This window comes from Billgrantia montanilacus (assembly GCF_003336675.1).
Taxonomy (GTDB): Bacteria; Pseudomonadota; Gammaproteobacteria; order Pseudomonadales; family Halomonadaceae; genus Halomonas; species Halomonas montanilacus.
Genome location: NZ_QPII01000008.1, coordinates 55985 through 170047, shown reverse-complemented (window position 1 = coordinate 170047; position 114063 = coordinate 55985). Strand labels below are relative to the sequence as shown.

Here is a 114063-nt window from a genome sequence, read left to right as displayed (position 1 = left end):
ACGATCATCCTGCTTGTCGCCGAACTGCTGACCTTCTTCGTCATGGGCTGGCTGATCCACGCCGTCGTCAATAGCAGCCGCCACCTCACGATCGACTATCACGACGCCTATCTGTTGGCAGCCCTGGCGCCGCTGCCACTGTGGTCCTCGGCAGTGGTGCTGGTGATTCCCAGTCTGCTGCTTAACGCCCTGGCAGTAGTGGTCGCACTCGGCATTTCCATCAGCCTGGTCTATCACGGCCTCCAGGCCCTCTGCCAGCGCCAGGACGAAGACGTGGAGACCATGGCGGCGACCCACACCATCATGGCCGCCGGGGTGCTGGCCTGGGGATTGTTGATGGCGCTCGTCTGGGCACTCTGAAACCCCAGCCAGTTTGCTCGCCACAGACATCGACGACAGTAATCCGGGATCCGGCGAAACGCCGGATCCCGGAGGTGGCCTGAACCTTGAGACTCAATACATGTCGAGACGGGCAAGGTCACGGGTCTGCAGACGCGCCTCGGCGTCCTGCTGCTCCGCGAGCCGTTCGAAGAGCTCCGTTTCCTCCGGAATGGAAGCCAGTTCGGCCCGCAGCCGATACATGTCCTTGAGCGTCTGATGGGCCGTCATCACGTTGGCCAGGATGTCATGGACATCATGACAGCCCAGGCACGGTGGAATCCGTTCCAACACCCGGGGATGGACAAACTCCTGGCTATCGATCAGCCAGGTGGTCAACAGCCCTTCATCCGCATCTTCCAGATAGGCCGCGATGCCTTCCTGCATGCGCCGCTCACGATCGACCAGGAATACCAAGGCCATCTTCATCCGCTCATCCTGCTGCGTCTCGGCCAGATGCGCATACTGCCCGCCAAGCTGCTCGTGGAAGTCGTGGATCCAGGCAAGCAAATCCTTCACCTGTCGAAATACCATCTTGTCTCTCCTTCCGGTTCGAATGACAGCTCGGATCAGCTGCCCCTCGCCAGGAGCATCGCCTTGATATGGCCAATGGCTCGCATGGGGTTGAGCCCCTTGGGACACACCCAGGTGCAGTTGGCGATCTGCCGGCAGCGAAACACGCTGAAGGGGTCGTCGAGGGCGGCCAGGCGTTCGTCGGTGGCGGTGTCTCGGCTGTCGATCAGGAAGCGGTAGGCCTGCAGCAGGCCGGCCGGACCGATGTACTTGTCGGGGTTCCACCACCAGGAGGGGCAGGCCGAACTGCAGCAGGCACACAGGATGCACTCGTAGAGACCATCGAGCTTCTCACGATCACCAGGGCTCTGCAGCCGCTCGATGGTAGCAGGCGGCTCATCGTTGATCAGCCACGGGCGAATCTTCTCGAACTGGCGGAAGAACAGGCCGTAATCCACCGCCAAGTCACGGATCACCGGCATGCCCGGTAGGGGCCTGATCGTTAAGGTATCCTTACCGTTCAACGCCTCGGCAACCGGCGTCACGCAAGCCAACGCATTCTTGCCATTGATATTCATGCCATCCGAACCGCACACCCCTTCACGGCAGGAGCGCCGATAAGCCAGGGTGGTATCCTGCTTCTTGAGGTGCTCTAGCACGTCGAGCACCATCGCCTTGCGGAAGCGTTCCTCGACCTCCAGCGTTTCCATCCGCGGTAGATCATCCTGCTCGGGGTGGTAGCGGTAGAGCTGTACCTTGATCATCAATGTCTCCTGTTATGGCGCCTCCCTCAATAGGCCAGATGTAGGCGCTGACGGGCATTGAGACGTATCACATAGCCGATCTTGATCAGTGTTGGTCCGGCGATGACAAGTAGATGGGCTACCACCTGAATAAAGAGTGACAGGTAGTTATCCAGTATGTATCCCCCCAAGATTCCCATTATTAGCAGTAGTAAACCGGCTGCCATCAGGGCATTGCCCAGTGAATGAGTTTGATTGGCATCTTGGAAGACACTTATCATGGCAGCACCTCCTCTGTGTATGTCTAACCTGGCGGTACGTCACTCGCGCCAGTAGTCATTGGCGGCAGCAACGGTCTGGAAATGCGTGGCAATCACCTGCGATGCCGCGATCAGACTGTCGGGGTCATCGTCATACTCAGCTCGTTTCGCCTTGCGAACCTCAGCGTCTGGCTGAGTGGTAGCCACACCCTTCTGGGAAAGCGTGACAGCCAGAGCAAAGCCCTCTTGGGGCGTCTCGGTAATGAGGCTGGGGAGCCATGAATCGGGCTCCTCCTGCTCACCGTGACTGTCCGCAGATGCGACGCTAGCTCCCAGCAGTAAGCACACGACCAGCAGGGCGGTGCGGGTGCACCAGGCTAGTGAAAGAGGGTGTTGAACGAATTGCATATTTTGTCTCCTGAAGTGGCTAACATGCGAAGCTCATTGACGTTATCTCGTCCGGTATTTTAAAAGAGGCATCTATTTTACTTCTTTAAAGCTAGATGCTTTTACTGTCTCGTCAAGGGAAAATGGGGGATATGTCACCTATAGCCAGCCGGGTCAGCCAGATGGAACCACGTTAAGCCATCTCGACCATTCTCGAGGCGGGTCTGATCGTCGCATCGCGCATCAGGATGGCACCCTGTTCACCTGTGCCGCGAGCGCAGTGATCCGTGCGTCCATTGCATGTCCCCGCACCTCGGTAGCCGGTATACGCATAAAGCCGCAGAGCGTCCGGTTGGTCGTGAATCTGCAACCAGGTAGCCAGTCAACACCGGTCCCTGGTGAGTGCTCCCACAGTGAACAAGCATCTGCGTTCAATGGAAGTTCGATCCACATGGAAGATCCTCCCGCAGGAGGGTACAGGTGGGTATCTGCTGGGAAATAAATATCTACCGCCTGCGCCAGATCGTCTGCTCGGGATTCCAACGTCCTTCGCAGAATGCCATGTTTGCTCGTCGCGTCCACTTCAACGGACACAAGTCCAAGACTTCCCCACTCCGCTACGGCGCGCAGGGCAAGGGTCATCGCTTCGAGACCACCGGAAGTGATTACGATATCCCCAACGTGACAATCAAGGCCGAGATTTGTGACCGGCATGCATCCAAGCTGATGGCCATGCCAGGGAAAATAATAGATTTTTTAGACTTAAGCAGCGCACGAGAGGGTGGAAATCCCCTTAAGAACAGAGGGGCGTACCCGCCATAGATATTAATCAGTCTGGCTGTGGTATTTTTTACCCCACAATGGTTATTTTCACCCTAATCAACAAGGGTATAAACAACCATATTCTTATAACACATTGATAAATATATAGAAAATATATGGCATGGCGATTGCATGATGAGAATGAGAACTTAACTCATATCTGCGAGGAGGCCTCAAAAAGAAGCAAGATCGTCGTGGCCACCCCACTGCGGTCTACGTCGACTACATACCGTACAATTGGAGCTTTTATGCGTTTATGGAAGCGTAAAACTACTACACCAGCGTCTGATTCAGTTCAGGATATTGCCGTCATTATCACCGAGCGTGACCGGCTCCAGGCGCGTATCCTCAAACTAGAGGGGGAGCAGCGAGTCCATCAACATTTGTTCCAAAATCTAACGGGATTCGGCGATTCTGTGGTCGCCCTGCGCGAATCCTTCACGGAACTCTCTGACCTTCTCATCAGTAGCCAGACCGTTACTGACTTTACCGCAAGCGAATCGCTGCGAAGCCAGGAAGCACTTAACGCCATGGTCAGTGAGCTTCGCAGCCTCAACCAGCGCATCAGCCAGGCCGCCGAACAGGTCACCTCGCTGCGCGGTGATGCCGGCAACATCGGCGGTTTCGTGAGCGTTATCGAGGAGATATCCATGCAAACAACGCTGCTTGCCTTCAACGCAAGCATCGAAGCGGCCCGAGCCGGTGACTCCGGGCGCGGCTTCGCCGTTGTCGCCACTGAAGTGCGCAACCTCGCCTCACGCACTAGCAGCGCCACCGTCGAGATCGGCGGGCTGAACGGCAACATTCTCAGCCAAGCGGACAATGTTGATGGTGTGATGGACGATAACGCGCGCAAAGCCGAGCGCCTGAGCACGGAAGCCAACCAGGTCATGCAGCGCACCGAACAACTGTTAACCTTAACCCGCGAGAGCAGCCAGACACTCTCGTTCTCAGCCATGCTCAGCGAGGTCGAGCTGGCAAACCTGGAGGAGCTGGAGATCAAGCTGGAGGTGTATCGCATCTTCATGGGCTTATCACAGAAGACCGTCGCGGACCTACCTGATGAGACCCAGTGTGCCCTGGGCCGCTGGTACTATGCCGGCACCGGGAACACTCAGTTCCACAATGACGACGATTTTCGTGCTCTTGAGCAGCCCCACCGGGAAGTTCATCAGCAGGCCATCGAAGCTGTCGCCAATTTCCACGCCGGATACACCGACGAGGCCATGCAGGCGCTGGCCAGGATGGAGGCGGCCAACTTGGATGTCATGAAACGGCTGCGCTACATCATGCGTAAATATCGGCCCGACACACAGTGTAGCGCGACTCTTGCCGGCATCGAGGCCACCGGAACCGGCACGCTGACACCGACAAAGACAGCCATGGCCACTTGCTGATGAACCAGCACCTTCACAGCGAATCTCTAGCCCACGCCATGGGCATCGACCCCGCCGAGATCGCCGAGCGGCGGGCCTTTCTCGAAATCGAGGCGTCTGATCGCCAACGGCTCGCACAGCTGCAAACCCCACTGAAGGCGGCCTGGGACGGTCAGGCGGACGCCTTCTACGAGCACCTGCTGAGCTTCGCTGATACCCGCACATTGCTCACCGACCCGGAGGTGCTCAAGCGGCTTCGCAATGCCCATGGACAGTATTTCCAGCGCCTGCTCGCCGAAGCGCCAGACTGGCAATACGTGCAAAACCGCGTCAACGTCGGCCTGGTACATCAGCGCATCGGCCTAGAGCCCAAGTGGTATATCGGTGCGTACCGCAAGTACATTGCCAGCTTGCTGCCCACGCTTCTCGATGAGTGTGAGCGGCGCGGCGAGTCGGCCGCGCTCGCTATCGACTCCCTCTTCAAGATCATCACCTTCGACATCTGTCTAGCCATTGATAGCTATATATATGCTGAAAAACAGGCGCAGGCGAAAGCCGAAGCACGCAGCAAGCTGCGCGAGCGGGCGATGGATTCCAGCACCAACGGAATTTTCATCGTCGACATCCAGAAGAGCGGATTCCCCATCATTTACGCCAATGCCGCGTTCAGGAGGCTGACCGGTCTGCAGCATAGTCCTAGCGATACTATTCCCTGTCTGTGCCAGCACGATGGTGCCTGGGATACAAGCTGTATGCGCCATATCCAACAGGCGGTGGGGTCCCGCAGCGAAGGCTATACGGTGCTCTCGTTCACGCCCGGCGAGGGCGAGACACGCTGGGTTGAGCTGTTTGTCTCTCCGGTCGAGAATCTGGAGGGCACCAGCACGCACTACATCGGCATACTCCACGATATCACCGAGCGAAAGCGCGCTGAACGCCACCTGCTTCACCAGGCGACTCACGACCCGTTGACCGGCCTAGCCAACCGATACCAGCTGCATCAGAAACTGACACAACTTACCGACACGACCTCGCCGACCTCCCTGGGGGTTCTGTTTCTGGATCTCGACCGCTTTAAGGTCATCAACGACAGCCTAGGGCACGGCATCGGCGATGAGCTGCTGCGCCAGGTGGCAAAGCGCCTCAAGCGCTGTCTACGCGGCAATGACACCATCGCTCGTTTCGGAGGTGATGAATTCGTGATCCTGCTGGACGGAGTTCAAGGAGCCGACGACGCCCACAAGGTGGCACATAAGCTCATCGACACTTTGGAATCACCATTCATCGTGCAGGGTCATTCCCTCTTCATTTCCACCAGCATTGGTATAAGCCTATTCCCCGAGCATGGAAAGGGCTCGATATCAAGGTCATCACTGAAGGTGTTGAACAGGCTGCACAGGTCGAATGGCTCCGACAGGAAGGTTGCCATGTAGTACAGGGTTACTACTATGGAAAACCGATGCCTTCGTGTCAGCTAGAATCATTGTTCAGAGAAAGAAAGCGGCCTAGGAAGCTGTAAGAAACTGCTGATTTATCAGCATCTCGGACCACAATTACTGTCATGGTGACGATGAGCGAGGTGACGACAAGAATGTGGATCATACCGATAACTTCATCTACGCCGATATGAGCCTTTTGATAACAGTGAAGCTGACCATCGAGCTCAACGCGGATGGCTCTGCTGCAGGAGGGCGTCTAGGTGGCTGGGCTTTCACCCATGGCGAGTGCTCCTCTTGCAACAAGTTCTGCCAGGAACATCCTGATTCTACAAAAGCAAACCACTCGCCATCTTCGCTTTTAGGTCAGCCTCATGAATAAGCCGGGGTTATCCTGTTGATGGCTCAGGTGCCTGAACCCATCCCCAGTCATCGAGCAGCACATAGAGCGCTGGAATGACCAGCAGCACCAGCACCGTCGACGTCAATAGGCCAAACACTACCGAGATCACCAGCGGCTTGATGGCCGCCGCCTGGGTGCTGGTTTCGGCCAACAGCGGTAGTAGTCCGGCAATGGTAGTCGTAGACGAGATCAGGATGGCTCGCAGCCGGTCGCGGCTGGCCTGACCGGCCGCCGCCACGGCGTCGAGACCGCGTTCACGGTGGGCCTTGATGAAGTGGATCAGCAGGATGGCGTTGTTGACCACGATACCCGCCAGCGATGCTGCACCGATCAAGGAAGGCATGGAAAGGTAGTATCCCATCAGCACATGCCCCCAGATCGCCCCGATGAAGGCCAGGGGGATCGAGAGCATGACGATCAGCGGCTCCACGTAGCTGCGGAACTGGAAGGAGAGGATAACGAAAATCCCGACCAGCCCAATCAGCAAGCCGCGGCGGATCGAGCCGCCGGTTTCGGCGGAGCTGGCCACCTGTCCTTCGAAGGCCACTTCCACCCCGGCATGGCGAGCTCGAAAATCCTCCAGCCATCCACTGGCCACCAGGGCATCGACTATGGCCTGGCCGCTGGCCTGGCGGGCGTCGACGTTGGCTTCCACCGTCACCGTGCGCCGTCCATCGATACGGGTGATGCGCGCCCACTCGCGGCGCTCGACCGCCTCGGCGACGACCTCCAGCGGCACCCGGCGCCCGTCGGGCAGGGCGATGGTCAGGTCGGCGAGATCATCCAGGCCATCCCGATCACCCGCGGCCTGACGTACCAGCACTTCTACCTCCTGCTCACCGATGCGCAGGGTATCGGCAATCTCCCCGAGCAGGGCGGCGCGCATCTGGCTGGCTACCTCCTCGGCGGTCAGGCCCAGGCCATGGGCGCCCTCGTTAAGCGAGAAGGCCCGCTGGGGCTTGCCCAGCCTCAGGTCGTCGATGACGTTGTAGACGGCGGCGTACCCCTCGAGGTGCTCGGTCAGCTCCCGCGCCGCCGCCTGCATGGCCTTCAGATCCTCCCCGCTCAACCGCACCTCCACCGGCACCCCGGCCGGGCCGAAGCCCGGCTCCTGGATGATCAGGCGCTGCACGCCCTCGACCTCGCCGATGGCCTTACGCCAGGCCTCGGTCAGCTCGTCGAGCGTCACCCGGCGGCGCTCGGCGGTGAGCAGGTCGACGATGACGGTAGCGACATGGGGCCCGGCTTCGCGTGCACTGGGGTTGTGGTTGAAGCGCACCTGGACCGCCTCTACCAGGCGGGCACCTCCCGGCTGATCCTGCGAATAGCGGGCATCGAGTTCGTGTAGCGCCGACTCGACCCGTTCGGCTACCGCCTCGGTGCGCGCCAGCGGGGTGCCCTGTGGCATCAGGATGCGCGCCTCCAGCACGTCACCGTCGATGGCGGGCATCGCCTCGCTGCCGACATGGCCACCGGCCATGAAGCCGGCGGACCCGAGCATGATTGCCAGCACGGCACCCAATACCACGTGCCGAAAGCGGATCGCACCGTCGGCCAGCTTCCCCACGCTTTCGCGGAAGCCCTCGAAGCGCCGTTCGAAGGCGGCCCTGAAGCGAGAATCATGGCCCTCCTGCAGCGTCGGCTGGCTGTCCTTGAGACTGCCCTTGAGATGGTGGGGCAGTATCCAGAAGGCCTCGATCAGGCTGGCCGCCAGGGCGGCGATCAGCACCACGGGAAGCACCTGAAGCACGGCACCGAGCTCGCCGGCCAGGAACGAGAGCGGGACGAAGACCGCCACCGTGGTGAGAAAGGAGGAGAGCACTCCCGGCAGCACCTGACGCGTACCCGCCACCACCGCCTCGAGCGGCGTCGTGGCCTCCCGGGCGTGGGCGGCGATGTTGTCGGTGATCACGATGGCGTCATCCATGACGATGCCGATGGTCATCAGCAGCGCCACCAGGGTGATCATGTTCATCGACAGGCCGGTCAGACTCATGACCACAAAGGCGCCCATGAAGGCAGCGGGCAGGCCCAGTACCGCCCACAGCGCCAGCCGAGGCCGGAAGAACAGGCTCATCACCAGCACGACCAGGACAAGACCCATGAGGCCGTTACCCACCAGCATGCGCAGGCGGTCACTCACGATGCTGGTCATGTCCTGAGTGACAGTGAGAGCGATACGGCCGTCGAAGCGCCCATGTTCCGCCTCAATCAGCTGATCGAGACGCGCCTTCACCGACAGGGCATCGTCGCGCAGGCTCTTGCTCACCTCCAGCACCAACGCAGGCTTGCCGTTGAAGCGTATCCGCTCCTCCTCTCGTTCACCGGTCTCGGTCAGGGAGGCGATCTCGCCCAAGGTCAGCTCGCCGCCTTCGGGGCTGGAGACCATCACCAGCGAGGCCAGCTCCGAGAGCGTGCGGCGCTGGTCGGTGAAGCGCAGCAGGATGTCACGATCGCGGGTCTCCAGGGTGCCCAGCGGCAGGTCGATGCTCTGGCTGGCCAACCGGCGAGCCAGCTCCCGCGTGGAAAGCCCGTGCTGGCCCAGCACCTCGCGGGGCACCTCCACCTGCCACTGGCGCTGAGACATGCCGTGGATCGCCACGCCGGCCACGCCGGGCAGCGCCAAGATTCGGTCCTCGAGGCGCAAGGCGTAATCCTCGAGCTGGCGAGCCGGCATGTCGCCCGAGACCGCAACCGCTGCCACCAGGTCGCTGCGATGCAGCTCGCGGACCGCCGGCGCCTCGGCGCGGGCCGGCAGCTCGTTGATGGCGCTGACCTCGGTATCGATCTGGGTGAGGAAGCGGATGGCATCGCCGCCCGGTGCCATGGTTGCAGTGGCACTGGCCAGGTTGTCCTGAGCTACGCAGGCGAGCTCGTCGAGAAACTCGACGCCCTTGACCGCCTGATGGAGGCGCCGGCACACATCGTCCTCGACGTCGGCGGCGCTGGCACCGCGATAGACCACCTCTATGGCGACCTCCGTGGGGCGGTAGTCGGGGAAGGTCTCGCGCTTGAGGTGGGGGGCGGCGAACAGCCCGGCGGCCAGCAGCAGTATCAACAGCAGATTGGCTGCCGTGGGATGCGCGGCGAACCAGCGGATCATGGCTGCGCTCTCTTTCCAGGTTCGTCCCCGGCAGGTGCGCCTCGGAACGATTCCCCCTGCGCCTGGGCGGCGAGGCGAGCCTCGAAGGCCTCGTCACGCCGCGGCGCCAGCGCCATGCCGGCCAGCGCGGGCTGCAGGTCGTCAACGACGACCCGCTCGCCCGGTGTCAGGCCCAGCTCGATCACCGCCAGGTCACCCTGTTCGAAGGCCACCGATATTTCACGCCGCACCAGGCGATCCTCACTATCGGCCAGGTAGAGCTCGCCGTCATGAATCGCAGACGCCGGGACTACCATTCGCAGCTCGGGGCTTGGTGCCGAAAGGTGCACCCGGGTATACATGTCGCGCTGCAGCGGTGGGCGATCCGGTGGCCGCGCATCCCGGTAGGGGTGGTCCACCCGCACCACCACCCGCACGGCGCGGGTGGCCGGGTCCAGGCCGCTGGCGATGCGCACGACCCGCCCGCTCCAGCCCACGCCGGGGGCTCCCACCAGCGCCAGTTCGGCGCCGATGACGCCGAGATCGATGCGTTCGCTCAGGTCCAGGCTGCCGAGCGGCAGGTCATCGGGGGCCACTGCGCCCAGCAGGCGTCGCATCATGCTGAACGGGATACGCGCCTCAACCTCAGCGGCAGCCAGGCTGTCCGCCTCGAAGAGCCGCTGTCCTGCGGCAACGAACTGGTGGCGCTCCACCCCCACCTCGCCAAGGCGCAGGTCATAGGGCGCCACGAAGCGGGTATCTTCCAGGTCGCGCCGCGCCTGGGCCAGGCGAGTGGCAGCCCGGGCCTGCTGGGCCTCCAGGGACTGACGCCGCGCCGGCAACAGCGCCAGGGTGTTCTCCAGCGAGGCCACCGCCTGCCGCTGGGCCAGGGCGGCACGACGTTGTTCGTCGAGCTGGGAGCGGGCTACGGCGCCACTGCCGGCCAGCCGTTCGATGCGCGCCAGCTCCTGTTCGGCCAGGGCCAGGCGTTCGCGCTCCAGCGCCAGCAAACGACCGGTGTTCGCCTCCTCGACCTCGAGCTGGGACCGCTCGCCGGCCAGGCTGGCCAGCTCGGCTTCGGCCTCGGCGATGGCCAGCTCATAGCGACTGGGGTCCAGCGCCACCAGCAGGGTCCCCTCCGGCAGTAGAGTACCGCTCTCCAGCTCAGGGTGGCGCTCCACCACCCGACCCGACACGTTGGCCACCGCCTGCCACGTTTCGGTGGGGCGCGCCACGCCGTGGCCACGAGCCTCGAGACGCAGTTCGGTAAGTTGCGCCTCGATCACCGTGACCGGCGTGGACGTCACTGCCGCCTCTAGGCGCTCCGGCTCCTGACGGTTGGCCACGAAGAGCAGAAACACGGCAAGACCCGCCGCCAGGCCACCCAACACCACCAGCCCCCGCCCAATGCCTTTTCGAAGCGTCATTGGGCCTGCTCCGGTTCGGACCTACCCTCGGCGTGGATGCCATGGCAGTAGAGCTCGAAGGCGCCTTGAGCCTGCTGGGCAATATGGCTCATGTTCCCGATCATCAGCGATTGCATGACCAGCCCCTGAATGGTGCCGATGAACTGGGTGGCCGCCGCTTCGATGTCCACCCCCTGACGCAGCTCACCGGCCGCCTGGGCCTGAACCAGCTGTTGCTCGACACGTTCACGGTAGAGGAACAGCAGTGAGCGAACCATGCGACGAGCCGGTGTCGGCCGGGCATGCTGCAGTTGGCTCATCATCAGCCGGGGTACGCCCGGGTGGTCGACGATGAAGGCGATATGGGCCTGGAACATCGCCTCCAGCGCCGCCACCGGGCTAGCGGCTCCGGCAGCGGCCGCATCCAGCCGTTGCATCACCCGCTCCGCGACCCAGCCGATCACCGCCTCCCAGATCGCATCCTTGCTGGGAAAATGGCGAAACAGTGCGCCCTGGGTGACCCGCATGTGTTTGGCGATATTGCCGGTGGTGATGTTGGCCGGGTCATCCTGAGCGCTCAACTCAATGACCGTCTCAACGGTCCGCTCCCGGCGGGCCTCTGCGGAAAGGTTGCGTTTAGTGGTCATGTGTCTCGCCATAAGATAGTAATTGGTTACTATCTTATTGGCTCGGGAATAAAACCGCCAGCCGAAAAACCACTTCGCCATGACCAGAATCAAAGGCGGGTTTCGAGTAGTCGACTAGCATGGTCGGGTTTACCCAGACTGCGAGGAGAGCGTCATGGAGCTTGTCTGTCCGGCCGGCAACCTGCCTGCCCTGAAGCGAGCCGTGGATGAGGGAGCCGATGCCGTCTACTTCGGCTTCCAGAATTCCACCAATGCCCGGCAGTTCGCCGGCCTCAACTTCACCGACAAGCGTGCCCGCGAAGGCATCGACTACGCCCACGCCCGCGGCAAGCGGGTGTTCTGCGCCATCAACACCTATCCGCAGCCCGACGGCTGGGCCCAGTGGACCCGCGCCGTGGACCAGGCCGCAGACCTCGGCGTGGACGCCCTGATCATGGCCGACATGGGCCTGCTCGACTACGCGGCACGGCGCCACCCCGACCTCGCCCGCCACCTTTCGGTGCAGGGCTCGGCCACCAGCCATGAGGCGCTACGTTTCTACCACGACCATTTCGGCATCAAGCGCGCCGTGCTGCCGCGGGTGCTCTCCATTACCCAGGTGCGCGACCTGGCCAAGCAGAGCCCGGTGGAGCTCGAAGTGTTCGCCTTCGGCAGCCTGTGCATCATGGCCGAGGGGCGCTGCTACCTCTCCTCCTACCTCACCGGCGAGTCGCCCAATACCCGCGGCGTCTGCTCGCCGGCGGCCCACGTGCGCTGGGAGGAGACCCCCGAGGGGCTGGAATCACGCCTCAACGGCGTGCTGATCGACCGCTACGGCGAGGGCGAGCGTGCCGGCTATCCCACCCTGTGCAAGGGGCGCTTCGAGGTGGGCGGCGAGACCTATCACGCCATCGAGGAGCCCACCAGCCTCAACACCCTGGAGCTGCTGCCTGAGCTGCGCGAACTCGGCATCAGCGCGGTGAAGATCGAGGGCCGCCAGCGCAGCCCGGCCTACGTGTCCAAGGTGGCCGGGATCTGGCGCCAGGCACTGGACCGCCTCGAACGCACGCCCGAGCGCTTCCACCCCGATCCCGCCTGGATGGCCGGCCTCGGCGAGGTCTCCGAAGGCGCCACCACCACCCTGGGCGCCTACGAACGCCGCTGGAAATAGGAGCAGATACGTCATGTCGACTTCCCCTACCCTGCAGCTGTCGCTGGGCCCGGTGCTGTTCTACTGGACCCGCGAGCGCTATGCCGACTTCTACCGCGAGGCCGCCGACTGGCCGGTGGAAATCGTCTATCTCGGCGAGTCCGTCTGCTCGCGCCGCCGCGACATGAAACTCGACGACTGGCTCGGCATCGGCCGCGAGCTGGCCCAGAGCGGCAAGCAGGTCGTCATCGCCAGCCAGACCCTGATCGAGTCCGAAGCCGACCTGCGCGACCTGCGCAAGCTGTGCGACAACGGCGAGTTCATCGTCGAGGCCAACGACCAGAGCGCGCTGCAGCGTCTATCCGCCGCCGGCCTGCCCTTCGTCGCCGGCGCCGCGCTGAACCTCTACAACCCCGCTTCCATCGGCGTGATGGCCCGAGCCGGGATGCAGCGCTGGCAGGCGCCGGTGGAGATGTCCCGCGACGATCTCACCCGGCTGCTTGGCGACTGTGCCACTGAGGAACTAGACCAACCCTGCGAGGTGTTCGCCTACGGGCACCTGCCGCTGGCCTGGTCGTCGCGCTGCTTCACCGCCCGGCGTCACCAGAAACCCAAGGATCGCTGCCAGTTCGTCTGCCAGAAATATCCCGAAGGCCTGGCGCTGCGCTCCCAGGAGTCGAAGGAGGTGTTCACCTTGAACGGCATCCAGACGCTTTCCGGCGCCTGCCAGGATCTGCGTCACGAGATAAGCGACATGGCCGCGATGGGCGTGGCCGTGGCACGCCTGAGCCCGCGCGCCAAGGGCATGGCCGAAGTCGTTGCCGCCTTCGACGCCGCCCGCCGCGGCGAGCTGCCCGCCCCCGACCCGCTGGCGTTGGTCGAGGCCGAGGTCTGCGATGGCTACTGGCACGGCCGCCCGGGCATGGATAACACGCGCCTGCCTGCCGGCTGAGCAGGCCCTGCCATACAGCCCGCGACGCCCCACCCGAGCCCCGCCTCCCAGCGGGGCTCGTTGCTTCTCAATACCCCATCTGGCCGTTTTCTGACCTGGATCATTTTCTCTCGCCGCAGAAGGCACTAGCCTTCACACACCATATGTTGTGTGTATAAACACCAATTGGCAGCACATATAGGGAGATAACGGTGAACGCCCCCATCCGCCAGGCCGGCCCGCGCCGCATCGACGTCGCCTCGACCGTCAACGAATACCTCGAACGCGCCGACTGGCGCGTGCACGCCAACGCCAACCAGGGCTACTCCCTGGGGGGGCTGATTCTCAACGTCTCGGGCAAGCTGATCGCCAACTACTGGCTCGACGAGGTCTACCCAGCCGAGGTCGGCGCCGCCCACCGCGAGGGCGACCTGCACATCCACGACCTCGACATGCTTTGCGGTTACTGCGCCGGCTGGTCGCTGCGCCAGCTATTGATCGAAGGCTTCAACGGCGTACCCGGGCGCGCCGAGAGCGACCCGCCGCGCCATCTTTCCAGTGCGCTGGGGCAGATGGTCAACTTCCTCGGCACCCTGCAGAACGAGTGGGCCGGCGCCCAGGCCTTCAGCTCCTTCGATACCTACCTGGCGCCCTACGTGCGCAAGGATGGACTCGACTTCGCAGCGGTGAAGCAGGCGGTCCAGGAGTTCATCTATAACCTCAACGTACCGTCGCGCTGGGGCAGCCAGACGCCCTTCACCAACCTCACCTTCGACTGGGTGTGCCCGGCGGATCTACGCGACCAGGTACCGATCGTCGGCGGCGAGGAGCAGCCGTTCAGCTACGGCGAGCTGCAGGCAGAGATGGACCTGATCAACCGCGCCTACCTGGAGGTGATGGAGGCCGGCGACCGCCAGGGGCGGGTGTTCACCTTCCCCATCCCCACCTACAACATCACCACCGACTTCGACTGGGAAAGCGACAACGCCGAGCGGCTGTTCGCGCTGACCGCCAAGTACGGCCTGCCCTACTTCCAGAACTTCCTCAACTCGGACCTGGAGCCGCACATGGTGCGCTCCATGTGCTGCCGCCTGCAGCTCGATCTCTCCGAGCTGCTCAAGCGCGGCAACGGCCTGTTCGGCAGCGCCGAGCAGACCGGCTCGCTGGGCGTGGTGACGCTCAACTGCGCGCGGCTGGGCTACCGCTTCGCCGGCGACCGGGCGGGGCTTCTTGCCGAGCTCGACCGGCTTCTGTCACTGGGCCGCGACAGCCTGGAGCTCAAGCGCAACTGCGTCCAGCAATGGATGGATGAAGGGCTCTACCCCTACACCCAGCGCTACCTGGGCACCTTGCGCAACCACTTCTCCACGCTTGGGGTGAACGGTCTCAACGAGATGGTGCGCAACTTCTCGGAAGACCGCTACGACATCACTACCCCGGAGGGGCGTCAGCTGGCACTCGAGGTACTCGACCACGTGCGCGCCAGGATGCAGGCATTCCAGGCCGAGACCGGCCACCTCTATAACCTGGAGGCGACGCCGGCGGAGGGTACCACCTACCGCTTCGCCCGCGCCGATGCCGAACGTTTCCCGGACATCCTGCAGGCCGGCACGCCGGAGGCACCCTACTACACCAATTCGAGCCAGCTACCCGTGGGCCATACCGACGACCCCTTCGAGGCGCTGATTCACCAGGACCCGCTGCAGACCCGCTACACCGGCGGCACCGTGCTGCACCTCTACATGCGCGAGAAGCTCTCCAGCCCCGACGCCTGCCGAAAGCTGGTGCGTACCGCCCTGTCGCGCTTCCGCCTGCCCTATATCACCGTGACGCCGACCTTCTCGATCTGCCCGGTGCACGGCTACCTGGCCGGCGAACACGAATTCTGCCCGAAGTGCGACGAGGCACTGCTGGCAAGACGCGCCGCGGCCGTACCGGCCTGAGCGTTTTTTCAACCTATTACTTTTCAACCCGCTGTTTATCAACCACTGGAAGGAGCCAAGAAGATGACAAACACCGATACCCTGCCCATCGAAGAACGCCAGCGCTGCGAGGTCTGGACCCGCGTAATGGGCTACCACCGCCCGGTCAGCCAGTTCAACGTCGGCAAGCGTTCCGAACACCGCGAGCGCCACCACTTCACCGAACGGGCCGCGACCCTCGCTCCCTGACATACCACTGCCTGAGCTGCCGGGCCCCAGGCCCGGCAGAGCCTTCAGCTTGGTAAAGGAGCCTCGGCTTGGTAAAGGAGCCCTCGATGATCGCCACCGACCTCGATTCACCCTCACCTGTGCCTCTCGATGGCATCCGCTTGCCTGTGGCCGGCCTGACCCAGATGACCACCCTGGACTATCCCGACCATCTGGCCTGCGTGGTGTTCCTGCAGGGCTGCCCGCTGCGCTGCGGCTACTGTCACAACGGCCACATGATGGCACCGCGCCGCGGCGACGAGCAGGAGTGGCAGGCAGTGCGGGAGTTTCTGGAGAGCCGCCGGGGGCTGCTCGAGGGGGTGGTGTTCAGCGGCGGGGAACCCACCCTGCATCACGCCCTGCCGGCCGCCGTCAGCGAAGTGAAGGCGATGGGCTTCAAGGTGGGGCTGCATACCGCGGGCCCGTATCCGGGCCGGCTCTCTCGCCTGCTGCCGAATCTCGACTGGGTGGGGCTCGACGTGAAGGGGCGCGGGAGCGACTTCGACCGCATCTGCGGGCGACCCGGCATCTGGCAGCGCCACAGCCAGAGCCTGATGACGCTGCTCGACAGCGATATCGACTTCGAGTGTCGCACCACCGTGCACTGGCGCGACTTCGAGCTGGCCGACGTGGAACGCCTGGCGCTGACCCTGGCCGACTGCGGCGTACGCCGCTACGCCATCCAAGTGGCGCGCACCAACCAGTGCCTCGACCCGGCCTATTGCCAGCCGGTGGAGGACGCCCCGCCGCGGGCAATGCTCGCCGGTCTGGTCAAGCGCCTGAGGCAACACTTCGAGCGCATCGAACTGCGTGAGTAGATTCACCGGAGAACCACGATGTACCTGAGCCTGGCCGACATTCTGCTGCTGACGAGTATTCTGCAGTCGTTGGTGCTTGCTGGCTTCCTGCTGATGCCGGATAACATACGTCTACTCAGCAATCGCCTGCTGTTGGCGACAGTGCTTGCCTTTGCTGCCGGGCTGGCCGAGGTCTTCCTTTACAGCACGGGCCTGGCACAGCGCTTCCTCAACCTGGCCTACCTGGGCACGCTGATCGGCCTGCTGCAGGCCGGGCTGCTATTCCTTTATGCCAAGGCTCTGATGTACCAGGATTTTCGGCTCGTTAAAACACATTGGATCCACACTCTCCTGTTCTGGGTCGTCGGTGCCATATTCGTGGTCGAGTATTATCTTCAACCAGACGACCTGAAACGCCAGATACTGATGGAGCGGGATCACCCAGGAGTGTTGACCTCTCCGCTCATGGCGTCTGCAATTCACCTGGTCTTTCTCGGCTACCTCATCGCCACCATCCGTGAGATTCAGGCATTTGGCATGGGCGTGAGGCAGATATTCTCCAATATCGAGAACAAGCAGTTGGCCTGGCTACGCATTCTATTACTGGGCTATTCGGTTGTATGGAGCGTCAGCCTGTTCTACTGCCTGTCAGCTCATGTCTTCAAGAGCAGTGCCAGCGTGCAGTGGGTGTCGGCGGTTGGTGGCGTGACAGGTTTCCTGTTCATCAATTATCTACTGATACACGCTCTACGTCAGCCGCTCGTGTTCTCGGGACTCAGTGTGGAAGAATCACGCCTGCTTGCCAGCAGCACCGAGGCGGCAACGAACCCGCCTGCCAATCCCGCTCTGTTGTCGCAGCTCAACGACCATATGCGACAGGCCAGACCCCACCTAGACGCCAACCTGACCGTCGAACAACTCTCCCGCCAGCTTCAGGTGCCGACGCGGGAACTCTCACGAACCATCAACCAAGGTCTCGACAAGAACTTCTTCGAATTCGTGAGCGATTTCCGCATTGCCGAAGCTCGGAAACGCCTCCGTGCCGACCCCAGCCAGACCATCTTGCAGGTGATGTACGACTCGGGATTCAACTCGAAGTCAGTCTTCAATACGGCTTTCAAGCGCGCAACGGGCATGACACCCAGCCAGTTCCGTTCCCACCCGCCCCACGCCATTGATGACGCTTCTGATCACCCTCATGCTTCGTGACGTTCGACTTCACTCCGCCGCAAAAAAGAACCACTAAGCCATTGTTTTCATGTTTTTTTTAATTACGTTCGAGTGCCCGAGAACGAACGATGCTGCGACTGGAAAGACTTAGCATGGAACTACAGCTAAAGCACCAGCTCGGCTGTAAACCATGAACTCAGGAGCTCGCATCATGACCTTTCATCGATTTCCCTTGCGCAAGACACTACTCGGCATTGCTACCGTCTCAGCACTGAGCCTCTCTTTCGCTGGCACCGCCGTGGCACATTGTGATGCTCTCGATGGCCCCGTCATCAACGAAGCCAGAACCGCATTGAGTTCAGGCGATATCACACACGTCCTCAAGTGGATCCCCGCCGAGGACGAGGCCCGAATCGTGGCGGTATTTGACAAGGCCGTCGCGGTTCGCCAGAACGGTGACAATGCCCAGGAACTGGCCGACCGGCAGTTCTTCACAGAACTGGTAGAAGTCCACCGTGCCTCGGAAGGCGCACCCTTCACAGGCATCAAGCCGGCCGGTGAAATCGATCCGGCCGTTCAGCTGGCCGACAGGGCGCTGGAAGAGGGCGAGATCGATGCCTTCCTGGCCCGCATCGTCGACAAGTTCGAGCAGAATGCACGCTCTGCCTTCGAGGCTACCTTGGCGGCGAAGCAGCAGGCAGGCGATAGCCCCGAGCAAGGCAGGGAGTTCGTCGACCACTACGTGCAGTACGTGCACTACCTGGAGGACGTGCACAACGTCATTGCTGGATATACCAGTACTCACGATCACTGAAAACCAGCCTGAGATGCCGACGCTGCGATCAGGGGCGGCAAAGGCCCCTGGTCGCCCATCCCTTCATTGCCCCAGATTCTCCGGCCCGAAGGCATCGGGCAGCAGCTCGTCGATGGTGTAGCGCTTGAGCAGGCCGCCCTGGGCATCTAGCACCAGAATGCGAGTCTCGGCATCGGCGAACTCGCGGATGCGTTGGCGACAGTCGCCGCAGGGGGAGCAGAGGTGCTCACCGGGGCCAATGACAAAGACGCTGCGCAGGCGACGCTCGCCAGCGCTGACCATGGCGGCGATGGCCGAGGCCTCGGCGCACAGCCCCTTGTAGTGGGCCACCTCGACGTTGGCGCCGACGAATCGCGCGCCGCTCTCGCTCTCCACCATGGCGCCCACCGGATGCTGCGAATAAGGTGCATAGGCGTTATCGCGCACCGCGATCAATGTGCCAACGATGGCCGGGTCGACGGCGTCGCTCATGCCAAGGCTCATGCCGAAGCCCCCGCGTCGTCGCGCAGCACCGCTTCCAGCGCCACCTCGACCATCTCGTTGAAACTGCGCTCGCGTTCTTCGCTGGGCAGCGACTCGCCCTTGAGAATATGGTCCGACACCGTGCAGATGGTCATCGCCCTGGCGCCAAACTCCGCCGCCACGCCATAGAGCCCCGCCGCCTCCATCTCCACGCCGACGATGCCGTAGCGCTTCATCAATTCGAACAGCTCGCCCTGGGGGTTGTAGAACAGGTCCGCCGAGAACAGGTTGCCCACCTTCACCGCCACGCCCTGAGCCGCGGCGGCGTCGACAGCATGGCGGGTCAGCTCGAAGTCGGCGATGGCGGCGAAGTCGTGCCCCATGAAGCGGGTGCGGTTGACCGCCGAGTCGGTGCTCGCGCCGAGGCCGATCACCACGTCACGTACCGCCACGTCGTCGCGCACCGCGCCGCAGGAACCGACCCGGATCAGCCGCTCGACCCCATAGTCGGTGATCAACTCCTTGGCGTAGATGGAGACCGAAGGAATACCCATGCCGTGACCCATCACCGAGATCTCGCGGCCCCGGTAGCGGCCGGTGTAGCCGAGCATGTTGCGTACGCTGTTCACTTCGCGAGCGCCCTCGAGGAAGGTCTCGGCGATGTACTTGGCGCGCAGCGGGTCGCCGGGCATCAGCACGGTGTCGGCGAAGATGCCGCGTTCGCCCTGGATGTGGGGAGTCGCCATGTCGAGGCTCCTATGCAGCGAGAGGGTCGGTAGGGAGTGGCTTGGAAAGAAAGCTTTCACCGTCGGCCATGGGCTCGAGCCCCAGGTGGGCTGCCAGGCTCTGGCCGATATCGGCGAAGGTGTCGCGCGCGCCGAGGGAACCGGCAGGAAGCCCCGCGCCCAGGGCGAGCACCGGCACCCGTTCGCGGGTGTGATCCGTGCCGTGCCAGGTGGGGTCGCAGCCGTGGTCGGCGGTAAGGACCAGCAGGTCGTCGTGGCGCAGCTTGGCCAGCAGTTCGGGAAGCCTTGCGTCAAAGGCCTCTAGCGCGGCAGCGTAGCCGGCCACGTCGCGGCGGTGGCCGTAGAGGGTGTCAAAGTCGACGAAGTTGGTCATGACAAGCGATCGGCCGCTGGCTTCATCCAAAGCGGCCAGGGTCGCATCCATCAGCGCGTCGTGGCCGCTGGCCTTGACCGTGCGCGTCACGCCGCAGTGGGCGTAGATGTCGGCGATCTTGCCGATGGCGACTACCTCGCCGCCGTCGTCGACGAGCTTCTGCAGCACCGTGGCCGCGGGCGGCTCGACGCTGTAGTCGCGCCGGTTGGCGGTGCGAGCGAAGTCATCGGCGCTTCGGCCAACGAAGGGCCGCGCGATCACCCGGCCGATGTTGTAGGGCTCGAGCAGGCGCCGGGTGGTCTCGCACAGGGCGTAGAGCCGCTCGAGGCCGAAGGCCTCCTCGTGGGCGGCGATCTGGAACACCGAGTCGCCGGAGGTGTAGACGATGGGCTTGCCGCTGGCGACGTGCTCCTCGCCGAGCCGGGCGATGATCTCGGTGCCCGAGGCGTGACAGTTGCCCAGCACACCGGGCAGATTCCCCTCCCGAATCAGCGCTTCGAGCAGCTCGGTCGGGAAGCTCTCCTCGCGGTCGAGGAAGTAGCCCCAGTCGAAGCGCACCGGTACACCCGCGATCTCCCAATGGCCGGAAGGGGTGTCCTTGCCCGAGGAGATCTCCCGGGCGTTGCCGTAGGCGCCGATCACCTCGCTGGGCAACGTCACATCCTCGGCCCAGGCGCCGGTACTTTCGCGATGCGCATGAAACAGCCCCAGCCGCGCCAGATTGGGCAGCGCAAGGGGGCCTCTACGACCAACCCCATCGCACTCCCCCTTGGCGCAGGCGGCGGCGATATGGCCCAGGGTGTCGGCACCGGCATCATGGAAGCGGTCGGCATCCGGTGCGCCGCCGATGCCGAAGGAGTCGAGTACCAGTACGATGGCGCGGCTCATGGCGCCTCCCGACGAATCACGTCATGAATGAGTGTAGGCAATCTGACGTCACCGGCGGCGGCGACGTTCACTTCGATGGCGGCAAGCAGGCGCGTGGCGGCACGCTCTGCATCGGCTTCGCTTCGTGCATGCACCCAGGCCAGCGGGCGCTCGCCGTCGACCGCCTCGCCGAGGGCGGCGATGCCGGTCAGCCCGACGACATGGTCGATGGCGTCCTGCGGCGCGCGGCGTCCGCCGCCCAGCTCCACCACGGCGAGCCCCACGGCGCGGGTGTCCATTTGCGTGACCCGCCCGAGGCGCTCGGCATTCACGGGGCGCACGATGGGCGCCTGGGGGAGATAGCGGTCGTGGCGTTCGAGCAGGTCGGCGGGGCCGCCCAGGCCTGTCACCATGCGGGCGAAGCGCTCGGCGGCGGCGCCGCTGGCGAGCCTTCCATCCAGCAGGGCCTGGGCCGCTGAGCGATTCTCGGCCAGGCGGCCGGCCAGCAGCAGCTCGGCGGCGAGTCCGCGGGTCACCTCCAGCAGGCGACCATCGCGCACCTCTCCCGTGAGCAGGCGGATTGCCTCGCGCACCTCGACGGCGTTGCCGGCACAGGGCGCCAGCGGCTGGCTCATGTCGGTGAGCAGCGCCGTGGTCGGCGTGCCGGCGCGGCTCGCCACCTCGGCAATGGTGCTGGCCAGCTCGAACGAAGCCTCATGGGTGGGCATAAAGGCGCCGCTGCCGGTCTTGACGTCCATCACCAGGGCGTCGAGGCCGCAGGCGAGCTTCTTGCCGAGGATGGAGCTGACGATCAGCGGTAGCGACTCCACCGTGGCGGTGACGTCACGGATGGCATAGAGCCGCCGGTCGGCCGGGGCCAGCTCCGCGGTCTGGCCGACGATGGCCACGCCTGCCTCCTTGACCAGGGAGCGAAAACGCTCCCGCGTGGGCGCGATGTCGTACCCGGGAATCGCCTCGAGCTTGTCCAGGGTGCCGCCGGTGTGGCCCAGGCCGCGGCCGGAGACCATCGGCACATGGCCGCCGCAGGCGGCGATCCACGGCCCCAGCACCAGCGAGACGAGATCCCCCACGCCGCCGGTGGAGTGCTTGTCGAGTACCGGCCCCGGCAGGTCGAGGTCACTCCACGCCAATACTTCGCCGGAGTCCCGCACCGCTTCGGTCAGCGCTACGGTCTCGGCGGCGCTCATGCCGTTGAGGTATACCGCCATGGCCAGCGCCCCCACCTGGGCGTCGGAGAGGCTGCCGTCGCTGATGCCACCCACCAGCTCGCCGATCGCCTCGGGCGAGAGCGCCCCGCCGTCTCGCTTGGCGCGAATCAGCTCCTGGGGCAGTGTTCGAGAGCTCATCAGTAGCCTCCAGACGGCGCCTCGCCGGGTGTCTCGACGCCTAGTGTCGCCAACAGGATATCAAGCAGGCCCGAGGCGCCGAAGCGGAAGTGCGCCGGGGTGACCCAGTCCGGCCCCATCACCCGCTCGGCGAGCTGCAGGTAGGCGGCGGCATCCTCGGCGGTGCGTACACCGCCGGCGGCCTTGAAGCCCAGGTCTCTACCGCTCTTCTTGATCGCGGTGAGCAGGAGCTCGGCCGCTTCCAGGGTGGCATTGACCGTCACCTTGCCGGTGGAGGTCTTGAGGAAGTCGGCCCCGCCGTCGATGGCAAGCTCGGCGGCGCGACTGATCAAGCCCGCCTCCTTCAGCTCGCCGGTTTCTAATATGACTTTGAGCATGGCGCCGCCGCACTCGCGCTTGCAGGCGGCGACCAGCTTGCGGCCGACCTCGGCGTCACCCGCCATCAGCGCTCGGTAGGGAAACACCACGTCGACCTCATCGGCCCCGGCGGCGATGGCCGCGCGGGTCTCGGCCGCGGCGCGCTCGATGTCGGCCTCGCCGTGAGGGAAGTTGGTCACCGTGGCCACCGCCACCTTTCCGACCAGACCCTGTTCAGCCAGCGCCTCACGGGCGGTGGCTATGAAACTGGGGTAGATACATACCGCCGCCGGGTGTCCCGCCGACGTATTCGCCTTGCGGCATAGGGCACGAATGGTGGCCTCGCTGTCATTGTCGTTGAGGCTGGTCAGGTCCATCAGCGCCAGTGCCTGGCGTGCCGCCTGCTCGAGTTCAGTCATGTCGCTACCTGTGAAATCGGGTTCGTCGAGTACGCGTTCGTCGAATACAAGTTCGTCGAACAAGGAGGTGCACTTGGCATCATGTCATCGCACTCAGGGAGAGGAAGAAGCCGGCGATGGCGGCCGACATCAGGTTGGAGAGCGTACCCGCCAGCACCGCCTTGAGACCGAAGCGGGCGATGTCGTGGCGCCGGCTCGGGGCGATGCTGCCCAGCCCGCCCAGCAGGATGGCGATCGAGGAGAGATTGGCGAAGCCACACAGGGCGAAGGAGAGCACCGCCATGGTGTAAGGAGTCATCACTTGGCCGGTGGCGGCGACCACCTGCTCGCCGTCGAGGTAAGGGGCCAGGTTGATGTAGGCCACGAACTCGTTGACCACCAGCTTCTGGCCGATGAAGGAGCCGGCCAGGGTGGCTTCCTCCCAGGGCACCCCGAGCAGGAAGGCGAGCGGGGCGAACAGCCAGCCGAGAATCAGCTCCAGGCTCAGGGCTTCCATACCGAACCAGCCACCCATGCCACCCAGCATGCCGTTGATCAGCGCAATCAGCCCGATGAAGGCTAACAGCATGGCTCCCACATTGGCAGCGAGCTTGAGGCCCGAGGTAGCGCCGGCGGCCGCCGCGTCAAGCACATTGGACGGACGGTCTTCGTCTTCTTTCAGCCGCTCCTCGGCCTCGGACACGCTGTCTTCGGGTTCCTGGGTCTCGGGCATGATCAGCTTGGCGAAGAGCAGCCCACCCGGCGCAGCCATGAAGGAGGCCGCCACCAGATACTCCATGGGAATGCCCAGCGCCGCATAGCCCGCCAGCACGGAGCCGGCCACCGAGGCCAGGCCGCCGCACATCACCGCAAACAGCTGAGACGGCGTCATGCGGGCGATGAAGGGGCGCACCACCAGCGGCGCCTCGGTCTGGCCGACGAAGATATTGGCGGTGGCCGAGAGCGATTCAGTGCGCGACGTGCCCAGCACCTTCTGCAGGGCGCCGCCAAGAATGCGGATTACCCACTGCATGATGCCAATGTAATAGAGCACGGCGATCAGCGAGGAGAAGAAGATGATTATCGGCAGCACCTTGATGGCAAAAACAAAGCCAACATTATCCGCATCGGCCAGGCCGCCAAAGAGAAAGTCGATGCCGTCGTTGGCGTAGAGCACCACCTGACTGACGCCAGCCGAAATCGTCGCCAGCACCGCCTGGCCGAAGGGCACGTAGAGCACGAAGGCACCGATGCCCGCCTGAATGGCGAAGGCGCCACCAACGGTTCGCAGCCGGATCGACCGGCGCTCGGTGGAGAAAAGCAGGGCAATGGCGATGAGCGTCACCATACCGACCAGGCTCATGATGAGTGTCATGGGGATGTCCTTCCAGCCGTGCTGGGGGTGGGCTCGCCTGAGCAAGTCGAGCATCAAGGGAGAGTACGCCTGAGAAACTTATAACAAGAAATGTTATTTTTCCAACATTTCTTGCGGCAACGCCTGCCCGGGCAGACCTAGCCGTAGGTCTATCCCGGCACGCTAGAGTGGTAAAACGACACCCGCTGGCCCAGCATAGGGCCAAGCAAGGGAAACGGAGGGTGCGATGAAGAAGGAGCAGCTTCGATGAACGGCCGAAGCGCCATGCGCCTGGCACGGCTGCAGGAAGCCCTGGCCGGAGGGGGGACGATCCGCCTCAGCGAGGCGGCCCGCCTGTGCGGGGTATCGGAGATGACCATCCGCCGTGACGTGGCGGCCAGCGATGGTGCCATGGTATTCCTTGGCGGTCGCCTGGTGATGGCGGACAACCCGCACTACGCGCCGGTCTACAGCGTCGACGAACAGAAAGACAGCCACTTCCTGGCCAAGCGCCGCCTGTGCGAACGTGCCGCCGACTTCATTGAGGAGGGGGATACGCTGTTCATCGACTGCGGAACGACCCTGCTACCGCTGATCGGCCTGCTGGCCGGTCGCAAGCAGCTGACGGTGGTGACCTACGCGCTCAATGTAGCCAATGCGGTGAGCACGCTGTCAGACGTCCGGCTGGTCCTGCTCGGCGGGGTCTATCACGACGCGTCGCAGTCCTTCGGCAGCGACGGAATGGAGGAGGCCATCCATCGGCTGGGCATCAACCGCGCCTTCATCTCCGCCGCGGGCGTCCATGAGCAGAAGGGCGTGAGCTGCTTCCACTTCCATGAAGTCGCTCCCAAGCAGGCCGCTATCGCCTGTGCGGCCCAGCGCCTGCTTGTCGCCGATGAAAGCAAGATCGGCGTGATTCGCCCCGCCTACTTCGCCGGGCTGAACGATTTCGACGTCGTAATCACCGACGGCGACATGGCGCCGTCGCCGGAGAGTGGCGGCCCCAGGATCGTCGCCGCCTGACGGCGTCAGTCGCGATGCAGAGTCGGAGTGCCGGGCCGAGCGCACCAACAGCGACCCTCCCGCCAACGCCGCCACCCCGTTGTGGGAGCAGCTTCAGCTCGCGACTGGAGGCTGAAAGCCTCCCGGCGGTGTTGCCCAGCATTGGCGATAACCACTGCCCTTGCAGCCTCCGCCGGGCGCCTATCGGCGCCAGTCGCGATGGAAACCAGCGCTCCAACAGCGATCCTCTCCGCCAACGCCGCCACTCCGTTGTGGGAGCAGCTTCAGCTCGCGACTGGAGGCTGAAAGCCTCCCGGCGGTGTTNCCAACGCCGCCACTCCGTTGTGGGAGCAGCTTCAGCTCGCGACTGGAGGCTGAAAGCCTCCCGGCGGTGTTGCCAAGGCTGGCGACACCGCCAACGTCGGCGCCTCCGCAAAGGCGCCTGACGGCGCCAGTCGCGATGCAGAGTCGGAGCGCCGAACCGAGCGCTCCAACAGCGATCCTCCCTCCAACGCCGCCACTCCGTTGTGGGAGCAGCTTCAGCTCGCGACTGGAGGCTGAAAACCTCCCGGCGGTGTTGCCAAGGCTGGCGACACCGCCAACGTCGGCGCCTCCGCAAAGGCGCCTGACGGCGCCAGTCGCGATGCAGAGCAGCGCTCCAACAGCGATCCTCTCCGCCAAGGCGTCTGCTGAACCTTACGCGAAATCAGATAAGTTTTAGCCGCACTTGGACCAGCCACAGCCGGCATAGCAGGTCGGGCAGCCATCCATCATGATCAGCTCGCCGCGGCACTCGGGGCAGTGGCCCACTACCGTGGGGCCGTCTCCCTTCTCCTTATCCTGGGCTTGAGCCTTGGCCTGCTGTTCGGCTCGGGCCTCCTCCTCGAGGGTGGGCGGCTGCCAGGGGTGGCCATGGGTCAGGCGGTGAGCGTAGCGGCTGACCAGTTCCTCCACCGGCACCTGGTTGCCGTCCTGGTCGAGGAAGCCGCGGCGATAGAGAATTTGCTGGATCGACCAGGCGATGGCCGCCACTTCCGAATCATGGAACATCGGCTTGCCCCAGCGGTTCATGCCGCAGCGCACCAGGCCCTTGTCCCAGGCCACCTTGCGCAGGTCGGCCACCGCCTGGGTGACATAGCCACCGCGGGCCGCCAGCGACAGGCTGCGCATGGTGGCGGTGATCCACTGGTGCTCGCTTGAAAGCTGGCCCGAGGGGAAGAAGAACTCCACCGGGCGCTCGATGACCACCCGCTTGCCGTCGAGCACGCCTTCCACCGGCATGAAGGAAACCAGCAGGTAGACCTTCTTGCGCCCTTCGGCACCGACGTAGGAGATCTTCTCGGACACCGCCTCCAGGGTGCCCTCGGGACGTGACGGAATGCGCACCGTGAGCGGGTTCTCATCCGCGAGCGGTGCCTCCTCCACGGCCTTCTTGACGCTGTAGGAGACGATCTTGGACTTGATTTCGACGGCCATCAGCGGACTCCTCCGGAAATTGGTGCGTTAACGCTCGAGTGACGGTGACTCAGGACCGTCACGAGCGAAAGCGAGGCAAGGCGCAGGCTTTTGAGGAAGCGGAATTTACGAGCCGTAAATGAGCATTCCGAAAAAGACTGCAACGCCGCCTCGGCGAGCGCAGTAGGTCGTGACTTACCACTTTCCATAGGTGCCTTCCTTCAGCGCATCATAGAGGTTCGCCGCGTTGTGCTCCTCGCCGTCGTAGACGACCTTCTCGTTGCCGGCCAGCTCCAGCGTCTCGCCGTTCTCCAGCTCGAAGACATAGGTGGTGTTCTTGAGATCGTCCTCGCGCACCAGCACGCCCTGGAAGGCCTCCGGGTTGAAGCGGAAGGTGGTGCAGCCCTTGAGCTTGCTCTCGTAGGCGTCCAGGTAGAGATCCTGGAACTGCTCGAAGGGGAAGTCGGTGGGCACGTTGACCGTCTTGGAGATCGCCGAGTCGACCCAGGCCTGGGCCGCCGCCTGCACCGCCACGTGCTGCTTCGGAGTCACCGCATCGGCGGTGATGAAGTAGTCGGGCAGGTCGCTCTCCACCGCGTCGGCGGCGATGAAGTGGCGGTAGGCGGCCAGCTCGAAGGAGCACACTTCCACCTGCTCCTTGGTCTTCTTGCCCGACTGGATGACGTTGCGGAAGTAGCGGTGCGAGAACGACGGCTCGATGCCGTTGGAGGCATTGTTACCCAGGGAGAGGCTGATGGTGCCGGTGGGCGCGATGGACGAATGGTGGGTGAAACGCGCGCCGTGTTCGGACAGCGCCGCCACCAGCTCCGGCTCCAGCTCGGCGATCTTCTGCATGTAGCGGCTGTAGCGGGCGTGAAGGATGCGGCCAGGCACCTTGTCGCCCACTTCGTATCCGTCCTTGGCCAGTTCCGGCCGCTCGCGCAGCATCTTGGGGGTAATTTCGAAGTCCTCGGCCAGTATCGGCGCCATGCCCTTCTCGCGAGAGAGCTCCAGCGCCTGCTTCCAGCCCTCGAGGGCCAGGTTGCGGCTCACCTCCTCGGTGAAGGCCAGTGACTCCGCCGAACCGTAGGGAATCTTGAGCATGGTCAGGGTCGAGCCCAGGCCGAGGAACCCCATGCCGTGGCGACGCTTGGCCTCGATCTCCTTGCGCTGGCCTTCAAGCGGCAGGCCGCTGATCTCAACCACGTTGTCGAGCATGCGCGTGAAGATCGCCACCACCTTGCGGTAGCGGTCCCAGTCGAAGCGCGGCTTCTTGCCGAAGGGGTCGATGACGAAGCGCGTCAGGTTGACCGAGCCCAGCAGGCAGGCACCCTCCGGCGGCAGGGGCTGTTCGCCACAGGGATTGGTCGCCCGGATCTCCTCGCAGAACCAGTTGTTGTTCATGCGGTTGACCTGGTCGATCAGGATGAAGCCCGGCTCGGCAAAGTCGTAGGTCGACTTCATGATGGTGTCCCACAGCTCGCGGGCCTTGATCACCTCGACGATGCGACAGGCCACGCGGCCTTCGCCGTCGGTGGTGTAGTCCTTCTCGACCACCGGCCAGTCGCGATAGATGAGCTCATCCGGGCCCACGTCCTCCTTCTCACCGCCGTGCAGCGGGAAGGCCAGCGGCCAGTCGGTGTCCTGCTTCACCGCCTCGATGAATTCGTCGGTGATCAGCAGCGAGAGGTTGAATTGACGCAGCCGGCCGGCCTCGCGCTTGGCCTCGATGAAGCTGCGCACGTCGGGATGGCCGACGTCGAAGGTACCCATCTGGGCGCCGCGGCGTCCGCCGGCGGAGGCCACCGTGAAGCACATCTTGTCGTAGATATCCATGAACGCCAGCGGGCCGTTGGTGCCGGCACCGGCGCCGAAGACGAAGGCGCCCTTGTGGCGCAGGGTCGAGAACTCGTAGCCGATGCCGCAGCCCGCCTTGAGCGTCATGCCGGCATCCACCACGCTGTCGAGGATGTCGTGCATGGAGTCGCGGATGGTGCGCGACACGGTACAGTTGATCAGGCTCACCGCCGGCTTGTAGTCCTCGGCGCCGGCGTTGGACATGATACGGCCGGCCGGAATGGCGCCATTTTCCAGGGCCCAGCGAAACTTCGGCAGCCAGGCGTCGGCCTGGTCCCCTTCCACCACCGCCAGGGCTCGGGCCACGCGATCCCAGGTTTCGGTCACATCCTTGTCGACCGCCCGGCCATGGCGATCCTTGAGGCGGTACTTGGAGTCCCAGATATCACGGGAGGGCACCTGCAACGGAACCTCTTTGGATGTCTTGACGGCCTTGGTGGAAGTGCTCATGTCGGCTTATCTCCGCCTGCGTTGGCTGTATTCGTACAAAGAAAACTCAATAACAAAAGAAAAACTCAATCGTCGCGACGCGCCATTCGCTCCAGGTGCGCCAGCCAGTCCCCCAGCCGCCCCTGGGCCAGCCCCTCTTCGCGGCTGTCCAGCAGGTTCTTCACCATCAGCCCCAGCTCGGTGTCGCCCTCGATCAGCAGCCGGCGCTGAAAGAACAGGGCGTCGGGGTCCTCGCGACGTGTGGCGAGACACAGGAACTCACGCCAACCGCCACGAATGGTTGCTTCCCCGGCCTCGTGGCTAAGCACCAGACGCTGGTTCTCAAGGGTCAGCGTCAGAAGCACGCCCAGGTCGTCCAGATGCAGCGTGATGCGCCGCCCCTCCAGGGCATCGAACTCACCCTCTTCCAGGGGCTCGGCAAAGGTGCGATTGAGCACCGGTTCGATCACGTGTCGCTTGAGTGTCAGGGGCACCCGGGGGTCGATGGCACGTATCAAGCGGGTCGGGGCGGGCGGACGCGGCAGTAGTGACAAGGGCAACAGAAGCATTGCTACTCTCCAGTGGGATCGAGCCTGTGGAACGGGCGGCGGCCGTGGCGGCCGACGAACCGTCCATCCTAGGCACGATGCCGCACATCTGCACTGATATGTGTCAAGCTCATGCCAGTGCCCCGACCGAGGGCTTGAGTACCATATATAGCTCACGAGGTCTGATCAAGCACCAGATGTAGCGTTTATTTTCAACGCTACCTCTTGCATTGCGCTAACTATTTGATCCCTAAACGACGCGCAAGTTTGTGCAGATTACTGGGATCGACACCCAGTCGACGGGCAGCCGTAGCCCAGTTATGGTCGCTGTGCGAGAGCGCATGACGAATGGCGCGCCGCTGGGCAGCGGCGACCTGGGTTTTCAACGATTCGCCTGTCGCCGAGGCTTCCGGTTCGACCTGGGCCTGCAGCGGAACATCCGCGGCCGAACCACTGGCCAGGTCGAGCCACTCCGGCTCCAGGGTGATGATCTCGTCGCGCCGCGCTCCCTGACCCAACGCCTTGATCGCCGCCCGACTGATGACATGCTCGAGCTCCCGCACGTTGCCCGGCCAGGCATAGCCGCACAGCGCCCGCTCGGCCTCCGGCGAGAGGCGCAGGCTGCGCACTCCGAGGCGGGTGCGGTTGATCTCGAGAAAATGGCCGGCCAGCACGAGCACGTCCCCTTCGCGGTCGCGCAAAGGGGGAATGGCCACCGGGTAGACCGACAGCCGGTGGTAGAGGTCGGCACGAAAGTGTCCATCGCGAACCCCATCGGCCAGGTGCCGGTTGGTGGCAGCAAGGATGCGGACATCGACCTGTCGTGGCGTATCCTCCCCCAGCCGCTGCACCTCGCCATTCTGCAGTGCCCGTAGCAGCTTGGCCTGGATGCCCAGCGGCAGCTCGCCCACCTCGTCGAGAAACAGGGTGCCTTCATGGGCCGCCTCGAAGCGCCCCGCCCGATCGCTGACGGCACCGGAAAAGGCCCCCTTCACGTGTCCGAACAGCTCGCTCTCCGCCAGCGACTCGGGAAGTGCCGCGCAGTTGACCTGCACTAGCGGCTGTTGGCGTCGTGACGAGCGCTGGTGCAGGCGCCGGGCAAACAGCTCCTTGCCCACGCCGGTCTCGCCGCTGAGCAAAACCGGCAGGCTGGACTCGGCCACCACGTCGAGCTCCTGCAGCAGGCGCTGAAGCGCGGCACTGTGGCCGAGAATCTCCCCGCCGACGCTGGGCTCGACGGGAACCACCCCGCCGCCATGGTGTGCCATATGCAGGGCCCGCAGCTCCTGCTCCAGGCGCGTCACCCGCACCGCGCCCTCCACCAGCAATGCATAGCGGGCCAATGCCTGACGAGCCCTGGCATCGAAGGTGCCTGCGACCAGGGCATCCAGGGTCAGCACGCCCCAGGGCTGGCCTTCCACATGCAGGCTGATGCCCATGCAGTCGTGCACATGCAACGGTTCGCCGGGGCGCTGCTCCACCAGGCCGTCATAAGGGTCGGGCAGGGTGGAGTCGGGGGGGAAGCAGGTGGTGCTGCGACTGGCCAGTATGGTCGCCAGCCGCGGATGACGGGCCACCTCGAAGCGACGCCCAAGGGCCTCGCGTACGAGACCATCCACTGCCACGGGAGCCAGGATCCCCTGCTGTAAATGCAGCAGGCACACCGCGCCACAGCGAAACGCCTCGCGAAGGGTACGAACCAGACGCTGGAGCCGCACGGCGCTAGGGAGGTCGGCGGCCATATCGGCCAGCAGGCTATCATCCAGCATGGTCATTTTTACCGTAACAGGGTTATTTACACCTTATCCTTTCAGGGTCTTTTTTACCACTTAACGTACAGCCCCTTGTTACCAAAAGAATAATAGTCTGGCACAGGGTTTGCATGAACAGCACAGGTAAGCAAGACGAGACACCCCCACCCTGCTTGAGGATATGCCATGAGCCTGCTCGAACAACCCGTCGGTCGCCTCGCCCTGGACCTGCCCGGTGCCACCCGCGTCTTCCACCAGAACCGTATCGACTTCTGCTGTGGCGGCCGCCTGACCCTGCAAGACGCCGCCGAACGGGTCAACGCCAACATCACCGCCCTGGTCGAGGCACTGGAAGCCCTGCCTGCCGGAAACCCGGATCAGCGTGACTGGCAGTCGGCTAGTAACGACGAGCTGATCGATCACATCCTGACCCGCTATCACGATGTGCATCGCCAGCAGCTGCCGGAGCTGATCCGCATGGCGCGTCGCGTGGAGCAGGTACATGGCGAGCGCGAGTCCTGCCCCAATGGGCTGGCCGACCTGCTCTCGGTGATCTTCCAGGAGATGGAGAGTCACATGCAGAAGGAGGAGCAGATCCTGTTCCCGATGCTGCGCAACGGCATGGCCGCCCAGGCCCAGGGGCCGATCGCGGTGATGCGCCAGGAACACGACGACCACGGCGAGAATCTCGATGAGGTCATGGCGCTGACCGACAACATCACCCCGCCCAAGGGCGCCTGCACCACCTGGCGCGCGCTCTATACCGGCCTCAACGAGTTCCGCGAGGACCTGATGCAGCACATCCATCTGGAGAACAACCTGCTGTTCGAACGCACTGCCTGAACCGCTGCTGGCTCATAAAAACGGCGCCTCGCGGGGCGCCGTTTACGTGGATCCTCGCCTGAACGCTAGACCGTACGCGAGAATCGACCTTCATTGGGCTTGAGGTATGCATCGAAGGCCATGGCCACGTTGCGCATCATCAATCGCCCGGTCGGCAGCACGTCGATGGCGGACTCACCAATGGCGATCAGCCCGTCCTGCTGCATTTCGGTGAGCTCAGCCAGGGCATCGGCGAAGTAGTCGCGGAAGACGATGTCGTGCTTGGCCTCGATGTCGGCGAAGTCGATCCGGCCGTGGCACATCAGGGCATTGATCACATCGCGGCGCAGCCGATCATCGTCGTTGAGACGATAGCCGCGCATCACCGGCAGCCGGCCCGCCTCGAGGCGATGCTGGTACTGGGCGGTCTCCTTGACGTTCTGGCTGTAGCTGTCGCCCACCTTGCCGATGGAAGTGATACCCAGGCCGATCATGTCGCAGTCGGCATGGGTGGAGTAGCCCTGGAAGTTGCGCTGCAGGGTGCCGTTCTCCCTGGCCAGGGAGAGTTCGTCCTCGGGCAGGGCGAAGTGATCCATGCCGATATAGACGTAACCGGCCCCGGTCAGGCGGCGAATGGTCAGCTCCAGCAGCTCCATCTTGCGTTCGGGCGGCGGCATGTCCTCGGGGCGGATCAGCCGCTGGGCCTTGAACAGCTCCGGCAGGTGCGCATAGCTGTAGGCAGCGATGCGATCCGGGCGCAGCGCGATGATCTTGTCCAGCGTGATGTCGAAGCTCGCCACGGTCTGTAGCGGCAGGCCGTAGATCAGGTCGACGCTGATCGACTGGAAGCCGGCATCGCGGGCTGCCTGGACCAGCGCCACTACCTGCTCCTCGCTCTGCACGCGGTTGACGGCCTGCTGGACATCCGCGTCGAAGTCCTGCACGCCGAAGCTCAGGCGATTGAAGCCCAGGTCATGGAGCTCATGGATCTGTTCCGGGGTCACCGTGCGCGGGTCCACCTCCAGGGAGAACTCACGCTCTTCAACGGGGGCGAAGTGAAACGCCTCATCCAGCGACGTCATCAGCTGGCCCAGCTGGGCATTGCTCAGGTAGGTGGGGGTGCCGCCGCCAAGATGCAGCTGGGTCATGCGCCGCGACTCGTCGAACAGCGCCCCCTGCGTCTGGATCTCGTGCTTCAGCCAGGCCAGGTACTCCGCCGCCCGGTCGGTATTGTGGGTGATGATCTTGTTGCAGGCGCAGTAGTAGCAGAGGCTCTTGCAGAACGGGATATGCACGTAGACCGAGAGCGGCTTGGGGGAGGCGACCCGGTTGCTGCGCTGGGCAGCGGCCCGATAGTCATCCTCGGCGAAGGCCGCATGGAACTGGGGCGCCGTGGGATAAGAGGTATAGCGCGGCCCCGGGCGGTCGTACTTTTCCACCAGGGGGCGATTGAACAGCAGATCGTCTTGCATGATAGAAAACAGCCTCTTGATAAGGGGGCAAGGGCAAGCCATTGCCTATGCCGCCAGTATGACATCGGCGCTACACGTCGTCTTTGCATGCAGGCCCGACTCTTGTCCGTGATCAATTACGAGGGCGAGTTGGCACGGGCCGGCCAGCCGGCATTCGCGCCAGCCAGTAGCACAGCCGCCAGGCCACCAGCAGCCAGGCCAGGCTCCAGAGCAGCGCAGAGCACCAAAGGATCACCAGCCAGCCACTCCCGGCGTCGAGCGCCCACAGCCGCAGGATGGCGGCGGTGGCAAACAGTCCGGCCAGGGGGACCAGCGCCCATTCGGCCTCGGGGCGCTGCCTGGCGCGCAGTATCACGTGGCGCAGCATGATGGTGCTGGACAGGGTGCCCAGGGCACCGATGGTGAAGACATGCAGCGCCGAACTTGCGTGCTCCGGCATCCACCAGGTTCGCGCCAGCAGCAGCAGCCCGATACCGAGCCAGCTGTACCCCAGCATCAACACCAGCAGATCGGGGCGCTCGCGACACTGACCGGGCCCCCAGCGCAGCACCCGCCACAGCACCAGCAGCCCGGCCGCCAGTACCAGCCATGCCGCCAGCGGCCGCAGGGCGGCCCACAGCATCAGGAAGGGTGCCAGGCCGAGCAGGACGATCAGCGCCGACTCGACCTGCGGCTGCACCCCGACACCGGCCACGCGATATCGGCTCAGCAGGTAGCCGTTGACGGCCGGCGAGATGATCCTGCCCCCCATGAAGGTCATCAGCAATACCAGCCACAACACGCTCTGGTGCATCAGCGGTGCTGTGGTCGGCATGTCATCCAGGTAGCGCCAGGTCAACGTCACGACGGCCAGCAGGCAGATCAGCGCCAGCAGCGGGGAGAGCACCCGATTGCGCCACTTCTTGGCGGCAAGGAAGCGAGGTACCAGCAAGCCAGCCAGCCACAGGGCAAATAGGGCATCGGCCAGGGTCGCCAACATGCTGCCGGGCCACTCGAGGATACCCAGCCGTCCCACCAGCCACAGCCCTACCAGGCCCACCTGCTGACGTTGCGACAGCGGGCCGAGCAGATAGCCGGCGATGACCGCCAGGGCGAAGCCAAACAGCAGCTCGCGGGCGTGGGCCGCGGGCGAAGCCAGCTGCGACAAGATGTCCCACCCGTGGAAGAGGGCAAGCAGCGAAAGCGGCACCATCAGCGCCGCGTGCAGCGCAGCCAGCGGGAAAAGCCAGCGCCAGGCCGGTCTTCGGGGCGGCGCCGTCACCTTCTCTGCGCCGTTGGCCTCAGCGAATGGCTTTACATTGGACCTAAACATGCATATAAAATACTCTTTAAAACACTCACTGCCAATCCACGAGGCCGCCATGACCTCCATGCTCTCGCGATTCGCCTGGCGCACGCTGGCCTATGGCTGTATCGGCCTGGGGACCGCCGGCCTGGTAATGCCTCTCCTGCCCACCACGCCCTTCCTGCTGGTGGCTGCCTGGGCGGCACCCAAGGGATCGCCGCGCCTGGCACGCTGGCTGTGGCAGCACCCCCGCCTCGGCCCCACTCTGCATGCCTGGCAGGAGCAGCGTGCCGTACCGCGCCGCGCCAAGCGGCTGGCTGTGGTGCTGTTGCTGTTCAGCTGGCTGGTACTGTGGCTGGGTAGCGCGCCGCCCATGGTCCTGATGCTGACGGCGGTGATGTTCTTCTGTGTGGCGAGCTTCGTGCTGACGCGACCCGATGCCGCACCCTCCCACTACACCGGCTTACTGGACGCGAATACTAGGATAAGATGAATTTAATTCATTCAGCTTGACTCTTATCAAGCACCGAGCGAACGGGATCCCTCATGCACCTGACCCGCTATACCGATTACGCGCTGCGTGTCCTCATCTACCTTGCCGTAAAGGGTGAGGAGCGAGCCACCATTCATGAGATCGCCGAAAGCTTCGGCGTGTCGCGCAATCACCTGATGAAGGTCGTCCAGGATCTCAGCCACCGCGGCTACATCATCACCATCCGCGGCAAGAACGGGGGCATGCTGCTGAATCGTCCGCCCGAGACCATCATGCTGGGCGGGCTGATTCGCGATACCGAGCATGAGCTCGGGCTGGTGGAGTGCTTTCGCGATACGAACGAGTGCGTCATTACGCCGGCCTGTCGCCTCAAGCCGATCCTCAACGAGGCAATGGCAGCGTTCATGGCCGTGCTGGATGGCTACACCCTGGCCGACATGCTGGGCCGACGCCAGCCCCAGCTGGCCCGATTGATGCAGATTCCAGCGCAAGAGCAATAGCTTTGCCAATCCATTAATTTGGCATAGCCTAGTTGGCAACAGCATCGAAGCCGGTCAGGCGCGGGGCCAGGCCCATGTAGCGACTGGCTTCACTGTAAAACTGGTTTCACTGTAAATAAGTACCGACCGTGACCCGCAATACTGGAGAACTCATGAAGAAACTGACTGCTACCCTGCTGGCCGGCGCTGCCGCCCTTACCTTTGCTGCCACAGCCCAGGCCGAGCCCGACGGCGAAGCCATCTATAACCAGGCCTGCATGGCCTGCCATATGACAGGCGCCGCCGGCGCCCCGATCAAGGGCGATGAAGCCGCCTGGGCACCACGCCTGGAAAAGGGCATGGACACCCTCTATGCCCACTCCATCGATGGCTTTCAGGCCATGCCGCCGAAAGGCGGGCACATGAACCTGAGCGATGAAGAGGTCAAGGCCGCCGTGGACTTCATGCTCGAGCCGGTGCTGTAAGCGGCCCCTCTCGTTGGCGAAGTGACAGCGCCCCTGACAGCTTGGCTGCCAGGGGCGCTTCACTATGCCTTACCACCGCTACATGGAGCGCTGAATATGCGCCCGGGCCAAGGCGTTGATCACCTGTACATCCACTTCTTCATAGTCCAGCAGACGTCCGTCATGCTCATTGATGAATGCTCGAGCATCGGCCTCGTTGCCGAATGAGGCCAGGGTCGGCCCCATCCCACCCATCAGCGGTTGTTCCGTCACATAAAAGGCCACGTCCGCCTCGATATAGGCATCATCAGCTGGGCTGTCCCAGTCGGTAGCCCCCATGTCATGCACGAATGCCTGCTGCAACTGGGGGACCGAGTCCGGCTGCAGGAGCCAGACGAACATATCGGAGGTGGAGCAAAACTTGAGCACTCGACCATCGCGCAGACACGCCTGCGCCTTGGGACCCGGGTGCTCGGCGATATACATGCCACAGACGGCGCACTCGTCGCCCGACTCGATAGGAACTGGGCCGCAAGCGACGACCTCTGTTTCCTCACTGCCGCAACCGACCAGGCCGGCGAGCGATACACCGCCCAGCACGATAATGAATTTCCTACGCGTCAACATCGCTCGACTCCTCGGCGGTCAGGCCTCACGGCTGCGGAAAATCCACATGGCGAGCCCCAAGGGAAACACCACCCAGGCCAGCATCGCCCCGATCAGCATCGCCGGATGGAAGGCAGCCCCCGCGCCGATGGAGGCCAGGCCTGCCTGGGTGCGCGCCGCTTCGAAGAAAGTGAGATTCACGATTCGGAAGATATCCGTGGGGTTGAGCAACAGTAGGTAGTGGAACAGGCTCTCGCTGACTTCTCCGCCCGTTCCCACCAGCACTCCCAGCAGTGCCAGATCGTAAACGATGACGAACAGGAACCAGACCACCAGGGCGATGCCTGCCGCCCGGGACTTCTCGGCCACATTCACGCTGATCAGGTAAGCAAAACCGACGAAGGCCCAACCCAGCAGCATCGCCGACAGGATGAACAGTGCCAGTGCAGCCACCAGTTCACCCAGATTGTCCGCGCCGCCAAAGATGGCGATGATCACACCCGCCACGCCGAAGCCGACGAAGGTGGAAACGCCGAGAATGGCGGCATGGCCCAGAAACTTGCCGGCCAGGATCTCGACCCGGCTGATAGGGTAGGTCAACAGCAGCAGGAGCGTGCCCTGCTCATCCTCGCCGACGATGCTGTCATAGGCCAACATCAGGGCGATCAGGGGAATCAGGAACACCGCCAGGCTCGACAGGCTGACGATGGTGGTGGAAACCCGGGTGAAGCCCACCTGACCGGAGGCCGCCGCGCCAAAATAGGCCAGACCGATGGCCAGCAGGCCGAACACCAGGGTGATTGCCAGCACCCAGCGATTGCGCAGCCCGTCGCGGAACTCCTTGCCGGCCACAATCAAGAGATTGTTCATACGGTAACCCCCTCCGGGCCTGCATTGGCTGACATACTGACCTGTTCCGTTTTGCTCTCCTGGCGGATGGTGCCGTCGAAGTGCGCATAGAGCGACTCGAGTGTCGGCGGTTCCAGATCGATGTCCTCTACCTGGCCACCAGCCATTAGGCTACGCAGTACATCCACCTTTGCCCGGGTCGGCACCGCCAGCTCAAGACGCCCCATGCCAACCTGGCCGACGCGAACACCGTATGGCTGCAGCTGCATGGCCAGGGTTTCCGGTGCCTGAGCTGTGCGCAGGCGGATCACCAGCGGCAGGTTGGCAGTTTCGCGCAGTTCGTCGATGCTTCCCGAGGCCAGCAGCCGGCCTTGCCCGAGTATTGCCGCGCGGTCTATATGGCGCTCTACGCCCGGAAGCACATGCGAGCAAAGGATCACGCTGACACCTCGACCGCGCAACTCGTCGACCATGGCATAGAAATCACGTGTCGCCATGGGATCAAGCCCCACGGTCGGCTCATCAAGCAGCATCAGACGAGGCTCTCCGATCAGTGCCTGAGCCAGGCCGAGACGCTGGCGCATCCCCTTGGAGTAAGTCTTCACCCTGCGGTGCATGGCATGAGTCAGGCCGACCCGCTCCAGCAGCGTATCGACGACACCGTGGCCAACACGCTTGAGTCTGGCGAAGTAGCGCAGCACCTCGTGACCGCTGAGCTGTTCATAGAACTGGACGTTTTCGGGCAGATAGCCCAGCCGCAGCCGCAGATCGTTGGCTTCGGCGCCGCTGGGGTCATGGCCGAACACGCGAAGCTCGCCATCGCTGGGCCGAATCAGACCGAGGATAAGCTTCATCGATGTGGACTTGCCGGCACCGTTGTGCCCCATGAGGCCCAACACTTCGCCTTCACCCAGCCTCAGGCTGACGTCGTTGATGGCGGTCAGCTTGCCGAATCGCTTGCTGACGCCCGCCATTTCGATTACGCATTGAGTCATTGAAGGGCCTCCGCCATCCAGTCCGGTAGCGTCATTAGGGGGTGGCTGTCTCTCACGCCGGGTGGACGCAGGATCGGAAACTCGCGCTGTACCCAGCGCAATACCTGTACCGCCGGGCTGTTCATCAGAATCTTGGCCATCGGGTAGGTCCAGATCAGCCGGTCCACCGAATCGTTGGGCTCATAGGGAATATCACCGATGCCGTCGCCGCTGAGATCCCAGCCCAGGTAGTCGCTCCAGTAGTTGCCACGCCCCGCGTGGGACCACTCCTGCTCGCGGAGAGCCACGTACTTGACCTGGCTCTCGTTGCCGACGAAGGCGTTGCCATGAAATTCATTGTCTTCGGAGCCGGCGGTCATGTGGATGCCAACTTCGGTGCGGGCGAAAAGGTTGTCGCGGATCTCGTTGAACAGCGAATTGTAGACGAATAGCGCCTTGCCCTCCGCGCCACTGATCGCATGGCCATCGGGCGCTGCCGTGACACCGCCGCGTTGCGCTTCGATGGAAATATTTTCGGCGATGACCGAATCGACGATAAAATTGAGCAGAAAACCATAATTCTGGTCGCGGATGGAACGGTTACCCACCACCTCCAGCTGGCGTGACTGCATCAAGGCATAACCGAGCCGGTTGTTACGTGTCTCGTTGTCGCGTATCACATTGTTGTGCGAAAACATGTAGTGCACGCCATAGCGCTGATCGCGCAGCAAATTGCCGATCAAGCGATTATCATTGCTGACATCGATATAGATACCGTCCCGGGCGTTCCAGACCTCGTTACCAAGTATCTCGGCGCCAGAGACGTTGAAGAGTTGGAGCCCATTGCCGCGATCCTGGGATCGGAGGGTGACATCACCGCTGATACGGTTGCCTTCCACCCGCAGATCGGAAGCCCCATCCAACCAGATACCGAAGCCACGTGCCTCGATACGGTTGTTCTCGATAATGGCTCCAGTGGCAGAGTCGGCTACGAAAATACCGCTGTCCACGTCGGTCAGGTTGGCGCCATCATTACGGACATGTAGCCCATGTATGCGGGCACCCGGCGCAAAGACAGAAAGCACGGTGCCTTGGCCTTGCCCGTCCAGGATAGCCCCTGGCTCACCAGCCAGTTCGATCGGTACCTCAACACGAAAGTTTCCTTCATAAACGCCAGGTGAGAGGCGCACCGTATCGCCGGATCGTGCCTCATCCAACACTTGCTGCAGGGGCCTCTCATCCGGCACGACGACCCGCTCGGCGGCCAGACTCAGCGCCGGAAACACCATCAGGAGCAGCAGGAAAAGCCATGTCGAACGCATGTGACTCTCGCGTTGGAAACAATAAAGAGGGAGGACGGGGTCGGCAGCAGCGCCGACCCCCGGAGTGGGCTTATGCCGGCTCGACGAGCAGGCGACCGACCATCTCCATGTGCAGCGCGTGGCAGAACCAGTTGCAGTAGTACCAGAACACCCCCGGCTTGTCTGCCGTGAAGGTGATCGAGGCGGTCTGCTGCGGGCTGATCTCCATGGTCACACCGTGATCCACCACGCAGAAGCCGTGGGTGAGGTCCTCGACGCGATCCAGGTTGGTAATGGTGACCGTCACCTCGTCGCCCACCTTGACGGGAATTTCGGTGATACCGAAGTTCGGCGCCACCGAGGTCATGTAGACCCGCACCTTGTTGCCGTCGCGGATGATCTCGTTATCGGACTCCAGTGTAATGCCATCCTCGCGAGCCATGGCTACGGTGTCGGCGAAATAGGGATCATCGCGCTCCCAGATCTGCTTTGTGGTGATCTGGTCACGCCGAATGATCACGGCATCGTGCGGCTCGGCGAAGGTGGGGGTGTCGTGGAGCAGCACCATCTCCTCACCGGAGATATCGATCATCTGATCGTTCTCGGGGTGCAGCGGACCCACCGGCAGGAAGCGATCCTTGGAGAACTTATTCAAGGAGAACAGATACTTGCCATCGGCATCCTTGGACTCGGAGAGGGTCGCATGGTTGTGACCCGGCTGGTAGTGCACGTCCAGCTTCTGACGGATGTACTCGACATCCTCGCCGTTGTAGTTGCGAACGGCATCTTCCATATTCCACTTCACCACCTGGCTGTCGATGAACACCGTGGTGTAGGCGTTACCGCGGCCATCGAAGGTGGTGTGAAGCGGCCCCAGGCCGATTTCCGGCTCGGCGGCCACGACATCGCGCTCGTCTTCCAGGTTGCCTTCGAACAGATCGTCGAGCCTTGAAATCTCGATCATGGTCACGGTGGGCGACAGCTTGCCGGCGGCGATGAAATACTTGCCGTCGGTGGAAGTATTGAGGCCGTGTGGGTTCTTCGGCACCGGCACGTAGCGGGTGACGTTGAGATCAGAACTCTTGCGGCCATCAACGACGGGCACGTCGGAGTCACCGATAGTGGTGTAGTTGCCGTCGGCCACCGCCTGCTCGATACGCTCGATGCTGAACACGGTTACCCAATCGCGATCGGCGCGCATCTTGCCGGCCAAGTCCACCGCGCCCTCGGAGTTGTAGCAGGTCGCAGCGCAGTACTTACCGGCATAGTCGGCATCCATGTTGTCCAGGTTACCGTCGACGATGACCTGCCACTTCACCTCCATGGTGTCGGCGTCGATGGCGTTCCACATGGTGTAGTACTTCGACGGATCGTTGATGTCCCGGCCGTCGTTGGGCTGGGGAATCATGTACTCGCCGTTGGCAAAGACGTAGCCGGTGCGCGGCGCCTTCTGCAGTCGCAAGCCGTGGATGGCTTGAACGTTGGGCACGGTCACCATGGCGTCGGTCTTGAAGACGTCCAGCCGAATCCGCGCCACGCGGGTGTTGGCCTTGTCGTTGATGAACAGATAGCGGCCATCGTGGCTGCCATCGGTATAGCTGATATGCGGGTGGTGGGCATCGCCATTGGTGAAGCGATGGCTATCGCCCATGATCCGCTTGGATTCATTGGTCATGCCCCAGCCGGAAGCCGAGCAGTGATTGAAGACCGGGATCCGCATGATTTCACGCATGGAGGGAACGCCATAGACGCGCACCTCGCCGCTGTGACCGCCGCTCCAGAAGCCGTAGTATTCGTCAAGTTCACCCGGCGCCACATGGGTGCTCAATCCATTGCCATTGCTGGCGGCCTTCGCCGGCTGGCTGCGGGTCAGGGCACCGACGCCTGCTACCCCCGTGACACCCGCCATACCTGCCGCGCCGACCATGGCGCTACCCGCCAGGAAGCGGCGACGCCCCTGGTTGACCGGAACAACGCCGGACCCGGTGGGCTTGTCGTCCTGATGGTTGTCGCTCATGACACTACCTCCGTTTCATTTTGTCGAGAGAAGTCTCGATGCCGACGCTATGTTCGGCCTTCACTGTCCAGCGACACGTCGGACGTCGTTGACGCGAGTCGCATCGCCGGGGTAACGCTACCGAGGGGCATGACTCCCTCAGGTGCTGTCTGTGGCCACTTCCGTCGCGGGTATACGCTGCTTGTCCGCTGCCTTGCTGCTCAACCTTGTGGCCTTTTCCCGACGCTTGCGCTGCACCACCATGGGCGGGCACTTGCGGTCGTTGTAGTAGGTCACCTGGCAGTCGAGGCAGTAATGACATTCGTTCGGGTTGATGTGGCCGTCGGGATGGATCGCACCGATATGACATTCGTTGGCACATATCTGGCACGGTTTGCCGCACTCCTTGTGCCGACGCAACCAGTCGAACAGACGGATGCGTGACGGAATGGCCAACCCCGCCCCAAGCGGACACATGTAGCGACAGAAGAACTTGTGATTGAAGGCGCTGATCACCAGTAGTACTACGGCGTAGAGCACGAAGCCCCATTCACGCTGGAACTTGAGCAGCACGGCCGTCTTGAAAGGCTCCACCTCAGCGTAGACTTCAGCCTGCGCCAGCGAGTGCAGCGATACGGCAAAGAGTGCCAAGAGAATGATGTACTTGAGCGCCCAGAGCCGCTCATGGATGAAGAAGGGCACCTTGACCTGGGGGACACGCAGCTTGATTGCCACGGCACTGATCAATTCCTGCATGGCACCGAAGGGACAAAGCCAGCCACAGTAGACACCGCGGCCCCACAGCAGCAGCGATACCGCCACGAAGCTCCAGAGAATGAACATCATCGGGTCCATCAGGAAGGTGGACCACTGGAAATCGGTGAACAGGGCATTGGCAAAGGTGAGGACATTCACCACCGAAAGCTGGGCAAGCGCGTACCAGCCAATGAAAACCACCGTATAGACCAGAAAGCTGTAGCGTAGCCCATGCAGCAACCGGGGCCGCTTGACCAGCCAGTCCTGGAACAACAGGGTGAAGGTCAGCACACCTAGGCCCAGGCCGAGCACCACGATGTGCAGCACTCGGTCCTCCCATACCGATATCCATAGCGGACGATCTTCCTCGGTCATGGCATCGGCTATCGGCTCGGGAATATCGAGGAAGCGCTCGGGCACTTTCACATCCGAAGCAAAGCCGGCAAACTCGGTATCCAGTGCACCGACCTGGCGACGCACCAGCAACTCGACCTCCCATGTCTGGGCCGGATCGAAGCGTGACTCCTCCCGCAGAATGAAGATGTCGCGCTCAGGTAATCGCGGCGCACCTTCGGCTTCAACGCCCCAAAGCCGCCGCATGTCGGAATCGTGGAACTGGTCGGAGCGACTACCGTGATGGACCAGTATGCGATCGTAGATTCCGCCACGCACGAAGCCGGACCCCTTGAACGAGTAGCGGCCATCCGCCATCAGTGCCAAGGCGTGTTCGTTGTCGCCTAGGCTTTCCATCAATTGTTCGTACTGGCTGTCGCCGAGGAGGTTGCGCCCGATTGTTGGAACGTTGAGATAGGCGAAATAGAGGTCGATGAAGGTTTCATCCTCGCGCCCTTCCGGTGCCGTTTCGACGCCTTCTGCATCCGTTCCGATAAAGGCCTCATCCACCTCGCCACGGGTCACATGGAGGTGGCCAATCGCCCCCATTTCATTCAGTTCATCCCAGCTCGCCTCCTCGAATATATCGTCACGCACCGTAGCCGGCTCGGCGACCCCAGCGGTAATGATACCCAGCTGACGTGCCAGCTGTCGGGCCGAACGCATGATGCCCTCGCCCATCACTACCACGGTCACGGTCGCACCCGATACGGCATCCACTCGCTCGTACCCTTCACGGTCCTGACGCGACAAGCCAACCCGGACTTTTTGCCGTACCGACTTACCGGCATATTGGCCGACAAAGTCGTCGAGCACCGACTCGGGGATACCCACCAGCATGATCGGTTCGGAATGATCCAGCACCTGCACGCCGGTAATCTTTCCCTCAAGGTCCATTCCCACCCGCATGTTGACAGGGTGGCCCGAGTAAGCGGGGATGGGCGCTATATCGTTGGTCTCGAAGACATACCCGATCAATTCGCCGTCACCAATCACAGGCATGGCAGGCGCATCGTCCAGTGGCTGCCCGACGCTCTCTGCCCCCGGGAATACCTCTGTCAACCACTCGGCCGACATTGCGACAACCGGTGCCACGGTGGCAATAAGGAAGGACAGTGCCAGCAGCCAGATGCGCAGCAGCCTCATTCGACTCGTCTCCAACAGGTACAGCTCGGCTGGTTATTCGCCTGTCCGTTTCCCGTAGCGCATCCCCTGGTTGCCAAGCCCAGGAAAGCAACTAGCGTGTTTAGTGACCAGCGAAACCAGCAAGGAATCAGGTATTCTCGATACTTGTTTGACGTTAGCACAGACTGGGTTTGAAAACCTGACCTGTATCAAACCTGTCAACTCAGGTCAAAAAGCGGGTGGCAAGCCGTGTTAATACCGTTAATGATGAATGGGCTGCTCGCCATGGTGACAGGCCAAATAACGGTCCTGCAGGCACCTTCTCGCCCGCGAGGCAAGGTGTTAGGCTCGGACCAAACTTAATGCTCTTTCCTAGGGGTCATGGAGTTCCCATGAATCACATTGCACCCAGTCCCGTTCACGATTCGCTCATTACCCACCAACGCCAGCTGGTGACGGAATACGCCTTCTGCCTAGGGGCAATCCCGACGACGATCCGGGTGCGCGTCTATCGCCAGTTGGATGGGAATCGCTACAGCTGCGAGCAGAGCCATTATATCCAGACGCCGCTGCAGGCCGAGCCGATCTATGAGAGCGCCGACGACCACGCCAGCCTCGACGACTGCCTGACGACAATCACCGGTGACATGGCCACTCAGTACCGCAAGGCCGAGGAGGCGGGGCACGATCCATCGGAGGACTGGTTGCTGCCCAGCAGGGACTACGAATAACCGACATCGACCACCGATGGCTGTCCCGCTTATCGTCAGTTCTGCTCGACTCGTTCTGACCTGCATCAAGGGCTTTTTTGCGCTTGGCGGATACACTGATAAGAACCGTATTCGCCCCCACGAGGTCGATATGCACATCGTCATCACAGCTCTGGCCCTATCACTGGTCTTGTCGGTCGCCGGCGCTACCGCTGCGACTGCGGCTGAAACAGCATCCGATGCTGTTGACACAGCGCCTCAGGAAAGCACGTTCCTTCACGGCGGCGACCCGGCACGTGGCGCCGAAATGGCCAAGCTGTGTATCAGCTGCCACGGCCACCAGGGACGCAGCGTCACCTCGCGCTATCCCAGCCTTGCCGGCATGGATGAGACGCGGATCGTCGAGGGCATGAAGTCACTGCGTGCCGGAGAGAAGGGGCACATGATGGCCAACATGACCCGAGGCCTGAGCGATCAGGACATTGCCGACCTGGCGGCCTATTTCTCCAGCCTGGACCCCTGAGCCAAGGCCATGCACACGGCCTCGGGGTCGGCTCGTCGTGCCCGGGATGCTACCATCGGAGGCTCGTCGCCCCAGGAATCCGGTCATGATCCCGATCACTCGCCCCACCTCGCGCCACACGCCCTTATGGCTGCTGCTTGGCAGCCTGCTTGCCGCTCCGCTGGTCCATGCCACCAACTTCAATACCAGCGACATCGAAGCACATGGGCATTGGCACTCCCTGACCCTGTCACTGGGTGACGAGCGCCATTTCCGCGCCCTGCAGGAGACGAGCTACAGCGACTCCATCCTCAGCCTGAACTTCACGCCCGGTGTCTGCGACCTTCCCTGGCTCGAATTGCGCGTGGAGCTCGACGAGCATCAGGCCGAAAGCCGGGTCGCCAACCTGGTGCCCGGCGATCTTCGGGTCGACCACGAGACCATTCACAACGGCATGGCGGAGTTCGTCACCCAGCGGGGCGACAGCGGCTTCTATGTCAATTTCTATCTCGACGAACAGGGGCTGCTGGTCGAGGAGATGCGCGCGGGCGAGACGCTTCTGCTACGTCTCGATCGCGGCGAAGAGGACTACTGGTTCATGAGTTTCGACCTGAACGGTGCCGATTCGGCTATCGGCCGTGCCGAGCGCCTGTGCGAGGCGGCCAGCTGATGGCAACACTCCTGTTTCGATTTACCCATGTTTCCGAAGAGGAAGTGTGGGAAGTCCGCCAGCTGCTCGAGGAGCATGGCTTCGACACCTACGAGACCAACGCCGGCTTCTGGCGGCTGGGCGTCGACGCCATTTGGCTGCGTGATGCTTCTCAACTGGAAGCGGCGCGGAAGGTGCTCGACCGCTACCAGGCCGAACGTCAGGAGCGAGCGCAGCAGCAGCATGCGGAACAGGTCCAGCACGGCCAGGCGCCGACCCTTTGGCAACGCCTGCGCCATCACCCCATACGGATGCTTCTGGTCGGCCTGGCCGTCGTGGCCATACTGGCGCTGACGCTGGTGCCGTTCGTCGGGCTCATCGAGACATCCGGTTAGCCGGACAAGACGACAGCTCACACTATCAGTAGCCCACGGCCTCGCGCAGCTGAGGCGGCAGTTCCAGCTCCGTCTGGGAGGGGAGCAGCTCGAGATCGCTGGCGTACCAGACTCGCCCCGCCTCGATGCGACTGAACATCCGGAAAGCCACCTTGTCACCCGGCTCAAGCGCCGGCAGCGCCTGACCTTCAGGGAGGCGCAGATGCATGCGCATGGCCATCATGACATCCGGTATGGCCTCGTGAGCCATCGTGACGCGACCTTCGCCCTCGTCGAATCCGAGAAAGATTCCGCGAACCTCATGAGGACCCGAGGCCTCCTGAGACGCCTCGCTATCGTGTCCATGTCCCTGATGATCCTGCTCGGCCTGGACTGATACACTCAGCATCGTGGCTGCCAGCAGCACCAGTAGTGGCTTGATTTTCATGATTTGTCGATCCCAAGCATGAAAGCCGCCCATTGAGAGCGGCCACTGAAGCGTGTCACGTGTGGAGAGGCTCAGCGAAACATCTGAGTATCGAGATACTCAACCGACAGGTAATCCTCGAAAGACCAGAGCCGCACGAAGCGCCCCCTTTCGCGGGCCTCGTCACCATCGCCTCCCCAGACGGTGAGACTGTTCGGCGTTTCCGGCATGCCATCCTGTAGCTGCTCGAACCACCATTCGGCCATTTCCTCTTCCCAGGGCTTGCCGTAGCGCGCTTCGAGTTCCGCCTTCACGCTGGCGTAGTCTTCCACATTGGGGTGGAAGGCCACTACCAGGGCGAGCTGGTCGCGCCCCTCCGGAAAGACATAGCGCAAGTCGGTTGCCGGCTCATTCTCGGCCTGAAGCTCGCCGTCGATGATGAGGTCATTGTCCTCGGTCTCCTGGACCGAGACGTTGACGACCTGGTCCTGCTCCAGGCGCTCCAGCACCACCTCGGATGACATGCCGAAGTCGGCGCTGCGATAGCCGGTGGGGCTCTCCGAAGCCATCGCACCACTGGCCGTCGACAAGGCCAGTGAGGCCAGCAGTCCGCCGAACAGTGCGGCGGGTCGAGTGATTGTCGGCATGCAAACTCCTCTGTTTTCGGTGCCCACGGGCGCCACATACTCGTCGTGGCGCCACAGGCTTGTCGTTGAAGGCCTACTCGGCCTCGACGACACGGATCACGCCACGCATGTCGCGATTCTCATGGGGCTGGCAGTAATACTCATAGGTCCCCGGTTCCTCGAATGTACGCTCCCAGCTCTCGTCGGGAAACAGCCGGGGCGAGCCCGTGTCCTCGTCGGGAAAGTAGACGTCGTGGCTCGTGCGCTTCTCTGCGCTAACCCAGCGTACCGTCGTTCCCACCGTCACCTCGAGCTCGGCGGGGTGGAAGCCGTAGTCGAGCATTTCCACCTCGACCACATCCTCGCCGGCCTGGGCCGCCCCGCTCAGCAGCAGGGCAACCAGGGCGGTGGCAACAGCAACAGGCGTCAGAAGTCGTCTTGCCATGTGAACGTCCTCCTCTGTAACCGGGTATTACCGTGAAATGCGCGTGGCATTGATTTCAACCATGTCCTCCTCATAGTCGCCCGGTATCTCGGCGTCAAACGCCAGCCCATACTGCCAGGAGACGTGATGGAAGCGTGAGTCGGCATGGTCATCGTGCAGCGCCACGTTGAAGCTGTACTTGCCATCGGTCGATAGCGGCTTGTCGCCTTCCACACCGGTGCGCAAGGCACGCGTCAGGTAGGCCGTCCATACGCCATCTTCCTCTCCGGCGCTGAACACGATGGCCTGACTGTCGGCAAAATGACGCTCATCGAGGATATAGCCTGCCTCGGTGGAACCGTCGCCGCTGTTGAAGCGCGCCACATCCAGGTAAACACCGCCATCGAGCAGCTCCTGAATTTCCTGCTCCTCCTTCAGCTTGTCCCAGCCACCGCGGGCTGCGCCGCGACGCCCACGAACTTCCACTTCGGTACGGCTCTCGGTGAGATACTTGGTCACGCCCCCATTGCTCATCAGGTCGAGCCTTTCAGACAGCTCGCTTTCGGCCAGGGCCTCTGCTTCTGGTGCATCCGGCATGTAGGTCGAATCATGGTGACAGCTCGCCCAGCAACCGGCCCGGTCCGCCATGTCGACCCGATCATCCGAGAAGCTAACGGTCAGCTTCATGGGGTTGTCCGGGTCCATCATGCCGCCATCGACGAAGGGCAGCGGGGCGTGTTCGCCGGCTTCCCACTGGAAGCGCATGAACAGGTAGTCGTCGTCGAAGGAGGCCTGCACGGTCATCGGGACGTGGCCGCGCTTGTCGCCCAGGTCATAGGTCTCGATCTTCTCGGCACTGACCGCCATCTGGCCGATCTGCTCTTCTTCACCCTGGTGACACCAGATGCAGCGGTCGCCGAAGCTGAAGGCGCGGCCGCCGCCGTGCTCGCTACCGTCCTGGATCCACTCGATGGAAGCCTGGCCGGGCAGGAACAGCGTCATGTCCAGGGCCGGAACATCATCCCAGTTCAGAGTGGCGGCGATGTCGCCTTCGGCGGCAACTGCCTCGCCCAGCTCCTCAGCTTCCAGCGGCATTTCGGGCTCGTCACGGACCGCGTCAGTGGCCGGCTCGTCGTGCTCGAAACGGGCCAGCCACACCTCGGACTCGTCCCAATTTTCGGGCAGCTCATGGGCGATACCCTGGTGGCACTCGATGCAGGTCTGGCCCTGCTCGAAGGCGCGGGCGTGCTCGCGGGAGGCGCGGGGCGCCTGCTCTTCGAGATCCATGGCCGACCAGTCATGACAGTTGCGACACTCGCGGGAGTCGGTACGCAACATGGAGCGCCACACGTTCTCGGCCAGATGCAGGCGCTTGCCCTCGAATTTCTCCTTGGTATTGATCGTTCCCAGCATCCAGTGCCATACCTCGCGGCTGGCCTCGATCTTGCGGATCATCTTCGGCCCCCAGGCATCGGGCACATGACAGTCCGAACAGGTCGCCCCGACGCCGGTGGCATTCTGGAAATGCGGGCGCTCTTCATATTCCTCATAGACCCAGCTCATCTCGTGGCAGGCCGTACTGCAGAATTTGAAGCTGTTGGTGGCCTCCATCACGGTATTGAAGCCACCCCAGAACAGAATGCCGGCAATGAAGAAAACCACGGCGGCGCCAAGCGATGCCCCCATGATGGTGATCTTGCGCCAGTTGCGAAGACGCTCCCCTTTCATGTCAGTCTCCCGAAATTGTCATGACACGGTTCTTGCTATAGTTAGCCTGCCTTGCCGCCTGGTTGAGGTGGTGTTGTCCGGCCCCTTGCTCAGACGCTCCCCTGCATGGAACGGGAAACGGCTGAAGAAGGAGCCGGGACGCCCAAGGACGCCCCGGCGGGTTCAGCGATTGATCAGCCGATGTGCTTCTTGCGGTTGTAGACGTTGAACTTGCCGGTTGGCGTGTTCAGATTCTCGATGACCGCCTTCACTTCCAGGGTCTTGTCGTCGTAGACCACGATGGCGCCGTCATCCTGGTGACCGCGACCGCGGGCCCAGATGGAGACCCACACCTCGGTTCCGGTCTGGTCGTACTCCATGTGCACGGCAACGGCGTCATGCTCGATAGGCCGATCGGCCACATGGATCGGAGTCAGCTCACGTGTCTCCTTGTCCATGACCATGACCCACTGGTTGACGTCGGACTCCGGGTGCATGGCCTGGTCGATCCAGACGTTGCCGGAATCCGGGTGGCTGCGCACGAAGAGCCCGGGGCCGTCGGTCTCGACGCTGCCGCAGATCTCCCACGCCTGGTCGGGATGCCCTTCGGGATCGTTGCCCCAGAAGGTCATGCGGCCTTCACCCAAGTGGGTGGTGCCGGCAACCGGACCACACTCGGAGTCGATCCAGTTGGCACCCGGGCCCGGGTGAGGGATCTGACCGGTGTTGAGCATGCCCACGCGCTTGCGGGTCTCGGTGTCGACGAACACCATCAGATTGCTGAAGTTCGCCGCGATCTGGAAATAGCGGCCGGTGGGATCGAAGAAGCCGTCATGCAGGAACTCGGCGGACTCGATATGATCGATACGCAGGTTCTCCAGGTCACTGTAGTCGACCTGCCAGATCTGACCGGTCTCCTTGACGTTGACCAGCCAGGACGGCGCGTTGGGGGTGTTGTAGAGTGCCGCGACGCGAGCCTCGTGGACGTAGTTGCCCTCGGTGTCGTAGCCACGGGTGGAGACGACCTTCAGCGGCTCCATGGTTTCGGCATCGGCAATCACGAAGTGCGGCGGCCAGTAGGCGCCACCGATGACGTACTTGTCCTTCCACTCACCGTAGTGAGAGACGGCCACGTCGCGGGCGTCGATGCCGATGAACACCTCGGCGGTCACCTGGGGCGGATCCATCCACAGGTCGATCTTGGACAAGCGGCCGTCACGACCCTGGACGTACCAGAAGCGGCCGTCTGAGCTCTCCTTGGCTACGTGCACGGCATAGCCGGTCTCGGCCTCGGTGACGAGCTCCTTGGTGTCGCCGTCGATGATGCCCATGGCGCCACGGTCACGCAGGATGGTGACCATGAAGTTTTCCCAGTTGCGGTCGTGCTGGGGCTCGGTGGGCCACTCCTCCTGCGGCACCAGGATCTTCCAGGTATCGCGGATATCGGAGAGCGACATTTCCGGCGGCTCTTCCGGCGTCTGCTGGATGTACTTGGAGATCAGCTCGATCTCGTCGGGATCGAGGATGCCGTCGAAGTTGTTCATCCCGCCTTCGGTGCCCAGCGTGATGATGCTCTCCAGACGACGCTGGCCCAGCTCCTGGGTCGTCTCGGGCAGCAGGTCGGGGCCGGTGGCACCCTTGCGCAGGGTGCCATGACAGCCCGCACAGCGTGAGAAGTAAATCTGGCCAGCGCGCTCCAGCTCTTCGGCGGACATTTCCGGGGCCGCGGCGTGGGCGGTGCCCATCATGGCGGCCAGCGGGAAGCTGAGGGCGAAGATCCCCTTGCTCAATGCTCTCTTATACATAACGTGCCTCGCTTGGTTTCCCCTTCGGGTAGTACCTGGCGGGTGCCCCAGCCTGACCACTTTTTTGAATTCCAGTCGGTCATGGCCATCAGCCACCCTCCACCTGGACCAAGTAGAGCAGCTTTGCCGCCCCCCTCACTTGACCACTGTCAATAGATGCATCCTGTAGTTGACTTATGTCACAAGAGACGCCAAGAAATTTGCCGAAAAGCCGTCGGCCCGAAAGAATCGGGCCGGCGTAAGGCAGCGTCAGGGGAAGGGTTCGGCTCTCAGCGACAGGACTGGATCGCGCCGGAAACGGATACCTTGGAGCCACCGTTCAGGGCCGCAGGGGCCACCGAGGGCTGGCCGCAGGCATTGGCGAAGCGGCGCAGGGCCGCGACATCGTCTATCTGTACGCAGTTGCGCTCGCAGCTGACGCCGACATCCCTGAGGCGGGCCATGGCCCGGGAAAAGCTCTCGGGCTTCATGCCCAGGCGGCCGGCAATCAGCATCTTGTCACAGGGCAGGCAGACGGTGGCCTGATGGGCATCGCAGGGGCAGAGCGAGACGATGAATGACGCCAGGCGCTGATAGGTGGGCTGGTTGGTCAACTGGTCGAGCTGGCGCACCAGGTAGCGCAGCAACCCCGACAGATTCGCCAGCAGGTTGAGCGCCAGGCCGTGGTTCTGCTCCAGGGTGGTGAGGAAGTGGTCGGCGGTAAAGACCAGCAGCCGGGCATCCTCGGCCACCGCGGCATGGACCGGGAAACCCAGCCGGTCGAACATCGCCGCCTCGGCGAAGGACTCGCCGCGGGTGAAAAGCCCGACCATGCACTCGTTGCCATCGGGGCTCTCGCGGAACAGCTTGACCCAGCCGTCCAGCACCACATAGAAACGATCCGCCGGCTCGCCCTCGCTGAACAGCAGCGTACCGCGACGATAGCTGCGCTCCACAGCGCCGCCGGTCAACAGCGCCAGGGTCTCGTCCCCCAGCCCTCGAAACAGGGGCACCTGCCGAACGGCCTGCAGTGCCTCACGGCTCAATGTCGGCCTCATGACCACCTCCTCGAATATGGCTTCACGTTCAGCCCTCCGCAGCGGGCAGGGCCACCTGGGACAGGTTGCCGCGGATGATGTCTGCCTCCGGTGAATCGTCCGGCAGCACACCGAGCAGATGTTCCCAGTGGCGGCGTGCGGCCTCGAAATCCGCCTCCTCGAATGCCAGGGAGCCGGCCATCCAAAGCCCTTGGGCGTGGTCGGGATCGATGGCCAGTGCCCGCTCGATCAGCGCGCGGGGCTCCCCCTCAAGGCTGCCCTGCCGCTCCGCCAGCACATCCGCATAGCGAGTCAACAGATTCGGGTCGCGATCGCCGCCGTGGACCATCGCCTCGCGGAAGGCGCGCTCGGCGGCCGCCAGGTCATCCAGGAACGTCAGTGTCCGACCGAGCAGGATCCAGCCCTCGAGATCATCGGGGTTCTGCGCGAGCCGACCTTGCAGCTGTTGCGAAAGCTGTTCGAACTGGCGCTGCATCGCTTCCTCGGTGACCGGCGGGGGTTCCGGCATGCTGGCCACCTCACCCGGCGGGAGCTGGGTGGCAAAGACCTCGTCGGCATAACCCACGCCCAGGTAGATGCCCACGGCCATGAAGGGCAGCAGGGCGACGCTGGCGAAGGCGGCGATGCCCGCCATGCGGCGCGGCCCGCGGACTTCACCGGCCGGTGCCTCATTGGCATCCGGCTCGAAGGCACCGCTGTCGAGGAGCTCTCGCTCGAGATCCGCCAGCGCGGTGTCGTACTGCACCTGTGTCAAGGTGCCCGTCGCCAGGTCCTGGTCGAGCTCACGGACTCGGTCGCGGTGGACCTTGAGGTTGATCGCCCGGCGAGAGTGACCCGTCTCGCAGCGCGGCTCCCGCAGCAGCGGATAGACCACGAAGGCCAGCGCCATCACGCACAACAGCATGGCAACTATCAGGAATGTTCCGTTCATCATCGCCTCCGGGGTTCACTCGCCGCTGCGCATGCGTTGCAGCGTCGCGCGCTCCTGTTCGGTGAATTCCGGGCGCTGCGCCATGCGCTTGCGCCCCACTATCATTCGCCACCAGGCGATGCCCCCGACCAGCAGCAGCAGGAAGGGGCTGGCCCACAGCAGGGCGGTGTTGGCCTGCAGGGGCGGCCGATAGCGCACGTAATCGCCATAGCGCTGCACCATGAAGTCGACGATGGCATCGCCATCGTGGCCGGCCAGGGTCATCTCATAGACCCGACGGCGCATGTCGGCGGCAAGCTCGGCGTTGGACTCGTGAATGGTCTCGCTCTGGCACACGGTGCAGCGCAGCTCGCGCACCAGGGTGTCGTACTGGCGCTTCTGGGCCTCGCTTTCGAAGTCGATCGGCTGGCCGATGGCCAGCGCCATGGCAAGGCCCGCCGCCAGCCAGAGCGGCAAGCCAAGCAGACTCAGGAATAGGGATCGCTTCATGACTGCGCCACCCTCCTGCTGTCACTTGCCCGCTGCTCGGCCCTCAGCTTTTCCGCTCTCAGTTTTTCAACCAGGGGCAGCACCTCGTCGAGCAGCAGCTGTCGGCTGAGCGGCCCGATGCGCTTGTAGCGGATCACACCTTCGGCATCGAGCACATAGGTCTCCGGCGTGGCGTAGACGCCCCAGTCGATACCGGCATCGCCGCGGGGGTCGTAGGCAATGGTTCGATAGGGATTGTCGCTGACGCTGAGGTAGCGCAGCGCCGCATCGCGCTCGTCGCGATAGTTGAAGGCATGAATGGGAATACCGCCGGCGGCCAGCTCCATGAGCAGCGGCTTCTCGGCTCGGCAGGTGCTGCACCAGGTGGCCCAGACGTTGACCAGCGCCACCTCGCCGATGAAATCCTGCTCAGTAAGAAGCTGCCCGGCATCTTCCAGCGCTTCGAGCTCGAAGGCCGGCGCCGGCTTGCCCACCAGCGGCGATGGCAGGTCGCGGGAGTTCATGCCCAGGCCGATGAACAGCAGGCCGAGCAGGGCCGATGTGGCTATGAGCGGGATCAAGAGACGCAGATTCATCAGGTGGTCACCTCCCGAGTGGGGGCATTGCCCTGGGCGCCGGCGCCGCGCCGGCTATCGACGGCGCGATTGCGTGCCAGCCGGTAGCGCCGGTCGCAGGCCGCCAATAACCCGCCCAGGGAGAGCAGGATGGCGCCGGACCACATCCAGAACATGTAGGGCTTGTAATAGAGACGGAAGCTCCAGGCGTCGCCCACCAGGCGCTCCCCCAGGGAAACATAGACATCGCGGGTCGCCGAACGATTGAGCGAGGCCTGGTTCATGGGGTTGCCGGGCTGAGTGTCGTAGTAGCGGCGCTGGGGCATCAGGGTCGCCACGGGGCGGCCGTCACGGGTCACATTGACAACCGCCTGGTCCGCATCCCAGTTGGGGCCGCGCACCGTTTCCATGCGCAGCAGGGTGAAGTCGAACCCGGCCGCCGATTCGGTCTGGCCCGGCTGCATGCGCACGTCGCGCTCGACCTCGTAGGTGTTGACCATGGCGATGGCCACTACGATCAGCGCCAGCCCCACATGGGCCAGGTGCATGCCCATGAAACTCGGCCGCATGACCTTGCGCAGCCGTGCGGGAAAGGGTTGCCGTGACGACCCCATGCGCTTGTGGATATCTAGCAGCGCGGTAAGGACGATCCAGCTGGCGAGCATCAGCGACAGAGCGGTGAGCGGCCGCCAGGCGCCCATGGTAAGCGGCCAGAGCCCACCGGCGATGACGCTCACCAGCAGAGCCCAGCGCAGCTGGCGGAAAGTATCGCTGGGGTTGGCCTGTTTCCACATCACCGCGGGGCCGAGGCCGATCAGGAACAGCAACGGCAGCATCACCGGGGTGAACACGGCATCGAAGTAGGGAGGCCCCACCGAGATCTTGCCCAGGCCGAAGGCGTCCAGCGCCAGCGGATAGAGGGTGCCGATAAACACGGCGGCGCAGGCCACTGCCAACAGCACATTGTTGGCCATCATCAGCGATTCGCGGGAGTACCAGGCGAAGGAGCCGCCAAGCCCCACCTTGGGTGCCCGCCAGGCGTAGACGGTCAGCGAACCGAGCAGGGTGATGGTGAGCATGCCGAGGAGAAATACGCCGCGCTCCGGGTCGGTGGCGAAGGCGTGGACCGAGGTGATGACCCCCGAACGTACGATAAAGGCTCCCAGCACGGTCAGGGCAAAGGTGAGGATCGCCAGCATCAGCGTCCAGACCTTGAAGCCGCCACGCTTCTCCGTTACCGCCAGCGAGTGGATCAGTGCGGTGGCGGTCAGCCAAGGCAGGAAGGAGGCATTCTCCACCGGATCCCAGAACCACCAGCCGCCCCAGCCCAGCTCGTAGTAGGCCCACCAGGAGCCGACAGCGATCCCCAGTGTGAGAAAGACCCAGGACACCGTGGTCCAGGGGCGTGACCAGCGTGCCCAGGCGGCATCGAGCCGGCCGCCGATCAGGGCCGCCATGGCAAAGGCGAAGACCACCGCCGTACCCACATAGCCCATGTAGAGCAACGGCGGATGCAGGATCATGCCCGGGTCCTGCAGCAGCGGGTTCATGCCGCGCCCATCCATGGGCCCCGGGACGATGCGCTCGAAGGGGTTGGAGGTGAACACGGTGAAGGCGAGGAAGCCGATCGAGACCATGCCCATCACGGCCAGCACCCGCGCCAGCATTTCCCGAGGCAGCGACCGGCTGAAGATCGCCACGGCAACACCCCAGGCAGCCAGCAGCCACACCCACAGCAGCAGCGACCCTTCATGGCCACCCCAGACGGCCGTGACCTTGTAGATCGTCGGCTGGCTGAGGCTAGAGTGGCTGGCCACATAGCGCACCGAGAAGTCGCTCACTACGAAGGCCCAGACCAGCACCGCCAGGGAGAGCGACAGGAAGACGAACTGCCCGGTAGCCAGGAAGCGTCCCGTGCGCATCAGGCGGGCATTGTCGAAGTACGTGCCCAGCAGGGGCAATACGCTCTGGACCACCGCCAGGCATAGCGCCAGTATCAGTGCGAAGTTTCCGAGTTCCGCCACCATGGGTTGGCTACCTCCTGCCTATCCCCGGCTCGGAGAGGATTACCCTGCCTGCCGGTCACTATCTGGATATTCATGGGCGAGGCATCACGGCTTGGAAGAGATCAGCGGAAGGTGCCCCGACCCGCATAACCGAATGGTCCGGCGATCGGCGCATAAAAGCCATACTGCGTACTTCTTTACTCCGGTCACTTGTGACCCACGTCAAACAATCCAGCGTGGCGGGATGTCGCGCCGCCGCCTCATGCATCGAAAGCCTGACATCGGGGCCGTTCAGACCGTAAGCTAGGCACATTCACAACGACCACAACGTCTCTTCTTGCTGCAAACAGGAGTCCCTCCGTGCTGAAACGAACTCTGTTGACCCTTCTCGTCGCCGGCACCCTGCCGCTGGCCGCCCAGGCCGATGCGACCGACGCCGATGTCATCCTGCATACCAACCACGGCGAGATCGCCATTGAGCTGTTCCAGAAAGAGGCCCCCGAAAGCGTCAACAACTTCCTGACCTACCTGCAGGACGGCCACTACGACGGCACCGTCTTCCACCGCGTGATCGACGGCTTCATGATCCAGGGTGGCGGTTTCGACGAAGACTTCCGCCAGAAGTCCACCCGGGATCCGATCACCAACGAGGCCGACAATGGCCTGAAGAACGAGCGCGGCACCCTGGCCATGGCGCGTACCGGTGCCCCGCATTCGGCCACCGCCCAGTTCTTCATCAATGTGTCCGACAACGCCTTCCTCGATCACCAGGGCACCCACTCCGGCCAGGCCTGGGGCTATGCGGTGTTCGGCCAGGTAGTGGACGGCATGGATGTGGTGGACACCATTCGAGCGGTACCCACCACCACCCGGGGGCCGTTCCAGGACGTCCCCACCGAGCCGGTGATTATCGAGCGTGCCGAGCTGCGCTAGCCATGAAACGATTGCCAGGCTGAAAACGACGGCGCCCCGTCACCTTGCGGTGACGGGGCGCCGTTGCGTATCAGTGCTACAAGCCTAGGCCGGTGTTTTTATGAAGCCTCGGACCGAAGCTGAAGCTTCCTCCGACAGCTTCGTGGCACCGTTGGTGGATAGAATCGCTGTCGGAGCGCTGCTCTGCATCGCGACTGGCGCCGTCAGGCGCCGTCAGGCGCCTCGGCGGAGGCTGAAAGTTGGTTGTCGTCGCGAATACCGGCAACACCGTCGGGAGGCCTGCGGCCTCCAGTCGTGAGCTAAAGCTTCCTCCGACAGCGTCGTGGCACCGTTGGTGGATAGAATCGCTGTCGGAGCGTTCGGTTCGGCGCTCCGACTCCGCATCGCGACTGGCGCCGTCAGGCGCCTCGGCTGAGGCCTCTTTCAGTGTGGCTCAAGATTGGCCCGATGGCTGATCAAGGTGAGTAATCAGGTAAACCTTTTGCGAAACGCATGCAATACCAGCACGGCAGTGGCCGCGCCAAGGCTGTTGGCCAGGATATCCCACCAGTCCCCGCCGCTGCGGCCGGGCACCGGTACTTGCAGGTATTCGATGCAGATGCCGAAAAGCACCACGAAAACGAAGGTGCGCACCAGCGGCAGCCCGGCCAACCCAACCAGGCCCGCCAGGCCCGCATAGCCGACGAAATGGTTCAACTTGTCCCAGGGCAGGGTCCTGGGCATCTCGCTGCCCGGGGTCAGGCTGCCGATGGCAATGACAATGGCCGCCAGAATGGCCAGCACCGCCCAAAGGCGGTGCCGGTCATGCCAGGTTTGCAGCGTGCTTCTGTCAGGCATTCTGGTACTGGATGGTGCGGTGATACTGCGGGCTCAGCTCGTTCAGCGCATCCATGAAGGCGGTGACGTTATCCGGATCGGTGAACTGGCTGATACCGTGGCCCAGGTTGAAGATATGCCCCGGCCCGTGCCCGTAACTGTCGAGTATCCGCCCCACCTCGGCGCGAATGGCCGCCGGGCGGGCGAACAGCACGTTGGGGTCCAGATTACCCTGCAGCGCGACCTTGTGACCGACCCGGGCGCGGGCGTCGGAAAGCTCCGTGGTCCAGTCGATGCCCACGGCATCCGGCCCGGCAAGGGCGATATCCTCGAGCCACTGGCCACCGTTCTTGGTGAACAGGATCACCGGTACGCGCCGGCCCTCGTGTTCGCGGATCAGGCCGGCGACGATCTGCTCCATGTAGCGCAGCGAGAACTCCAGGTAGGCCGGCGTGGAGAGCACCCCGCCCCAGGTGTCGAAGATCTGCACCGCCTGGGCACCGGCCCGAATCTGGGCGTTCAGGTAATCGGTGACCGCATAGGCCAGAGTATCGAGCAGCTGGTGCATGGCATCGGGATTGGCGTAGAGCATGGTCTTCACATGGCGGAAGTCCTTGCTCGAGCTACCTTCGACCATGTAGGTGGCCAGCGTCCAGGGGCTGCCGGAGAAGCCGATCAGCGGTACGCGGCCGTTGAGTTCGCGGCGAATGGTAGAGACCGCGCGCATCACGTAATCCAGGTCGCGCTCGGCATCCGGCGCCTTCAGCGCTTCCACGTCGGCCGTAGTCCGCACCGGCTTGCGGAATTTCGGCCCCTCACCGGTCTCGAAGTAGAGCCCCAGTCCCATGGCATCGGGAATGGTGAGGATATCCGAGAACAGGATGGCGGCATCCAGCGGATAGCGCTCCAGCGGCTGCAGCGTCACCTCACAGGCCAGCTCCTGGTTGCGACACAGGTCCATGAAGTCGCCGGCAACGGCCCGGGTGGCACGATACTCGGGCAGGTAGCGACCGGCCTGGCGCATCATCCATACCGGCGTACGATCCACCGGCTGGCGCGCCAGGGCGCGCAGAAAACGATCGTTCTTGAGTTCCATGCAGGCAGTCATCCACAGGAAATGTCGGGCCATTGTAGCGCATGATTTTGCGCAGGGCTTGACCGAGGCCAAGGGAAAGACGGAACGCGATTCGGCCAGTCGCTCAATCGTGAGCCTCGGCGGCGTTCCTGCTAGAATGCTGGATTCACTTCCGGCATCGCCGTGGTCTTTCACCGAGGTACCCCGTGACGATTCGATTCATCGCCGCCTCCCGGCTGCCCACACCCTGGGCCACCTTCACCATGCACGGCTTCGAGGACGACGCCACCGGCAAGGATCACATCGCCCTGACGCTGGGTGACGTGGCCGATGGCAAGCCTGTGCTGGGGCGGGTTCACTCCGAATGCCTGACCGGGGACGCCCTGTTCTCGATGCGCTGCGACTGCGGCTACCAGCTTCAAGAAGCGCTGAAGCGCATCGCCGACGAGGGGCGCGGCGTGCTTTTCTACCTGCGCCAGGAAGGGCGCGGCATCGGCCTGCTCAACAAGATTCGCGCCTACCACCTTCAGGATCAGGGTGCCGATACCGTAGAAGCCAACGAACAGCTGGGCTTCGGTGCCGACATGCGCCGCTACGATCTCTGCGTGCCCATGCTCGATCACCTGGGCATCCAGGGCCTGCGACTGATGACCAACAACCCGCGCAAGGTGGATGCCCTGACCAAGGCCGGCGTCATCGTTACGGAACGAGTTCCCCTTACCACCGGTCTCAATCCTCATAACGAGCACTATCTGTCGACCAAGGCCGGCAAGCTCGGCCACATGATGGCATTGGGCGATTTCACCCAAGCCAGCGACGTGGATATCGAACGCAAGCCCTGAGCCGCTGGCCGGCATCGGGCCCTCCTGACAGAGACATGCCGATGCCACATTCCGCGCCTTCGCCCAAGCCTCGCACCATTCCTCGAACCACTCCTCGAGCCATGCCCCCCTCCCTGCCGCGGGGTAAGCACCACCACAGCGCCATCGAGGAGTGGCTCAACAGCATCAGCCACGGTATCGGCGCGGTGCTGAGCGTCGTCGGTGTCGTGGTGCTGATCGTGCTGGCCAGCCTGGCCGCCCACGTCGACCCGTGGAAGATCGTCGGCATCAGCCTGTATGGGGTCACCCTGGTGCTGCTCTATACCGCCTCGACCCTCTACCATGGCGTTCGCCATCCGCGACTCAAGCGCGTGTTCCAGCACCTGGATCACTGTGCCATCTACCTGCTGATCGCGGGTACCTATACGCCCTTCCTGCTGGTCAACATGCGTGGCACCACCGGATGGACGCTGTTCGCCATCGTCTGGGGCCTGGCGCTGGCCGGGATTGCCTGCAAGCTCACCTGGCCCCACCGCTTCACCGTACTGCGGGTGACGATCTACCTGGTCATGGGCTGGCTGATCGTCTTCGCCAGCGGCGAGATGAGCGCCAGCCTGCCGACCGCCGGCATCGCCCTGCTCGCAGCCGGCGGTATCACTTACACCCTCGGCGTGATCTTCTTCGCCATCAGTGCGATCCCCTTCAACCACGCCATCTGGCACCTGTTCGTGCTCGGCGGCAGCACCTGTCACTATTTTGCGGTGTACGCCGCGGTGCTGCCGTTCGGGGTCTGAGGATACTCAGCGCGTCTCGGCCACCGGCTTATCGCGCTCGATGGCTCTGGCCAGGGCCGGGCGCGACATGCAGCGCTTGCGATAGTCGTTGAGCGCTTCCGGCAGGCGGTGCTTGAACTGCACGCCCCAGCTCAGGGTGTGGGCCAGCAGCACATCCGCCACGCTGAACCGATCTCCGGCCAGCCAGCCCTCTCCGTCGAAGCGACGCTGCACCGCACCCAGCGCCCGCTGGAACTCCCAGGCCGCGGTCGGCAGTACCGCCGGCACCCGCTGCTCCTGCGGCAGGGCGAACTTGTGCTTGGCCTGGGTCCATAGCGGCTGCTCCAGCTCGCTGACCACGAAGCTCATCCACTGATCGACCCGGGCCCGCCCCTCGATCGAGGCCGGCAGCAGGCCATCCGGTTCGCCATGACGTTCGGCCAGGTAGCGACAGATTGCCGTGGACTCGAACAGCGTCAGCTCGCCCTCCTCCAGCACCGGCACCTTGCCGTCGGGATGCCGTGCCAGGTGCGCTTCGCCCTGCCCCTCGCCAGCCATCATATCGACATGGCGGTAGTCATACTCGACCCCCAGTTCTTCAAGCACCCAGACCGCCCGTAGCGAACGGGAATTGGGGAAGCCATACAGCGTGATCATCAAGAAACTCCTTTTACTGGTGAGAGGCCGACAGCATGACGCTAACAGCGTAGCCGACGCCGGGGAACTGTACGACTGTGTGGACGGGCGCCCGCGTACTCACCTGGGTATTGCAGGTGTCCCCCTTGTTCGTGTTCGTCTCGGCCGCGGTCAGTGCCGACGGTGCCCAGCGCCGACTGGAACAGGACCATCGCCAGCTGCACTGGTGGGCAGGCCGGGCGCGCCCCACTGTGACCTACCTGGCAGTGCTGGTGGCGTTCGTCATCGTCGCCGCCTACACCGGGGGGCGCCTGCTCGGCTGGCTCAATGCCATTCTCGTCTTGCTGTTGCCGCAGCAGCTCGGCATCGCCTGGAAGCGCGGCTGCTTCTCCGGCCTGGGCTGCGGCCTCGCCCTGCTGCTGTTCGGGCTGCTGTGGCTGGCAGCCGCCGTGGCTTCCGGCTACCCGTCGCCATGGTCGATGGTGAATTCGGCGTGTCCAGCAACCTGCTTCCGCCCACCCTGCCCTGGTCGGCGTGATGTTGGTGCAGGTCGGCGTCGTTCTGACCTGTGAAGGGCCCATGCGCCGCCTGCTGGAGCGCCGCCGAGTCGACAGGGGGGTGACTATCCTCGGCGCCCTGCCCGGCGCCCTCTTCGGCCTGGCCGGCGTAGCGGCCGCCTCCTGGCTGCTGCGCGCCCACCCGCAGCCGATAGGAGAGCCACTGGGACGCACCGGGGCCGAGTAAGCTGAAACGAGGCCCTTGTAGGCTATTTCCTACAAATTCTATCGGCAATGTCTTACACGCTACTTGCCGCAGGTTAACGTCGGAGGGCCGACACAGTTGGCACAGTGAAGGCGTACTGAGCACGGAGGCTCAGCCAGGGACGACCGGGTCAGGAAGACTCGACTATCCAGGGATGCTCGGGGCGGAAGGATGCCCGAGGTGGATGTAAGGAAGCGAAGATCCAGCCCGGCCGAAAGGCCGGGCTTTTTCGTTTCCCGTATCTGGCTGACCTCGGCGCTAACCATTCGTAGCATTAAATCGACGATTTCTTACATGATTTTATATCACAGGTTAATTCGGTATCGGCTCTTGGCTGCTACTTTGTATGTACAGGGCAAGGGAAAGCCCAACATGGAAGGCCGAGCGACGGAACGCTCAGAAACCAAGGAGGCTTGGGAAGGATTCCCAAGATAGGTTGATAAGGAAGCGTCAAAGATTCGCCCGGCCCCCGCGGCCGGGCTTTTTCTTGGATTGAATTGCGCAACAACGGCCCCTGCTCAGGGGGGCAGCGCCCCCTCTCATGAAAAACGTTACCTATCCTCTCGAAAAAACGTTAACTGTTCGCAGCACTCCAGCACTCAAACAAGGTCGCGCGGGATTTCCTCATCCCAACTCTTAGAGAAAACCCGGCTATCACCCTCAAAGGCATCCATCGTGGCACGCAGCCGAAAACTTGCTGCGTTGGACGTCATCAATGTACGCGTCACACTGCGCACTTCCCAGCCGCCGCGTCGGAAAGTACGCTCCCACTCGGTCCAGCCGCTCAGGCTGTCGTAATTGCCGTAGGCATAAGTATAGCGCTCGACGACCCGTGCCGAGAGTTCCAGCTCGATGTCATCGAGACGAAAGGTACCTTGGTCATTGATGACTTCGAGTGTCGTCTGGTCATTGGCCAGGTCACGTATCACTCGCCACGCCTCCTGGCTCGGCTGTATCACGGTAACCGCCAGGGGCGGTGCTGCCTCCGGCGGGCTAAATTGGGGCAGTGCCTCTTCTTCCCGAGGCTGGGGCTCGCGGCATGGCAGGATCAATCGGCAGCCGACAGGGTGCACCGTCAACTTGACGGGAACTGGCGACGGCCAGGCCAGCGGCCAGTAACTGGTCGAAAGCGAGAGGCGTATAGCGTTGCCCACGGGAAAATTATGCGCGATGTGTTTAAGCGGAACGCGCACGTGATAACGCTTGCCGGGCTCCAGAGGCTGGGGAAATTCGTCACTGTCACGGTGGGTCAGGTTCAGCAGGCCATAGGAAATCCGGGTCGCCTTATCGTCATCGGCAATATCGCTGAGCCGTAGCGCCACCATCGCCACCGGCTGATCGGCTTCGATCTCGAGCTCGACAACGGGTTGTCCGCAAATCTCGATGTCCTGTTCGAGCCGTGCCGTCTGGAATATCAGCGAGCCGCCGTCCTCGTCGCGTTGATCGTGAGGCAGGTCCGGCGGGGCATTGTAGGAACACCACTTGCCAGCATACAGCCCTACCGATAGCGGCGAACGAACGGAAAGAGGAACATCGTCGCCCGATACGCAAGCCGTGGGACTCTGGGGGGCCGGCAGCAGGTCATGACCACTGGTGAAACGGAAGTGCTTCGATTCGATCCGCGGTGATGGCCAGCTCGGTTCGGCAACCCAGCGCCCCGGTCGTACCTCGTAGCGGGCCGACGGCGGAACCGATTCCTGCATCCATACACGCAGCATCGGCTCGTCCATGATGCCCGTTTCTTTGCCCTTCAACCAATAGTCCCACCAGCGTAGTGATTCCTGCAAAAAACCGATGGCCGGCCCCGGAACACCATGATAGGGATACATGTGCGCCCAAGGGCCAACCAGGCCCTTGCGTGGCACGTCGAGCCCCGCGAGCAACCGAAACACGGCGTTGCAATATCCGTCTGCCCAGCCGCTGATGGCATAGACGGGGCAGCGAATGCGTGAGAAGTCCTCGCAAACCGAGCCATGCTTCCAGTAGTCGTCGCGACGCTGATGCTGCAGCCAGGTAGCCAGCCAGAGCCCACTATGCTCAAGGCGCTCCAGCCACATGTCCCGCCAACGCTCACCAACCAACAGCGGGTCGGGTGGGCAGGTATTGCCATCGAACATGGTCGAGGCCCATGACAGGTTGTCGCCAAGCAGGCAGCCACCCATGTGGTGGACATCATCGGCGTAGCGATCGTCGGTCGAGCACAGCGTGATGACGGCCTTCAGCTCGGGCGGCTGCAGTGCCGCAATTTGCAGGCCGTTGAACCCGCCCCAGGAGATGCCGATCATGCCGACATCACCGGTACACCAGGATTGCTGACCCAGCCAGTGCAGGATTTCGACGCCATCGTCCAGTTCCTGCTGCAGGTATTCGTCGGTCAGCACGCCGTCCGATTCGCCACTGCCACGGATGTCTACACGAACCCCGGCGTAGCCGTGGCCGGCCCAATAAGCGTGCGTCTGAGCGTCACGCATCGCCGTCAGGTCTCGTTTGCGATAAGGCAGGTATTCGAGGATTGCCGGTACCGGATCACTCTCGGCATCCACCGGGCGCCAGATGCGTATGCCCAGCCGGCAGCCATCGGCCAGCGTGATCCAACCTTCCTCCTCCTGCACGTCGCGGGGAAAATCGTTGACGATATGCATGACCCTGCTCCCATTTTCGTAATTGGGTTTCTTACATTCATTGCCACGACGAGAACACGTCAGCCGACGATGTCCTCGAACGCAAAATTAAGCTGCTCGGCAAGGCGTGCGTAGTTCTCTTCCAGTGCGAGATCGTCGTCTGCACCCATCCACACGTAAGCCAGGGCGTAGCTGTAGCTGTCTTGCTCGGGCAGAGATGACAAGCGCATACCGATCTCGACCTGTACCGTGATCATGGTGCCGGGAAAGGCTTGCTGCAGTGTCTCGATCTCCTCGGCACTCGGTACTTGGCTGACGGTGGCATCGACAAAGAATACCCGATAGAAGAATTTCGCTGCGACCTTGAATGCCCCTTGACGGTAAGGCATGTCTGGCAACTGCCCAAGAGCCAGATCTACCGTCACTTGCTGATGGCTGATTCCATCGACCTTTTCGAACAGATCGCAATGCGACTGTGCAATGCGGGTATTGATCTCCAGCAGCCAGATGCGATCTTGCACTTCGTCCCAGAAATATTCGATGTTGAAAGCAGCATTGTCATAGCCGATATGGGCCATGACTTGGCGAGTCAGCTCCTGCATTTTTTCCTGAATGGAAGAAGGCAGGCGGGACGGATAACGATAATAGAAAAAGCTCAGGACTTGCGGATAGCGAATCGAATCGACAATGCCATAAGGAACAACGTCTCCTTGGAACACGTAACCCTCGACCGTACATTGCCAACCGCCGATGATCTCTTCCGCCATGCAGTGGCCACCATCGACCGAGCGTACGTCATCTGGCAGGTTGGCGTGCTCCAGCACGTAATTGAACGGTTCTGAAATCGTCCCGATTCCTTCACATAACCGCGCGACGGCATGGGCGAAGTCTTCGGGGCTTTCGATGCGAAATCCCAATCTCGAACCTGAGGATTTGATGGGTTTGACGAAGAAGGGAAAATACAGTCCCGCCTCACCTATATGCTGAAGTGCCTGGGCGTCGAAGGGGTCGAAGGCGGTAAAGCGAGGGATATAATCGGCCATCACCTCATGCTGAACGAGCCGACTCCAATACTTGTGCTCGCATTTGAGCAAGCTTTCTAGACTGGTAGAACGCGTCCCAAGCCGCTCGCAGAGCAGCGGCAGCATGGTCGAGACTGGAAAATCCATGTAGCCAACGATGGCATCGATAGGCTCTCTAAATTCTTTCAGCTGGGTTTCGGCTCTGGACAGCATGTCTTCGATAGGAAATATTTCCGTATCATTGACTTCCTCTGGCTCGATCACGCCATGAAACTGGTAATTCTCAGCTCCACGTAAATGCTCGAGCCGTTTACGATTGTGTTCATCCAGCCCGACAACAAAAATATTCCGGTCGCTCATGATCGCCTCCTGGCGCAAGCTCAGCTGACACAGTCCTCGCAGTCGCGGTACAACGGGTAGCAGGCAGGTATGGCGCTTGCCGTCCTGACCTACGGGCCATGCATGGGGAAGGCCGTTTATCGAAGCATAGCGGTTTATCGTTGCTGCGCTTGGCCAATACGCAAGTGAGCAGGAGCTCCACTGTTCCACAGGAGGGATTTAGTCAGGCCAAGGGTCCATTATTAATCTGGCTAGGGTGGTTTCCAGCTGTTATAAGTGAAGACTCGGGTTAAAAAATCACGCGATACGACATTGCCGGTATCGGTAACGTTTCAGCGTTCCTCAAAAAGCGCCGCTGGGCGGCGAATGGAATATGACTTCACACTACCCCACCGCTTCCGGTCACATCGTGGCCATTGGCGGTGCCGAGGACAAGACCTCCGAACTCGCCATCCTTCGACGAGTTTTCGAGCTCGCCCCCGAAGACAGTGACGAAGTCGCCATCATCGCCACGGCCAGTAGCATTCCTGAACAGCTCTTGCCCTGCTACGAAGCGGCTTTCTCTCGTTTGGGGGCAAGCCAGGTCCATGCGCTGGACATCCAGGATCGCCAACAAGCCGCCGATGCCGACAATGTCCGGCTTATTCAACGAAGCGGCGTGATTTTCTTTACCGGGGGAGACCAGCTTCGCCTGACCAATATTTTTGGCGGCTCAGCCACACTTCGAGCCATCCGCGAACGCTTGAAGGCCGGCGCCGTCGTGGCAGGAACTAGCGCCGGCGCCGCAGCCATGCCAGGCACCATGATCTATAACGGTGCGGCGGCAGACGCCTTGCGCAAGGGGGCGGTCAACATGAGTTTCGGACTGGGCTTCGTTCGCGGGATGATCATCGACAGCCACTTTCTCGAGCGGGGGCGATTCACGCGCCTAATGGAAGTGGGTGCCAGCAACCCGGAGCAGCTGGGTGTCGGCATTGGTGAGGATGCTGCTGTCATCGTTCATCCGAACCGTATCCTGGAAGCCATCGGGCCGGGGCACGTCATCATCATCGATAGCCGGGATCTGGCGAGCTCCAATATCGCGGAACTGGCCATGGGTGAGCCGGTCGCCGTCGAGAACATGATCCTGCATGCCATGGTCAGTGGCCATGGGTTCGATATTGATGCACGACGCTATCTCGTCGCCGACGAACTCAAAGCCATCCTGGCGGAGAGGTAAGCGCAATGAATATCCTCGAGCACCGGGCGCTACGCGGCCCGAATTACTACAGCCGCTATCCGGCAATCTTCATGCGTCTGGACATCGGTGAGCTCGAGGAGCGACCGAGCGATACCGTTCCTGGCATCGCAGAGCGCATCACCGACCTTCTTCCGACCCTATACGAACATCGCTGTTCGGTCGGGAGGGCCGGCGGTTTTCTCGAACGACTCGAGCGGGGCACCTGGGCCGGCCATGTGGTAGAGCATGTGGCGATCGAACTGCAGAATCTGATCGGCTTTTCGGTGGGTTACGGCAAGACGGTCGATTCCTACGATACCGGCATCTATAACGTCGTCTATCGTTACCGCGACGAAGCCTGCGGTCTGGCGGCCGGCGTGGAAGCCGTCGATATCGTCGCCCGGCTCTTCAATGGCGACACAATCGATATCCCCGCGGTGGTGGCCCGCCTCAAGCAGGTGCGCGACGCGCATATGCTGGGACCATCCACGGCATCGATCGTGGATGCCGCCAAGCGCCGAAGGATTCCCTGTGCTCGCCTCGATGAAAACAGCAGCTATGTTCAATTGGGGCACGGCTGCCGTCAGCAACGGATCCAGGCGACGGTGACTTGCCGCACGAGCCTGATCAGCCACGGCATCGCCGATGACAAGCACTGGACCAAGCAAGTGCTCGGCGAGGCCGGCATTCCCGTACCGCGTGGCCACATTTGCCATTCGATCGATGAGGCGCTCGAGGCCGCTCTCGATATCGGCTATCCCGTTGTCGTAAAACCGCTTATCGGCAATCACGGCCGCGGTGTCAGCACGGACATCACCGACGACCCGGCGTTGCGGGAGGCGTTCACCATTGCCTTTCGCCACAACTCGACGGTCATGGTCGAGAGCTTCGTCAAGGGAGAGGATCACAGGCTGCTAGTGGTCAATGGCAAGCTCGTCGCCGCCGCCAGACGGCGCCCGGCCCATGTGGTGGGCGATGGTGCAGCGACGCTGCAGGCGCTGATCGACAGGGAAAACCAGGACCCACGTCGCGGTATCGGCCATGAAAACCTGCTGACACAGATTCAGATGGACGAGCATTCCCATCGGCTGATAGCGCAGCAGAATCTGACCTTGGAGAGTGTCATCGCGAATGGCGAAGTCATCTATCTTAAGTCCACGGCGAACCTGAGCACCGGGGGCACTGCCACGGACGTCACCGACGATGTCCACCCCGAAGTGAAGTACACGGCAGAGCGCATCGCCCGCCTGATTGGATTGGATATCATCGGCATCGACCTGCTCGCCGAGACGCTGACCATACCCCTGGATGAACAGTCAGCCGCAGTGGTCGAAGTCAACGCGGGACCGGGGTTTCGCATGCATATTTCACCGACCCATGGCACGGGCCGGGATGTCGGTCAGCACGTCATCGAGATGCTTTTTCCCGATAGCGAGGACACCGGGCGAATACCCATCGTTGCGGTGACCGGTACCAATGGAAAAACCACAACGGTACGTTTGATCTCGCACTTGCTCCGACAGGCCGGACGCAGTGTCGGCACGGCCTGCACTGGCGCCATCGAGATCGACAACCATACCATCATGCGAGGGGATTACAGCGGGCCACAGGCGGCCACGACCGTACTTCGCGAGCCAACCGTAGAGTATGCCGTGCTGGAAGTCGCACGAGGCGGAATCATGCGTCGCGGGCTGGGCTTCGATGAATGCCAGGTCGGGGTGCTGCTGAACATCGAGAGCGATCACCTGGGGGAGAACGACGTCCATACCCTGGATGAGCTGGCACGCTGCAAGGCCGTGGTGATCGACGCGGTCCACCCGAAAGGAACGGCCGTGCTCAATGCCGACGATCCGCGCGTGCTGGCGAGCAGGGAATGGGCCAGAGGTGACGTGATCTACTTTTCCCTGGATCCCGAGTCAGAGCCTGTCCGTCAGCATGTGCAAGACCATGGGATCGCTTTCACGGTTCATGACGAGTGCATCGTGATGCGCCAAGGCAATGTCGAAGCCTCCATCATTTCGGTGGTGGATACCCCTATTACCTTCGAGGGCCATGCCCGTTTCAATATTTCCAATGCCCTTGCCGCCAGCGCTGCGGCCTATGCCCTGGGGCTAACTATTGCCGATATCCAATTGGGCCTGCAGACGTTCCACCCGACGCCGGGGCAGAATCCGGGACGCACCAATTTTATCGACGCCGGCGATATTAAAGTGTTGATCGACTACGCCCATAATGTGCCGGCGCTGAAAGCCCTGAGCGAACTCGTGAGCCGAATCCCAGCGCAGCGGCGCATCAGCGTGGCCAGCGCCCCGGGTAACCGTCGTGACGAGGATCTGTATGACCTGGGAGCCCAGCTTGCCAGCATGCATGACATCCTCTTGCTTTGTGAAACCGACCCGCGAGGCCGCCCCGATGGCGAGGCCGTCGGCTTATTGCGTGCTGGAGCGGAATCCGTACCCGGCACCTGCCGAGTCGAGGTAATCATGAAAGAACGTCACGCCGTCGACAGGGCGTTCGATGAGGCCAGGGAGGGCGATCTCTTGGTACTGCTGATCGATGACATCAATAGCGCCACCGAGCGCCTGCGGGGGCGCCGGTTCCTGCCGGATACCCCAACGGGCGACGCGGGTGGCCGACCATGAGCCCCGAAGAAGTATCTAAACCCGGCCTCATGATGCTGTTGCGCGTCGGCGCAATTTATTCACCCGAGCGGCTCGAGCAAACCGATATCCTCATGGCGGGGGGAAAAATCACAGCCTTGGGAAGCGACCTTGACCTCCCCAAGGGCTGGCCGATCGAGGTGGTGGAGGCGCGTCATCTTATCGCCGTTCCCGCCTTCATCGATCAGCATGTGCATGTCACCGGAGGCGGGGGCGAAGGCGGTTGCGGTACCCGCTGCCCGGAAATTACAGCCCGGGACATCGCGGCGATGGGAATTGGCACAGTGGTGGGTGTGCTTGGCACCGACAGCATCAGCCGCTCCCCGGCAGACCTGCTGGCAAAGGTACGTGGGCTTGGTGCCGAAGGCATATCGGCCTTCATGTATACCGGCGCGTATCGCGTTCCGCCTCCCACGCTGACCGGCGACATTCAGCGCGACCTGGCCTGGATTCCTGAAGTCATCGGCCTGGGTGAGATCGCCATCTCGGACCATCGTTCTAGCCAGCCACGCCAGGATGAAATCGAACGGATCGTCAGTGATACTCGCGTTGGCGCCATGCTGGCCGGCAAGCGGGGTATCTGCCACTTCCATATCGGTGACGGTAAGCGAGGACTGGAACCGCTACGCAGATTGCTATCCGAGACCGAGATTCCCGCCGACCAAGTCATCCCCACCCATGTAAATCGCCACCCTGCCTTGCTCGAGGAAGCCGCGGACTACGCGCTGGCGTTCAACGCAAGTGTCGATGTCACCGCCTTTGAAGATGCCGGCGACGGCCTTTCTGCCTTTGATGCGGTGTCTCGGTTACTGAAGCTCGGCGTCCCCCCCGAGCGCATCACCATGAGTTCCGACTGCAATGGCAGCTTGCCTGAATTCGATGCCAACGGGACATACCTGGGAATGAAGGTAGCCAGGAACACGACACTGATTGCGGATTGGCAACGCCTCGTTCGTGAAAGTGTGCTGCCGCTCGAAGCCGCTTTGGGACTGATTTCCACGAACGTGGCCCGGGTACTCGGTTTACACGCCACAAAGGGACGTATCGCTATCGGCTTCGACGCCGATGTGACGCTACTCGACAGCGAACTTCAGCCCCAGCAGACGTTCGTGGCGGGGAAATGTGTTTATGACGTAAGCAACACAGAATAGCTCGCGACAGCGATGCTGCCATGCCATCACATAAGAGAAATACGCTGTGGGAGACAGCTTTAGCTCCGGCCCGACGCTTCGGCAACCGCGGTGTTGCCTTCCCTGGCTAATCACTCGCTAACCTTCCCGCTTCACCTTCTCGCGCCGCGCGACCTCCGCCGCGGTTGGCGGGTCCATGGCAAAGTCCCCCGTTTTCACCGCGCCCTCGCGTATATACTTCGCGATCACAATGCCGTTGGGCGACACTCGACTGGCCGCAAGCTCGAACGCTGCTGGCTTCACCCCATCATCGAACAGCTTCTTGCCCTTCCCTAGCACGACGGGGAACGTGAACGTATTGATTTCATCGACGAGGTCGCTCTTCAGCAGCGTCTGGACCAGCGCGGTGCTGCCTTGGGTGAGAAGCGCCGGCCCGTCTTCCTGCTTCAGCCTGGCGACATCCGATGCCGCGTCACTGAGGGCCACCGACTCCTTCCAGGTCAAATCCAGGCCCTTTCGGGTCGCCACGTACTTCTTGATCGAATTGAAGGTTCTGGCGATGAAATCATCAGGCCCTTCCTCCGCATACGGCCAGTGCGCGGCGAAGATCTCATACGTCTTGCGGCCAAGCAGCAGGTCGAACGGCTGACGGAACAGCTTGTCCATCTCTTCTCCGAACACCTCGTCCACCAGCGGTGCGACCCAGCCGCCGTAGCGGAAGCCACCGGTCGGGTCTTCCTGCGGCCCACCGGGCGCCTGCATAACGCCATCCAGTGAAACCATGGCGCCGACAATCACTTTACGCATCGACTCATCCTCCTGGTTTGCTTTCACACCCAGTCGTCGAGCGAGACACCACGCAATCGACAGCCCGGTACGCTCTCGCGCACGAGTGTCCTCAGCGAGAATGAAACACATACTACGTGCTTCGGCATAGCCTCTTTGTATCGCAAACTGCCAGAGTAGTCTCTGCGTGGACTAGAGTGGGGTAAGCCCAGCCGTTGCTAGTTTTTATTCGGTTCATCGCATTTTGGCGTGAACCTGCTCTGCATAGGCTGCATTGCGGAAGGGGGCTCGACGACAGCGACGCAGGCGCTCCTTGTTGGAGCGCTGGTTCCCATCGCGACTGGCGCCGATAGGCGCCCGGCGGAGGCTGCCGCGCTGGCAATAACCGCGACCATCGGTAACGCCGCCGGGAGTCCTTTGGCCTCCAGTCGTGATCTGAAGATACTCCTACAGCGCGGCCATGACTTCCCTTGCCATTTCACGCCAAAGTGTGAAGATCCTTTTATTCTTGCCTATCCGACAGCTTCGCTCAACGTTATTTCAATAAATAACAACCTGTTATGCTTGAGTAAGCAATCTGTCCTAAATCAATTGGATCAGCCGAGGCCGTATCGCCGACTGGATGCCCGTGTTGGTGAGAATCGCCTGGTTGACGAGCATCTAGGCCGAGGCAAGCGGATGTGCTGCATAGAGGGATGACGTCACTTCGGCTGACAGGCGGCGGAGGCACGCCGCTCTATCGATTGACAAGGCTCGGCGCCACTTATGCAACTGAGTTAGACCTACCGTTCCTCCAGCGGCTAGGCAGCCCCCCGGTGATTGACTCGTTACTGCGGCTTAGCGCAGGCGAATATTCTTGCGGTATTTCTCTTCCTGGATCTTCTTCACGCTGTCTTCGTCCATATTACGCCAGTAGCGCGGGTCGCGACCCTGCAGCTGGTCGGCGGCTGCCGTGGTGGGGTCCTTGTGGCGGTGAATCTCCAGGCCAGGCACATCGGGTAGCGGCTGCGAGACGTCCATGTAGCGTTGCAGGAACTGCCACGCTGCAACCAGCTCGCCGGGCATCTTGGTCGGCGGAAACTGGGCGTCCAGCTTCTGCCGGATTTGCTGGAAGGGATGATAGAGAATCAGCGAGTAGGTGGCGCTGCCCTGGGTATCGGGCGAGCTTTGCAGAAAAGCATCGTATTCATGGAAGGGAGCTTCCAGGCGTGGCTTCCAGGCATTCCTGGGGTCATAAATAGTGAACAGACCTGTTTGGCGGTTAAGCTGCCAGATAGGAGATTTCCTCATCCCATAAAAAACACTCGAATGATTAGCCTCCAAGTACCGTCCCCCCTTCCATAAAAAAAGCGAAGTCAAGATACATGGCAGAAGATAAAAAGCACCTTCAATGGCCATACTATAGAAATACTGGAAGTCTTTAGGGCCTAAAATCCAATAAAAAAAGGCGCCAAGAAAAATTATAGAATAGGTAATAATGAATATAAAAAAAAATACGATGCCAAACCCCATTACCACATGAAGGCTTTTTGCTAAAGCTGTATGATGAGGGGGAATAATACTTTGATGATCATAACGCACCTTCAAACCCTTGAAGATATTATCATCTATCAACCCTTCCTCGGCTCTCAGCGTCTCCCAATTCTGCGAGATAGCAATATTATTATAGCCGTATTCTTCGTTCGTCCCATTATCCTGGGTTCGACGATTCCAGGAAAGCCGCGAACCGATAATGGTATCTCGCTCAGGGTGCGCCGCCTCCCACTGCTGGCGCTTGGTGGGGGTATAGGCATTATCGGCGTAGTAGTCGCCGAGGTTTTCTTTAGCGGACATTGAGTCTTTCCTTGATCCAGTAGTCATCTTCAGCTCTCTCGACGCTGAGGACGGTGGACATATCCTCCGACATGGCCGTTGTCAACGTCAGCGGGGCAGCATCCCCCACGCTACCGCCGGGGCAGACAGTCGATGCCCGCCCTGATGAATGATTTTCCCCCCCTGCTCCGCGGTTTCTGGCAATAGCGGGGCCAGGGCCTTCCTGTGAAGGCCCGGTGATGACTCGATGACAGCGGCTTAACGCAGACGGATATTCTTACGGTACTTCTCTTCCTGGATCTGCTGCACGCTGGCTTCGTCCATGTCTCGCCAGTAACGCGGGTTACGCCCCTGCTGCTGGTCCGCCGCTGCCGTGGTGGGGTCCTTGTGGCGGTGAATCTCAAGACCCGGCACATCGGGCAGCGGCTGCGAGACGTCCATATAGCGTTGCAGGAACTGCCACGCTGCAACCAGCTCGCCGGGCATATTGGTCGGCGGGAATTGGGCATCCAGCTTCTGGCGAATCCGCTGGAAGGGGTGGTAAAGAATCAGCGAGTAGGTGGCGCTGCCCTGGGTGTCAGGGGAGCTTTGCAGAAAAGCATCGCATTCATGGAAGGGAGCTTCCAGGCGTGGCTTCCAGGCATTCCTGGGGTCATAAATAGTAAGTAGGCCTGTTTGTCGGTTGGCTTGCCAAAGAGGAGACTTCTTCATTCCTAAGAAAATATCTGAATGATTCTTAAGCAACCAATTACCTAACCTATAAAAGGTGTAAAATAAAGCTGACAGAAAGAGAAGTGTTTTTATTAATCCTTTTGCAGCTTCCCAAGACCCCTGATAGTCACCGTTAAAAAAAGCGGGGACGAACAAAAGCGGCACAAGAAAAAATAGGAAAAAAATAGAAATATACCCCCCCGCCATGCAGATTGCGGTAGTTGTGTGAAAAAAACCCGCCTTTGCTTTATAATTAGGCGGCATAATGCATTGATGATCATAGCGCACGTTCATATTCTTGAAGATATCGTCGCCTACCAGGCCTTTTTCTTCACGCTGCGCCTCCCAATTCTGCGAGATGGCGATATTATTATAGCCATACTCCTCGTTCGTCCCGTTTTCTTGGGTTCGACGATTCCATGTCAGCCGCGAACCTATGATGGTATCCCGCTCAGGATTCGCCGCCTCCCACTGCTGACGCTTGGTGGGGGTATAGGCGCTATCGGCGTAGTAGTCGCCGAGGTTTTCTTTAGCGGACATTGAGCCTTTCCTTGATCCAGTAGTCATCTTCAGCTCTCTCGACGCTGAGGACGACCGACATATCCTCCGGCATGGCTGTCAGCGGGGCAGTATCCCCCACGCTACCGCCGGGGCAGACGCCCCGCGCCTACCCTGATTTCATCCTTTTCCGCCCCGCTGCGCGATTTCAGGCAATAGTGGGGCCAGGGCCTTCCTGTGAAGGCCCGGTGATGACTCGATGACTGCGGCTTAGCGCAGGCGGATATTCTTGCGGTACTTCTCTTCCTGAATCTGCTTCACGCTGGCTTCATCCATGTCCCGCCAGTAACGCGGGTCGCGACCCTGCCGCTGGTCGGCTGCCGCCGTGGTGGGGTCCTTGTGGCGGTGAATCTCCAGACCCGGCACATCGGGCAGCGGCTGCGACACGTCCATGTAGCGTTGCAGGAACTGCCACGCCGCGACCAGTTCGCCGGGCATCTTGGTCGGCGGGAACTGGGCATCCAGCTTCTGCCGGATCCGCTGGAAGGGGTGATAGAGAATCAGCGAATAGGTGGCGCTGCCCTGGGTATCGGGCGAGCTTTGCAGAAAAGCATCGTATTCATGGAAGGGCGCTTCCATGCGTGGCTTCCAAGCATTCTTGGGGTCATAAATAGTGAATAGACCTGTCTGACGGTTGGCTTGCCAGAGGGGGCCTTTCCGCATCCCAAAGAAAATCTCTGGATGCTTCTTTTTCAGGTATTTACTTCCTTTCCAAAAAACCAAAGTCACAAAAATAATTGGAAAGGAAAGCTTTGCACTCGCAGATAGAAGCGACACAAAGTATTCGACATCATTTCCACCAAGTATCCAATGATACAAGCCAACCAAAATTATCATGCAAAAGCCAATAGAAAATAGGAAAAAAAAACCTATTGAAAGAGCCACTCCCATATGCATATATCTTGCTAGATTCGTATAATTTGGTGGCATAATAGCCTGGCTGTCATAGCGCATCTTAAGCAAGTGGTAAACATCATCATTTTCTACGCCACCATCAATGCGGCGCTGTTCTTCTTTTTCGGAAATCGATATATGACTAAAGTCATAATCTTCTTCCATTGCATTATCTTGGGTTCGGCGATTCCATGATAGCTGAGAGCCTATAATGGTCTCCCGGTCAGGATTCGCCGCCTCCCACTGCTGGCGCTTGGCGGGTGTATAGACCGTATCGGCGTAGTAGTCGCCCAAGGGTTCTTTAGCGGACATTGAGCCTTTCCTTGATCCAGTAGTCATCTTCGGCTTTCTCGACACTGAAGACGTCCGACATATCGTCCGGCATGGCCTTCAGCGGGGCAGGCGCCGGGTAGATTCGCCGGCTGGCGAGCAGCGGTATCTGCGTCGCTTCACGAAATTGTACCTGAACGTCCCAGCGATACTCGGTGCTGCTGCCAAAGCCACGCATGGGCTCGTTGGCGGGAGAGTGCACATAGTAGCTAATGTGCTGCGCGCCCAGCTGCGTGAGCAAGGGCTGAATGCGCCTCTCGGATGTCTCATCCCAAGCGCTGCCCGCTGGCGAGCGATAGTGATCTCCCTGCACCAGGCGTAATACCGTTACGTCATTCAATTCGATGCCCATACCGGGTAGGGCGCTGCGCACCTCGATGGCGGTATTGATGGCCTGGTGCGGGTCGAACTGGGCTTGCCAAAGGTGACCCATCGGCATGGCCGTTTCAACGGGTGAGGTGTGAGTCTTGCCAAGCCGAGCCAACAGGGAATCGCGCTCCACGGGGCTAACCCTGCGCAGCGATATCTGAATATTGGCGAAGATTCCCTGCAAACGGTAATACGCTTCTTCCGGTTCTTCCAGCCATGGGGCAACGCCGCGCTGGTCACCAAAGGGGCCATGCTTGATCCACTGTTCCAGCGGGCCGTCGGTTAGTAGCATACCGGCAACACCACCGCCGAGAAGCAATGCCAGGCCGATCCAGCCCACCGGACCGCTGAATAGTATCAAAAGCGTGGCGCCGGCCGCTGCCACACCATAGGCCAACGCTGCATCGGTATCGCCCTCGCGCAAGCGTTCTATAGCTGCCCAAGTCATCGAAACGGCCATCAAGATGCCCGCCATTTTAGTAACCACCCAGTTAACCCGGATCAACTCGGGGATTCGGCGTAGTAAAAAGCTAGAGCCTTGATTGTGTAACAGCACCGTCCGGCTAAACTGGCTGATAGTAATTACAGGCCGAGGTGCTTGATGGCGTCGTGAAATATAGTCACTCAAACTTAAAGTGGCTAAGCTCAAATCAATCGAAGCTGAAAAGAAGCTAAAAATCGTCTTTGCTTCGAGATTTTTCCCTATTGCACTTGAGCTCAGCCCCAAATTCACCGCCTGCACAACGACCATGATATAGGGCAGCCGAGTGGCATCGGTGGCACGCTCGACAAAGCCGATGCGGCTGCTGCCACGGCGTACCAGGTCGGCGGCGCGTGAGTCGGCGGGGGCAAACACGAAGCGTACCTCGCGGGCTTCGCCTACCTCCCCCATGGAATTCAGCCGCCGCTGATTGGTGCCGCCCAGCAACTTACCGTCCGAGGTGCGATATATCTCGCCATAGAACTGGCGATGGTTGTTCTTGGCGATGTACTCCCTTTCGGCGGCGTCGATACCGAACTTCATGCCTGTTGCGACGTCTTCCACGCCGATCAATACATAACGGCCCAGGTCGACATCCCCCAGCGGCTGGAAGGTGAGATCGCCCAGCACGCTATGCAGGGCACCGCGCGAGGCATTGAAGGCGGGTAGGTAGAGTTTTCCCGTCATGGCCGTGCGCTGACTCTCGTCCGCCACTTGAGCCAGCAAGTTCTTTCCACTCTCGGCTATCTTGCCGAATACGCTATCGAGCGCACCGGCCCAGCGCTTGAGTTCATCGAGCGTGCTGGTACGGGCCATAGCAGCCAGCAGCGAAGCTTCGAAGGTCTGCAGGTCGTCCGTCTCCGGCACGTCGTTACGCTCGCCCTCCTCGGCCAGCGCCTTGACCCGGAAGCGACCGCTTCCGTCGTTGCATTCCTCTTCCGGCAATACGAAGGGCTGCTCGACCGGGTGGGCCTCGCTATCGGGGAAGCACATGGCGTGAAGCGGCTCACGGCTGCCGTCTTCGAGCAGAGCCAACAGGGTACGCTGGGCCTTTGCCGCATTGGCGGTATGGAACAGGCTGGGAATATCCTGATCCACCAGGGTATCGACGCGCTTCGGGTCTAGGCTCAGGGCGGTGAAGCACTGCTCCGCGAGACAGAAGCCGCTGACGTAGTCGCTTCCCTCCAGGCTGAAGTAATCCGCCAGTATTCGCTGGTAGGCTGCGCTGCCCAGCAGGTCGGCCAGGCGCGTCTGGTGAAACTCCCAGAGCCGATGGGCAATATCGCGCGCCAGCGTGGCCACGCTGGTGTGGAACTCCCCACCGAGGTAGCTCAGCGCCTGCTCCGAAGCGAAGCGACGCAGCGGGTTGCTCTCACCACCGATGCGCTCGGGCATGACGCGCTTTTGTATCATGACGGCGCTGCGAAAGTGTGGCCGGGAAGCACAGCGCTCGAGCAGCAGCGTCAGATAGTTCTGCGCCAGTTGTGTCTGGCTCAGGGCGTGGCGCAGTTCGAACAAGGGATCATTGAGGACGAGCCCCGGTATCTCCCGCTGCCGTGCGTCCTCCATGATGTCGCTGCCTTCGGGCAGTTCCTGCCAAACCGGTGGCTCGCTGGCCTCTTCAGCCTGCGCCATGTCGGGCGCACTGCGGTTTGCCTGACATACCGCTTCAGCCGCGGCCGCGCGCAGGCCGACCTCCCGCTTCAAGGGCGAGTCGTCTCTGTTGGCCTCGTTCCAGGCACCATTCACCGCATCCGACCCACCGCCATCGAAGCGCTGCTGCTCGCTCAAAGCCTGCTGGTAGCGCGAAGATACGACGCTACCCGACAGGTCCTCGGTCCAGAGTGGCGGGTGTGCGAGCTGGGTTTCGAGGCCGGCGCTTCGTTCGCGCTGCGGAGCCAACTGCTCGGCCGCCAGAAGCCGCCCACTCACCACGCGCTCGGACGAACTGCGCAAGGAGACGGACTGGAAGCGCTGGTTGAGCGCCGTTGGATTGGCTTCCAGGTGATTCAGCCTGGCAGCCGACCATTGAACGTCCGAGAACGCGACCTTGACCTCGCGGTTCAACCAGTTCATTTCACGGCGTGCCGGCAGCCATAGTTCCGTCAGCGGCTGGCCGATGGCAGTACGGCGGTCATCGACATAACCATCGGCATCGCTACGGTGCTGAGCTAGATCGACATCGCGGAACTGCCACTCACCCGATTCGGAGATGCCTACCTCGATCTCTCGCCATATGGCGCCCCGATAGTGGATGTACAGGTAACCGGGGCGACACGGCAAGGCGTGGACAGCATCGTCCAGCAGCGATTGCCACAGGGCCAACGGTATGACGGGCTGCACGACGTAATGTTGATGAACGGTATTCCGCTCATGCTCTTGCCACGGCGTGACGCCTACGTTGCCGAACAGGGGCACCCGTATCGGCTCGCCTTCTTCACTGGCGATTTCCAGCCAGACATTACGACGCGGCTGCCCTTCCCAGGCCCAGCCATGAATGCGGCTCAGCGGCTCCGGCAAATCCTCTTCCTCGACCGCCTCGGCAAGGGCTGCCTGCTCCTGCTGGTCTTCCAGGTCGTAGAAGACGAAGCGGTGGCCCTCGGGATGCTCCTTGCCCATGACCTGAATGAAGAGCTTGGGTTCTTCACACGCCTTGTGCTGGCTCAATTCCTGGCTCATGTGGCACTCCATTGACTGGGGGATTGCATAGGCTCTTCAAGACCAACAGACGGGTCGCTTTTCTGGCCCAACGCCTGTTCGAGTCGAGCGCTTGCAAGAAAACGACGATAGGCTTCCGGATCCTCGAGACTCTCGCCCGGCTGGTGAAAATCCTTCCAGGCTCTCATCACACGGATATAACGCTCGAGCGAGGCTTCCTGCCCGCTGGAAAGGGCAAGCGTTGGTTCCGCCCCTGCCGGCGTTTTTGCGGCGTGAGCTGGCTCCCCGTGAAGCACTGTCTCGCCCTCATCGGCACATAGCGCATGCCATGCACCAGCCGTGGAGTTTCGCGGATGCGCTTCTCCATGCCATATCCAGCGCTCAATAGGACCGAACCAGGCCTGGCTGACATGTTCGGGAGCAGCAAAGAGCACTGCCGCAACGTCGGGATGGTAGTACCGCAACATGCCTTTGCGATCACCGTAAAAGGCAACGCTCAAACAGCGGCGCAGATGCGCCAGCATCTCACCTTCCGGGGCTTGGCTGGCAACGACGATACCCGGAGAAATGCCCTTTCTCGGATCCTGGGAGAATGCCTGAAACAGGTCCCCTATCGCATCGCTTACGCGCAATACCACCGGGCTTCTTTTCAGGAAGTCGGAATATGGCGTTTCCAGAAACAGCCATTCGTATTCGAGTTTCGGCACCTGCCTGTACAGAGACGTCAGGGTCTCGCCGGTCTCTTCGAGTACCAGCCAGTGACTCAAGTGGCGGCTCTCATTCCTGAGCAGCGCGGACAATGAATCGGCGCGGATCACTTTCATGACAATGCACTACCCCTGCAGGGACAGTCGGACAGGGGGCAGCTTCCGTCACGCTGCATCTGGCAGCGCTCGATCATCGGGATATCCTCCGCCATGGCCTGATCGAGGCGCTTACCGAAAACCGGCCCCATGGTGACATCCTCATGCGACTCACCCGTTGCCTCCCTCGGCAACGCCGGCGCCTGGGCCGCCTGGCCGGAGCCGGAGCCTGGGCTGCCGCCGGAGTTGATCTTCACGCTGGCACCGACGATGGTCACGCCGCTGGGGTCGAGCTTGATGAAGCTGCCGCCGGCCTTGAGGGTGATCTCGGCGCCGGCTTCGATCACGACCTTCATGCCCGCCTTGTGGTGGATCTCCTGGCCGGCCTCGACCAGCTGAGCACGGCCGATCTTCTCGTGGCGGCTGGCATCGACGATCAGGTGGTCGTCGCCGTCGATTTGGGTGTGCCGCTGGCCGTGTACCGTCAGGTGGTCATCGGCGTGGACCTCGCCGATGCGGTCGTTGTGCACGGTGAGGAAGCTGTCGTTGCCGATCTCCTCGGTGCGGTCGTTGTTGGTCAGCAGCTCCAGGTCCTTCTGGGCGTGCAGCCAGATCTGTTCCCGCTCGGCTTCGTCCTCGAAGCGCAGTTCGTTGAAGCCGTCGCCCTTGTGGCTCTGGGTACGCAGCACGGTGCGGGTCTTGTGCTCGGGCAGGGCGTAGGGCGGGGTGTTCACCGCGTGGTAGGTGCGCCCGGTGATCAGCGGCTGATCCGGATCGCCTTCGAGGAAGGAGACGATGACCTCGTGCCCGATCCTGGGAATCGCGATGCTGCCGTAGCCGCCACCGGCCCAGCCCTGGCTCACTCTCAGCCAGGCACTGGCTCCGTTTACAGCGGCTTCGCCGCCAGCCCCGGCGGTATCGGGCTCGGCGTAGCGGTCCCAGGGGAACTGCACCTTGACCCGGCCGTGCTCGTCACAGTGGATCTCCTCACCCTCGGGACCGACCACGAAGGCGACCTGGGGGCCGTCGACTCTCGGCTTGGGATTGGGCTCCGGGCGCCAGGCGGTGTCGGCGGGGGTGAGCAGCAGCTCGTTGTGGTAGCGGGTGCTGTCGTTGCCGCCGATGCCCTGGCGGTCGCTGGCGGTCACGCCCATGGCATCTTCTTGCAGCGCCTGGGGCTGCCTGCCGTGATGCACCACCGAGACCACCTGCCAGTCGCGGTTGAGGCGCTCGGCGTCGTGGTCGGTGAGTACAAAGCGGTTGCCGGGGGCGAGTTCGGGCAGGTCGCTCTCGGCCTCGGCGGTCAGCGCATCGTGGCGCAGGTGTTCCAGGCGGATGCGGGTGAAGGCCTCGCCGGAGGCGTCGGCCTTGTAGCGGCCGGGGTAGTCGTAATGTTCGTAGTCGTCCCGTTGCGCATGCTCCTCCAGCCCTTCGGCCATATCCTCATGGAGTTGCGCGTATGCCGGCTGCTTGAAGGAGTAGTCCTTGAGCATGGCCGAGGCGGGGCGGACCCGAGAGACCTGCTTGAGCTTGCGCACATGGCGCAGCGGCGGCGTGCCGCCGGCGCGGCCGTGATAGGTGCGCTCGCCCAGGCTGGCCAGCACCTGGGGGTCGTCGGCGAAGACCAGGCGGTGGACGCCGCCAGGACTGTCTTCGCCTGTTTCGAAGAACTCGTGAAAGTAGAACAACCCCTCCTCGGCGGCCAGGCGCTGGATAAAGGCCAGGTCGGTCTCGCGGTACTGCACGCAGTATTCGCGCTCGGCGGGTTCGCGGGTGGCGGCGAAGGCCACGTCGGTGATGCCGCGCTCGTCGCACAGGGTATTGATGATGGTCAGCGGCGAGACGTTCTGGAAGATGCGCGAGTTGTGACGCAGCGAGAGGCGCCACAGTGCCGGCTGGAGGGTCAGCGAATAGAAGGTGCGGCGATGGCCGCGGTCGCCGCGGCCGAAGGCGGTGGCGATGCCGTGGACCCGGCGCAGGACCTCGCCGTCCTGCCAGATCGTCAGGCTCAGCTCGCGGTCGAGGAAGGCCTCGGGGGCGAGATCCGGGTCGCGGCTGGCGAGGTTGACCGCCAGATGGAAGGGCTGGGAGAGCGCCTCGGTCAGCGTGAAGTCGACCACGGCCAGGTCGATATCGTCGGCCCCGGCGAGGGCAAGTGTGAACTGAAGACCGGTCTGGTTGGCCATGTCAGCTGCCCTCGCCGGTTGCGCTGCCGATCACCACCCCGCCGCAGCTCACGGCATGGCCGGTGAGCGCCGCCGGCTTGCCGTCGACCAGGATGGTGCCCGAGCCCTCGGCAATGGCCCGCGGGTGCGAGGAGTGATTGGGCTTGCTGTGGGGGGCCAGGGGGTCGCCCAGGCGCGCTACCGGCTTGCCGTCCACCATCACGGTCGGGCTGCCGGCGATGACCGGCGTCGGCGGGAAGCCATCGTGATCGGTACCGATGTCTCCCACGAGTACGAGCTTGCGTCCCATCTGTCGTTCTCCTCTATTGGGTTCGCGGGACTCAGTCCCACTCGGCCGGCGCCTCGAAGCTGGCCACCTTCGATGCATCCACGTGCATGCGCTTGAAGCCGGCATTTTCCAGGCTGCGAATCGCCGCCTCGCAGGCCACCGGCAGGCGTGACTGCAGTGGGGTGCCGCTGAGGGTGCGCCTCGCCGCCAGCAGCAGGCGGGCACCGTGGCCGCTGCCCTGCCACTCCGGCTCGATGAAGAAGAAGCGCAGCTGCCAGGCGGCTTCGTCATCCGGCCGGCAGGCCAGCAGCATGCCCAGCGGCGGCCCTTCGCCGTGGCGCAATACCAGCAGCCGGCCCTGCCAGTGGGCCACGTGGCTGCCATCGCGCTGCAGCCACAGCCCCCGGTGCGCGGTGAATTCCAGCGCGCGCCGCAGGGTTTCCAGGCGGGCCTCGTCGCGCAGCACCCAGGGGGAGTGCCCCTGGGCATCGGCGCGGCGTGCCGCGTACAGAAAGCGTTCGATGTCCTCTACCTGAGCCGTTTCCAGCCCGGCCATGGCGCTGTCCGTTGGCGCGGGGTCGGCCTTGGCCGCCTCGCGCCCTCCGGAAAACAACCGCTTAAACATCGTCAGCATTCAGGCCTCCCTCGGCATAGAGTGCGGTGGGCAGTTGGAAGCCGGCGGCCAGCGGCCGGGTGAAGGGATTGCGTGAGCCGTTGGCGCTGAGGCGATAGCGGATGGTGCCGCCGTCGACGCTGAAGCGCAGCTCCAGGTCGCGTTCGCCGGCACTGGTGATCTCGGCCTCATCGAGCAGCCGGAACCAGGCCCAGGCGCCGTCGCGGGACATGCTGCGCGGCGAGCGATTGACCTGACTCGGCACCAGGGTGACCCGGCTTTCGGTGCCGCCCCGCAGGGTGTTGGGCCAGATCATCGAGACCCGGTGGCTGGCGCTGTGGGCGTATTCGATCAGCTGACCGTCGACGCTGATCACGCCGCGCCGCTTGTCGGGGCTGAGGCTGACCGGTTCGAGGGAGAATTCCACGTCGAGCACGCCGTCGCGGCCGAAATAGGCCTCGCGAATCTGCTCGGCGCGCTGGAACGCCGTGAACACGCTACCCCGTAGCAGCGAGTTGCCGTCGGCGTCGAGCAGCTGTTCCGGAGCTTCCTCGATGAAGGGTCGCAGATTGTCCTGGTAGAAGCTGTCGAGGGTGCCGCCCGGGCCGAAGAAGGCCTCGAAGTCGGTCAGGGCCACGTCCCGCGAGGCACCGGCCACCAGCGGGTAGCGCCCGGCCAGACGGTTCTTGTAGGGCGTGACCACATCGTCGAGCCACTGGTGCTCGAGATGGCGGATGGCGCTGGCCATCAGCAGCTGCCAGCTCTGGTCGGCCAGGCTCTCGAGCATGCGGTCCACCGGCGCCGGGGTGTTCTCGGCGATACGCTTCAGGTTGTGGATGGGGTCGCCACCGCGCAGTGCCAGGCGGTCACGGGCGCTGACGAAGGCGGCACGCCCCGGGTCGCTGGCGCCCTGCACATGACGCAGGTAGTCGCGCAGCTCGGCAATGGCGGTCTTGATCTCGGCGATATCCGAGGGGTTGTTGCCTCGCGCATCCAGCAGCCCATTGAGTTCGGTGAAGTTACGCTCGATGTCACCGGCCAGGCGATAACGGGGCGAACGCTCCAGCGCCTGGCGGGCCGCTTCGTCATCGACCGGCAGCTCGGGATAGAGGCGGGTGTGGTTGGCGACCTCGCCCAGCAGGCGATCCAGCGGCCGGCTGGCCCCCAGCAGGGTATCCGCCACCACGACGGCCTGGTCGATATCGGGGATCGGCACCAGGAAGACGTCATCCAGCACCTGCCGCCAGGTCACGTGGTAGTCGCTGACATAGCGCTCGTGAAGGGCGTCGCGCAGCTGACGCTGGTCGGCCTCACTGAAGGTGATGTCGTCACGCCGGCCCAGCACCCAGAGATCGATCAGCGCCAGCTCGGTGGCCTGCTCGACTTCCTTGAGGAAGTAGCCCTCGAAGCCGTCGCGGGTCACCAGGGTGGGCAGGCGCAGCCTCTCGTCCTCGTCATCGCGAGCCATGAACACGGCGCTGAAGGCGGGTCCCACGCCCTGGCGCAGGTCCAGCACCGCCCCGCTGCGGCGATCGCTGCCCGCCTTGAGGGTGGCATAGACCCGCTCGTCCATGGGCTGACGTGAGAGTTCCTCCTGGGCGGCCTGCAGGCTGCCACGCAGCGGCGTCATGGCCAGCTCGGCATTACGGTCGCCGGCGGCCACACTGCCTTCCAGGTCGGTGTGGGTCATGGCGTAGTCGAGGTGATCGAGCAAGCGCTCCTGGACGCTGCCGCGTTGGGCGAATTCACGCTGCCAGCGCCGGGCCATGAAGTCATGGACCCGCTCAGGCTGGCGGCCGCTGGCATCCGACATCATGCGCAACACGCGCAGCAGCGCCAGCTTCTCGTTGCTGCCCTCCTCGGCACGGTTCATGTCATCCATGATGCCGACCATCAGCGAGGGCAGGAAATGATAGGAGAGCATCGCCAGGTAGGCGCTTTCCACCTCGCGACCCACGGGCTGGCCCTGATAGAGGCCCATGTCGGCCAGCCACGGCAGCTGGTCGCGGTAGTCGCCGAAGGCCAGGGTGGCGCCACGCAGCCGATCCAGCGGATCCAGGAAGGCATAGCCGGTGGGGTCGTCGCCCTGCAGCTCATCGGGCTTGGAGGCCAGGAAGTCCTGGGCCTTCTCCTCCACGGCGGCCAGGGCGGTGCTGTTCTTCTGGTAGAAGTGGCTCCAGCCACCGAGCAGGACGGCGGCCCCCAGCAGGCAGGCGACGACGCTGGTGCGACGCACGCGACGCCGGCGACGCGCGGCCCGGGCGTTGTCGCCGGCCAGGCCCGCCTCGGGATAGATCACCTTGTCGAACAGCTCCTCGGTGAAGTAGAGCGCACTGCGGGCCGCCCGGTGGGCCGGCTGGATGCTTTCGGCCATGCCGTAGCGGCGGGCGGCGGCATCGACGAAGGGGTCTTCGGGCACCCCCTGCTGATAGACCGAGGTGAAGTAGGTGCCCCGAACCATGGCGGCGGTGGAGAAGCGGTCGCTGGAGAGCGCCTCGCAGAGGAAGCCGAGCAGCACGTCGCGCAGGCCGGCAAGCTGGCGCACGAAGCGGAATACGGACTCGCGCTCTTCCCGGTCGCGGCATTCGGCGAGCAGCGAGGGCAGGCTGCGATTGAGCCGCTCGAGCATCTCGTCGTAGGCGGTGGCGAACTCCGCCTCCCATTGGCCGGGCCTCTCGAGGCTGTCGGCACTGAAGGTGAAGCCCAGCGGCGCACGGCGCGCCGCCCGTGAATAGTGGCGGAAGAAGTCGTCGAAACCGTGGAGCAAATCCATCTTGCTGAAGGTGACATAGACCGGCAGTCGGGCGCCGTGACGCTCCATCAGTTCGCGCAGGCGGGCGCGCAGCAGCGAGGCATAGGCCTTGCGCACCGCCACCTTGGCGTCGCTCAGCCGGGCCAGGTCGAGCACCAGCACGACACCGTCGAGGGGACGCTGGGAGCGGTTGCGCTCCAGCCAGCCGGTGAAGTGATCCCACAGGCGGCTCTCCAGCTCCTGGGGTTCGCCGCCCTCCATGGCGCCCTGGGTCAGCAGCTCGCCGTCCGGATCGATCAGCACGGCCTTGTCGCCGATCCACCAGTCGAAGCCGAACTGCCCCTTCTTGCCCTGGCCGGATGCCTTCATCACGTGGGTCAGGGCGAAGTTCTGGCCGGAGCGGTTGATCAGGCTGGTCTTGCCGGCGTTCTCGACCCCCATGACGAGGTACCAGGGCAGCTTGTAGCGTGCACCCGGACCGGAGCCCAGGTTATCGATCAGCTCGTTCAGGGTGGCGTTGAGGTTCTCCTCCTGCTGTTCGACCTGCATCTGGGCCGGATCGAACTGCAGGCGCTCGGCATGGCGGCGCTCCTCGTCCATATCGCGCAGGCGCCGGGCCAGGCGGATGCCCCACACCAGCGCCACCAGGGTGGCCAGCGCCAGCGTGGCCAGCAGGCGATTGAGCCAGGGCCCCAGTGGGTAGCTGCCACGCACCTCCCACATCGGCCCGAGCCACCAGATCGCCGCGACCAGCGCCGCCAACACCAGGCACCACAGCACCGCGGTCAGCTTGCTCGCCTTCTTGCCGATACCCTGGGCCTTGTTGCCATGCCCCTTGGCGCGATTGAGATTGCTTTGGGCGCGTGAGGCGCCGGGTACCCAGCGGCTCAGCCCTGACTTCAAACCTTTCCACATGAGCCTTGGCCCTCGTCCCTGTCGGTGATGTTGTGTCGTGTGTCGTCGTTGTTCATTGGCCGGATGCCATTCGTTTCGGTCTGCAGGAGCATGGTGATCGTCATTGTGATAGTCATGGTGAAGCCTCGAGCCGCTTGAGCAGGCCCGGCTCCCACTCGTCCAGGCCGATACCCACCACCGACTGTTGCACCGCCCGATAGTGGTGGTCGGCCAGCGATGCCAGGCCGGCCTCGCGCAGCAGGTCGGCGCTGGCCAGCCGCCAGTAGGCGGTCTCGCGCGGGGAATGTGCCTGGGCCAGGCCCTGGTCGAGAATCGTCAGGGCCGCTTCCAGCCCCTCCACGGCGAGGCACTCCCGGGCCTGCTCCAGCCCGGCCTGCCAGGGGTCACCGCTGCCATCGCCCTGGGCAGGCGCGCCCCCACCGCCGGGCACGCTCTGCAGCCAGCGCAGCGTCTCTTCATCGACGAAGGGGGTGCCGTCGTTGAAGCTCAGCGCTTCCAGGCCGGGCAGCCGCGCGACGAAGCGCGCCGCCTCGTCGCGGATCGCCTCGCCGCAGCGCGAATGGCCCAGCCGCTCGGCCAGGGTGGCGCTCATGCGGTGCCCCTCCAGCCAGTAGGGGCTGACCGCCAGGCTGTTCTCGATGCGCTGCCACAAGGCGTTGTCTCCGCCGCGGGAGAGCGCCTCGCGATAGTCCGCCGCGCGATCGGCGGCCACCGGCGCCAGCTCGGTGCGTCCGCCGTCGCGGGAGGCCGGCAGCGCCTGGATGGCACCCCAGACCGCATGGCGACGAAGCCGATAGGTCAGTGCCTCCCCCGGCGACTGCTCGTTGAGAAAGTCCGCCATCTTCAGCAGCGCCTGGCGATTGACCCGCTCGTTGCCGGCTTCCAGGCGCATTTCAGGCATCTTCGCCGCCGGGGCCGAGGCACCGTTACCGCCGTTGCCAGTCGACGCAGCCGCGGAACCACCGCCAGGGCCGGCACCGGCCTGTGCCGCCGATGCCTGACGCGGCTGGGCCTGTTGCAGCTGGTGGCGCAGCTCGACCAGGGCGTCATCCGGGAGACCCTGGTCCCGCGCCACGGCCAGCAGGGTGTCGAGGGCGGCCTGGCAGGCCTGGTGCTCCTCCTCCGCGTTGCTGAAGTCGAGGGCTTCGGCCAGCTTGGCGGCCCGCTGGGTGAACTGGGCAAACAGCCTCGGCCGCAGCTTCGCCCCCCGGGGGCCCTGGAAGGGGTAGGCCTTGTCCCACCACTGCTCCAGGCTGCCGGACAGCAGGTGAAGCGAGAGGGCGAAGCGAACGCCGTCGCCGCCACGCTGCAGGCAGTGCAGCAGGTGGCCGAGCACCTTGAGATCCTTGCCCGTGGTGCTCAGCAGCCGAACCGCACGGGTCTCGGCACCTTCCCAATCGACCTCGCCGTGCTGCAGCGAGCCGATCTTCATCATCTCCTCGTCGAGCCAGGCGTAGTCGCCGCTTTCGTCGAGGGGCCTGCCGACACCCTCCGGGGGGAGCGTGGCCAGCAGTTCCGTCAGCTGTGTCTCGTTGACGATTCGCATCACCACCTCACCAGCGACAGGCATCGCGCAGGGGTTGGATGTGCTGGCGCAGCCCCGAAAGGTCGAAGCGAAGCCCATCCAGCACGTCGAGGTCGCTGCCCAGCACCAGCTCATCGGCGTCGAGCAGCTGGCGCAGGGTGGCAATGGCCGGCAGCCCGCGCCCGCCGCTGACCACGTAGCCGCCGTCACGCACCCGCCACTCCTGCTGCTGTTCCCGTCCGCCGGCCCTCAGGCGCAGCGCCGTCCTCGGCTCGTTCAGCGCCGTCGGCAGGTGCAGCTGAAAGCGGGTGATCGACTTCTCGCAGGCGATGACCAGCTGCGGACGCGGTGGCATGGCGCCCAGCGCCGGTGCGCTCATCAACACGTCACCCTGCGACTCGCTGACCAGGAATCCCATCTCATCGCCGTTGCGCCCGGCCTCCTGGTCGTTGATTGCTTGCCACAGCGCCGGCCGCGGGTCGTCGCTGGCCGAGGTGGCATCGATGGCCAGGAACAGGGCGTCGTAGCAGCCCAGCCTGTCCAGCCGCGAATCCAGCGCTGCGCAGTCGTGGGCGCTCTCCAGCAGCGCCTCGGGGTCCGCAGCCCCCAGTGCTGCAGTGCTGTGGAGCAGCGCCAATCCTAGACACAGGCTCAGGTACAGCGCCGGGCGAATCATCACGCTCATTATCATTTGGCATCCAGTTCCAACTGTCGGCACTTGTGTGCCAGGGTCCGCTTGGGCAGGCCGAGGCTCTCGGCGGCCAGGGCGCGATTGCCGCCGAACAGCAGCAGGCGCTGGCGGATCAGGTCCGCCTCGTAGTCGCGCAGGGCACGGCGCAGGTCGTGGACCTGGCTCGCGCTCTCGACCGACTGGCCGCCGCTGCCCTCCGTGCCCTCCTGCCGGTCGGAATCTTCCGCTTCCGTCAGCCCGGGGAGGGCCATGGGTTCGATATCGTCTCCTGGCCGAGTCATGGCGCAGGCATAGTCGATCAGGTTCTTCAGTTCCCGGACGTTGCCGGGGTAGTCACGCTCGCGCAGCTGGCGCAGAGCCGCCGGGGTGATGCCGAGTTCGTCGCGTCCTTCCCGCGAGCAGAAGTCGACCGCGAAGGCTTCGGCAAGCTGGGCGATGTCTTCGCGCCGCTCCCGCAGCGTCGGCAGGCTCAGCGGGAACTGCCCCAGTCGGTAGTAAAGGTCGGCACGGAAGCACTGGTCGCGGATACGCTCCCTCAGCGGCTGGTGGGTCGCCGCCACCAGGCGCAGGTCGGCATGGCGCTCCTCGCTGGCACCCAAGGGTCGATAGCGGCCGCTTTCCAGCACCCGCAGCAGCTTGGCCTGCAGCGGCAGCGGCATGTCGCCGATCTCATCGAGAAACAGGGTGCCGCCATCGGCCTGGCTGATCAGCCCTTCACGGGCCTGATCGGCGCCGGAGAAGGCGCCCTTGGCGTGGCCAAACAGCTCCGACTCCAGCAGCGCCTCGGGTATCGCCGCGCAGTTGATCGCCATGAAGGGGCCATCCGCCCGGGCGGAGAACCGGTGGATCGCCCGGGCCACGCGGTCCTTGCCGGTACCGGTCTCGCCCTGAAGCAGCACGGCCAGGCCGGTCTCGGCGGCGCGGATGACCTGGCTGCGCAGCGTCTGCATGGCCGGTGAGGCGCCCAGCAGGTCTTCCGCCAGCCGCTCGGCCAGGGCCTGGCGACGCGCCCCATCGTTGAGCTGGGCCAGGGACTGGCGTAGTCGTGCCTCCCGGTGACGTTCGCCCTGGTGTCGCGACAGGCCGGCCCATAGCCGGCACAGCAGCGATTCGAAGGCGACGAACTCGGGGTCCTCGCCGAGCCCTGCCAGCACGGACGGCTCCCCCGCCACGGCCAGAGTGCCGAGCCACTCCCGCTCTCCGTCCAGAGCGCGCAGCGGACGAACGTCGAGCTGCAGGACGCCGGGCAGGGCGCTCACCTGGGCCTGAAAGTCCGGATGGTCGAGCCGAGAGCGCGCCTCCGCCAGCCCCAGCCGCAGCGGCTTGCCCTGGCGGATGGCGTGGGCATAGGGATGGCGGAAGTCGTCACAGGCCAGGCGGGCATCGGCCCGGTCGCTGCCCAGCCAGCGCCCGCTGCCATCCAGGTAAAGGCATTCCGCCCAGGCCAGCCCCTGGCAGGAAACCAGGATGGCGCAGCCGCGTTCGCGCAATTCGACGGGCGATGCGCTTTCGACCAGCGCCAGTGCCCTGGCCATGCCGACGAGGCCCGGCCCCACCGGCTGGCCCGCCATGGCCTGGCAGGTGTCGATCGCCCTTGCGCCCATGCCCTTACTCCACCTCCGCGGTAAAGGCGCCGCTGTCGGCATCGACGCCCAGGGCGACCCGGGTCACCGCCTCACGACGCGCCATGCGGTCGAGCAGTGCCCGGGAGACCGGCGGCAACAGCTCGCCGTCGATCACCGACTCGAGCATCCGCGCACCGTTCTCGCTGCGGGTGGCGCGCAGGCAGATCGCCTCGGCCAGGGCAGGGTCGAGGACCACCTCGGCCTGGCGATGACGCTCGCGAATGCGCCGCCCCAGGGTGTCGAGCTTGGCCACCACGATATCGCGCAGGGTGTCGGCGCCCAGCGGGAAGTAGGGCACCACCTCCATGCGCGCCAGCAGCGCCGGCTTGAAGAAGCCGGCCAGCACCGGGTAGAGCGCGTCGTCCAGCTCGGCGGGAGCGTCGGCGTGGGCGACGATGGCCTCGTAGCCCAGGTTCGAGGTGAGGAAGAACACCACGTTCTTGCAGTCGATCAGGCGCCCTTCCCCGTCGGCCAGCTCGCCCTTGTCGAAGGCCTGGTAGAAGAGGTTGAGCACGTCCGGGTGGGCCTTTTCCACTTCGTCGAGCAGCACCACCGAGTAGGGGCGCTGGCGAATCGCCTCGGTCAACAGGCCGCCCTCGCCGAAGCCGACATAGCCAGGCGGTGAGCCGATCAGCCGCGAAACGGTGTGCTTCTCCTGATACTCGGACATGTTGATGGTGGTGAGGAACTGGCGCCCGCCGTAGAGCCGCTCGGCGATCTGCACCACGGTCTCGGTCTTGCCCACGCCGCTGGGCCCGACCAGCAGGAAGGCCCCCAGCGGACGGCCGGGGCGGCGCAGGTCGGCACGGGCGGTGAGCAGGTGGCGGTGAACCCGTTCGATGGCAAGATCCTGGCCCTGCACCAGTTGGCCCAGATAGTCGGGCAGCTCGGTGAGACGGGTCAGCTCGTCGCTGGTCATGCGCTCGACCGGCACGCCGGTCCAGTCGCCGATGACCTGGGCGATCTGCGCCTCCTCGACGCTGGCGTTGACCAGTGCGAACTCCTGCTGCAGCTCGGCCAGGCGGGTTTCCTGCTCGACCAGGGCCGCCCGCAGGTCGCCATGCTCGGCCTCGTCCGTCTCGTCGTCGAGCAGTTGCGCATGCAGCGACAGGATGGCATCGACGCAGTCGCGCTGGGCCTGCCAGGCTGCCTCCAGCGTAGCCAACTCGTCGTCCAGACGGGTCAGGCGCTCGTCGAGCTCCACCAGCAAGGCTTCGTCCGGGCGGCGCCCCAGCTGGGTCTCGCGGTCGAGCTGATCGCGCTCGCGAAGGGTCGCCAGATGGTCGCTCTTGAGATGGCTGAGCCGGCGTGGCGGGGTGTCCAGCGCCTGGGAGAGCCGGGCGCAGGCGGTATCGAGCACGTCGATGGCCTTGTCCGGCAGCTTGCGGCCGGCCAGGTAACGGGCCGACAGCTCGGCGGCAGCGCGCAGCCCGCTGTCGCCGACCAGCACGCCGTGGGCCCGCTCGTAGACGTCACGCAGGCCCCGCAGGATCACCAGCGCCTGCTCCACGCTGGGCTCGGACAGCGACACCGGCTGGAAGCGCCGCGACAGCGCCGGGTCCTTCTCGAAGTACTTCTTGTACTCGCGCCAGGTGGTGGCGGCGATGGTGCGCAGTTCGCCCCGGGCCAGGGCCGGCTTGAGCAGGTTGGCGGCATCACCGCCGCCCTCCTGGTTGCCGGCGCCGATCAGGGTGTGGGCCTCGTCGACGAACAGCAGGATGGGCTTCGGTGCCGCCTTGACCTCCTCGATCACCGCCTTGAGGCGCTTCTCGAACTCGCCCTTGACCGCGGCACCGGCCTGCAGCGCGCCGAGATCCAGCGCCAGCAGTTCGACGTCGGCCAGCGCCGCCGGCACCTCCCCGGCGACGATGCGCGCGGCGAGCCCTTCGACCACGGCACTCTTGCCCACTCCGGCGTCGCCGATGACGATGGGGTTGTTCTTGCGCCGGCGGCCGAGGATATCGAGCATCTGGTCGATTTCCGGGTCGCGGCACAGCACCGGGTCGAGCTCGCCGCGCCGCGCCTGGTCGGTCAGCGAGGTGGCGAAGCGGGCCAGGGCGCTGTCGCCCTGGGCCGCACCCGGCTTCGGGTGTCCGGTGGCGCCCTCGTCCGCCCGGGGGGCTTCGGCGGAATCGCGGGTCAACCGCTCGAAGTCGCGGCGCAGGCTCTCGCGGTTGATATCGGCCAGCAGCGCGGCGCTCCTGGGGCCGAGGTAGCGGCCGACGTTGTGCAGCAGCGCGGTGAAGATCATGCCGCTACGCAGCGAGTCGTGGGCAAACTCCGTGGTCGCCAGCAGCCAGGCGTCCTGAAGCAGTTCCACCAGCAGCGGCGAGAAGCTCGGCGTGGCCACCGTGAGGTCACGGGGCGGGCGCGATTCGTCGGCGAGCCGGGCACGCAGTTCGAGGGCATCGATGCCCTGCCCTTCCAGCAGGCAGCGCATGTCACACAGCGGCTGGTCGATCAGCGCCTGCAGCAGATGCCCGGCGGTGACCTCCGGGGCCTGCTGTTCGGCACAAAGTACCGCAGCCTGTTCCAACCCCTGGCGGGCGATGGCATTGAGTCGGCCGATGAGCGCCGGAAGCTCTACCCTGAGCATGGTCTCTCCTAACGGAATATCTGATCGAGAAGGATGCTGACCTGGGATGCCTGCTGGTCCAGGGACCAGGAGAAGCCCAGGTAGGCGCCTGCCATGGCCACGCCGAATAGCGCGAAGACCGCCCATACCGGCAGGCCGCGCCCACCGCGGCGGCGGCCCCGCACCACGTTGTCCAGGGGTGAGGTCAGCATGTCGTCGGGGGCATCGCCGAGGGCCGCGAGCTGGTCGCCCAGGGCCCGGACCACGTGCTCGTACTCCTCGCGACCATGGGTCATTACCCGATAGCGGCCCTCGAAGCCCAGGCACAGGCACAGGTAGATGAAGGCCAGCATGTCGCGATAGCGCTGCGGTTCCTGCTGCAGGCGGGCAAGGATCGAGAAGACCTTCTCGCCGCCCCAGGTCTCGTTGTGGAAGCGCGTCAGCAGCGAGTGCTCGGCCCACTTGCTCTGCTGGCCCCAGTCGGTACCCATGACCGCCTCGTCGATGAAGGAGCAGAGCACGTAGCGGAAGGCCAGCAGGGTCGGACGGTCGTAGCCCTGTTCGGTGAGCTCGATCTCGATTGCCGAGATCTCGTCGACTACCTGCCGGTAGAGCCGCTCGATGTCGTGCATGCTGTCGAGCTGGCGAACCCGTACCACCATGCCCAGTAGCGAACTGGCGGCATCCACCAGGGGATTGAGGTTGTGGCCCCGCAGGCGGAACCAGTAATCCTCGTCGGCATCGAGCTGTTCGGCGTGGCTATGAATCAGCCGCTCCAGTCCCCGCTCGTTGATGCGGTCCTCGTGGCGCGTGGGTGAGTAACGCGAGACGGCACCGGATTCCATGTCGAGTTGCGTAGCAAGATCTTGCATGGCTTAACTCCTGATCGCCCAGAACTGCATTTCCAAACCGGGGAACTCGCCCGCCACGTGGAAGGCAAAGCCACTGGCACCGTCGAGCATGCGCCAGGCCTGGCTCTGGCGGTCGAGCCGGAAGTAGCTGTAGCCGGCGTGATAGGGCAGTTCCCGCGGGGCCACCGGCAGCGGTTCCAGCGGCACCCCCGGCAACTGCAGGCTGATGAGGTCGCGGATGCGCTCGACGCTGGCCACCTTGGTCTGCTGCAGGAACAGCTTGCGTAGCCGCTCGTGGGGCATGTCGGCCCGCACGGCGAGAATGAAGTCGGCGTCCTCGAGCAGCCCCGGATCCGACAGCGGGGCGACGAGCAGGCCGTAGCGACGCGACTGCAGCTGGATTGCCAGCGCCCTCGGCTCCAGTACCGTGGAAAGCGCCTGGCGAAGCCCCTGCATCAGCATGCGGAAAGCGCGCTCGGGGTGGTCGTGGTCATAGGCCGGGTATTCCGGCGGCAGCCGCGATTCGTCGGTAAAGGTGACCAGCTCGCTGGCGGTCTCGAGCATGGTGTCGAAGAGCCGCTCCGGGTGCAGATGACCCAGCCGCGCCAGGTGCTGGAACCGCGGCTGGGCGCGGTTGAGTAGCTGCAGCAGCATGAAGTCGGAGACGTCGGCCACGCCGGTCTGGTGCGGCGTGGAGAGTCGCTGGGCGAGGTTGCGGGCACGCTCGCGCATCAGGCCGGCCATCTCGCCGACGAAGCGCTGCAACATCGGAGCGGCCTGGACGTTGAGCAGGGTCGGCAGGAACTGCTCGTCGAGCACCAGGCTACCGTCGGGGCGTCGCTCGACGATGCGCGCCACCGCCAGGCAGGCGTAGGCGCTGCGGTCGTCACGCTCCAGCAGCAGGCAGGGGGCGACCCGCGCCACATCGAGCTCGGTGGTGTCGCCATCGCGGGAGTGCAGGTCGCGCACGCCACGCTGGAAGAGCCGGTAACGGGCCGGCAGGTCGTCGCCGGGCCAGCGCACCTCGCCCACTGCATCGGTAGACAGCGGCAGGCCCAGGTAGACGACCTGGTTGGTAATGCCGGCGTCGTCGATCTCCAGCGGCTGCGGCTCGATGTCGTCGTCGGGCAGCTGAAAGGCGGTACCATCCGGCATCACTCCGCTGGCGCGGCTGATGGCGATACGCCCGAAGCTGAGAAACTCCGCGTTGAGTTCCAGCAGGTGAAAGCCGTAGAGATAGTGGCTGACGCCCCGCAGGCGGGCATCGATCAACCCTTCCAGGCTGCGCTGCTGCTGCTGGAAATGCTGCGGCTTGATGAACAGCCCTTCGCTCCAGACCACACGGTTGCGACTCGCCATCAGTCCTGATCCCTCAGCTCGGCTTCATCGGCGCGCAGATGCACCAGCAGGTGGTATTCATCGCCGACGGCGTTGACCTTGACCACCTTCTTCCACTCGGCCTCATCCGGGGTGTTGTAGAAGGCGATAAGGCCGATATAGCGCGTCTCTTCGTCGACCTCGAAGGGCTCGTAGAACTTCCACTGGCCGGGCAGCAGAGTGAAGTCGTCATGGGTCAGGTAGTTGGTGCCCAGGGCATCCTCGAGGTCATCGCGCAGCTGGTAGTGGTCGGCGGCCATCAGCATCGAATCGTCTTTCAACTGAAGGATCTGAAAGCGCAGCGGGGTGCCTTCGCCGTCGAAATTGCGGTTGACGTCGGGCTCGGCCACCATGGCCAGGTCGACACGGGACAGGCGCGCTTCGGGATAGCCCACCGGAATCGACGGGTCCTTCATGACCTGCCAGGTCTTGCCGGCGGCCTCACGGGTCGAGGCACAGCCGCTGAGCAGGAGCGCCAGCACGCCGACGGCCAGCCAGGCAAGCGGCCCGCGCCATCCGGCACTGCTTGCGCACAAATGTCTTGTCGACGCTTTTCTTGCGCTGGTGATTATTGTGCTCATGCTTCCTCCCGCTGCTGACGGCGCACCGACTGGTCATAGGCCTGTTCGAAGACCTCCCAGAACAGCTTGGCGAAGCCCTGCTGGCGACCGGAGTTCAGCTCCTGGTAGTAGTGGCGATACATATCCCAGGCCCAGCCGCCTTCGTCATCCAGGCGGTTGCCGGCACCGCGGTAGGCGTGGAAACGCTTGAGCAGCGCATCGGGTGCAAAGGCATCCAGAATCGACTGCAGCGCCTGGCCGATGGCCTCCTCCACCGCCGCCTGGTGCTGGCCCTGGTGGGCCAGGCATTCGGCCACCGCGGCCGGTGCCGAGAGGTGCACCGGGCTACGCCGGGCGGAGAACATCGTCTCCACGGTGTCGACATAGGGCTGGCCCAGCCGCAGGGGGTTGTCCTCGATGGGCTGAAGGCGGCGATCGCGCAACGGATAGCGGCTGTCGTCCTGGGCCTGATGCAGCGCCTGCAGCCCCTCGATGGCGGCCCGCAGGGTGTTGCCGGCCTCGGCGAGAAACGCCTGCTGCTCCTCGCTGTCGTGGAAGCGCAGGTTGGCTCCCAGGGCGCGCATCAGCGGATCCGCCCCCATGTGCCCCGCCACCGCCGGCGAGGACTCCTGCCAGCGGTCCTCGAGCTGCTCGCCTACCGAGCGCTCCAGGTCGTTCAACAACCGTTCATCCATGTCCCTGCTCATCGCGTTATTGTCCTCGTATGCTTGAATCGTCGACTTGCCCGACGGCTTTCCACGCCGGACCTGTGGGTAATGACTCGCCCCGTTCGCGCCCGCCCCTTCCAGCTCCTCGAGCAGCGGATCGGTAAAGTCGATGGTTTCCTCATCGGGGTGCTTCAGCGCCGTTATGGGGTCCTGATGGCTGGCGCCGGGGGTCACCTCGCCAAGGGCCTCCATGGGGTCGTCCTGTCGCGCCGCCGCTATGCTCCCCTGAGCCATGGAATGAACCAGGGGCATGCCTTGTCCCGGCAGCGCCTCCTGCTCCTCGTCGATCAGCGCGGTCAGCGGCTGGGCGCCTGGCAGGCCGGCCTGGCGGTCGCCGAGGTGAACGCGCAGGTGGTACTCGCCGAGCCTCAGCTCGTCGCCGTCGCGCAGGGCGACCCGCCGGTCGCGGCCGAGGGGCAGCGTGGCGTGGTTGATGAAGGTGTGCCCGCTGCGGTCGACCAGGCAGAAGCGGCCGTCCTGGCGCTGGATCTCGGCATGGCCGGGACGAATGCGTCCGGCATGGTCCTGCAGCAGCCAGTCGTCGCTGTCGGCGCTGCCCAGGGTGCCGCCCGCCTCATGGAAGACATGGCTGCTGGTGGAGCGCCCCTCGAGTCGCTCGCTGTTGATCACGACCAGAGTGATGGCGGTGTGAGCCGCGACGTGGTGCTCGGTGGCATGAGGGTAGGAGGCTTGCATGGACGGTTAGCCTGTCATCTGTATGCGTATCCGACGGCGCCTGGAGGCATCGCCGGATTCGGGGTTGACGAAGGTGGTCCAGCCGAGCTGGCAGCTGCCGGCCTCGCCCAGACGCATCGGCATGACGGCACTGGGCAACAATTCGAGCTCCAGGTCGTAGGCCAGGGGTTCGCGCAGCACGAAGTTCACCAGCGTTCGCAGCGGCGCGTGCTCACAGCCATCGGGCAGAAAGTCGCGGAAGCGCGCGAGGCTCAAGCCCCTCAGGCAGAGGGCAAACTTGCCGCCGATGTCGGCGACCCGCTCGCCGGCGATCATGTCCTCGCCCAGGGTCATGGCGGAGAGGCCCGAGCGGCTGCGCTGGTCCTCGGGGATCACCACCCAGCGATGCACCCACTCCTCGAGATGCACCTCGTCGAGGTCGAAGCAGTGCCCGACGATGCCGCAGACCACCTCGGGCGAGCGCGAACGCCCCGCGAGAAGGCCGGCATAGGCCAGCATCTTGCTCCAGTTGATCGGCGTCTCGCCGCGCAAATCGGCGTCGGCCAGGCCGACCAGGGCGAAGACGGCGGCGGAGAAGCCGTCACTGGCATGGTCCTGATAGCGCACGTAGTGGCGGTACTTGCGCCAGGCCCGATGCACCAGGGTCAGCAGCCGGTGGTTGAAGAAGTCGAGGAAGTCGCCGGCGCTGCCCTCGTGATGGGCCGCGCTGTGGGCCAGGCTCTCGAGATAGTAGCCGGGCAGCGGCGACTGGGAGCCCTGCAGCCCGAAGAAGCTGACCTCCAGCCGGTAGCCGCCGTCGGCGCCGGGTGCGAGCGCCACGACATCGCTGCCGGGGAAGCCCAGCGACGCCGAGGCGCTGTAACGCACCCGTTCAAAGGCAGGCACGCTACCGCCGCCACCACCTTCGAGGTCATCCTCATGGTGGCGGTGCAACAGCTCGACGAGCTGGAAGAAGTCGTAGCGCCGGGCCCCCTCGATCAGGGCAGTCGGCGCTACATCAGCGGCTGCTGGCCCGGCTGTAAGGTCCATGCGTAACGCTCACGGTTGTGTCGGTTGATGACATGCAGCTCATGGAACGAGTTGATGCTGGCGTAGAGCGAGAAGAACCTAGCCAGCACGCTGCCGAACAGATAGAGGCTGCCTTCGTCGCCGAAGGCCTCCTGATCCAGGGTCATGACCGAACGCAGCCCGCGCACCGGCAGGCCGCGCTGAAGCCGGTCGATGGATTGGGTCTCGATATCGGCGATGCCCGTCAGGCGCTTCTGGGAGACCCGCTCCGCCTGGCGGTCGACCAGCGCACGGAAGTCGTAGGCCCTCAATACCGAACACAGCGCATCCCGCTCGAGCAGCGACAGGTAGTTAAGCGACAGGTTGGAGATCAAGGTCCACATCAGGCTGCCGTCGAGGGTCGGACGCAGCGCCGGCGTCGGCCGGGTGATATTGCGAAAGTCGGCGTACACGGGGCTGTTCTCGGTCTCGACGCAGACATCACCCACGGTCAGCTTCTCGGGTAGCTCGCGGTTGCTGCAGGTGAGCCGCAGCGAGATGGTCTCGCGCATGCCCAGGCACGCCCGCTCGTCGCCACGCACGAAGGCGATATCGTGATCAAAGCCATCGCCACGCAGGCTGTCGCGAACCCGCACCCGGTAGTAGAGCGCCTGGCGATCCCGGTCCCGCTCGATCTGGTGCTGAAAACTCTCGAAGGGGACATAGTTACGCGGTTCGCCGCGCACCTTGCCTGAGTCGTTCTCCAGCCAGCCATGCACCGCGTCGACGCTGAACACCTCGTAGTTCGCCGGCGAACGGCTGCTGGGACGGATGTGGTACTCGCTGCGCTCGCCGCTCAGGTCGATGGGGTCGGCATCGTGGGTGAACAGGTTGATGGCCGGTGTGCAGTAGAGCGCCAGGTGCTCGTCTCGCACCCTGGCATCCGCCGGCAGCGTGCGCGTAAAGACGAAGCGTAGCGTCAGCCGCTGGGCCTGCACGGAAGGCAGGTGGCGCCCCAGCGAGCCCAGGTCGACGAAGTGGAAGGCCTCGGGAAAACAGAGATACTCCTGCAGGATGCGATAGCCCTGGTAGGCATTGCGCGGATAGGGCAGCAGAGCGTCCTCCCGCGCGAAGCCCACCGGCTGCAGCAGGCTGTTCGGCAAGCGCCGACGCTCGCCGTCGATCTCCAGCTCGATACGCGACAGGTAGTGGTTCAGCCACAGGTAGAGGCTGCGCGCCGTGTAGCCGTTGCCTCCCAGGTGGAGCCGCAGCGTGTCGATCCCCAGAGCATCGAGGGGCTGATCGCTGCGAACGTCGAGATTCAGCTCGACGACCGAAGCCTCGCGGGAGTGTCGCGCTTCGACGCCGGCATGCTGCAGCGGATAGAGCGCCACCTCGTGGCAGGTGCGAAAGCGACAGGCCGTACCGTCTACCGGCCGGCTTCCCACCGCGGTCCCCGCCGCAACGGACTGGGACGCACTCAGGGCGTGCCACTTCGGGGTGAACTGCATGACGGTCATGCTCGGCACCGGGCGCAGATAGTTGGGCCACAGCATGCTGATCAGCGAATGGGTCAGCTCGGGGAATTCGTCCTCGACCTTCTCCCGCATGCGTCCGGTCAGGAAAGCAAAGCCTTCCAGCAGGCGCTCGACGTCAGGGTCGGTGCTGCGCTCGGAGAGGAAGCGGCTGAGGCCAGGATTGGCCTCGGCAAACTCCTTCCCCTGCAACTTCAGAAAGTCGAGCTCGTCCCGGTAATAGCGATTCAGCATGCGAGTCTCGTTCCCTGGATGCTTAGGTGCTCAGTTCAGGCACTGATAGCGTTTGTCGTTCAGCAGCAGATCGATGGTGGTCTGGGCGTTGTCCCGGCCAAGATCCAGGGTTGCGTGAACCTGGAACCGCAGCTGCAGGGGGTCGCCGCCATGGGGCAACGACTCCACTTCCACTCGCTGCACTCGAGGCTCAAAGCGTTCGATGCACTGGCGAATGGCGCGCTGGATATTGAGCTCCAGGTCGAGCACACCGATGGTCGCGTCATTGAAGTCGAGCAGCCCCAGCTCAGGCGCACATTCGCTGTGTCCCGGGTGGCTGTTGAGCAGATCGACGAGATGTCGCTTGATGGACTCCACGGTGTCGGCGAGGCTGGCCTCGCCCCCTGCCTCAACCGGCTGCCCTGTCGCCGCCAGGCGCTCGAACAGCCGGTTGCCGAGCACGCCACCACGGTAAAGGCTCATGGCAGCGACACTCCCTTACTCCTTGTCGAGGCGACCCACCAGCGACAGCTCGAAATTAGCGCCCATGTACTTGAAGTGCGGACGCACCGCCATGGAGACCTGATACCAGCCCGGATCGCCCTCGACGTCGGAGACCTGGATCGAGGCGGCCCGCAGCGGCCGGCGGCTACGCACCTCGGCCGGCGGGTTTTCCTGGTCGGCGACGTACTGGCGAATCCAGGCGTTGAGCTCGCGCTCGAGGTCCTGGCGCTCCTTCCATGAACCGATCTGCTCGCGCTGCAGCACCTTGATGTAGTGCGCCAGGCGATTGATGATGAACATGTAGGGCAGCTGGGTGCCGAGCTTGAAATTGGTCTCGGCAGCCTTGCCCTCGGCCGTGTTGGGGAAGACCTTGGGTTTCTGCACCGAGTTGGCGGAGAAGAAGGCGGCGTTGTCGCTGCCCTTGCGCATGGTCAGCGAGATGAAACCTTCTTCGGCCATCTCGAATTCACGCCGATCGGTGACCAGCACCTCGGTGGGAATCTTGGCCTGCAGCTGGCCCAGCGCTTCATAGGAGTGCACCGGCAGGTTCTCGACGGCGCCGCCGCTCTGGGGGCCGATGATGTTCGGGCACCAGCGGTACTTGGCGAAGCTGTCCGTCAGGCGCTCGGCGAGCAGGTAGGCGGTGTTGCCCCAAAGGTAGTGCTCGTGGTTCTCATTCACCGTTTCACGGTAATTGAAGCTCTTGACCGGGTTCTCGACCGGGTCGTAGGGCATGCGCAGCAGGAAGCGCGGCGCGGTCAGCCCCAGGTAGCGGGCATCCTCGGACTCGCGCAGGCTGCGCCAGCGGGCGTACTTCGGCCCTTCGAAGATCGCTTTGAAGTCCTTGATATTGGGCAGCTCCTCGAAGCTGTCGATACCGAAGAAGCTTGGCGCCACCGAAGAGAGGAAGGGGGCGTGGGCCATGGCGCCCACCGCGGCGGTGAACTGCAGCAGTTTGATGTCCGGCGTCGAGGGCGAGAAGTCGTAATGGCCGATGATGCCGGCAACCGGCTCGCCGCCGAACTGGCCGTACTCCGCCGCGTAGACGTGCTGGTAGAGCCCGCTCTGGCTGAGCTCGGGGGCGAACTCGAAGTCCTCGAGCAGCTCGGCCTTGGTGGCATGCAGCACGTCGAGCTTGATGTTCTCGCGGAAGTCGGTGCGATCGACCAGCAGCTTGAGGCCGCGCCAGGCCGATTCCAGCTCCTGGAAGCCCCGGTCATGCAGGATCTCGTCCACCTGGCTGCCGATCTTGCGATCGAGCTCGACGATCATGCGATCGACCACCGACTTGTTGACCTGGGGCGCGTCGCTGGTGCTCTGCAGCAGCTCGGCGATGAACGCCGCCACACCCTGCTTGGCGATGTCGTAGCCTTCGTCGGCCGGTGCCATGCGCGTCTGCGCCATCACCTGGTCGAGAAGGGAGTCTTCTGCCTGGGCCCCGGCGGCCTGGCCCTGGGTTTGTACCGAATCGGTCATGGGGGTTGCCTCGAATCCTTTACCTGGCGTTGAATCGCCTGCCTGCACCTGATCTGCCTGCACCTGGTCCGACAGGAATCAGGCGTCGCCCTTGTTGTTCGTCTCGAGCAGCTCGAGTTCCGAGAGCAGCTGCTGACGCGCCTCGTCGCTCTCCATCAGCCTCTGCAGCCGGTCGCGGAAGGCCGGCACATTGCCCAGCGGTCCCTTGAGGGCAACCAGCGCCTCTCGCAGCTCGACCAGCTTGCGCAGCTCCGGCACCTGCCGGGCCACGCTGTCCGGGGCGAAGTCTTCCAACGACTTGAAAGAGAGGTTCACCGCCAGGTCGGTCGGCTCTTCGCCCTCTTCGAGGCGGTTGGGCACGGCAGCCTGCAGGCCAAGACCCGCCTCGCGCATGACCGACTGGAAGTTGTTCTTGTCCACCGAGACCTTGTCGCGCTCCTCGATGGGCGTCTCTTCCGCGCCACCCTTGAAGTCCCCTACCACCAGCAGCTTGAGCGGTAGCTCTGTTTCCGCCTGCTGGTCGCCGGTGGCCGGTACATACTTGATATTGATGCGCTCTTTCGGCGCAACGGTCCCTTCCTTTGCCATTGTCTGGAGCTCCCTGACGAACCGCTGGTTTTTTGGAACGATTAAGTCCTGCGTCTTGATACTGGCCCGGCAAACGAGCCAGGAACGGGCTACGCGAGCCGAGCCTGGCCAAGTCGAGGCCATCCGCGGTAGCGAGATGACCAAGGCTGGCTGGCAGAGCCGAAGAAGCGTTTGCCGCTGTAGCTGATGTCGCGAGAGGGTAAACAGGAAGCGGGGGTGTGCCAAACGACGCCATGGGCGACAGGCAAGTTTACGTGGGCGTTACTTACAAGGACGAAAATAGAACAAACAGCACCAACTACCGGAAACATGCAGGTATCGTGACGGATATCGTCAAGGCACCTTGAAACAGTTAGTACGACATACACCTTTGCTTACAGACGTTGTAGGAAATGGCTTACGTGAATATAAGCAATGTACGCCGCTATCACTCCGCAATGCGCTCGGTCGAAGCTGCGGTTTCCTTCATGCGACAGCCACGCGGCCGTACCTGACGACACCTGAAAGTGGGTATGGCAGCCGTCAAGACGTGGGGTGCAGGGGGGCAATCCAAAGCTCCACATGAAAAAACCGGCCATGAACCCAGGTTCATGGCCGGTTGGAAACACGCGTTGCTTCGCTTATCGATTGCCTCTACATTACCCCAGTCGCGCACGAATCGCCGCTTCAAGACCCGGTGCATCCAGCCCGCACTCGGCGAGCAGTTCTGCCGGCTTGCCATGCTCGACGAAGGCGTCGGGCAGGCCAAGGTTGAGGACTTCGACCTGGACCCCCTCGGCGGCCAGCAGTTCGTTGACGGCGCTGCCGGCGCCGCCTGCCACGACGTTCTCTTCGAGGGTGACCAGCAGGTCGTGCTCGTCGGCGGCGGCCAGGATGGCCTCCCGGTCCAGCGGCTTGATCGAGCGCATGTTGATATGGGTGGCGTCCAGCGCTTCGGCTACCGTGGCCGCGGGGCCGTTGAGACTACCAAAGGCCAGCAATGCGACGCGGCCACCTTCGCCACTGGCCTCGCGACGATGCTCCGCCTTGCCGATCTCCAGCGGCTCCAGATGCCCCGGTATCGCCACGCCGGGGCCGCTGCCGCGTGGGTAGCGCACCGCGGCGGGGCCGGGGTAGTGATAGGCGGCGCTGAGCATGGCGCGACACTCGGCTTCGTCGGCCGGAGCCAGAACCACCAGGCCCGGCAAGCAGCGCAGGTAGGAGAGATCCATACTGCCGTGGTGGGTGGGGCCGTCCTCGCCGACCAGGCCGGCGCGGTCGATGGCGAAGGTGACATCGAGCCCCTGCACCGCCACGTCGTGGATCAGCTGGTCGTAGCCGCGCTGCAGAAAGGTTGAGTAGATCGCCACCACTGGCTTCATCGCCTCGCAGGCCATGCCCGCGGCCAGCGTCACCGCGTGCTGCTCGGCGATGGCCACGTCGTAGTAGCGCTCGGGGTACTCCTTCGAGAAGCGGATCAGGTCGGAGCCTTCGCGCATCGCCGGGGTAATTCCGATCAGCCGCTCGTCCACGGCCGCCATGTCGCACAGCCAGTCGCCGAAGACGTTGCAATACTTGGGCGCCTTCCTGGCGGGGGCAACGGGTGCAGTGGCCGGCTCGTCACCGTTTTTTCCCGGCTCGATCTTTTCCAGCTTGGTGATGGCATGGTAGCCGATGGGATCGGCCTCGGCGGGCAGGAAGCCGCGGCCCTTGCGGGTCCTGACGTGGAGGAACTGGGGGCCGTCCAGGTCACGGATGTTGCGCAGGGTCTGGACCAGGGTGGGCAGGTCGTGGCCGTCGAGGGGACCGATATAGTTGAAGCCCATCTCCTCGAACAGCGTGGCCGGGCTGACCATGCCCTTCATGTGCTCTTCGGTGCGCCGCGCCAGCTCCAGCGCCCCCGGCAGGTGCGAGAGCACCTTCTTGCCCTCCTCGCGCATGACCAGGTAAGGCTTGCTGGAAAGAATCCCTGCCAGGTAGCTGGCAATGCCACCGACGTTCTCGGAGATGGACATCTCGTTGTCGTTGAGTACCACCAGCATGTTGGCGTCCACATGGCCGGCATGGGCCAGGGCCTCGAAGGCCATGCCGGCGGTCAGGGCGCCATCGCCGATCACCGCACAGACACGCCGCTTCTCGCCCCGGGTGCGAGCCGCCAGGGCCATGCCCAGCGCCGCCGAAATCGAAGTGCTGGAGTGGCCCACGCCGAAGGTGTCGTACTTCGACTCGGCACGACGCGGGAACGCGGCCAGGCCACCGTACTGGCGAATGGTGGCCATCGCCTCGCGCCGGCCGGTGAGGATCTTGTGCGGGTACGCCTGATGCCCCACGTCCCATACCAGCCGGTCGTGGGGCGTCTCCAGGGCGTGATGCAGCGCCACGGTAAGCTCCACCACCCCCAGGCCGGCGCCGAAGTGGCCGCCGGACACCCCGACGCTGTAGAGCAGATAGGCCCGCAGCTCATCGGCGAGTTGCGCCAGCTGTGCGGCATTCATGGCCCGCAGCGCCGCCGGTGTTTCCAGCGTGTCGAGCAGCGGTGTCACCGGGCGCTCGCCGGGAATTTCGTCGTAGAGCTTCATGTAGGCTTCTGTCTGTCAGGGAATCGCTGAATCACCGCTTTCAACGCCTCCTCAGTGGTCTCTTTCGATCATGTAGCGGGCCAGCTCGGCCAGCGGTGCACTCGCTGCACCCAGCGGCGCCAGGGCCGCCAGTGCCTCCTCGGTCAGCTCCAAGGCCCGGGCCCGAGCGCCATCCAGCCCCAGCAGTGCCGGGTAGGTGGGCTTGTCGCGGGCCGCATCGGCGCCGGAGGCCTTGCCCAGTGTGCGGGTATCACCGGTCACATCGAGGACGTCGTCATGTATCTGGAAGGCCAGGCCAAGGGCTTGGGCATAGTGTTCCAGCGCCGCCACCCTGGGGTCGCTCTCGACCACCGCCGTCAGCGCTCCCATGCGCACCGCGGCACGAATCAGCGCGCCGGTCTTGTGAGCGTGCATGGTGGCCAGGGCCTCGACGTCAGGGTGGCCGCCAACGGCCGCCAGGTCCAGCGCCTGTCCGCCCACCATGCCATCACGGCCGGCGGCCTGAGCCAGGGTCAGCATCAGTGCCGGCAGCCGCGGATGGGCGGCCCGGGCCAGCACCTCGAAGGCGAGGGTCTGCAGGGCATCGCCGGCCAGTATCGCCGTGGCCTCGTCGTAGGCGCGATGGACCGTAGGCTGGCCGCGGCGCAGGTCGTCGTCGTCCATGGCGGGCAGGTCGTCGTGAACCAGCGAGTAGGCGTGAACCAGCTCCACTGCGGCGGCCGAGGAGTCCAGGTCGGCGTCGGCGGCACCCAGCGCACGGCCGGCCAGGTAGACCAGCACCGGACGCAGCCGCTTGCCACCCACCAGCAGCCCATGGCGCATGGCGTCCTCCAGGCGGGGGGCGGGCGCCTGGCGCGCATCGAAGACGCGCGCCAGGTAGGCGTCCACCCGGGCACGATCGGCGGCCAGGCGCACCGCGAAGGCGTCAGCGCTCAAGATCGTCGTCCTCCCCGGGAGGCGCACTGAAGCTGTCGAAATCGACACCACCGTCTGGACCTTCGATCAGGGTGCGCACCCGCAGTTCGGCCTCGTCCAGGCGACGCTGGGCGTCGCGCGTCAGGTGCACGCCCTGCTCGAAGGCAGCAAGCGAGCCCTCCAGCGACAGCTCGCCGGACTCCAGCCGCTCTACCAACTGTTCCAGTCGCTCGACGGTGGTGGCGAAATCGGCGCTTGCCTCCTCGCTCGCCACCGTATCGGACGACGGTTGCTTGTCTCGCTCTGCCATGGAAATTCCCAGCCCGTCACCGCTATCTATAGGGGCCACAGTATACACGCTCTCCCCCGGTGTTCGTCTGCCACCCGCAACAACCTGCAGCCCATTCATCTTCGCAGCGCAGCGTTTTCATCTTCGCCCGAAGCGGTTGTGCTACCATAAGCGCCCTGTTTCGAGCCTGCCACTGCCCTTGTCCCTCGCTGATCGGCAGGCCCTCAGGCTCACTACTGTCGCGGCACGGCGGTCCCGTCACCGCATGCGGCTCGCACCGAAGAAGGGGTTGATTCGACCATGGCCAAAACGTCCCTGGACAAGAGCAAGATCAAAATCCTGCTGCTCGAGGGCGTCCACCAGAGCGCGGTGGACAATTTCCTGAACGCCGGTTACACCAACATCGAGCACGTGGCGACCTCGCTGGACGAGGCGACGCTGATCGAGAAGGTTCGGGACGTTCATTTCATCGGCATTCGCTCGCGCACCCAGCTCAACTCGCGGGTGTTCGAGGCGGCCGAGAAGCTCGCGGCCGTGGGCTGTTTCTGCATCGGCACCAACCAGGTCGACCTGACGTCGGCGCTGATCCGTGGCATCCCGGTGTTCAATGCGCCTTACTCCAACACGCGTTCGGTGGCGGAGCTGGTGCTGGCCGAGGCGATCATGCTGCTTCGCGGCATTCCCCAGAAGAACGCCCATGCCCATCAGGGCGGCTGGCTGAAGAGCGCCAAGAACTCCCATGAGGCCCGTGGCAAGACCCTGGGTATCGTCGGCTACGGCAATATCGGTGCCCAGCTCTCGGTGCTGGCGGAATCGCTGGGCTTCAACGTCATCTTCTACGATGTGGTGACCAAGCTCGGCATGGGTAACGCCAACCAGGTGGCTAGCCTGGAAGAGCTGCTGGCCCGCGCCGACGTGGTCAGCCTGCACGTGCCGGAACTGCCCTCCACCAAGTGGATGATCGCCAGGGAGCAGCTGGCGCTGATGAAGCGCAGCGGCATCCTGATCAACGCCTCCCGCGGCAGTGTGGTGGTAATCGAGGATCTGGCCGAGGCGCTGAAGGAGGGCCGGCTCTACGGCGCCGCCATCGACGTCTTCCCGGTGGAGCCCAAGGGCAACGACGAGGAGTTCGTCAGCCCCCTGCGTGGCTTGGACAACGTGATTCTCACGCCGCACGTCGGCGGCTCCACGCTGGAAGCCCAGGAGAACATCGGCATCGAGGTCTCCGAGAAGCTGATCACCTACTCCGACAACGGCACCACCGTCACCTCGGTCAACTTCCCCGAGGTGGCCCTGCCAGCGCACCCGGACAAGCACCGGGTGCTGCATATCCACGAAAACGTGCCGGGGGTGCTCTCCGAGATCAACCGCGTCCTCTCCGAGAGCGACATCAACATCTCCGGCCAGTACCTCCAGACCAACGAAAAGGTCGGCTACGTGGTGATCGACGTGGACAAGGCCTACGGCCCCCAGGCACTGGAAGCCCTGCGCCAGGTTCAGCACACCCTGAAGGTGCGCGTGCTCTACTCCGAGACCAACTTCCAGGATTGAGCCCGACAGGCTCCCAGCCAGACCAAAACACCGCTGCGCCGTATGACGCAGCGGTGTTTTTTGTGCTAATGGTTACTATCCGAACATTATCCTGCCCATGGGCAGCAGCAAGGACGATTGCATGCCGACCGGAGCCGCCTACCTGATCGTGGTGCTGGTGTGGGCCACCACGCCACTGACCATCAAGTGGAGCGCCGAAGCCGGCGCGCCGGTCGGCAGCGTACTGCTCCGCATGCTGATCGCCCTGCTGGCGGGCCTGGCGGTGGTACTGTTCCTGCGCCGCGAGCGGCTTCGGCTGGACCGCCGGGCCGTGGCGAGCTATGCCGCCGCCGTTCCCGGTGTCTTCGGCGCCATGGCGTTGAGCTATCACGCCTCCATGACGCTGCCGTCGGGGCTGATGTCGGTGATGTTCGGCATGGCACCGCTGATTTCCGGACTCATCCTGCAGGTGCTGCCAGGGGCCACCAAGCTGAAGCGCTGGCACTGGCTGGGCTGTGCCCTGGGCGTGGTGGGCCTGGCGGTGGTGTTCGCCGACAGCCTGGCGCTGGGGCAGGACCAGTTCCTGGCGCTGGCACTGATGCTGGTGGCAGTGACGCTGTTCAGCGGCAGCGGCATCGCCGTTCAGCGCGTTGCCGCCGGGCTAGGCCCCCTGGAGCAGACCCTCGGCGCTCTGGCACTCAGCCTGCCGTGCTTCTTCGTGCTGTGGCTTGCCAGCGGCGAGCCCCTTGCGGTGCCGCTCACCACCCGCGGCCTGTGGTCGGTGCTCTATCTCGCCCTGTTCGGTTCATTGCTGGGCTTTATCTGCTACTACCTGATCCTCTCGCGGCTCCCGGCTGCCACCGTGGCCCTGGTCACCCTGATCACGCCGATACTGGCCCTCGGGCTGGGCATGGCGCTGAACCAGGAACAGCCGTCAGCCTCCATGCTGCTGGGCGCCCTGCTCATCCTGGTGGCACTGGGCGCCTACCTGTTCGGCGACCGACTGGCACGTCTCAAGGCCAGGCGTGAGGCGGCAGGCTCCTAGAAATAGGTATCCATTACTTCGACCACCTCGAGTCGATCGTCGACGCGACAGATCCGCCGCCACTTGTCGAAGGTCAGGCAGGGGTGGGAAGCGCCAAAGGCAACGATATCGCCCACTCGTACCCGCCCATTGCCATTGCCGAGCTCATCCTCGTCGGCGGGCAGCCTGACGAAGGCATGCTGGTCCATCAGCTTGGTCACACGCCAGCCCTCAACTGACAGCGAGCGCCCCCGGTCATCGGCCTCCCGATAGCGTCGCAGCGGCTCGGGCAACTGATCGTGGCCGATATCGCGCTTGCCCAGTCCCACGATGGCCAGCCCCGGCTCGGGCAGTGACACCACTTGTGCGAAGACCTCGAGTGCCGGCTTCAAGCCGTTCTCGATGTGTGGCTGTCTTGCCAGGATCTCGCGCTGGGCCTGGCGATAGATGCCGTGGTCGTGAACCACGTAGCAGCCGGGACGCAGCACCGGTACGAACTGCGCGCCCAGCCGCGCCTCGCGGAATACATCGGCGATCAGGTCGTACCAGGCCGAGCCGGACGCCGTGATGATTGGCTGCGGATTTTCGATCAGGGCGTCGCGCTCCAGCCCCTGGACCACCTCGACCAATTGCCAGGCGTAGGCACGCACGGCGCGCTCGGGATCGTCCCCGTGCATCACGCCCTCGTAGCCTTCCAGGCCCGACAGCACCAGGGCCTGTTCGCTGTCGATGCGCTCGGCGAGCGCCATCACCTCGTCGGTATCGCGACAGCCGCAGCGTCCGCCAGGCACGCCCAGCTCGACCAGCACCTTGAGACGCAGGCCTCGCGTAGCAAAATAGCGGGCCAGCTGGTCGACGTTGGCGACACTATCAACCACGCAGTAGAAGTCGGCGCCGGCCTCGATCAGCTCGGCGACGATGGCCATGTTGGCCTCGCCGACGAGCTGATTGGCCATCAGCAGGCGATGGATACCGTGGGCGAAAGCCGCGCGGCACTGCGGCGCAGTGGCCAGGGTGATGCCCCAGGCGCCGGCTTGCAGCTGCCGATGGAAGAGTGCCGGCGCCATGGTGGTCTTGCCATGGGGTGCCAGCCGCGCCCCATGGGCATCGCAGAAGCGCTGCATCCAGGCCAGGTTGTGGGCCAGCGCCGCCTCGTGAATGACGGCGGCGGGCAGGCTCACATCGGCGAGCAGCCGGTTGCCGGTCTCGGGCAGCCCCTTGTGCAGCGAGGCCTCGGCCAATGGGGGGCGTGTCGAATCGGTCATGGCACTCTCCGGGACATCCTCGTTGGTTCCTGAGCCTCGTCTTTGGTCGCAGGGGTGCCGAAAGACGGTCGGGACGAGCTAGGCTGGTGGCGATATCACATTAGACCAAGGATATATCAATGCCGACCATTGATGACGATCTGCCGCTGGTTCGACACGACGAGGGTGGGATCGCCACCCTGACGATGAACCGTCCGCGACAGTTCAATGCCCTCTCCGAAGAGATGCTGGCAGCCCTGGACCATCAGCTCTCCCGCCTGGCCGAGGATGACGCGGTACGCTGCGTGGTTATCGCGGCCACCGGCAAGGCCTTCTGCGCCGGTCACGATCTCAAGCAGATGCGCGCCAACCCCGATGAAGCCTACTATCGGTCGCTGTTCGCGCATTGCGGTGAGGTCATGCAGCGCATCGTCAACCTGCCGGTGCCGGTGATCGCCCGCGTCCAGGGCATCGCAACCGCCGCTGGCTGCCAGCTGGTGGCCAGCTGCGACCTGGCCGTGGCGGTCCGCTCGGCCCGCTTTGCCGTATCGGGTATCAACGTGGGCCTGTTCTGTTCGACTCCGGCGGTGGCACTCTCCCGCAGCGTCGGTCGCAAGCGCGCCCAGGAGATGCTCTTCACCGGCGACTTCATCGACGCCGACCAGGCCCTGGACTGGGGGTTGATCAACCGGGTCGCCGAGGAGGATGCGCTGGATGAGGTTCTCGAGGGACTGACGGCCAGCATCTGCGCCAAGAGCGCCGTGGCGGTGCGTACCGGCAAGGCCATGTTCCAGCGCCAGTTGCAGATGCCGCTGCAGGAAGCCTACGCCTTCGCCGGCGACACCATGGCCTGCAACATGATGGCTGAGGACGTGACCGAGGGCATCGATGCCTTCATCGAAAAACGCCCACCGAACTGGCGGCATCGCTGAAAAGGCGTGGGAAACAGGGAATGGAAGGCTTTTCCGTCGCCGCGACAAGGTGAAGCAGAGCGGGTATCCTGAGAGCTGCTTTCATGCTGGCAAGAAGGCCTGGCCCTGGCTAGTACGAGCGGCCCACCCAGAATTTGGAGACAACGCAGGTGAGTGAAGTCAAACGCAGAACGGCGGGACGGCCGCCAGGCCCCGGCAAGAGTACGAGCGGCCACAGCCAATCGCTGGTGCGCGGGCTCAACCTGCTCGAGCGGCTGGCGGCAACACCGGGTGGCCTGGCGCTATCCGAACTGGCCGAGATGGTCGACCTGGCGCCCTCCACCACCCACCGACTGCTCCAGGCCCTGCAGGGACAGGGCTTCATCACCCAGGATAACGAGCTTGGCGTGTGGAAGATCGACGTCAAGACCTTCCGCATCGGCAACAGCTTCCTGGAAGCCCGGGACTTCGTGGCCACCAGCAGGCCCTTCCTGCGTCGCCTGACCGCCCAGACCGGCGAGACCGCCAACCTGGGCATTCGCGATGGCGCCACGGCCGTCTTCCTGGCCCAGAGTGAATCGCCGCAGATGATGCGCATGATCACTCGCCTCGGCTCCCGCGCCCCGCTGCACGCCTCGGGCGTCGGCAAGGCGCTGATGGCCTGGCTCCCCGATGACGAGTTCGAGCGCGTGCTGGCCGAGCGTGGCCTGTCCCGGGTAACCGAGAATACCCTGCACTCACCCCAGTCCCTGCGGGCCGGCCTCGCCGAGATACGCCGGCAGGGCTACGCCTGCGACCGTGAGGAGCATGCTATCGGCCTGCACTGCGTGGCAGCCTGCGTACACAATGAGCATGGCACGCCGCTGGCAGCCATTTCAGTCTCCGGACCGGTGGCCCGCATTCCGGAATCCCGCCTGGTGGAGCTCGGCGAGCTGGTTCGCGAAACCGCCGCGGAGATTACCGCCCGCCTGGGCGGGCGCATCCCCACCGAAGCGGCTGCCGAGGCATGAACCTGCACTGCCGGGCCCTGGTGGCGGGGCTACTCCTGTCATGGGGTGGTCCTGCCATGGGCAGCGGAGAGTCCAGGTATGAGACCGATCACGATGGCATGGTAAAGGACACGCGCCAGCAGCTCGCCTGGATGCGATGCAGCCTGGGACAGCGCTACCACGATGGCCGCTGCCTGGGGGAAGCTGAGCGATTCGACTGGAGCGCGGCGCAGCGGCGCGTCCGGCAGGAGGCAACCCCCGACTGTCCGTGGCGAATGCCCCGCTTTCATGAGCTGAGTGGCCTGATACAGCCTCCGGAAGAGCGCCAGGGGCAGACGCCCATGGCTATCGATCTCGACGCCTTTCCGGACACGCCGGTGGGCTGGTACTGGAACGAGGTCAGTGCAGGCGGCCACTCCCAGCAGGACTGTTTCGTCGACTTCAGCGGCGAGGGGCGTACGCGCTGCAACATGGGCGGGCAGTTCTACCTGCGCCCGGTAATGTCACTGGAGAAAGCTGCCCCCTTCTGCGTCGCGCCATAGCCACGACCGCTAGCCCTTATCGCCGATCCGCTCCAGCTGACGCTCGAGCTTGCGCATCACGTTGAGCAGGTCGCGATACTCGCCAGCGGTGAGGGTCGCAACCAGCTCCGCCTCCCAGGCCTGGGCCGCGGGAATCAGCTCAGCCAGCAGCGCCTGGCCCGCCGGGGTGAGATGGAGATCGTGCAGGCGCTGATCCCTCGGCGACGGCGTGCGGCTGATCAGCCCCCGGTCCTCCAGGGCCTGGATCGCCCTGGAGACACGGGCCTTGTCCATGTTGGTGTAGGCGCACACCTTCTTCGCCGTCAGCTCGTCGCAGTGGCTGAGCCAGGCCAGCACCCGCCACTGGGCGATATTGAGCTGATAGCGCTCCTCGTAGAGCTGCGCCAGGGCCTGGCTGATACGGTCGGCCAGGCTGTTGAGTCGATAGGGCAGGAACTGGTTGAGATCCAGCTCCGGTTTCGTCGACGGCCCATTGTCACTGA

The 114063-nt window shown here is 63.6% G+C and carries 102 protein-coding genes (2 of these 102 only partly in view); 34 read left to right on the top strand and 68 right to left on the bottom strand.

Features of this window, described 5'->3' with window-relative positions; translation table 11 throughout:
- Window positions 1-360, top strand: the 3' portion of a protein-coding gene (locus DU505_RS12650) for a YIP1 family protein (RefSeq protein ID WP_114479346.1). Its footprint begins 207 nt before the window's first position; only the last 360 of its 567 coding nucleotides appear in the window; its start codon lies beyond the left edge, outside the window; the stop codon is at window positions 358-360.
- Window positions 361-453: 93 nt separating this feature from the next.
- Here DU505_RS12650 and DU505_RS12645 read toward each other — a convergent pair whose 3' ends face one another.
- Genes DU505_RS12645 through DU505_RS12630 form a run of 4 tightly spaced genes read right to left on the bottom strand, consistent with a single transcriptional unit; the run spans window position 454 to window position 2302 of the window.
- Window positions 454-912 carry a 2-hydroxyacyl-CoA dehydratase gene (locus tag DU505_RS12645; protein WP_114479345.1) on the bottom strand — a complete coding sequence of 153 codons (459 nt, stop codon included), beginning with the start codon at window positions 910-912 and terminating at the stop codon, window positions 454-456.
- Window positions 913-947: 35 nt separating this feature from the next.
- A complete protein-coding gene (locus tag DU505_RS12640; RefSeq protein WP_114479385.1) occupies window positions 948-1652 on the bottom strand; it encodes a succinate dehydrogenase iron-sulfur subunit in 705 nt (234 codons plus the stop codon).
- A gap of 29 nt (window positions 1653-1681) precedes the next feature.
- The gene (locus DU505_RS12635; protein WP_114479344.1) at window positions 1682-1915 is read right to left on the bottom strand and encodes a hypothetical protein; all 234 of its coding nucleotides are present in this window, start codon (window positions 1913-1915) and stop codon (window positions 1682-1684) included.
- Between the two features lie 39 nt (window positions 1916-1954).
- On the bottom strand, window positions 1955-2302 hold the full coding sequence (locus DU505_RS12630; RefSeq protein ID WP_114479343.1) for a hexameric tyrosine-coordinated heme protein: 348 nt from the start codon (window positions 2300-2302) through the stop codon (window positions 1955-1957).
- A 459-nt stretch (window positions 2303-2761) separates the two neighbouring features.
- Here DU505_RS12630 and DU505_RS12625 point away from each other — a divergent pair, with 459 nt between their 5' ends.
- The 4 genes from DU505_RS12625 (at window position 2762) to DU505_RS23110 (ending at window position 5998) form a co-directional block, all read left to right on the top strand.
- Window positions 2762-3103: a hypothetical protein gene (locus DU505_RS12625; RefSeq protein ID WP_114479342.1), complete on the top strand. Its 342-nt coding sequence runs from the start codon at window positions 2762-2764 to the stop codon at window positions 3101-3103.
- A 248-nt stretch (window positions 3104-3351) separates the two neighbouring features.
- Window positions 3352-4500, top strand: a complete 1149-nt coding sequence (locus tag DU505_RS22995; protein WP_181872818.1) for a methyl-accepting chemotaxis protein — start codon at window positions 3352-3354, stop codon at window positions 4498-4500.
- Complete coding sequence (locus DU505_RS12615; protein ID WP_114479340.1) at window positions 4500-5912, top strand: GGDEF domain-containing protein; 1413 nt, start codon at window positions 4500-4502, stop codon at window positions 5910-5912. Before DU505_RS22995 ends, DU505_RS12615 begins: the two co-directional genes overlap by 1 nt.
- Window positions 5840-5998, top strand: a complete 159-nt coding sequence (locus DU505_RS23110) for an EAL domain-containing protein (protein ID WP_422667025.1) — start codon at window positions 5840-5842, stop codon at window positions 5996-5998. The genes DU505_RS12615 and DU505_RS23110 overlap by 73 nt, the downstream gene beginning before the upstream one ends.
- Window positions 5999-6304: 306 nt before the next feature.
- On the opposite strand, the gene DU505_RS12610 is transcribed toward DU505_RS23110, so the two are convergent.
- From DU505_RS12610 to DU505_RS12600, 3 genes are read right to left on the bottom strand one after another with little or no spacing between them, the layout of a single operon-like run.
- Window positions 6305-9421 carry an efflux RND transporter permease subunit gene (locus DU505_RS12610; RefSeq protein WP_114479339.1) on the bottom strand — a complete coding sequence of 1039 codons (3117 nt, stop codon included), beginning with the start codon at window positions 9419-9421 and terminating at the stop codon, window positions 6305-6307.
- The gene (locus DU505_RS12605) at window positions 9418-10827 is read right to left on the bottom strand and encodes an efflux RND transporter periplasmic adaptor subunit (RefSeq protein WP_114479338.1); all 1410 of its coding nucleotides are present in this window, start codon (window positions 10825-10827) and stop codon (window positions 9418-9420) included. Before DU505_RS12605 ends, DU505_RS12610 begins: the two co-directional genes overlap by 4 nt.
- Window positions 10824-11453 carry a TetR/AcrR family transcriptional regulator gene (locus DU505_RS12600; RefSeq protein ID WP_181872817.1) on the bottom strand — a complete coding sequence of 210 codons (630 nt, stop codon included), beginning with the start codon at window positions 11451-11453 and terminating at the stop codon, window positions 10824-10826. Before DU505_RS12600 ends, DU505_RS12605 begins: the two co-directional genes overlap by 4 nt.
- 154 nt (window positions 11454-11607) lie before the next feature.
- Here DU505_RS12600 and ubiU point away from each other — a divergent pair, with 154 nt between their 5' ends.
- The 7 genes from ubiU to DU505_RS12565 all read left to right on the top strand — a co-directional run bounded on the left by ubiU (window position 11608) and on the right by DU505_RS12565 (window position 18483).
- Window positions 11608-12603 carry a ubiquinone anaerobic biosynthesis protein UbiU gene (ubiU, locus tag DU505_RS12595; protein ID WP_114479337.1) on the top strand — a complete coding sequence of 332 codons (996 nt, stop codon included), beginning with the start codon at window positions 11608-11610 and terminating at the stop codon, window positions 12601-12603.
- Between the two features lie 13 nt (window positions 12604-12616).
- Window positions 12617-13534, top strand: a complete 918-nt coding sequence (locus tag DU505_RS12590) for a U32 family peptidase (RefSeq protein WP_114479336.1) — start codon at window positions 12617-12619, stop codon at window positions 13532-13534.
- Between the two features lie 191 nt (window positions 13535-13725).
- Complete coding sequence (locus DU505_RS12585) at window positions 13726-15456, top strand: ribonucleoside triphosphate reductase (RefSeq protein WP_114479335.1); 1731 nt, start codon at window positions 13726-13728, stop codon at window positions 15454-15456.
- A gap of 63 nt (window positions 15457-15519) precedes the next feature.
- Window positions 15520-15684, top strand: a complete 165-nt coding sequence (gene nrdD, locus DU505_RS23180) for an anaerobic ribonucleoside-triphosphate reductase (RefSeq protein WP_114479334.1) — start codon at window positions 15520-15522, stop codon at window positions 15682-15684.
- Between the two features lie 86 nt (window positions 15685-15770).
- Window positions 15771-16520 carry an anaerobic ribonucleoside-triphosphate reductase activating protein gene (locus DU505_RS12575; RefSeq protein WP_114479333.1) on the top strand — a complete coding sequence of 250 codons (750 nt, stop codon included), beginning with the start codon at window positions 15771-15773 and terminating at the stop codon, window positions 16518-16520.
- A gap of 18 nt (window positions 16521-16538) precedes the next feature.
- Entirely contained in the window at window positions 16539-17708 is a 1170-nt protein-coding gene (locus DU505_RS12570) for an AraC family transcriptional regulator (protein WP_114479332.1), read from the top strand.
- Between the two features lie 172 nt (window positions 17709-17880).
- A complete protein-coding gene (locus DU505_RS12565; RefSeq protein ID WP_220250667.1) occupies window positions 17881-18483 on the top strand; it encodes a DUF6448 family protein in 603 nt (200 codons plus the stop codon).
- Window positions 18484-18546: 63 nt separating this feature from the next.
- Here the strand turns inward: DU505_RS12565 and cdd are convergent, their stop codons facing one another.
- The 6 genes from cdd to DU505_RS12535 all read right to left on the bottom strand — a co-directional run bounded on the left by cdd (window position 18547) and on the right by DU505_RS12535 (window position 24428).
- Window positions 18547-18954: a cytidine deaminase gene (cdd, locus tag DU505_RS12560; RefSeq protein ID WP_114479331.1), complete on the bottom strand. Its 408-nt coding sequence runs from the start codon at window positions 18952-18954 to the stop codon at window positions 18547-18549.
- 8 nt (window positions 18955-18962) lie between these two features.
- Window positions 18963-19691: a purine-nucleoside phosphorylase gene (gene deoD / locus DU505_RS12555; protein WP_114479330.1), complete on the bottom strand. Its 729-nt coding sequence runs from the start codon at window positions 19689-19691 to the stop codon at window positions 18963-18965.
- 10 nt (window positions 19692-19701) lie between these two features.
- On the bottom strand, window positions 19702-20952 hold the full coding sequence (locus tag DU505_RS12550) for a phosphopentomutase (protein ID WP_114479329.1): 1251 nt from the start codon (window positions 20950-20952) through the stop codon (window positions 19702-19704).
- Entirely contained in the window at window positions 20949-22298 is a 1350-nt protein-coding gene (gene deoA, locus DU505_RS12545) for a thymidine phosphorylase (RefSeq protein ID WP_114479328.1), read from the bottom strand. The genes DU505_RS12550 and deoA overlap by 4 nt, the downstream gene beginning before the upstream one ends.
- A complete protein-coding gene (gene deoC / locus DU505_RS12540) occupies window positions 22298-23074 on the bottom strand; it encodes a deoxyribose-phosphate aldolase (protein WP_114479382.1) in 777 nt (258 codons plus the stop codon). Before deoC ends, deoA begins: the two co-directional genes overlap by 1 nt.
- 79 nt (window positions 23075-23153) lie before the next feature.
- The gene (locus DU505_RS12535; RefSeq protein ID WP_114479327.1) at window positions 23154-24428 is read right to left on the bottom strand and encodes a NupC/NupG family nucleoside CNT transporter; all 1275 of its coding nucleotides are present in this window, start codon (window positions 24426-24428) and stop codon (window positions 23154-23156) included.
- Between the two features lie 246 nt (window positions 24429-24674).
- On the opposite strand from DU505_RS12535, the gene DU505_RS12530 reads away from it, so the two are divergent.
- Entirely contained in the window at window positions 24675-25430 is a 756-nt protein-coding gene (locus DU505_RS12530; RefSeq protein ID WP_114479326.1) for a DeoR/GlpR family DNA-binding transcription regulator, read from the top strand.
- A 696-nt stretch (window positions 25431-26126) separates the two neighbouring features.
- On the opposite strand, the gene DU505_RS12525 is transcribed toward DU505_RS12530, so the two are convergent.
- The 4 genes from DU505_RS12525 to norR form a co-directional block, all read right to left on the bottom strand.
- Window positions 26127-26885, bottom strand: a complete 759-nt coding sequence (locus tag DU505_RS12525) for a ribonucleoside-diphosphate reductase (RefSeq protein ID WP_114479325.1) — start codon at window positions 26883-26885, stop codon at window positions 26127-26129.
- 174 nt (window positions 26886-27059) lie between these two features.
- Window positions 27060-29171, bottom strand: a complete 2112-nt coding sequence (locus tag DU505_RS12520; RefSeq protein ID WP_114479324.1) for an adenosylcobalamin-dependent ribonucleoside-diphosphate reductase — start codon at window positions 29169-29171, stop codon at window positions 27060-27062.
- Window positions 29172-29236: 65 nt separating this feature from the next.
- Window positions 29237-29719, bottom strand: coding sequence for a ubiquinone anaerobic biosynthesis accessory factor UbiT (ubiT, locus tag DU505_RS12515; protein ID WP_114479323.1), 483 nt, complete (start codon window positions 29717-29719; stop codon window positions 29237-29239).
- A gap of 218 nt (window positions 29720-29937) precedes the next feature.
- The gene (norR, locus tag DU505_RS12510) at window positions 29938-31467 is read right to left on the bottom strand and encodes a nitric oxide reductase transcriptional regulator NorR (RefSeq protein ID WP_114479381.1); all 1530 of its coding nucleotides are present in this window, start codon (window positions 31465-31467) and stop codon (window positions 29938-29940) included.
- 168 nt (window positions 31468-31635) lie between these two features.
- Here norR and ytfE point away from each other — a divergent pair, with 168 nt between their 5' ends.
- A complete protein-coding gene (gene ytfE, locus DU505_RS12505; protein WP_114479322.1) occupies window positions 31636-32292 on the top strand; it encodes an iron-sulfur cluster repair protein YtfE in 657 nt (218 codons plus the stop codon).
- A gap of 65 nt (window positions 32293-32357) precedes the next feature.
- On the opposite strand, the gene hemN is transcribed toward ytfE, so the two are convergent.
- Both hemN and DU505_RS12495 read right to left on the bottom strand, forming a co-directional pair.
- A complete protein-coding gene (hemN, locus tag DU505_RS12500; protein ID WP_114479321.1) occupies window positions 32358-33743 on the bottom strand; it encodes an oxygen-independent coproporphyrinogen III oxidase in 1386 nt (461 codons plus the stop codon).
- Between the two features lie 112 nt (window positions 33744-33855).
- Complete coding sequence (locus DU505_RS12495; protein WP_114479320.1) at window positions 33856-35055, bottom strand: NnrS family protein; 1200 nt, start codon at window positions 35053-35055, stop codon at window positions 33856-33858.
- Window positions 35056-35104: 49 nt separating this feature from the next.
- On the opposite strand from DU505_RS12495, the gene DU505_RS12490 reads away from it, so the two are divergent.
- From DU505_RS12490 to DU505_RS12480, 3 genes are all read left to right on the top strand, one after another.
- A complete protein-coding gene (locus DU505_RS12490; RefSeq protein WP_114479319.1) occupies window positions 35105-35521 on the top strand; it encodes a YbaN family protein in 417 nt (138 codons plus the stop codon).
- Window positions 35522-35574: 53 nt separating this feature from the next.
- Window positions 35575-36021, top strand: a complete 447-nt coding sequence (locus DU505_RS12485) for an Rrf2 family transcriptional regulator (protein ID WP_114479318.1) — start codon at window positions 35575-35577, stop codon at window positions 36019-36021.
- Window positions 36022-36173: 152 nt separating this feature from the next.
- Window positions 36174-36485, top strand: a complete 312-nt coding sequence (locus DU505_RS12480) for a c-type cytochrome (protein WP_114479317.1) — start codon at window positions 36174-36176, stop codon at window positions 36483-36485.
- Window positions 36486-36563: 78 nt separating this feature from the next.
- On the opposite strand, the gene DU505_RS12475 is transcribed toward DU505_RS12480, so the two are convergent.
- From DU505_RS12475 to nosR, 6 genes are all read right to left on the bottom strand, one after another.
- Entirely contained in the window at window positions 36564-37091 is a 528-nt protein-coding gene (locus DU505_RS12475) for a nitrous oxide reductase accessory protein NosL (protein WP_114479316.1), read from the bottom strand.
- 18 nt (window positions 37092-37109) lie between these two features.
- A complete protein-coding gene (locus tag DU505_RS12470; protein ID WP_114479315.1) occupies window positions 37110-37940 on the bottom strand; it encodes an ABC transporter permease subunit in 831 nt (276 codons plus the stop codon).
- A complete protein-coding gene (locus DU505_RS12465) occupies window positions 37937-38914 on the bottom strand; it encodes an ABC transporter ATP-binding protein (protein WP_114479314.1) in 978 nt (325 codons plus the stop codon). The genes DU505_RS12470 and DU505_RS12465 overlap by 4 nt, the downstream gene beginning before the upstream one ends.
- Window positions 38911-40215 (bottom strand): nitrous oxide reductase family maturation protein NosD, encoded by a 1305-nt coding sequence (locus DU505_RS12460; protein ID WP_114479313.1) that lies wholly within the window; start codon window positions 40213-40215, stop codon window positions 38911-38913. Before DU505_RS12460 ends, DU505_RS12465 begins: the two co-directional genes overlap by 4 nt.
- Window positions 40216-40285: 70 nt before the next feature.
- Entirely contained in the window at window positions 40286-42211 is a 1926-nt protein-coding gene (gene nosZ, locus DU505_RS12455; protein WP_114479312.1) for a TAT-dependent nitrous-oxide reductase, read from the bottom strand.
- Between the two features lie 138 nt (window positions 42212-42349).
- Window positions 42350-44485: a transcriptional regulator NosR gene (nosR, locus tag DU505_RS12450; RefSeq protein WP_114479311.1), complete on the bottom strand. Its 2136-nt coding sequence runs from the start codon at window positions 44483-44485 to the stop codon at window positions 42350-42352.
- Window positions 44486-44856: 371 nt separating this feature from the next.
- Between nosR and DU505_RS12445 the strand changes: the two genes are divergently transcribed.
- From DU505_RS12445 to DU505_RS12430, 4 genes are all read left to right on the top strand, one after another.
- Window positions 44857-45195: a hypothetical protein gene (locus DU505_RS12445; protein WP_114479310.1), complete on the top strand. Its 339-nt coding sequence runs from the start codon at window positions 44857-44859 to the stop codon at window positions 45193-45195.
- Between the two features lie 130 nt (window positions 45196-45325).
- Window positions 45326-45697 (top strand): c-type cytochrome, encoded by a 372-nt coding sequence (locus tag DU505_RS12440; protein ID WP_181872816.1) that lies wholly within the window; start codon window positions 45326-45328, stop codon window positions 45695-45697.
- A gap of 85 nt (window positions 45698-45782) precedes the next feature.
- On the top strand, window positions 45783-46346 hold the full coding sequence (locus DU505_RS12435; protein WP_114479308.1) for a hypothetical protein: 564 nt from the start codon (window positions 45783-45785) through the stop codon (window positions 46344-46346).
- Window positions 46346-46720 (top strand): DUF6164 family protein, encoded by a 375-nt coding sequence (locus DU505_RS12430; RefSeq protein ID WP_114479380.1) that lies wholly within the window; start codon window positions 46346-46348, stop codon window positions 46718-46720. The genes DU505_RS12435 and DU505_RS12430 overlap by 1 nt, the downstream gene beginning before the upstream one ends.
- Before the next feature lie 25 nt (window positions 46721-46745).
- Here the strand turns inward: DU505_RS12430 and DU505_RS12425 are convergent, their stop codons facing one another.
- From DU505_RS12425 to DU505_RS12380, 10 genes are all read right to left on the bottom strand, one after another.
- On the bottom strand, window positions 46746-47147 hold the full coding sequence (locus DU505_RS12425) for a copper-binding protein (protein ID WP_181872815.1): 402 nt from the start codon (window positions 47145-47147) through the stop codon (window positions 46746-46748).
- Window positions 47148-47218: 71 nt separating this feature from the next.
- Window positions 47219-47773 (bottom strand): hypothetical protein, encoded by a 555-nt coding sequence (locus tag DU505_RS12420; RefSeq protein ID WP_114479306.1) that lies wholly within the window; start codon window positions 47771-47773, stop codon window positions 47219-47221.
- Window positions 47774-47846: 73 nt separating this feature from the next.
- Window positions 47847-48197 (bottom strand): cupredoxin domain-containing protein, encoded by a 351-nt coding sequence (locus DU505_RS12415; RefSeq protein ID WP_114479305.1) that lies wholly within the window; start codon window positions 48195-48197, stop codon window positions 47847-47849.
- Window positions 48198-48224: 27 nt separating this feature from the next.
- Complete coding sequence (locus DU505_RS12410) at window positions 48225-49904, bottom strand: NapC/NirT family cytochrome c (RefSeq protein WP_245947925.1); 1680 nt, start codon at window positions 49902-49904, stop codon at window positions 48225-48227.
- A gap of 173 nt (window positions 49905-50077) precedes the next feature.
- Window positions 50078-51688 carry a nitrite reductase gene (locus DU505_RS12405; RefSeq protein ID WP_114479304.1) on the bottom strand — a complete coding sequence of 537 codons (1611 nt, stop codon included), beginning with the start codon at window positions 51686-51688 and terminating at the stop codon, window positions 50078-50080.
- A 269-nt stretch (window positions 51689-51957) separates the two neighbouring features.
- A complete protein-coding gene (locus DU505_RS12400) occupies window positions 51958-52725 on the bottom strand; it encodes a Crp/Fnr family transcriptional regulator (RefSeq protein WP_114479303.1) in 768 nt (255 codons plus the stop codon).
- A 28-nt stretch (window positions 52726-52753) separates the two neighbouring features.
- Window positions 52754-53656: a c-type cytochrome biogenesis protein CcmI gene (gene ccmI / locus DU505_RS12395; RefSeq protein ID WP_181872814.1), complete on the bottom strand. Its 903-nt coding sequence runs from the start codon at window positions 53654-53656 to the stop codon at window positions 52754-52756.
- A gap of 15 nt (window positions 53657-53671) precedes the next feature.
- A complete protein-coding gene (locus DU505_RS12390; RefSeq protein WP_114479301.1) occupies window positions 53672-54145 on the bottom strand; it encodes a cytochrome c-type biogenesis protein in 474 nt (157 codons plus the stop codon).
- Window positions 54142-54720, bottom strand: coding sequence for a DsbE family thiol:disulfide interchange protein (locus DU505_RS12385; protein ID WP_114479300.1), 579 nt, complete (start codon window positions 54718-54720; stop codon window positions 54142-54144). Before DU505_RS12385 ends, DU505_RS12390 begins: the two co-directional genes overlap by 4 nt.
- Entirely contained in the window at window positions 54720-56726 is a 2007-nt protein-coding gene (locus DU505_RS12380) for a heme lyase CcmF/NrfE family subunit (RefSeq protein ID WP_114479299.1), read from the bottom strand. Before DU505_RS12380 ends, DU505_RS12385 begins: the two co-directional genes overlap by 1 nt.
- Window positions 56727-57113: 387 nt before the next feature.
- On the opposite strand from DU505_RS12380, the gene DU505_RS12375 reads away from it, so the two are divergent.
- The gene (locus DU505_RS12375) at window positions 57114-57638 is read left to right on the top strand and encodes a peptidylprolyl isomerase (protein ID WP_281271459.1); all 525 of its coding nucleotides are present in this window, start codon (window positions 57114-57116) and stop codon (window positions 57636-57638) included.
- Window positions 57639-58106: 468 nt separating this feature from the next.
- Here the strand turns inward: DU505_RS12375 and DU505_RS12370 are convergent, their stop codons facing one another.
- Window positions 58107-58475: a VanZ family protein gene (locus DU505_RS12370; RefSeq protein ID WP_114479298.1), complete on the bottom strand. Its 369-nt coding sequence runs from the start codon at window positions 58473-58475 to the stop codon at window positions 58107-58109.
- On the bottom strand, window positions 58468-59550 hold the full coding sequence (gene hemE / locus DU505_RS12365; protein WP_114479297.1) for a uroporphyrinogen decarboxylase: 1083 nt from the start codon (window positions 59548-59550) through the stop codon (window positions 58468-58470). The genes DU505_RS12370 and hemE overlap by 8 nt, the downstream gene beginning before the upstream one ends.
- A 185-nt stretch (window positions 59551-59735) precedes the next feature.
- On the opposite strand from hemE, the gene ribA reads away from it, so the two are divergent.
- Window positions 59736-60371, top strand: a complete 636-nt coding sequence (gene ribA / locus DU505_RS12360; RefSeq protein WP_114479296.1) for a GTP cyclohydrolase II — start codon at window positions 59736-59738, stop codon at window positions 60369-60371.
- Between the two features lie 101 nt (window positions 60372-60472).
- The gene (gene trhA, locus DU505_RS12355) at window positions 60473-61144 is read left to right on the top strand and encodes a PAQR family membrane homeostasis protein TrhA (protein ID WP_114479295.1); all 672 of its coding nucleotides are present in this window, start codon (window positions 60473-60475) and stop codon (window positions 61142-61144) included.
- A gap of 6 nt (window positions 61145-61150) precedes the next feature.
- On the opposite strand, the gene DU505_RS12350 is transcribed toward trhA, so the two are convergent.
- Window positions 61151-61780 carry a glutathione S-transferase family protein gene (locus tag DU505_RS12350; RefSeq protein WP_114479294.1) on the bottom strand — a complete coding sequence of 210 codons (630 nt, stop codon included), beginning with the start codon at window positions 61778-61780 and terminating at the stop codon, window positions 61151-61153.
- A 116-nt stretch (window positions 61781-61896) separates the two neighbouring features.
- Between DU505_RS12350 and DU505_RS12345 the strand changes: the two genes are divergently transcribed.
- Entirely contained in the window at window positions 61897-62331 is a 435-nt protein-coding gene (locus DU505_RS12345) for a hypothetical protein (RefSeq protein WP_147273076.1), read from the top strand.
- A gap of 7 nt (window positions 62332-62338) precedes the next feature.
- Window positions 62339-62503 carry a hypothetical protein gene (locus tag DU505_RS22585; protein ID WP_181872812.1) on the top strand — a complete coding sequence of 55 codons (165 nt, stop codon included), beginning with the start codon at window positions 62339-62341 and terminating at the stop codon, window positions 62501-62503.
- Between the two features lie 617 nt (window positions 62504-63120).
- Here the strand turns inward: DU505_RS22585 and DU505_RS12340 are convergent.
- On the bottom strand, window positions 63121-65163 hold the full coding sequence (locus DU505_RS12340; protein ID WP_114479292.1) for a CocE/NonD family hydrolase: 2043 nt from the start codon (window positions 65161-65163) through the stop codon (window positions 63121-63123).
- Between the two features lie 59 nt (window positions 65164-65222).
- Window positions 65223-66524 (bottom strand): ATP-grasp domain-containing protein, encoded by a 1302-nt coding sequence (locus DU505_RS12335; protein WP_114479291.1) that lies wholly within the window; start codon window positions 66522-66524, stop codon window positions 65223-65225.
- A 352-nt stretch (window positions 66525-66876) separates the two neighbouring features.
- On the opposite strand from DU505_RS12335, the gene DU505_RS12330 reads away from it, so the two are divergent.
- Genes DU505_RS12330 through iadA form a run of 3 tightly spaced genes read left to right on the top strand, consistent with a single transcriptional unit; the run spans window position 66877 to window position 71533 of the window.
- Complete coding sequence (locus DU505_RS12330; RefSeq protein ID WP_114479290.1) at window positions 66877-67722, top strand: cyanophycinase; 846 nt, start codon at window positions 66877-66879, stop codon at window positions 67720-67722.
- Window positions 67723-67727: 5 nt separating this feature from the next.
- On the top strand, window positions 67728-70364 hold the full coding sequence (cphA, locus tag DU505_RS12325) for a cyanophycin synthetase (protein ID WP_114479289.1): 2637 nt from the start codon (window positions 67728-67730) through the stop codon (window positions 70362-70364).
- Window positions 70361-71533 carry a beta-aspartyl-peptidase gene (gene iadA / locus DU505_RS12320; protein WP_114479288.1) on the top strand — a complete coding sequence of 391 codons (1173 nt, stop codon included), beginning with the start codon at window positions 70361-70363 and terminating at the stop codon, window positions 71531-71533. Before cphA ends, iadA begins: the two co-directional genes overlap by 4 nt.
- Before the next feature lie 117 nt (window positions 71534-71650).
- Here iadA and DU505_RS12315 read toward each other — a convergent pair whose 3' ends face one another.
- The 26 genes from DU505_RS12315 to DU505_RS12190 all read right to left on the bottom strand — a co-directional run bounded on the left by DU505_RS12315 (window position 71651) and on the right by DU505_RS12190 (window position 107362).
- Entirely contained in the window at window positions 71651-72319 is a 669-nt protein-coding gene (locus DU505_RS12315; protein WP_114479287.1) for a dihydrofolate reductase family protein, read from the bottom strand.
- A gap of 816 nt (window positions 72320-73135) precedes the next feature.
- Window positions 73136-74131, bottom strand: coding sequence for a hypothetical protein (locus tag DU505_RS12310; RefSeq protein ID WP_114479286.1), 996 nt, complete (start codon window positions 74129-74131; stop codon window positions 73136-73138).
- A gap of 237 nt (window positions 74132-74368) precedes the next feature.
- Window positions 74369-75361, bottom strand: a complete 993-nt coding sequence (locus DU505_RS12305; protein ID WP_114479285.1) for a hypothetical protein — start codon at window positions 75359-75361, stop codon at window positions 74369-74371.
- A 228-nt stretch (window positions 75362-75589) separates the two neighbouring features.
- Entirely contained in the window at window positions 75590-76585 is a 996-nt protein-coding gene (locus DU505_RS22370) for a hypothetical protein (RefSeq protein ID WP_147273075.1), read from the bottom strand.
- Window positions 76575-80132: a hypothetical protein gene (locus tag DU505_RS22875; RefSeq protein ID WP_245947923.1), complete on the bottom strand. Its 3558-nt coding sequence runs from the start codon at window positions 80130-80132 to the stop codon at window positions 76575-76577. Before DU505_RS22875 ends, DU505_RS22370 begins: the two co-directional genes overlap by 11 nt.
- Complete coding sequence (locus DU505_RS12290; protein WP_114479283.1) at window positions 80129-80935, bottom strand: DUF4123 domain-containing protein; 807 nt, start codon at window positions 80933-80935, stop codon at window positions 80129-80131. The genes DU505_RS22875 and DU505_RS12290 overlap by 4 nt, the downstream gene beginning before the upstream one ends.
- Window positions 80932-83100: a type VI secretion system Vgr family protein gene (locus DU505_RS12285; protein ID WP_114479282.1), complete on the bottom strand. Its 2169-nt coding sequence runs from the start codon at window positions 83098-83100 to the stop codon at window positions 80932-80934. The genes DU505_RS12290 and DU505_RS12285 overlap by 4 nt, the downstream gene beginning before the upstream one ends.
- A 1-nt stretch (window position 83101) precedes the next feature.
- On the bottom strand, window positions 83102-83389 hold the full coding sequence (locus DU505_RS12280; protein WP_114479281.1) for a type VI secretion system PAAR protein: 288 nt from the start codon (window positions 83387-83389) through the stop codon (window positions 83102-83104).
- 31 nt (window positions 83390-83420) lie between these two features.
- The gene (locus DU505_RS12275) at window positions 83421-84002 is read right to left on the bottom strand and encodes a GNAT family N-acetyltransferase (RefSeq protein WP_114479280.1); all 582 of its coding nucleotides are present in this window, start codon (window positions 84000-84002) and stop codon (window positions 83421-83423) included.
- Window positions 83986-87648, bottom strand: coding sequence for a type VI secretion system membrane subunit TssM (gene tssM / locus DU505_RS12270; protein ID WP_114479279.1), 3663 nt, complete (start codon window positions 87646-87648; stop codon window positions 83986-83988). The genes DU505_RS12275 and tssM overlap by 17 nt, the downstream gene beginning before the upstream one ends.
- A gap of 112 nt (window positions 87649-87760) precedes the next feature.
- Window positions 87761-89194, bottom strand: a complete 1434-nt coding sequence (gene tssA / locus DU505_RS12265; protein ID WP_114479278.1) for a type VI secretion system protein TssA — start codon at window positions 89192-89194, stop codon at window positions 87761-87763.
- A 7-nt stretch (window positions 89195-89201) separates the two neighbouring features.
- Window positions 89202-89858 (bottom strand): type VI secretion system-associated protein VasI, encoded by a 657-nt coding sequence (vasI, locus tag DU505_RS12260; protein ID WP_114479277.1) that lies wholly within the window; start codon window positions 89856-89858, stop codon window positions 89202-89204.
- Window positions 89859-89860: 2 nt separating this feature from the next.
- Window positions 89861-91468, bottom strand: coding sequence for a sigma-54 interaction domain-containing protein (locus tag DU505_RS12255; protein ID WP_114479276.1), 1608 nt, complete (start codon window positions 91466-91468; stop codon window positions 89861-89863).
- 4 nt (window positions 91469-91472) lie between these two features.
- Entirely contained in the window at window positions 91473-94085 is a 2613-nt protein-coding gene (tssH, locus tag DU505_RS12250; RefSeq protein WP_114479275.1) for a type VI secretion system ATPase TssH, read from the bottom strand.
- Between the two features lie 8 nt (window positions 94086-94093).
- Window positions 94094-94936 (bottom strand): type IVB secretion system protein IcmH/DotU, encoded by an 843-nt coding sequence (icmH, locus tag DU505_RS12245; protein ID WP_114479274.1) that lies wholly within the window; start codon window positions 94934-94936, stop codon window positions 94094-94096.
- Window positions 94937-94939: 3 nt separating this feature from the next.
- The gene (gene tssK / locus DU505_RS12240; protein ID WP_114479273.1) at window positions 94940-96274 is read right to left on the bottom strand and encodes a type VI secretion system baseplate subunit TssK; all 1335 of its coding nucleotides are present in this window, start codon (window positions 96272-96274) and stop codon (window positions 94940-94942) included.
- On the bottom strand, window positions 96274-96873 hold the full coding sequence (gene tssJ / locus DU505_RS12235; RefSeq protein ID WP_114479272.1) for a type VI secretion system lipoprotein TssJ: 600 nt from the start codon (window positions 96871-96873) through the stop codon (window positions 96274-96276). The genes tssK and tssJ overlap by 1 nt, the downstream gene beginning before the upstream one ends.
- Entirely contained in the window at window positions 96870-98276 is a 1407-nt protein-coding gene (gene tagH / locus DU505_RS12230; RefSeq protein ID WP_114479271.1) for a type VI secretion system-associated FHA domain protein TagH, read from the bottom strand. Before tagH ends, tssJ begins: the two co-directional genes overlap by 4 nt.
- 6 nt (window positions 98277-98282) lie before the next feature.
- Entirely contained in the window at window positions 98283-99305 is a 1023-nt protein-coding gene (gene tssG, locus DU505_RS12225; RefSeq protein ID WP_114479270.1) for a type VI secretion system baseplate subunit TssG, read from the bottom strand.
- Window positions 99269-101032 carry a type VI secretion system baseplate subunit TssF gene (gene tssF, locus DU505_RS12220; RefSeq protein WP_114479269.1) on the bottom strand — a complete coding sequence of 588 codons (1764 nt, stop codon included), beginning with the start codon at window positions 101030-101032 and terminating at the stop codon, window positions 99269-99271. Before tssF ends, tssG begins: the two co-directional genes overlap by 37 nt.
- 30 nt (window positions 101033-101062) lie before the next feature.
- Window positions 101063-101494: a type VI secretion system baseplate subunit TssE gene (gene tssE / locus DU505_RS12215; protein WP_114479268.1), complete on the bottom strand. Its 432-nt coding sequence runs from the start codon at window positions 101492-101494 to the stop codon at window positions 101063-101065.
- A 15-nt stretch (window positions 101495-101509) separates the two neighbouring features.
- Complete coding sequence (gene tssC / locus DU505_RS12210) at window positions 101510-102991, bottom strand: type VI secretion system contractile sheath large subunit (RefSeq protein WP_114479267.1); 1482 nt, start codon at window positions 102989-102991, stop codon at window positions 101510-101512.
- 78 nt (window positions 102992-103069) lie between these two features.
- Window positions 103070-103579: a type VI secretion system contractile sheath small subunit gene (tssB, locus tag DU505_RS12205; protein ID WP_114479266.1), complete on the bottom strand. Its 510-nt coding sequence runs from the start codon at window positions 103577-103579 to the stop codon at window positions 103070-103072.
- A gap of 638 nt (window positions 103580-104217) precedes the next feature.
- On the bottom strand, window positions 104218-106137 hold the full coding sequence (dxs, locus tag DU505_RS12200; protein WP_114479265.1) for a 1-deoxy-D-xylulose-5-phosphate synthase: 1920 nt from the start codon (window positions 106135-106137) through the stop codon (window positions 104218-104220).
- A gap of 51 nt (window positions 106138-106188) precedes the next feature.
- Complete coding sequence (locus DU505_RS12195) at window positions 106189-107073, bottom strand: farnesyl diphosphate synthase (protein WP_114479264.1); 885 nt, start codon at window positions 107071-107073, stop codon at window positions 106189-106191.
- Window positions 107063-107362: an exodeoxyribonuclease VII small subunit gene (locus tag DU505_RS12190; RefSeq protein WP_114479263.1), complete on the bottom strand. Its 300-nt coding sequence runs from the start codon at window positions 107360-107362 to the stop codon at window positions 107063-107065. Before DU505_RS12190 ends, DU505_RS12195 begins: the two co-directional genes overlap by 11 nt.
- 279 nt (window positions 107363-107641) lie before the next feature.
- Here DU505_RS12190 and serA point away from each other — a divergent pair, with 279 nt between their 5' ends.
- Both serA and DU505_RS12180 read left to right on the top strand, forming a co-directional pair.
- Window positions 107642-108892 (top strand): phosphoglycerate dehydrogenase, encoded by a 1251-nt coding sequence (serA, locus tag DU505_RS12185; RefSeq protein ID WP_114479262.1) that lies wholly within the window; start codon window positions 107642-107644, stop codon window positions 108890-108892.
- Between the two features lie 121 nt (window positions 108893-109013).
- Window positions 109014-109916 carry a DMT family transporter gene (locus tag DU505_RS12180; protein WP_114479261.1) on the top strand — a complete coding sequence of 301 codons (903 nt, stop codon included), beginning with the start codon at window positions 109014-109016 and terminating at the stop codon, window positions 109914-109916.
- Here DU505_RS12180 and DU505_RS12175 read toward each other — a convergent pair.
- Complete coding sequence (locus tag DU505_RS12175; protein WP_114479260.1) at window positions 109913-111160, bottom strand: amino acid deaminase; 1248 nt, start codon at window positions 111158-111160, stop codon at window positions 109913-109915. The genes DU505_RS12180 and DU505_RS12175 overlap by 4 nt on opposite strands.
- A 119-nt stretch (window positions 111161-111279) precedes the next feature.
- Here DU505_RS12175 and DU505_RS12170 point away from each other — a divergent pair, with 119 nt between their 5' ends.
- The 3 genes from DU505_RS12170 (at window position 111280) to DU505_RS12160 (ending at window position 113581) form a co-directional block, all read left to right on the top strand.
- Window positions 111280-112071 carry an enoyl-CoA hydratase gene (locus DU505_RS12170; RefSeq protein WP_114479259.1) on the top strand — a complete coding sequence of 264 codons (792 nt, stop codon included), beginning with the start codon at window positions 111280-111282 and terminating at the stop codon, window positions 112069-112071.
- Between the two features lie 149 nt (window positions 112072-112220).
- Window positions 112221-113060, top strand: coding sequence for an IclR family transcriptional regulator (locus DU505_RS12165; protein ID WP_114479258.1), 840 nt, complete (start codon window positions 112221-112223; stop codon window positions 113058-113060).
- The gene (locus tag DU505_RS12160) at window positions 113057-113581 is read left to right on the top strand and encodes an Lcl C-terminal domain-containing protein (protein WP_114479257.1); all 525 of its coding nucleotides are present in this window, start codon (window positions 113057-113059) and stop codon (window positions 113579-113581) included. The genes DU505_RS12165 and DU505_RS12160 overlap by 4 nt, the downstream gene beginning before the upstream one ends.
- A gap of 9 nt (window positions 113582-113590) precedes the next feature.
- Here DU505_RS12160 and DU505_RS12155 read toward each other — a convergent pair whose 3' ends face one another.
- Window positions 113591-114063, bottom strand: partial view of a MarR family winged helix-turn-helix transcriptional regulator gene (locus DU505_RS12155; protein ID WP_245947921.1) — the 3' portion only. Its footprint extends 46 nt past the window's final position; only the last 473 of its 519 coding nucleotides appear in the window; its start codon lies off the right edge, out of view — the gene reads right to left on this strand; its stop codon occupies window positions 113591-113593.

What these genes read in the sequence shown, in the direction of transcription:
- DU505_RS12645 (WP_114479345.1), bottom strand. Translation starts at nt 912, where the DNA reads ATGGTATTTCGACAGGTGAAGGATTTGCTTGCCTGGATCCACGACTTC.
- DU505_RS12635 (WP_114479344.1), bottom strand. Translation starts at nt 1,915, where the DNA reads ATGATAAGTGTCTTCCAAGATGCCAATCAAACTCATTCACTGGGCAAT.
- DU505_RS12630 (WP_114479343.1), bottom strand. Translation starts at nt 2,302, where the DNA reads ATGCAATTCGTTCAACACCCTCTTTCACTAGCCTGGTGCACCCGCACC.
- DU505_RS22995 (WP_181872818.1), top strand. Translation starts at nt 3,352, where the DNA reads ATGCGTTTATGGAAGCGTAAAACTACTACACCAGCGTCTGATTCAGTT.
- DU505_RS12615 (WP_114479340.1), top strand. Translation starts at nt 4,500, where the DNA reads ATGAACCAGCACCTTCACAGCGAATCTCTAGCCCACGCCATGGGCATC.
- DU505_RS12610 (WP_114479339.1), bottom strand. Translation starts at nt 9,421, where the DNA reads ATGATCCGCTGGTTCGCCGCGCATCCCACGGCAGCCAATCTGCTGTTG.
- DU505_RS12605 (WP_114479338.1), bottom strand. Translation starts at nt 10,827, where the DNA reads ATGACGCTTCGAAAAGGCATTGGGCGGGGGCTGGTGGTGTTGGGTGGC.
- DU505_RS12600 (WP_181872817.1), bottom strand. Translation starts at nt 11,453, where the DNA reads ATGACCACTAAACGCAACCTTTCCGCAGAGGCCCGCCGGGAGCGGACC.
- ubiU (WP_114479337.1), top strand. Translation starts at nt 11,608, where the DNA reads ATGGAGCTTGTCTGTCCGGCCGGCAACCTGCCTGCCCTGAAGCGAGCC.
- DU505_RS12590 (WP_114479336.1), top strand. Translation starts at nt 12,617, where the DNA reads ATGTCGACTTCCCCTACCCTGCAGCTGTCGCTGGGCCCGGTGCTGTTC.
- nrdD (WP_114479334.1), top strand. Translation starts at nt 15,520, where the DNA reads ATGACAAACACCGATACCCTGCCCATCGAAGAACGCCAGCGCTGCGAG.
- DU505_RS12575 (WP_114479333.1), top strand. Translation starts at nt 15,771, where the DNA reads ATGATCGCCACCGACCTCGATTCACCCTCACCTGTGCCTCTCGATGGC.
- DU505_RS12570 (WP_114479332.1), top strand. Translation starts at nt 16,539, where the DNA reads ATGTACCTGAGCCTGGCCGACATTCTGCTGCTGACGAGTATTCTGCAG.
- DU505_RS12565 (WP_220250667.1), top strand. Translation starts at nt 17,881, where the DNA reads ATGACCTTTCATCGATTTCCCTTGCGCAAGACACTACTCGGCATTGCT.
- cdd (WP_114479331.1), bottom strand. Translation starts at nt 18,954, where the DNA reads ATGAGCGACGCCGTCGACCCGGCCATCGTTGGCACATTGATCGCGGTG.
- deoD (WP_114479330.1), bottom strand. Translation starts at nt 19,691, where the DNA reads ATGGCGACTCCCCACATCCAGGGCGAACGCGGCATCTTCGCCGACACC.
- DU505_RS12550 (WP_114479329.1), bottom strand. Translation starts at nt 20,952, where the DNA reads ATGAGCCGCGCCATCGTACTGGTACTCGACTCCTTCGGCATCGGCGGC.
- deoA (WP_114479328.1), bottom strand. Translation starts at nt 22,298, where the DNA reads ATGAGCTCTCGAACACTGCCCCAGGAGCTGATTCGCGCCAAGCGAGAC.
- deoC (WP_114479382.1), bottom strand. Translation starts at nt 23,074, where the DNA reads ATGACTGAACTCGAGCAGGCGGCACGCCAGGCACTGGCGCTGATGGAC.
- DU505_RS12535 (WP_114479327.1), bottom strand. Translation starts at nt 24,428, where the DNA reads ATGACACTCATCATGAGCCTGGTCGGTATGGTGACGCTCATCGCCATT.
- DU505_RS12530 (WP_114479326.1), top strand. Translation starts at nt 24,675, where the DNA reads ATGAACGGCCGAAGCGCCATGCGCCTGGCACGGCTGCAGGAAGCCCTG.
- DU505_RS12525 (WP_114479325.1), bottom strand. Translation starts at nt 26,885, where the DNA reads ATGGCCGTCGAAATCAAGTCCAAGATCGTCTCCTACAGCGTCAAGAAG.
- DU505_RS12520 (WP_114479324.1), bottom strand. Translation starts at nt 29,171, where the DNA reads ATGAGCACTTCCACCAAGGCCGTCAAGACATCCAAAGAGGTTCCGTTG.
- ubiT (WP_114479323.1), bottom strand. Translation starts at nt 29,719, where the DNA reads ATGCTTCTGTTGCCCTTGTCACTACTGCCGCGTCCGCCCGCCCCGACC.
- norR (WP_114479381.1), bottom strand. Translation starts at nt 31,467, where the DNA reads ATGCTGGATGATAGCCTGCTGGCCGATATGGCCGCCGACCTCCCTAGC.
- ytfE (WP_114479322.1), top strand. Translation starts at nt 31,636, where the DNA reads ATGAGCCTGCTCGAACAACCCGTCGGTCGCCTCGCCCTGGACCTGCCC.
- hemN (WP_114479321.1), bottom strand. Translation starts at nt 33,743, where the DNA reads ATGCAAGACGATCTGCTGTTCAATCGCCCCCTGGTGGAAAAGTACGAC.
- DU505_RS12495 (WP_114479320.1), bottom strand. Translation starts at nt 35,055, where the DNA reads ATGTTTAGGTCCAATGTAAAGCCATTCGCTGAGGCCAACGGCGCAGAG.
- DU505_RS12490 (WP_114479319.1), top strand. Translation starts at nt 35,105, where the DNA reads ATGACCTCCATGCTCTCGCGATTCGCCTGGCGCACGCTGGCCTATGGC.
- DU505_RS12485 (WP_114479318.1), top strand. Translation starts at nt 35,575, where the DNA reads ATGCACCTGACCCGCTATACCGATTACGCGCTGCGTGTCCTCATCTAC.
- DU505_RS12480 (WP_114479317.1), top strand. Translation starts at nt 36,174, where the DNA reads ATGAAGAAACTGACTGCTACCCTGCTGGCCGGCGCTGCCGCCCTTACC.
- DU505_RS12475 (WP_114479316.1), bottom strand. Translation starts at nt 37,091, where the DNA reads ATGTTGACGCGTAGGAAATTCATTATCGTGCTGGGCGGTGTATCGCTC.
- DU505_RS12470 (WP_114479315.1), bottom strand. Translation starts at nt 37,940, where the DNA reads ATGAACAATCTCTTGATTGTGGCCGGCAAGGAGTTCCGCGACGGGCTG.
- DU505_RS12465 (WP_114479314.1), bottom strand. Translation starts at nt 38,914, where the DNA reads ATGACTCAATGCGTAATCGAAATGGCGGGCGTCAGCAAGCGATTCGGC.
- DU505_RS12460 (WP_114479313.1), bottom strand. Translation starts at nt 40,215, where the DNA reads ATGCGTTCGACATGGCTTTTCCTGCTGCTCCTGATGGTGTTTCCGGCG.
- nosZ (WP_114479312.1), bottom strand. Translation starts at nt 42,211, where the DNA reads ATGAGCGACAACCATCAGGACGACAAGCCCACCGGGTCCGGCGTTGTT.
- nosR (WP_114479311.1), bottom strand. Translation starts at nt 44,485, where the DNA reads ATGAGGCTGCTGCGCATCTGGCTGCTGGCACTGTCCTTCCTTATTGCC.
- DU505_RS12445 (WP_114479310.1), top strand. Translation starts at nt 44,857, where the DNA reads ATGAATCACATTGCACCCAGTCCCGTTCACGATTCGCTCATTACCCAC.
- DU505_RS12440 (WP_181872816.1), top strand. Translation starts at nt 45,326, where the DNA reads ATGCACATCGTCATCACAGCTCTGGCCCTATCACTGGTCTTGTCGGTC.
- DU505_RS12435 (WP_114479308.1), top strand. Translation starts at nt 45,783, where the DNA reads ATGATCCCGATCACTCGCCCCACCTCGCGCCACACGCCCTTATGGCTG.
- DU505_RS12430 (WP_114479380.1), top strand. Translation starts at nt 46,346, where the DNA reads ATGGCAACACTCCTGTTTCGATTTACCCATGTTTCCGAAGAGGAAGTG.
- DU505_RS12425 (WP_181872815.1), bottom strand. Translation starts at nt 47,147, where the DNA reads ATGAAAATCAAGCCACTACTGGTGCTGCTGGCAGCCACGATGCTGAGT.
- DU505_RS12420 (WP_114479306.1), bottom strand. Translation starts at nt 47,773, where the DNA reads ATGCCGACAATCACTCGACCCGCCGCACTGTTCGGCGGACTGCTGGCC.
- DU505_RS12415 (WP_114479305.1), bottom strand. Translation starts at nt 48,197, where the DNA reads ATGGCAAGACGACTTCTGACGCCTGTTGCTGTTGCCACCGCCCTGGTT.
- DU505_RS12410 (WP_245947925.1), bottom strand. Translation starts at nt 49,904, where the DNA reads ATGAAAGGGGAGCGTCTTCGCAACTGGCGCAAGATCACCATCATGGGG.
- DU505_RS12405 (WP_114479304.1), bottom strand. Translation starts at nt 51,688, where the DNA reads ATGTATAAGAGAGCATTGAGCAAGGGGATCTTCGCCCTCAGCTTCCCG.
- DU505_RS12400 (WP_114479303.1), bottom strand. Translation starts at nt 52,725, where the DNA reads ATGAGGCCGACATTGAGCCGTGAGGCACTGCAGGCCGTTCGGCAGGTG.
- ccmI (WP_181872814.1), bottom strand. Translation starts at nt 53,656, where the DNA reads ATGAACGGAACATTCCTGATAGTTGCCATGCTGTTGTGCGTGATGGCG.
- DU505_RS12390 (WP_114479301.1), bottom strand. Translation starts at nt 54,145, where the DNA reads ATGAAGCGATCCCTATTCCTGAGTCTGCTTGGCTTGCCGCTCTGGCTG.
- DU505_RS12385 (WP_114479300.1), bottom strand. Translation starts at nt 54,720, where the DNA reads ATGAATCTGCGTCTCTTGATCCCGCTCATAGCCACATCGGCCCTGCTC.
- DU505_RS12380 (WP_114479299.1), bottom strand. Translation starts at nt 56,726, where the DNA reads ATGGTGGCGGAACTCGGAAACTTCGCACTGATACTGGCGCTATGCCTG.
- DU505_RS12370 (WP_114479298.1), bottom strand. Translation starts at nt 58,475, where the DNA reads ATGCCTGACAGAAGCACGCTGCAAACCTGGCATGACCGGCACCGCCTT.
- hemE (WP_114479297.1), bottom strand. Translation starts at nt 59,550, where the DNA reads ATGGAACTCAAGAACGATCGTTTTCTGCGCGCCCTGGCGCGCCAGCCG.
- trhA (WP_114479295.1), top strand. Translation starts at nt 60,473, where the DNA reads ATGCCCCCCTCCCTGCCGCGGGGTAAGCACCACCACAGCGCCATCGAG.
- DU505_RS12350 (WP_114479294.1), bottom strand. Translation starts at nt 61,780, where the DNA reads ATGATCACGCTGTATGGCTTCCCCAATTCCCGTTCGCTACGGGCGGTC.
- DU505_RS22585 (WP_181872812.1), top strand. Translation starts at nt 62,339, where the DNA reads ATGCGCCGCCTGCTGGAGCGCCGCCGAGTCGACAGGGGGGTGACTATC.
- DU505_RS12340 (WP_114479292.1), bottom strand. Translation starts at nt 65,163, where the DNA reads ATGCATATCGTCAACGATTTTCCCCGCGACGTGCAGGAGGAGGAAGGT.
- DU505_RS12335 (WP_114479291.1), bottom strand. Translation starts at nt 66,524, where the DNA reads ATGAGCGACCGGAATATTTTTGTTGTCGGGCTGGATGAACACAATCGT.
- DU505_RS12330 (WP_114479290.1), top strand. Translation starts at nt 66,877, where the DNA reads ATGACTTCACACTACCCCACCGCTTCCGGTCACATCGTGGCCATTGGC.
- cphA (WP_114479289.1), top strand. Translation starts at nt 67,728, where the DNA reads ATGAATATCCTCGAGCACCGGGCGCTACGCGGCCCGAATTACTACAGC.
- iadA (WP_114479288.1), top strand. Translation starts at nt 70,361, where the DNA reads ATGAGCCCCGAAGAAGTATCTAAACCCGGCCTCATGATGCTGTTGCGC.
- DU505_RS12315 (WP_114479287.1), bottom strand. Translation starts at nt 72,319, where the DNA reads ATGCGTAAAGTGATTGTCGGCGCCATGGTTTCACTGGATGGCGTTATG.
- DU505_RS12310 (WP_114479286.1), bottom strand. Translation starts at nt 74,131, where the DNA reads ATGTCCGCTAAAGAAAACCTCGGCGACTACTACGCCGATAATGCCTAT.
- DU505_RS12305 (WP_114479285.1), bottom strand. Translation starts at nt 75,361, where the DNA reads ATGTCCGCTAAAGAAAACCTCGGCGACTACTACGCCGATAGCGCCTAT.
- DU505_RS22370 (WP_147273075.1), bottom strand. Translation starts at nt 76,585, where the DNA reads ATGTCCGCTAAAGAACCCTTGGGCGACTACTACGCCGATACGGTCTAT.
- DU505_RS22875 (WP_245947923.1), bottom strand. Translation starts at nt 80,132, where the DNA reads ATGAGCCAGGAATTGAGCCAGCACAAGGCGTGTGAAGAACCCAAGCTC.
- DU505_RS12290 (WP_114479283.1), bottom strand. Translation starts at nt 80,935, where the DNA reads ATGAAAGTGATCCGCGCCGATTCATTGTCCGCGCTGCTCAGGAATGAG.
- DU505_RS12285 (WP_114479282.1), bottom strand. Translation starts at nt 83,100, where the DNA reads ATGGCCAACCAGACCGGTCTTCAGTTCACACTTGCCCTCGCCGGGGCC.
- DU505_RS12280 (WP_114479281.1), bottom strand. Translation starts at nt 83,389, where the DNA reads ATGGGACGCAAGCTCGTACTCGTGGGAGACATCGGTACCGATCACGAT.
- DU505_RS12275 (WP_114479280.1), bottom strand. Translation starts at nt 84,002, where the DNA reads ATGCTGACGATGTTTAAGCGGTTGTTTTCCGGAGGGCGCGAGGCGGCC.
- tssM (WP_114479279.1), bottom strand. Translation starts at nt 87,648, where the DNA reads ATGTGGAAAGGTTTGAAGTCAGGGCTGAGCCGCTGGGTACCCGGCGCC.
- tssA (WP_114479278.1), bottom strand. Translation starts at nt 89,194, where the DNA reads ATGCGAATCGTCAACGAGACACAGCTGACGGAACTGCTGGCCACGCTC.
- vasI (WP_114479277.1), bottom strand. Translation starts at nt 89,858, where the DNA reads ATGAGCGTGATGATTCGCCCGGCGCTGTACCTGAGCCTGTGTCTAGGA.
- DU505_RS12255 (WP_114479276.1), bottom strand. Translation starts at nt 91,468, where the DNA reads ATGGGCGCAAGGGCGATCGACACCTGCCAGGCCATGGCGGGCCAGCCG.
- tssH (WP_114479275.1), bottom strand. Translation starts at nt 94,085, where the DNA reads ATGCTCAGGGTAGAGCTTCCGGCGCTCATCGGCCGACTCAATGCCATC.
- icmH (WP_114479274.1), bottom strand. Translation starts at nt 94,936, where the DNA reads ATGCAAGATCTTGCTACGCAACTCGACATGGAATCCGGTGCCGTCTCG.
- tssK (WP_114479273.1), bottom strand. Translation starts at nt 96,274, where the DNA reads ATGGCGAGTCGCAACCGTGTGGTCTGGAGCGAAGGGCTGTTCATCAAG.
- tssJ (WP_114479272.1), bottom strand. Translation starts at nt 96,873, where the DNA reads ATGAGCACAATAATCACCAGCGCAAGAAAAGCGTCGACAAGACATTTG.
- tagH (WP_114479271.1), bottom strand. Translation starts at nt 98,276, where the DNA reads ATGCAAGCCTCCTACCCTCATGCCACCGAGCACCACGTCGCGGCTCAC.
- tssG (WP_114479270.1), bottom strand. Translation starts at nt 99,305, where the DNA reads ATGGACCTTACAGCCGGGCCAGCAGCCGCTGATGTAGCGCCGACTGCC.
- tssF (WP_114479269.1), bottom strand. Translation starts at nt 101,032, where the DNA reads ATGCTGAATCGCTATTACCGGGACGAGCTCGACTTTCTGAAGTTGCAG.
- tssE (WP_114479268.1), bottom strand. Translation starts at nt 101,494, where the DNA reads ATGAGCCTTTACCGTGGTGGCGTGCTCGGCAACCGGCTGTTCGAGCGC.
- tssC (WP_114479267.1), bottom strand. Translation starts at nt 102,991, where the DNA reads ATGACCGATTCGGTACAAACCCAGGGCCAGGCCGCCGGGGCCCAGGCA.
- tssB (WP_114479266.1), bottom strand. Translation starts at nt 103,579, where the DNA reads ATGGCAAAGGAAGGGACCGTTGCGCCGAAAGAGCGCATCAATATCAAG.
- dxs (WP_114479265.1), bottom strand. Translation starts at nt 106,137, where the DNA reads ATGAAGCTCTACGACGAAATTCCCGGCGAGCGCCCGGTGACACCGCTG.
- DU505_RS12190 (WP_114479263.1), bottom strand. Translation starts at nt 107,362, where the DNA reads ATGGCAGAGCGAGACAAGCAACCGTCGTCCGATACGGTGGCGAGCGAG.
- serA (WP_114479262.1), top strand. Translation starts at nt 107,642, where the DNA reads ATGGCCAAAACGTCCCTGGACAAGAGCAAGATCAAAATCCTGCTGCTC.
- DU505_RS12180 (WP_114479261.1), top strand. Translation starts at nt 109,014, where the DNA reads ATGCCGACCGGAGCCGCCTACCTGATCGTGGTGCTGGTGTGGGCCACC.
- DU505_RS12175 (WP_114479260.1), bottom strand. Translation starts at nt 111,160, where the DNA reads ATGACCGATTCGACACGCCCCCCATTGGCCGAGGCCTCGCTGCACAAG.
- DU505_RS12170 (WP_114479259.1), top strand. Translation starts at nt 111,280, where the DNA reads ATGCCGACCATTGATGACGATCTGCCGCTGGTTCGACACGACGAGGGT.
- DU505_RS12160 (WP_114479257.1), top strand. Translation starts at nt 113,057, where the DNA reads ATGAACCTGCACTGCCGGGCCCTGGTGGCGGGGCTACTCCTGTCATGG.